85 protein-coding genes, 2 tRNA genes, 1 other RNA gene and 2 pseudogenes (2 of these 90 only partly in view) are annotated in these 115,343 nt (G+C 60.0%); 48 read left to right on the top strand and 42 right to left on the bottom strand.

Going from position 1 to position 115,343, the window contains the following annotated elements; translation table 11 throughout:
- On the top strand, positions 1 to 118 hold the final stretch of the coding sequence (locus ACPRTJ_RS13820) for a zinc-dependent alcohol dehydrogenase family protein (protein ID WP_043863855.1). It extends 893 nt beyond the left edge of the window; the window shows 118 of its 1,011 coding nt (coding positions 894-1,011); the start codon falls outside the window, past its left edge; it ends in the stop codon at positions 116 to 118.
- 61 nt (positions 119 to 179) lie between these two features.
- Here the strand turns inward: ACPRTJ_RS13820 and ACPRTJ_RS13825 are convergent, their stop codons facing one another.
- The 4 genes from ACPRTJ_RS13825 to ACPRTJ_RS13840 all read right to left on the bottom strand — a co-directional run bounded on the left by ACPRTJ_RS13825 (position 180) and on the right by ACPRTJ_RS13840 (position 5,631).
- The gene (locus tag ACPRTJ_RS13825; protein ID WP_426427016.1) at positions 180 to 2,471 is read right to left on the bottom strand and encodes an autotransporter domain-containing protein; all 2,292 of its coding nucleotides are present in this window, start codon (positions 2,469 to 2,471) and stop codon (positions 180 to 182) included.
- Between the two features lie 462 nt (positions 2,472 to 2,933).
- The gene (locus tag ACPRTJ_RS13830) at positions 2,934 to 3,989 is read right to left on the bottom strand and encodes a YkvI family membrane protein (protein ID WP_043863850.1); all 1,056 of its coding nucleotides are present in this window, start codon (positions 3,987 to 3,989) and stop codon (positions 2,934 to 2,936) included.
- A gap of 96 nt (positions 3,990 to 4,085) precedes the next feature.
- Entirely contained in the window at positions 4,086 to 4,466 is a 381-nt protein-coding gene (locus ACPRTJ_RS13835) for a RidA family protein (RefSeq protein WP_058540570.1), read from the bottom strand.
- Between the two features lie 28 nt (positions 4,467 to 4,494).
- On the bottom strand, positions 4,495 to 5,631 hold the full coding sequence (locus ACPRTJ_RS13840; RefSeq protein WP_426427017.1) for an NAD(P)/FAD-dependent oxidoreductase: 1,137 nt from the start codon (positions 5,629 to 5,631) through the stop codon (positions 4,495 to 4,497).
- A gap of 181 nt (positions 5,632 to 5,812) precedes the next feature.
- Here ACPRTJ_RS13840 and ACPRTJ_RS13845 point away from each other — a divergent pair, with 181 nt between their 5' ends.
- Positions 5,813 to 6,427 carry a helix-turn-helix domain-containing protein gene (locus ACPRTJ_RS13845; protein WP_088513846.1) on the top strand — a complete coding sequence of 205 codons (615 nt, stop codon included), beginning with the start codon at positions 5,813 to 5,815 and terminating at the stop codon, positions 6,425 to 6,427.
- Between the two features lie 63 nt (positions 6,428 to 6,490).
- Here ACPRTJ_RS13845 and ACPRTJ_RS13850 read toward each other — a convergent pair whose 3' ends face one another.
- Positions 6,491 to 7,528 (bottom strand): ABC transporter substrate-binding protein, encoded by a 1,038-nt coding sequence (locus ACPRTJ_RS13850; RefSeq protein WP_426427018.1) that lies wholly within the window; start codon positions 7,526 to 7,528, stop codon positions 6,491 to 6,493.
- A 1,247-nt stretch (positions 7,529 to 8,775) separates the two neighbouring features.
- A complete protein-coding gene (locus tag ACPRTJ_RS13855; protein WP_426427019.1) occupies positions 8,776 to 9,624 on the bottom strand; it encodes a hypothetical protein in 849 nt (282 codons plus the stop codon).
- Positions 9,625 to 10,116: 492 nt separating this feature from the next.
- Here ACPRTJ_RS13855 and ACPRTJ_RS13860 point away from each other — a divergent pair, with 492 nt between their 5' ends.
- On the top strand, positions 10,117 to 10,299 hold the full coding sequence (locus ACPRTJ_RS13860) for an AlpA family transcriptional regulator (protein ID WP_426427020.1): 183 nt from the start codon (positions 10,117 to 10,119) through the stop codon (positions 10,297 to 10,299).
- Between the two features lie 477 nt (positions 10,300 to 10,776).
- Positions 10,777 to 11,445, top strand: a complete 669-nt coding sequence (locus ACPRTJ_RS13865; protein ID WP_426427021.1) for an inovirus Gp2 family protein — start codon at positions 10,777 to 10,779, stop codon at positions 11,443 to 11,445.
- Between the two features lie 232 nt (positions 11,446 to 11,677).
- Here the strand turns inward: ACPRTJ_RS13865 and ACPRTJ_RS13870 are convergent, their stop codons facing one another.
- Positions 11,678 to 12,325, bottom strand: a complete 648-nt coding sequence (locus tag ACPRTJ_RS13870; protein WP_033968774.1) for a HEPN domain-containing protein — start codon at positions 12,323 to 12,325, stop codon at positions 11,678 to 11,680.
- Between the two features lie 219 nt (positions 12,326 to 12,544).
- On the opposite strand from ACPRTJ_RS13870, the gene ACPRTJ_RS13875 reads away from it, so the two are divergent.
- From ACPRTJ_RS13875 to ACPRTJ_RS13885, 3 genes are all read left to right on the top strand, one after another.
- On the top strand, positions 12,545 to 14,026 hold the full coding sequence (locus ACPRTJ_RS13875) for a hypothetical protein (protein ID WP_426427022.1): 1,482 nt from the start codon (positions 12,545 to 12,547) through the stop codon (positions 14,024 to 14,026).
- A 62-nt stretch (positions 14,027 to 14,088) separates the two neighbouring features.
- Positions 14,089 to 17,499, top strand: coding sequence for a TM0106 family RecB-like putative nuclease (locus ACPRTJ_RS13880; RefSeq protein ID WP_426427023.1), 3,411 nt, complete (start codon positions 14,089 to 14,091; stop codon positions 17,497 to 17,499).
- A 229-nt stretch (positions 17,500 to 17,728) separates the two neighbouring features.
- Positions 17,729 to 17,941 carry a hypothetical protein gene (locus ACPRTJ_RS13885; RefSeq protein WP_177344868.1) on the top strand — a complete coding sequence of 71 codons (213 nt, stop codon included), beginning with the start codon at positions 17,729 to 17,731 and terminating at the stop codon, positions 17,939 to 17,941.
- A gap of 195 nt (positions 17,942 to 18,136) precedes the next feature.
- On the opposite strand, the gene ACPRTJ_RS13890 is transcribed toward ACPRTJ_RS13885, so the two are convergent.
- On the bottom strand, positions 18,137 to 19,012 hold the full coding sequence (locus ACPRTJ_RS13890) for a WYL domain-containing protein (protein ID WP_093257771.1): 876 nt from the start codon (positions 19,010 to 19,012) through the stop codon (positions 18,137 to 18,139).
- Between the two features lie 119 nt (positions 19,013 to 19,131).
- On the opposite strand from ACPRTJ_RS13890, the gene ACPRTJ_RS13895 reads away from it, so the two are divergent.
- Both ACPRTJ_RS13895 and ACPRTJ_RS13900 read left to right on the top strand, forming a co-directional pair.
- Positions 19,132 to 19,389, top strand: a complete 258-nt coding sequence (locus ACPRTJ_RS13895; RefSeq protein WP_426427024.1) for a hypothetical protein — start codon at positions 19,132 to 19,134, stop codon at positions 19,387 to 19,389.
- A 9-nt stretch (positions 19,390 to 19,398) separates the two neighbouring features.
- The gene (locus ACPRTJ_RS13900; RefSeq protein WP_426427025.1) at positions 19,399 to 20,451 is read left to right on the top strand and encodes an ADP-ribosylglycohydrolase family protein; all 1,053 of its coding nucleotides are present in this window, start codon (positions 19,399 to 19,401) and stop codon (positions 20,449 to 20,451) included.
- Between the two features lie 332 nt (positions 20,452 to 20,783).
- On the opposite strand, the gene ACPRTJ_RS13905 is transcribed toward ACPRTJ_RS13900, so the two are convergent.
- Genes ACPRTJ_RS13905 through ACPRTJ_RS13915 form a run of 3 tightly spaced genes read right to left on the bottom strand, consistent with a single transcriptional unit; the run spans position 20,784 to position 27,089 of the window.
- Positions 20,784 to 23,129 carry a dynamin family protein gene (locus tag ACPRTJ_RS13905; RefSeq protein ID WP_426427026.1) on the bottom strand — a complete coding sequence of 782 codons (2,346 nt, stop codon included), beginning with the start codon at positions 23,127 to 23,129 and terminating at the stop codon, positions 20,784 to 20,786.
- The gene (locus ACPRTJ_RS13910) at positions 23,126 to 25,369 is read right to left on the bottom strand and encodes a dynamin family protein (RefSeq protein WP_426427027.1); all 2,244 of its coding nucleotides are present in this window, start codon (positions 25,367 to 25,369) and stop codon (positions 23,126 to 23,128) included. Before ACPRTJ_RS13910 ends, ACPRTJ_RS13905 begins: the two co-directional genes overlap by 4 nt.
- Before the next feature lie 13 nt (positions 25,370 to 25,382).
- The gene (locus ACPRTJ_RS13915; protein WP_426427028.1) at positions 25,383 to 27,089 is read right to left on the bottom strand and encodes a dynamin family protein; all 1,707 of its coding nucleotides are present in this window, start codon (positions 27,087 to 27,089) and stop codon (positions 25,383 to 25,385) included.
- Positions 27,090 to 27,790: 701 nt separating this feature from the next.
- Here ACPRTJ_RS13915 and ACPRTJ_RS13920 point away from each other — a divergent pair.
- Complete coding sequence (locus tag ACPRTJ_RS13920; RefSeq protein WP_426427029.1) at positions 27,791 to 28,276, top strand: hypothetical protein; 486 nt, start codon at positions 27,791 to 27,793, stop codon at positions 28,274 to 28,276.
- 52 nt (positions 28,277 to 28,328) lie between these two features.
- On the opposite strand, the pseudogene ACPRTJ_RS13925 reads toward ACPRTJ_RS13920, so the two are convergent.
- Positions 28,329 to 28,538: pseudogene (locus ACPRTJ_RS13925) on the bottom strand (WYL domain-containing protein); the annotation flags it as partial.
- 174 nt (positions 28,539 to 28,712) lie between these two features.
- Between ACPRTJ_RS13925 and ACPRTJ_RS13930 the strand changes: the two are divergent.
- From ACPRTJ_RS13930 to brxL, 9 genes and pseudogenes are all read left to right on the top strand, one after another.
- A pseudogene (locus ACPRTJ_RS13930) lies at positions 28,713 to 28,935 on the top strand (hypothetical protein).
- Positions 28,936 to 29,110: 175 nt separating this feature from the next.
- Positions 29,111 to 29,308, top strand: coding sequence for a helix-turn-helix domain-containing protein (locus tag ACPRTJ_RS13935; RefSeq protein WP_102886092.1), 198 nt, complete (start codon positions 29,111 to 29,113; stop codon positions 29,306 to 29,308).
- Positions 29,305 to 29,919 (top strand): DUF1819 family protein, encoded by a 615-nt coding sequence (locus ACPRTJ_RS13940; protein WP_371039662.1) that lies wholly within the window; start codon positions 29,305 to 29,307, stop codon positions 29,917 to 29,919. Before ACPRTJ_RS13935 ends, ACPRTJ_RS13940 begins: the two co-directional genes overlap by 4 nt.
- Positions 29,916 to 30,572 (top strand): DUF1788 domain-containing protein, encoded by a 657-nt coding sequence (locus ACPRTJ_RS13945; protein WP_371039663.1) that lies wholly within the window; start codon positions 29,916 to 29,918, stop codon positions 30,570 to 30,572. The genes ACPRTJ_RS13940 and ACPRTJ_RS13945 overlap by 4 nt, the downstream gene beginning before the upstream one ends.
- Positions 30,573 to 30,583: 11 nt before the next feature.
- Positions 30,584 to 34,126, top strand: coding sequence for a BREX system P-loop protein BrxC (brxC, locus tag ACPRTJ_RS13950; RefSeq protein WP_371039664.1), 3,543 nt, complete (start codon positions 30,584 to 30,586; stop codon positions 34,124 to 34,126).
- 90 nt (positions 34,127 to 34,216) lie between these two features.
- Positions 34,217 to 37,702, top strand: coding sequence for a BREX-1 system adenine-specific DNA-methyltransferase PglX (gene pglX / locus ACPRTJ_RS13955; RefSeq protein WP_371039665.1), 3,486 nt, complete (start codon positions 34,217 to 34,219; stop codon positions 37,700 to 37,702).
- Position 37,703: 1 nt separating this feature from the next.
- Positions 37,704 to 39,578 (top strand): DUF262 domain-containing protein, encoded by a 1,875-nt coding sequence (locus ACPRTJ_RS13960; protein WP_426427030.1) that lies wholly within the window; start codon positions 37,704 to 37,706, stop codon positions 39,576 to 39,578.
- A complete protein-coding gene (pglZ, locus tag ACPRTJ_RS13965) occupies positions 39,575 to 42,082 on the top strand; it encodes a BREX-1 system phosphatase PglZ type A (protein ID WP_426427031.1) in 2,508 nt (835 codons plus the stop codon). Before ACPRTJ_RS13960 ends, pglZ begins: the two co-directional genes overlap by 4 nt.
- Positions 42,083 to 42,094: 12 nt before the next feature.
- Positions 42,095 to 44,176, top strand: coding sequence for a BREX system Lon protease-like protein BrxL (gene brxL / locus ACPRTJ_RS13970; protein ID WP_371039668.1), 2,082 nt, complete (start codon positions 42,095 to 42,097; stop codon positions 44,174 to 44,176).
- Between the two features lie 399 nt (positions 44,177 to 44,575).
- Here brxL and radC read toward each other — a convergent pair whose 3' ends face one another.
- The 11 genes from radC to ACPRTJ_RS14025 all read right to left on the bottom strand — a co-directional run bounded on the left by radC (position 44,576) and on the right by ACPRTJ_RS14025 (position 57,046).
- On the bottom strand, positions 44,576 to 45,073 hold the full coding sequence (gene radC / locus ACPRTJ_RS13975) for a RadC family protein (protein WP_426427032.1): 498 nt from the start codon (positions 45,071 to 45,073) through the stop codon (positions 44,576 to 44,578).
- Between the two features lie 51 nt (positions 45,074 to 45,124).
- Positions 45,125 to 46,045 carry a hydrolase or metal-binding protein gene (locus ACPRTJ_RS13980; RefSeq protein WP_426427033.1) on the bottom strand — a complete coding sequence of 307 codons (921 nt, stop codon included), beginning with the start codon at positions 46,043 to 46,045 and terminating at the stop codon, positions 45,125 to 45,127.
- Positions 46,046 to 46,122: 77 nt separating this feature from the next.
- Positions 46,123 to 47,127 (bottom strand): YqaJ viral recombinase family protein, encoded by a 1,005-nt coding sequence (locus ACPRTJ_RS13985; RefSeq protein WP_426427034.1) that lies wholly within the window; start codon positions 47,125 to 47,127, stop codon positions 46,123 to 46,125.
- 76 nt (positions 47,128 to 47,203) lie between these two features.
- Positions 47,204 to 48,172, bottom strand: a complete 969-nt coding sequence (locus ACPRTJ_RS13990; RefSeq protein ID WP_426427035.1) for a DUF932 domain-containing protein — start codon at positions 48,170 to 48,172, stop codon at positions 47,204 to 47,206.
- Positions 48,173 to 48,243: 71 nt separating this feature from the next.
- Positions 48,244 to 48,573, bottom strand: coding sequence for a hypothetical protein (locus tag ACPRTJ_RS13995; protein ID WP_426427036.1), 330 nt, complete (start codon positions 48,571 to 48,573; stop codon positions 48,244 to 48,246).
- A gap of 343 nt (positions 48,574 to 48,916) precedes the next feature.
- Positions 48,917 to 50,173 carry an integrase domain-containing protein gene (locus tag ACPRTJ_RS14000; RefSeq protein ID WP_426429122.1) on the bottom strand — a complete coding sequence of 419 codons (1,257 nt, stop codon included), beginning with the start codon at positions 50,171 to 50,173 and terminating at the stop codon, positions 48,917 to 48,919.
- A 184-nt stretch (positions 50,174 to 50,357) separates the two neighbouring features.
- Positions 50,358 to 50,749, bottom strand: a transfer-messenger RNA (tmRNA) gene (gene ssrA / locus ACPRTJ_RS14005).
- 101 nt (positions 50,750 to 50,850) lie between these two features.
- A complete protein-coding gene (locus tag ACPRTJ_RS14010) occupies positions 50,851 to 51,132 on the bottom strand; it encodes a hypothetical protein (RefSeq protein WP_043863844.1) in 282 nt (93 codons plus the stop codon).
- A 147-nt stretch (positions 51,133 to 51,279) separates the two neighbouring features.
- Complete coding sequence (locus ACPRTJ_RS14015) at positions 51,280 to 54,090, bottom strand: FAD-binding and (Fe-S)-binding domain-containing protein (RefSeq protein WP_426427037.1); 2,811 nt, start codon at positions 54,088 to 54,090, stop codon at positions 51,280 to 51,282.
- Between the two features lie 74 nt (positions 54,091 to 54,164).
- The gene (gene lldD, locus ACPRTJ_RS14020) at positions 54,165 to 55,310 is read right to left on the bottom strand and encodes an FMN-dependent L-lactate dehydrogenase LldD (RefSeq protein WP_043863842.1); all 1,146 of its coding nucleotides are present in this window, start codon (positions 55,308 to 55,310) and stop codon (positions 54,165 to 54,167) included.
- 68 nt (positions 55,311 to 55,378) lie between these two features.
- Positions 55,379 to 57,046 (bottom strand): lactate permease LctP family transporter, encoded by a 1,668-nt coding sequence (locus ACPRTJ_RS14025; protein ID WP_043863841.1) that lies wholly within the window; start codon positions 57,044 to 57,046, stop codon positions 55,379 to 55,381.
- A gap of 253 nt (positions 57,047 to 57,299) precedes the next feature.
- Here ACPRTJ_RS14025 and ACPRTJ_RS14030 point away from each other — a divergent pair, with 253 nt between their 5' ends.
- Positions 57,300 to 58,067, top strand: coding sequence for a GntR family transcriptional regulator (locus ACPRTJ_RS14030; RefSeq protein ID WP_043863840.1), 768 nt, complete (start codon positions 57,300 to 57,302; stop codon positions 58,065 to 58,067).
- A 99-nt stretch (positions 58,068 to 58,166) separates the two neighbouring features.
- On the opposite strand, the gene smpB is transcribed toward ACPRTJ_RS14030, so the two are convergent.
- On the bottom strand, positions 58,167 to 58,649 hold the full coding sequence (smpB, locus tag ACPRTJ_RS14035) for an SsrA-binding protein SmpB (protein WP_043863839.1): 483 nt from the start codon (positions 58,647 to 58,649) through the stop codon (positions 58,167 to 58,169).
- Between the two features lie 170 nt (positions 58,650 to 58,819).
- Here smpB and ACPRTJ_RS14040 point away from each other — a divergent pair, with 170 nt between their 5' ends.
- Together ACPRTJ_RS14040 and ACPRTJ_RS14045 are read left to right on the top strand one after the other, a co-directional pair.
- Positions 58,820 to 59,254: a type II toxin-antitoxin system RatA family toxin gene (locus tag ACPRTJ_RS14040; protein WP_043863838.1), complete on the top strand. Its 435-nt coding sequence runs from the start codon at positions 58,820 to 58,822 to the stop codon at positions 59,252 to 59,254.
- Positions 59,247 to 59,558, top strand: coding sequence for an RnfH family protein (locus ACPRTJ_RS14045; RefSeq protein ID WP_078481341.1), 312 nt, complete (start codon positions 59,247 to 59,249; stop codon positions 59,556 to 59,558). The genes ACPRTJ_RS14040 and ACPRTJ_RS14045 overlap by 8 nt, the downstream gene beginning before the upstream one ends.
- Positions 59,559 to 59,615: 57 nt before the next feature.
- Here ACPRTJ_RS14045 and ACPRTJ_RS14050 read toward each other — a convergent pair whose 3' ends face one another.
- Positions 59,616 to 60,140, bottom strand: a complete 525-nt coding sequence (locus ACPRTJ_RS14050; RefSeq protein WP_043863836.1) for an outer membrane protein assembly factor BamE — start codon at positions 60,138 to 60,140, stop codon at positions 59,616 to 59,618.
- 97 nt (positions 60,141 to 60,237) lie between these two features.
- On the opposite strand from ACPRTJ_RS14050, the gene fur reads away from it, so the two are divergent.
- On the top strand, positions 60,238 to 60,642 hold the full coding sequence (gene fur, locus ACPRTJ_RS14055; protein ID WP_043863835.1) for a ferric iron uptake transcriptional regulator: 405 nt from the start codon (positions 60,238 to 60,240) through the stop codon (positions 60,640 to 60,642).
- A gap of 108 nt (positions 60,643 to 60,750) precedes the next feature.
- Here fur and recN read toward each other — a convergent pair whose 3' ends face one another.
- Positions 60,751 to 62,424 (bottom strand): DNA repair protein RecN, encoded by a 1,674-nt coding sequence (recN, locus tag ACPRTJ_RS14060; RefSeq protein WP_275728898.1) that lies wholly within the window; start codon positions 62,422 to 62,424, stop codon positions 60,751 to 60,753.
- Between the two features lie 229 nt (positions 62,425 to 62,653).
- On the opposite strand from recN, the gene grpE reads away from it, so the two are divergent.
- The 8 genes from grpE (at position 62,654) to ACPRTJ_RS14100 (ending at position 72,997) form a co-directional block, all read left to right on the top strand.
- Complete coding sequence (gene grpE / locus ACPRTJ_RS14065; protein ID WP_043863833.1) at positions 62,654 to 63,208, top strand: nucleotide exchange factor GrpE; 555 nt, start codon at positions 62,654 to 62,656, stop codon at positions 63,206 to 63,208.
- 102 nt (positions 63,209 to 63,310) lie between these two features.
- Entirely contained in the window at positions 63,311 to 65,227 is a 1,917-nt protein-coding gene (gene dnaK, locus ACPRTJ_RS14070) for a molecular chaperone DnaK (RefSeq protein WP_043863832.1), read from the top strand.
- A gap of 192 nt (positions 65,228 to 65,419) precedes the next feature.
- A complete protein-coding gene (dnaJ, locus tag ACPRTJ_RS14075) occupies positions 65,420 to 66,544 on the top strand; it encodes a molecular chaperone DnaJ (protein WP_043863831.1) in 1,125 nt (374 codons plus the stop codon).
- A 13-nt stretch (positions 66,545 to 66,557) separates the two neighbouring features.
- Positions 66,558 to 67,361: a 4-hydroxy-tetrahydrodipicolinate reductase gene (gene dapB, locus ACPRTJ_RS14080; RefSeq protein ID WP_058540555.1), complete on the top strand. Its 804-nt coding sequence runs from the start codon at positions 66,558 to 66,560 to the stop codon at positions 67,359 to 67,361.
- Positions 67,362 to 67,628: 267 nt separating this feature from the next.
- A complete protein-coding gene (gene carA, locus ACPRTJ_RS14085) occupies positions 67,629 to 68,765 on the top strand; it encodes a glutamine-hydrolyzing carbamoyl-phosphate synthase small subunit (protein ID WP_043863829.1) in 1,137 nt (378 codons plus the stop codon).
- 107 nt (positions 68,766 to 68,872) lie between these two features.
- The gene (gene carB / locus ACPRTJ_RS14090) at positions 68,873 to 72,094 is read left to right on the top strand and encodes a carbamoyl-phosphate synthase large subunit (protein WP_426427038.1); all 3,222 of its coding nucleotides are present in this window, start codon (positions 68,873 to 68,875) and stop codon (positions 72,092 to 72,094) included.
- Entirely contained in the window at positions 72,091 to 72,573 is a 483-nt protein-coding gene (gene greA / locus ACPRTJ_RS14095) for a transcription elongation factor GreA (protein ID WP_185061966.1), read from the top strand. The genes carB and greA overlap by 4 nt, the downstream gene beginning before the upstream one ends.
- A 28-nt stretch (positions 72,574 to 72,601) precedes the next feature.
- On the top strand, positions 72,602 to 72,997 hold the full coding sequence (locus ACPRTJ_RS14100) for an MFS transporter (protein WP_104571925.1): 396 nt from the start codon (positions 72,602 to 72,604) through the stop codon (positions 72,995 to 72,997).
- A gap of 12 nt (positions 72,998 to 73,009) precedes the next feature.
- On the opposite strand, the gene yhbY is transcribed toward ACPRTJ_RS14100, so the two are convergent.
- The gene (gene yhbY, locus ACPRTJ_RS14105) at positions 73,010 to 73,318 is read right to left on the bottom strand and encodes a ribosome assembly RNA-binding protein YhbY (protein WP_038606752.1); all 309 of its coding nucleotides are present in this window, start codon (positions 73,316 to 73,318) and stop codon (positions 73,010 to 73,012) included.
- Between the two features lie 101 nt (positions 73,319 to 73,419).
- On the opposite strand from yhbY, the gene rlmE reads away from it, so the two are divergent.
- The 15 genes from rlmE to pnp all read left to right on the top strand — a co-directional run bounded on the left by rlmE (position 73,420) and on the right by pnp (position 88,761).
- Positions 73,420 to 74,043: a 23S rRNA (uridine(2552)-2'-O)-methyltransferase RlmE gene (gene rlmE, locus ACPRTJ_RS14110; RefSeq protein ID WP_043863826.1), complete on the top strand. Its 624-nt coding sequence runs from the start codon at positions 73,420 to 73,422 to the stop codon at positions 74,041 to 74,043.
- A 212-nt stretch (positions 74,044 to 74,255) separates the two neighbouring features.
- Positions 74,256 to 76,163, top strand: coding sequence for an ATP-dependent zinc metalloprotease FtsH (gene ftsH, locus ACPRTJ_RS14115; RefSeq protein WP_043863825.1), 1,908 nt, complete (start codon positions 74,256 to 74,258; stop codon positions 76,161 to 76,163).
- An 8-nt stretch (positions 76,164 to 76,171) separates the two neighbouring features.
- Complete coding sequence (gene folP / locus ACPRTJ_RS14120; protein ID WP_043863824.1) at positions 76,172 to 77,023, top strand: dihydropteroate synthase; 852 nt, start codon at positions 76,172 to 76,174, stop codon at positions 77,021 to 77,023.
- 20 nt (positions 77,024 to 77,043) lie between these two features.
- The gene (gene glmM, locus ACPRTJ_RS14125; RefSeq protein WP_054916542.1) at positions 77,044 to 78,384 is read left to right on the top strand and encodes a phosphoglucosamine mutase; all 1,341 of its coding nucleotides are present in this window, start codon (positions 77,044 to 77,046) and stop codon (positions 78,382 to 78,384) included.
- A gap of 66 nt (positions 78,385 to 78,450) precedes the next feature.
- A complete protein-coding gene (gene tpiA, locus ACPRTJ_RS14130) occupies positions 78,451 to 79,206 on the top strand; it encodes a triose-phosphate isomerase (RefSeq protein WP_043863822.1) in 756 nt (251 codons plus the stop codon).
- Positions 79,207 to 79,209: 3 nt separating this feature from the next.
- Positions 79,210 to 79,596: a preprotein translocase subunit SecG gene (gene secG / locus ACPRTJ_RS14135; RefSeq protein ID WP_078481335.1), complete on the top strand. Its 387-nt coding sequence runs from the start codon at positions 79,210 to 79,212 to the stop codon at positions 79,594 to 79,596.
- A gap of 19 nt (positions 79,597 to 79,615) precedes the next feature.
- A tRNA-Leu gene (locus ACPRTJ_RS14140) sits at positions 79,616 to 79,701 on the top strand.
- 98 nt (positions 79,702 to 79,799) lie between these two features.
- Positions 79,800 to 79,876, top strand: a tRNA-Met gene (locus ACPRTJ_RS14145).
- Between the two features lie 130 nt (positions 79,877 to 80,006).
- The gene (rimP, locus tag ACPRTJ_RS14150) at positions 80,007 to 80,465 is read left to right on the top strand and encodes a ribosome maturation factor RimP (protein ID WP_043863937.1); all 459 of its coding nucleotides are present in this window, start codon (positions 80,007 to 80,009) and stop codon (positions 80,463 to 80,465) included.
- A 59-nt stretch (positions 80,466 to 80,524) separates the two neighbouring features.
- The gene (gene nusA / locus ACPRTJ_RS14155) at positions 80,525 to 82,006 is read left to right on the top strand and encodes a transcription termination factor NusA (protein ID WP_043863821.1); all 1,482 of its coding nucleotides are present in this window, start codon (positions 80,525 to 80,527) and stop codon (positions 82,004 to 82,006) included.
- A gap of 26 nt (positions 82,007 to 82,032) precedes the next feature.
- Complete coding sequence (gene infB, locus ACPRTJ_RS14160; protein ID WP_043863820.1) at positions 82,033 to 84,537, top strand: translation initiation factor IF-2; 2,505 nt, start codon at positions 82,033 to 82,035, stop codon at positions 84,535 to 84,537.
- A 122-nt stretch (positions 84,538 to 84,659) separates the two neighbouring features.
- A complete protein-coding gene (rbfA, locus tag ACPRTJ_RS14165; protein ID WP_043863819.1) occupies positions 84,660 to 85,061 on the top strand; it encodes a 30S ribosome-binding factor RbfA in 402 nt (133 codons plus the stop codon).
- A gap of 3 nt (positions 85,062 to 85,064) precedes the next feature.
- Positions 85,065 to 85,982, top strand: a complete 918-nt coding sequence (truB, locus tag ACPRTJ_RS14170) for a tRNA pseudouridine(55) synthase TruB (protein WP_043863818.1) — start codon at positions 85,065 to 85,067, stop codon at positions 85,980 to 85,982.
- Between the two features lie 153 nt (positions 85,983 to 86,135).
- Positions 86,136 to 86,405, top strand: a complete 270-nt coding sequence (gene rpsO, locus ACPRTJ_RS14175) for a 30S ribosomal protein S15 (RefSeq protein ID WP_010222985.1) — start codon at positions 86,136 to 86,138, stop codon at positions 86,403 to 86,405.
- A 250-nt stretch (positions 86,406 to 86,655) separates the two neighbouring features.
- A complete protein-coding gene (pnp, locus tag ACPRTJ_RS14180; RefSeq protein WP_043863817.1) occupies positions 86,656 to 88,761 on the top strand; it encodes a polyribonucleotide nucleotidyltransferase in 2,106 nt (701 codons plus the stop codon).
- A gap of 75 nt (positions 88,762 to 88,836) precedes the next feature.
- On the opposite strand, the gene ACPRTJ_RS14185 is transcribed toward pnp, so the two are convergent.
- Positions 88,837 to 93,903 carry a hypothetical protein gene (locus ACPRTJ_RS14185; protein ID WP_426427039.1) on the bottom strand — a complete coding sequence of 1,689 codons (5,067 nt, stop codon included), beginning with the start codon at positions 93,901 to 93,903 and terminating at the stop codon, positions 88,837 to 88,839.
- A gap of 326 nt (positions 93,904 to 94,229) precedes the next feature.
- Here ACPRTJ_RS14185 and ACPRTJ_RS14190 point away from each other — a divergent pair, with 326 nt between their 5' ends.
- Positions 94,230 to 94,583 carry a BON domain-containing protein gene (locus tag ACPRTJ_RS14190; RefSeq protein WP_043863815.1) on the top strand — a complete coding sequence of 118 codons (354 nt, stop codon included), beginning with the start codon at positions 94,230 to 94,232 and terminating at the stop codon, positions 94,581 to 94,583.
- 137 nt (positions 94,584 to 94,720) lie between these two features.
- Here the strand turns inward: ACPRTJ_RS14190 and ACPRTJ_RS14195 are convergent, their stop codons facing one another.
- The 14 genes from ACPRTJ_RS14195 to dksA all read right to left on the bottom strand — a co-directional run bounded on the left by ACPRTJ_RS14195 (position 94,721) and on the right by dksA (position 114,275).
- Entirely contained in the window at positions 94,721 to 97,657 is a 2,937-nt protein-coding gene (locus ACPRTJ_RS14195) for a DUF748 domain-containing protein (RefSeq protein ID WP_210014087.1), read from the bottom strand.
- Positions 97,658 to 97,758: 101 nt separating this feature from the next.
- Positions 97,759 to 98,775 carry a class I SAM-dependent rRNA methyltransferase gene (locus tag ACPRTJ_RS14200; RefSeq protein ID WP_426427040.1) on the bottom strand — a complete coding sequence of 339 codons (1,017 nt, stop codon included), beginning with the start codon at positions 98,773 to 98,775 and terminating at the stop codon, positions 97,759 to 97,761.
- Positions 98,776 to 98,834: 59 nt separating this feature from the next.
- The gene (locus tag ACPRTJ_RS14205) at positions 98,835 to 99,704 is read right to left on the bottom strand and encodes an oxygenase MpaB family protein (RefSeq protein WP_058540550.1); all 870 of its coding nucleotides are present in this window, start codon (positions 99,702 to 99,704) and stop codon (positions 98,835 to 98,837) included.
- A 33-nt stretch (positions 99,705 to 99,737) separates the two neighbouring features.
- Positions 99,738 to 101,672 carry an acetate--CoA ligase gene (gene acs / locus ACPRTJ_RS14210; RefSeq protein WP_426427041.1) on the bottom strand — a complete coding sequence of 645 codons (1,935 nt, stop codon included), beginning with the start codon at positions 101,670 to 101,672 and terminating at the stop codon, positions 99,738 to 99,740.
- Positions 101,673 to 101,804: 132 nt separating this feature from the next.
- Positions 101,805 to 103,469, bottom strand: a complete 1,665-nt coding sequence (gene pgi, locus ACPRTJ_RS14215; RefSeq protein ID WP_426427042.1) for a glucose-6-phosphate isomerase — start codon at positions 103,467 to 103,469, stop codon at positions 101,805 to 101,807.
- A gap of 103 nt (positions 103,470 to 103,572) precedes the next feature.
- Positions 103,573 to 104,430: a pantoate--beta-alanine ligase gene (gene panC, locus ACPRTJ_RS14220; RefSeq protein WP_123753470.1), complete on the bottom strand. Its 858-nt coding sequence runs from the start codon at positions 104,428 to 104,430 to the stop codon at positions 103,573 to 103,575.
- Entirely contained in the window at positions 104,427 to 105,227 is an 801-nt protein-coding gene (gene panB / locus ACPRTJ_RS14225) for a 3-methyl-2-oxobutanoate hydroxymethyltransferase (protein WP_426427043.1), read from the bottom strand. The genes panC and panB overlap by 4 nt, the downstream gene beginning before the upstream one ends.
- 250 nt (positions 105,228 to 105,477) lie before the next feature.
- Positions 105,478 to 105,954: a 2-amino-4-hydroxy-6-hydroxymethyldihydropteridine diphosphokinase gene (gene folK, locus ACPRTJ_RS14230; RefSeq protein ID WP_104571929.1), complete on the bottom strand. Its 477-nt coding sequence runs from the start codon at positions 105,952 to 105,954 to the stop codon at positions 105,478 to 105,480.
- A 6-nt stretch (positions 105,955 to 105,960) separates the two neighbouring features.
- Entirely contained in the window at positions 105,961 to 107,346 is a 1,386-nt protein-coding gene (locus ACPRTJ_RS14235) for a polynucleotide adenylyltransferase PcnB (protein ID WP_043863806.1), read from the bottom strand.
- Positions 107,347 to 108,043: 697 nt separating this feature from the next.
- Positions 108,044 to 109,480 carry a sigma-54-dependent transcriptional regulator gene (locus ACPRTJ_RS14240; protein WP_043863805.1) on the bottom strand — a complete coding sequence of 479 codons (1,437 nt, stop codon included), beginning with the start codon at positions 109,478 to 109,480 and terminating at the stop codon, positions 108,044 to 108,046.
- 22 nt (positions 109,481 to 109,502) lie between these two features.
- Positions 109,503 to 112,457, bottom strand: coding sequence for a sensor histidine kinase (locus ACPRTJ_RS14245; protein WP_162484883.1), 2,955 nt, complete (start codon positions 112,455 to 112,457; stop codon positions 109,503 to 109,505).
- Positions 112,441 to 112,617 (bottom strand): hypothetical protein, encoded by a 177-nt coding sequence (locus ACPRTJ_RS14250; RefSeq protein WP_003250005.1) that lies wholly within the window; start codon positions 112,615 to 112,617, stop codon positions 112,441 to 112,443. Before ACPRTJ_RS14250 ends, ACPRTJ_RS14245 begins: the two co-directional genes overlap by 17 nt.
- Before the next feature lie 257 nt (positions 112,618 to 112,874).
- Positions 112,875 to 113,762, bottom strand: a complete 888-nt coding sequence (gene gluQRS / locus ACPRTJ_RS14255; RefSeq protein WP_253086406.1) for a tRNA glutamyl-Q(34) synthetase GluQRS — start codon at positions 113,760 to 113,762, stop codon at positions 112,875 to 112,877.
- A 66-nt stretch (positions 113,763 to 113,828) separates the two neighbouring features.
- Positions 113,829 to 114,275 carry an RNA polymerase-binding protein DksA gene (gene dksA, locus ACPRTJ_RS14260; protein ID WP_043863802.1) on the bottom strand — a complete coding sequence of 149 codons (447 nt, stop codon included), beginning with the start codon at positions 114,273 to 114,275 and terminating at the stop codon, positions 113,829 to 113,831.
- A 210-nt stretch (positions 114,276 to 114,485) separates the two neighbouring features.
- Between dksA and ACPRTJ_RS14265 the strand changes: the two genes are divergently transcribed.
- Positions 114,486 to 115,343 carry the 5' portion of a pyridoxal phosphate-dependent aminotransferase gene (locus ACPRTJ_RS14265; RefSeq protein ID WP_078481321.1) on the top strand. Its footprint extends 315 nt past the window's final position, so 858 of the gene's 1,173 nt are visible here — the first part of the coding sequence; the start codon lies at positions 114,486 to 114,488; the stop codon falls past the right edge of the window.

A 115,343-nucleotide genomic window follows, 5' to 3' on the forward strand; every position in this document is an offset into this window, starting at 1 on the left:
CGACGCCAACGGCCTTCGCCCGGTGATCGACAAGCACTTTGGCCTGGAGCAGATCGCCGATGCGTTCCGCTATCAGGAAACCAACCAGCATTTCGGCAAGATCGTGCTGGATATCTGAGGCACGCCCCGACACGACAAAGCCCGCTTCTGGCGGGCTTTGTCGTGTCGGGCGGTTGAGGTCAGAAGTCGTAGCGCACGTTGGCGGTGAAGGTGTCGGCATCGAAGCCGCTGCTGGTCAGGTAGTTGTACGACCCGCCCACGCTCCAGGCACCGACGCGGTAGGTTGCGCCCAGGCCCAGCTCGTAGCTGTCGCGGGCCGGGGTGGCGCCGCGGGTGGTGAATGGCGTGCCACCCAGCACGAAGGTGGAGGTGGTGCCGGCCTTGTCGCCGATGAAGTCATGCCAGGCCATCAGCTTGGCTTCCGGCTCCAGGCTACCCACGCCCAGGTCGAAGGCGGCTGCCAGGCGTGCGCCCAGGCCCATCTCGCCGATTTCGTAACGCTGGCTGCCGACGTTGAGCGCCGCCGAGCTGCCTTTTTCACGGTACGAGTCGATCGAGACATTGGCGTAGCGCGCACCGATCTGCGGCTCGAGCACTACCTGGCGGTCGAGCTGGAAGGTGTAGCCGGCCAGCGCGTTGACGCCGAAGATCTCGCTGTCGTAGTCGGCCTTGGCGCGGCTGCCGGCGATGTAGCGTTTGGACTCGTTGTCGTTCCAGCCGTACATCACCGAAGCGTCGACGAAGTAGCTGTCGAGGGTCCAGTTGCCGTACAAGGTCAGGGCATGGCCGCTGACATCGGTCTTGTTGCCCCGGTCGGATTTGACGTCGCTGGTCAGGTAGCTGTATGCCAGGCCCACGGTGGTATCGGGGTCGAGCTTGCCGTCGGCACCCACGGCGATGCCGTTGGTGTTGGCATCGTAACCGTCGATACCGTGGCGACGATCCTGATCGGCATCGCTGGACAGTGCCTGTACCCATACGCCAGTGCCCGACAGGCCTTCACCGGACGACAGGCCGTTGCGGGCATTGCTGGAGCGGCGGGTGACGGCGTTGCCCACCAGGGTCTGGCTGCTGGTGGCGGCATTGATCACGCCGCGGCTGACATCCGGGGTCAGGGTTTCGGCGAGACTGGCCAGTTGCGCATCGCTGCTGGCGTTGGCGAAGGCCTGGAATACCGGATCGCTTTCGCTGAGCTGGCCCATCACGGTGTTCTTGAACGGTTGTATGGCATTGACTGCATTGCGCGAAGCACGGGCGCCGAGCAGGGTCTGCTCGATCGCTTCATCGCTGCGGGTTGCGACCAGCGCCTTCACATCCTGGCCCTCGATGCCGAAGTTTTTCACTTCGAGCAGCGCCGAGGACGAGACCACCGACAGGTTCTGCGCCTCTTCCCAGGTGCCGGAGTTCAGCAGGGTGTAGCGGGTGCCCTGGGCCGGGGTGCGGAAGTCGTCGGAGCGGGCTTGCAGCTCGATCTGGCTACCTGCGGAGAAGTAGGTGTTGCCGGTCACCTTGAGAATCGGTGAATCGGGCAGGGTCGTGTTGTCCAGCAGCAGACGCAGGCGTGCGGTGTCGCTGTCGAGGTCGAGATCGCCGTCCAGCGTGGTGTGCGGCGCCAGCAGGGTCAGGGTGCCACCGTCGATGTCCACGTAGCCGGCACGGATGGTCGAACCGCCGAAAGCCACGTCGCCTTTGACCAGCACGCCACTCAGCCCCAGCAGATCGCCTTTTACCTGGCCGCCGGACCAGTAGAAGTACGACTGCGCGTTGCTGTCTTCGGCCAGAATCGCCGCAGTGCCGCCTTCGAGCAGGCCGGCGGTCTGGGTGATCGCAAACAGGTTGCTGCCGCTCAGGTTGACCAGATGGATGCCGATGCCATCTGCCGAAATGGTGCCGCTGTTGTTGATGTTGCTTTTGTAGGGCGGGGTGATGGACCCGCTGAAGACGGCATTCTCGACTTCGATACCGGCCGAGTCGGCGCCACGCGCGGTGATGGTGCCGCTGTTGATGATGCTCGACTGGGTGGAGGTGATCATCATGCCGTTGGCGTTCTGGCCCGTCACGGCAATGCTGCCGCTGTTGATCACATCACCGGAAATCTTGGCCAGGTACAGGTCCAGGCCCATGGCGCCTTCGCCGGTCACGTTGATGCTGCCCTGGTTGACCAGGTTGCCGCCGATGCTGGAATCGAGGGTGAGGGAAATGGCCGAGGGAATATCGGTGGCACTCGCCGCGCTGAGGTTGATCGCGCCGCTGTTGGTCAGGTTGCCCAGCACAGTGACATCGATCAGCTCGACGCCGGCGTTCTGCGATGTGCCGCTGAAGGTGGCGCTGCTGAAGGTATCGCCGGTATTGCTGTAGGCACCGGAGCTGAGGTCGTGATTCAAGTCGATAGCGGGAGAGGCATTGGCCGTGGCTGTAGCCGCGGCAATGGAAAGCGCCAGCAGTGAGCGGCGCAGCGATGCAGTATTCAAGAGGGTGTCCCTTCCAGGGTCGGAAACCGACGCGGGACAACCAGCGCATGCTGCGTCTGTATCGGCCATCCCTGCCGGCTTGTCAGTGAGTGCTGAATCAAGCGCTGGGTACTGTACAGGATGGTTGTAGGACAATTCTGCAGCGAAAGCCGGTTAGGCTGCTTTTCACGAAAAAAATGTGAATCAGCCGACATCTGTAGGGAAAACAGGCAGATTGGCGGGAATTTAATGGGTCGTGTGGGGTCGACCGGTGTCGTCCTGGCGAAAGCCAGGACGTCTTGCAACCGCAATCAGGCGAAGCTGATGTTGATGCGCTGCTGGCCGTAAACGACTTTGGCGGCAGAGATCAGCTGGTGCGGGCTGCTAGTTCGGTTGCCAAGCATATCGGCCTGGCATTGGATTTCGAGAGGGCAGGTTCGATGCAATTTGTGACGCGCCGATCAGCGCGTCACTGTGCATTGCTCAAGCCTGGGCCAGGCGGCCGACGCGTAGCCAGCCAAGCACGACCGCGCCAATCAGCAGGAAGCCCAGGTAGCCGAACAGCGGGTAGACCTGACCCACCAGGCTGACGAACCCGACCAGGCTGCCAACGAACGCCAGGGCGCCGGCGGCCGCCGAGCCGATGCGGAACGTGCGGGTGCCCGCTGGCAGCAATCGCGCCGAAAAGGAGTACAGGGTGCCAACGGCGGTGTTGAGGATCATCAGGAAAATGACCACGGCCATCACCAGGCCAAGCACCGGTGAAATCTCGGTGGCGATGGACAGCATGGGCATGGGCAGGTCGGCCACGCTGTCCAGGCGCGACAACAGCCCCAGGCTCATCACCAGCATCAGCACCCCCAGCAACGCGCCGCCGAAGATGCCACCCCAGATGGCGTGCTTCTCGGTCTTTGCGGTGCCGCCCATGATCGACAGAAAGGGCACCCCGGCCACGATGTTGTAGGACACGTACAACAGCGCCCCCAGCAGCCAATGGCTGGCGCCGGCGTCCTGCTGGCTGGCCAGTTGATCGAGCTCGCCGAAACTCAGGCCTCGGGTGGCCACACCATACAGGGCCACCGCTACTGCCGTGAGGATCAACAGCGGGGTGGCGGCGCCGATCATGCCAATCACCTTCTGCACATCCAGGCACACGATGGCGACCACGATCACGGTCACCGCCAGGCTGCCGAACAGGGCCGGGATGCCGAACTGCTGCTCCAGCAGGGCACCGCCACCGGCCAGCATGACCACGGTCACCGCAAACATGAAAAAGGTGATCATCAGGTCGACGAAGGCACCCAGGTAGCGTCCGCACAGGGCGTTCACCACGTCTTTATGGGAGCTGGCCCGCAGGCGGCTGCCCATGCCTGCCAATGCCATGCCCAGAAAGATGAACAGTGAGGCGCTGACCACTGCCCCGAGCAATCCCCATACGCCGAAATCGACGAACATCAGCAGCAGTTCCCGACCGGAAGCGAACCCGGCGCCGACAATCACACCGACGAACGCGCCGGCTATTTTCAGGCTCTCTTTCATGACGATTTCCCTCGAATTATTGTTGTTAGGGCTTATGGGCCGGGCCACTTTCCGTGGCCTTGCCGGGGCATCGCAGTGGCAGGCGGCAAGGGTGTGCTAGCGGGCGCCGACCCAGGCCTGGACTTCGATCTCTACGTCGACCCCCAGTGCCAGCTGGCTGCCGCCGACTGTGGAGCGCACCGGAAAGCCATTGTCGAAGTAGCGCTTGTACACCTCGTTGAAACCGGCGAAATGTTGCATGTCGGTCAGCCAGACCGTGGCCTTGACCACCTGATCGAACCCCACACCGCACTCGGTCAGGGTTTCGCCGATACGGCTCATGACCGCCTCGGTTTGCTCGCGGATATCCCCGAGCACCACGTTGCCCTGTGGGTCCATTGGTACCTGCCCCGAGAGAAACAGGAAATCGCCGACACGGATGGCCTTGGAGAACGGGTAGGGCAGATGGCTGGGGTAACGCTGCAGTTGTTCGGACATGGCATTGAACCTCGTAGGTGATGAATGATTAACGCAAGCGGGCAGGTGCCAGGCGCTGTGGCTCGACACCTTGATGAAGCAGTGCTTGGGGCAGCGGCTGATCGAGCAACTGTGCGCAGGCCAGTTGCGACACGCCGGCCGCAGACTGGATGCCATAGCCGCCCTGTGCCGCGAGCCAGAAGAAGCCTTCGCGGTGATTGTCCCAGCCGACCACCAGGTCGCCATCGGCGACGAACGAGCGCAGGCCGGCCCAACTGTGACGCGGGCGGCGGATGGTCAGGGAGGTGGCGGCCTCGATGTGGTAGATGCCGGTGGCGATGTCCAGCTCTTCGGGCATCACGTCATGGGGCGCCACGGGGTCGGCGTTGGCCGGGGAGCCCAGCAACTGGCCGGCATCGGGCTTGAAGTAGAAGCTTTCGTCGATGCCGATCACCGTGGGCCAGCGCGAGAAATCCATGCCCTGGGGGCCGTCGAAGGTAAAGGCTGTGCGTCGGCAGGGCTGCAAGCCGATGGGCTTCACGCCGCACTGCTGCGCAACCTCATCAGCCCAGGCGCCTGCGGCATTCACCAGCGTGCGCGCGCGCAGCTGGCGACCGTCGGCCAGGGTCAGGTGCCAGTGGCCGCCTTCGCGACTGGCGACGCTCAGTTGCGCATCGCATTGCAGCACACCACCGGCACGGCGCATGGCGCGCAAGAAGCCCTGGTGCAGTGCATGCACGTCCAGATCGCAGGCGTCGGTTTCGAGCATCGCGCCAACCATTGCTTCCGGGTTCAGGCACGGCACCAACGCGAGCGCATGCTCGGTATCGATCAACGACACATTGCCAGCCTGTGCTGCACTGGCAGCGAAGGTCTGTTCCAGCAGAGGCTGTTGCCCCTGGCCTGCGACATACAGGCAACCGCGAGGCTCCAGCAGCGCATGCTCGGTGAAATCAGCGGGCGGTTGTTCATAGAAAGTGCGGCTGGCGCGGGTCAAGGCCTGGATCTGCGGTGTTCCGTAACTTTCCATGAACATGGCTGCGGAACGACCGGTGGCGTGATAGCCCGGCTGGCTCTCGCGCTCGAGCACCACGACCCTGGCTTGCCCAGCCAGGCGATAGGCCAGGGAGGCCCCCGCAATACCGCCGCCAATGATGGCGAAATCGAAACATTCGCTGTCGTGCATACCGAGGTGCCTCCTGTTCCGAGTGGGAGAAGCAATGTCTTCGCCGCTGTTCTTGTAATTCTCAGATACGAGAAATGTAAGATATGAGAATTTTCCAGTCAACCTATTACCTTGAGGTATTATTTTTGGCCCTTGCCCGGCTTGGCCAAAGGCATCGTTTTCGTATGGCAGAGAAGTTTGCATGAGCTCCGATCCAGTCTCGCGTTCCCCGGCCCACCCCTTGATAGATCGCGCCCAGGTGGGGGCTCGTCTTCGTGTCATACGCAAGAACCAGAAGCTCACGCTCAAGCAATTGTCCGAGCGTTCAGGCGTGGCGCTGTCGACCCTGTCGAAGATGGAGCTGGCGCAGGTATCGGTGAGTTACGAGAAGCTGGCGGCGGCAGCGCGGGCATTGGGTGTGGATATCGCCCAGCTGTTCAACCCGGCCAAGGTGAGCGTGGGTGCGGTACAGCCCACGGTGGTGAGCACGGCCATCGATACGGCGGCGGGTTACAGCACGGGCAACTACGAGTACCACCCTATGGCGGGGGATTTTCCCGGGCGCAACATGACGCCGATGTATGCCCGCATCTGCGCGCGTGAGATGAGCCAGTTCGAAGACTACATTCGCCACCCCGGGCAGGAGTTTGCCGTGGTGCTTTCGGGCCGTGTGCGCATTCAGTTCGAAACGGGTGAATCCGTCAGCGTTGGTTGCCGGGAGACGGTGTATTTCAACAGCGCGATCGGGCACATCTACCTGGCTGAGGGCGAGGCGGGGAGTGACGCCGAGGTGATGGTGGTAATGACGGAGGTCTGACCTTGTGCTCGGCAGATTCCGAAAGCCATGGGGTGAGTGCCCCATGGCTGGCCGTTCAGGGGGTTAGCGCGACGCCCAGGCGTTGAAGCGTTGCTCCAGTTGTTCGCCATGGTCGGCCCAGAACAGGGGGTCTACCGGCACCTGCTGGGAAAGGTTCGCTGGCGCGGTGGGCAGTTCGGCGATGCGGTCCTTGTCGAGCAGTTGCATGGCCTGCAGGTTGGCGGCGCCGTAGTCGATATGTTCGGCGAAGCTTTTTTGCTGCGCGGGGTCGAGCGTGAAGGCAATGAACTCGCGGGTATTCTCCTGGCGTGAAGCGCCCCGCGGGATAGCCCAGGAATCGAACTCGTAGAGGCCGCCGGACCAGACGATGTCCAGGTCGTACTTTTTCTTCTGCTTGGCCGAGAGGCGGCCGTTGTACACCGAGCTCATCACCACATCCCCCGCGGCGAGATACTGAGGTGGCTGGGCACCGGCTTCCCACCACTGGATATGCGGCTTGATCTCATCCAGCTTGGCGAAGGCGCGGTCCTGGCCTGCCTTGGTGGCCAGCAGCGTGTAGACGTCAGCGTGCGCTACCCCGTCGGCGATCAGGGCGAACTCCAGAGTCGACTTGGCCAGCTTGCGTAGGCCGCGCTTGCCCGGGAATTTCTCCACATCCCAGAAATCTTTCCAGCCGGTGGGGGCTTGCTTCAGCTTGCTGGTGTTGTAGGCCAGCACCGTCGAGTACACCAGAAACCCTATGCCGCAGGGCTGGATGGCCCCGGGAACGAAATGCTTGGTATCGAGGCCGATCTGAGCTGGGTCCAGCGTCTCGAACATGCCCTCTTCACAGCCCCGGGCAAGCTCGGCGGACTCCACCTCCACGGCATCCCAGGACACGCTGCGGGTATCGACCATGGCCTTGACCTTGGCCATTTCGCCGTTGTACTCGCCGGAAATGATCTTGCTGCCCCGGGCTTGTTGCCAGGGCTTGTAGAAGGCCTTTACCTGGGCCTCCTTGTTGGCGCCACCGAAGGAGACGATGGTGAGGTCGGCCGCGAGGCCGTGACTGGCAGTGACTATCCCCGTTGCGAGTGCTGCGAATTTCAGAGCTTTGATCATTATTGTTATCTCCTACTGTTCAAGGGTGATTGCACATCACTCGAGACACCGGGATCAATCGGTCCTCCCAGACGAGAGACATCCGGTTCTCGTTCCATGCGCTGCAGGGCAAACCGCACAGCCAACAGCAAGGCTCGCCACGCAGCGCAGTGTTCTCCTAAGGTGGTTTTGTGGTGCCCTAAGGTTTCATGGGGGTAAGGAGGGTAAAAGCTGACTTTTTCGATTCTTGGATTGGGTTTTACTAAACTATGAATGGATGAGAGGGGTCAGAGAAGAAGTCCGAGAATGTCTTTTCTGAGTTTGGTGGGCCGGGGTAATCTGAACAGATAACATAAGTCGCTGATTTTAAAATACTATTTAGGTTTATTTTTTCTTTTGGAATGCCATTTGGAATGCCGGCGAGATTTGCTTGGTACCTTGGGACGTCCTGATGGTGGCTATTGCTATGCTGTTCCTTTATCACTTCCCTGGAGATCGGACTGGCTGATGCGCGCAATGAGCGGGAAAAGACCAGGCCACTGATTCTCCAAGGTGTCCATTCGTCACGCAACAGAGAGGCCGAACGGTTGGCTACAGGATTGCGGTGATCGAGCTGCTTCTGATGCTGCTTACCTTTGTTCGCAACGTAGACCTCCGCAAGGTGGAGTGGCGCGAATTCGATCTGGATCGGGCAGAATGGCGAGTTCCGGCTGAGCGTATGAGATGCGAGGCCCGCACATCGTCCCCCTGTCCAGGCAACTGGACGAGTTGCAGCGTGAACTGAGCACCCACACAGGGAGCGTTGGCTGCTTTTTCCGAAACCATCGCAAGCCGAACGAAAGCATGACCGCCACAACGCTGAGCCGGAACTTGAGCTCATAGGCTTCAATGGTAAGGACAGCATAGGCTTTTCAGCTAATGGCTTTCGTGCGACAGCCACGACCATGCAGAGCGAAATGGGAAATCGCGCAGACGTGATCAAGCGTCAGTTGATGCATGCCGAGAGAAACAAAGTTCGTATAAGCTACAATCAGGCTGAATATATGCAAGAACGACGTTAGATGGTGCAGGCATGGGCTGATGAAATTGATGCTAAATTTATGGCGAAAGAAGGTTCTTTATCTATTCTGACCTTATCGGTAGAGCTCGTGAATTTGTTGCTCTCGCGAGGCTGTTCAGTGAGTTTCTGACAGCCTTGCTAGAAATTAGAGTGTTTCGGTAGGATGTTTTGGGCGGAGCATGAATGGATCATGCTGCCTCTGCAATGTTTAGCTGTCGACCAGTTGTTTTAGTCTTTCTTGGATGTAAATTCCTTTCTCTTCCTCCATTTTTAGCAGTATATCCAGGACTTGAGTTCGCTTTAGGTCATGTTTGTCGGCTAGCTTGTCAAGGCGCTTGATGGTTTTGTCGGATAGGATAAAGTTGTACTGTTTTTTTCCAGTATTTTTAGCGCGATATTTGTTCTGGCTCCATCGTTTCTTGATGGAGTTCATGAGCAGTATTTTTTCTGACGTGGTTATGAGTATAGAGTCAAGCAGAATGATAAAGTCATCTCTTTCTTGAGGTTGGTTTTGATGAAAGACCAGGAATGAGTATTTGTCTTTGGTTATTTCCCATGCTGTATTCAGTTTTTCCTTCTCGTCTGGGTCGTCGAACCATTTGAATAAGTGGTCAGATTCTGTATGGATTTCCCATTCAGATCTTATTTGGTTGATGATTTCTGATTTTTTAGTTTTGTCTATTTGCCATGTGTCAATTGCTGCAATGGTTAGATCTCTGCCGGTTAGGTTGTCGGGGACGCCTGTGTAGTTGATCCAGTTTTTTTCGATAAGTTTTTTCATCAGAAAAGCGTTCTGTCTTTTTTTGTTTGTTATCCACTGAAGGCTCTGCTCGGGTAAGAAGTCGGTTCTATTTTGGTTTTCGATTGTTTGTTTTAGTCCTGGCTGGTTAATGATGGTTTCTGCCATTAGATTGCGCATGTCTGGACCTCTAAATTCACCTAGAAATATATCTGGGTAGTTGTACTTCATAAGAATCCATAGCCAGGTTGCGAATCGGCTGTCGGCATTAAAGCTGCTAAATGTTTTCTGAAGTTTGTCGTTGCGGCGGACTGGCATGTCTGTGGTTCTACCTGATGGCTGGCGGAGGGCTTACGCAAAATCTCTAGTAGATCCATAGATGAAAAATAGTGGATCTATAGCTGTTTTTTAGCGTAATCCTAGAGCTTTCCTAGAGGGTAAAATAGGCTCAGGTGTCAGTATACATGGGGCTTTCATGAGGTAAAGCCTGCTGTGATAGGTGTTTCTGTCTCCAAAAGCATTGCGAGGCTGTCGGAGCCGCCTCCTGCAAGTGGACTGTGGGCGGTGTTGGCGTGAGGGGGAGTGGTGTCAAGGCGCACCTACAAATGAGGCGAGTGCTCGGTCATTCTTCGGTTATATAACGCCCTTCGCTTAGGTGAAGTTGTGCTTTATTACTTCTGCTGTGTGAGTGCATGGTTGGGATTGTAGGGTGCAAGGTTGAAAGTTCTTCTCTGCTTTCTTGGGTGGACTGATAACCAAGTAAAGGATTACATGGAAGCCAGATCTGATGAGTAAAATTAGGAGCTCATCATGAAGGTAATTCGACTAAAGCAGGTAATGGAAATGACAGGCCTTGGACGCTCGACGGTTTACAAATATGTTTCCGGTAACTGGTTCCCGAAGCCGATACCCTTGGGAGGGCGGAGTGTTGGGTGGCTGGAAAGTGAGGTTAAGGAATGGATCTTGGATCGAATTGAGGAGCGCAATCAGTAGATCTTGATGGGCTTCTCTTTGGCGTCTGGTCTGCTTATTGTTGCTTTGTTGCTTTCAATGGAAGAATAATGTCCGGTTAACCCCGGACATGATGCTTTTTTGTCGGAACTTTTGAGTGTGTTAGATTCCTTGATTCTGAATAAAAATATCTTAACCCCCTTTGGATTTCTAGTGGTTGGGTTTTCGGTGCGGGTAGTATGCTTTGGTCTTTGCAGTGATACCTTCTAATAGCCAATGTCTATCACTCATGTAGAGGTCTGAGATCTACTGACTTATTAGGTTAATATCATAGATGCCCATCGAAGGGCATCTATTATAGTTGCCTGATAAATGCCTGGTAAATGGCAGTGTGGCATGGGTAAGCGTCATTAGTGTTGTTAGGTGTGTGATCGAGGTCTAGTTCAATGGGCTATGTTGAGCATGTAAATAACTACCTAGCTGACTGAAGGTATGATCTTTAGTAAGGTAGGTGTAATCATGCTTCGTTTCTCCGAAAATCGTAATCTTCGTTTGTACTCAGCAGCTACGTTTAAAGGGCTGCCGATAATGGTGGAAAAAGGCCCTTTCATACTTGGATACCTTGAAGCGCTGAATCGCACTATTAACCTTGCCCTTGATCAGTATCCTAGGGTAATCGCATTTAGGGTGGACCTACGTCTTCCTCGTTATGGAGGGATTCCGGATGATGCATTGTCAAATCGTGTGATTAGTCGATTCATCGAATCGTTCAAGGCGAAAGTTGAGCACAATCGTAAGAATGCACGTGAGCAGAACAAGTACGCCCATGGCTGCAGGGTGCGTTACGTTTGGGCAAGAGAGAGGAGCGAGGGAGGGCGACAGCATTACCACCTGCTGATCCTGCTCAACAGAGACGCCTACTACACAGTCGGGCGGTTGCAGCCACAGAGGCCTAATATGATCACCCGTATGCAGGAGGCTTGGGCGAGTGCGTTGAAGTGCGAGGTTGAGCAAGTGAAGGGCTTGGTACATATCCCGTCTAATGCAGAATACCGAGTAGATCGGGAAGTCCGGCCAGGTAACGTGGATCAGTTACCTGAACTGTTTCATCGAGCCAGCTACCTTTGTAAAGCTGCGACGAAGCGTTATGGGGAGGGCGCTCATGGATTTGGATTCAGCCGAGGATAGAGGGTAATTAGCTTGTTCCCGGTCCTGCCCTCAGGTCAGTTTGCCTTCCTGAGGGCTTGGAAGGTTTTGTTACTGAGGACAAATTCGATCCCCGAATTCAAATTCTTGTTGCGTTGACTTCCTAAAGGCAGAGCATTCGCGCATATTCAAACGCGCGTGAACGCCTTCAACTCAGTGTAAGCAGCAAGCGGAATCACTTGGTTTGTCATCGCGGGATTGGAATGTGGTCTGCCTAAGCAACAACCGGATAACAAGCATCACCCCATAGCGTTTCCGGGTTATCCAGCATCAGCAAAATAATCACCGGCACCAGCTTGCCGAGGAGGTTCGAGCAGTCGCGTAGTTGATCCCGGTTCACACTGCTGTTCCAGGTTGCGCCCCCATGCATTACCTGGTTACGCAATGTATAGATTCGATTGAACAGAACACCGAGTACTGCTGGGGTATTGCGGTTGGCTAACGCTTGCTGCGCTGCTCGTCGACCGCTGGCAAAGCGCTCGGTCCACTGTTGCTCGCTGATCTTGCCGTTCTGGTTGTCCCAGAAACTCTGAAATACGTAGGGGTTGTCCAGCAATGCGCGGATACTGCCTGAGAACTCGGACCAGACCAGGTTCTCGATCAGGTTGGCCGTGTCTAGCGCACAGAGTTTGTCCAGGAACGCCTTGAACGTGGACTGCTCGGAAAGTCGGAACTGCTCATCAATGTCCGTGGCATAGGCAGAGTTGAAGGCGATCCACAGAAAGATAAAGCGCCCATCAAGATCATCCGCCTGCTCGGCGCGATTCAGCCAGCTTAATGCGCGATGAACGCGCAAGGTGAGGTTGGGATGGTGGCCTTCACGTTCCTGGCGGTGACGGGCTTTGAGTGCTTGATGGTCCATGAAGTGCCGATCCTTGAAGTCGTGGGCGGTCGGTAAAGAGGTAGCGTGTGCCTGAAAACTTTACAGGTGGCCGGGCCAATCGCCGCTGGCGTTGAAAAGCGTCTATTCAGGGCATTAGAACCTGCTCAATTTGTTTACCTGTATGAACAGACAACGTGGACGTGGCCTGCCATTTTGCTTAGGGTATGGCCATTCGACATTGCCCGCAAGGCGGCCTGCATGAAGCGTGAACAGTTCCTGGCACAACCCGAAGTGGAATCTTTCGTTGCATGGCTGGCAGCCAACTTGCCGGCGCTCACGTTCAAGCTGCGCTTCAAGTCCAGCAAGTTTGTACCTGGCGGTTTGACGGTTGAAGTCCAGGGGATTGAGCGGATACTTGAGCTCTATCGATGGAAGGCAAGCTGGCACGACTCCAACCAGAGTGTGGTTGAGTCTGAAACCTGGGCTGAAACCCAACGCTCTTTGGGGCAACTGCGTGAGTGGCTGACGAGTGCGGTCAACGCAGGTGATGATCAACAAGCGCTTCAGGCGTGTTTGCAGATTCTTCGTTGGGGCGGCGTGCGGGGCGCCATTCCGTTCTTGCACCGGTTGGCGGCCAAAGGCGAGTTGTCGGGCTACCTGAAAAAGATGGCCGGACTCATGACGCTCGACGGTGACAATGACCTGGATGACCTCGACGCTAGCAGTGTCGAGCGTTTCGATTCTGGCCTGACCAAGATTCACGCCTTGCTCGATTTGTCCGGTTCTCCAATCTATGACAGCCGTGTGGGCGCTGCGATTGCCATGTTGTATTCGCTGTTTCGCCAGCAGTGGGCAGAGCGTGGTAAACCCTTGCTGATGTTCCCGTCCGGCGGCGCGCGAGGCAGCCAGATCCGCAACCCGGGAGCGTTCCTGAACAGCGTGGCGGCGCCACAGTTTTCGACGATCGACTATGCCGAGTGGGCGCGTTGGCAAGTGCGCTTGGGCTGGATTATTCGAGCGCTGCTCGAGCGTACCAACTGGTTTGCTGGGCAAGGGACTCTCCCCGCGCGTTGCCATGCCTTCGAGGCCAGCCTGTTCATGCTTGGCTATGATCTTCGCTGCTTTGGCCTGGCGCTGGCGTCTGATTCCACAGCGGGTGAGCCAGAAGTCGAGGCGCAGGACCGCGAGCGTGGTGGCAATAGTTGGGTGCCCACGGGTCATCCTTTCAGCCAGGTTCTCAAGGATTATCTGGCCTTCCGCTACAGCGGTGCACTCGATAACAAAGCCTCGTTTGTTGAATGGCTGGTGGCCCAGCCGCGTGACGAGAAGCCGCTCACGCGTACCACTGCACAGGGCTACTGTTTTCCGTTTTCCATTGAAGAGTTCGACTTGTTCGGCCGACCGCTTGCACAGCTTGAGCGCATCGTCGCCGGTGGTGAGGACGGATTGCGTGCGGCCCTGGCTACCGAGGCCCTCGAGCCGTTCACAGTCGGTGAAGAGCGCGTCAGTGTCTGCCTGGTGGATGTGTTGATCACAGGCAACGCGTATGCGCGAGCGACGACCGACAAGGGTCGTGTCGACTACATCGTGAGTGCCGGCTATGCCGGTACCGAGAACTCTGCAAGGACACTCATGGCCCTGGGGCGCAACGTGGGCAAGCACTTCGGCCTGCTTGATGCGCAGCACTTGCCAACGAGCCTGTTCGAGCAGTTTTACCAGGATTGCTCGCTCGACGCCTGAACACACGCAACATTTGCGCAGCACCATGTGCCCCTTGGCCTTTCACAGGATGGAATACAACCATGCAAACCCGGAACGGCGTTCAGTTGTATTCCGCCTCAGACATCTGCGGTTTTCTGGAGTGCCAGCACCTAACGGCACTGGACCTCCAGCATCTTGTTGCCCCGATGGAAAAAGCGCCGGCAAGCGATCAGAACCGCCTGATCCAGGGCAAGGGGCTCGCTCATGAAGCGGCGTTTCTTGAACGACTCAAACGCGAAAATGCTCACGTAGTCGACATTGCCGAGGGAAATCCGAGTTTCGCGCGGCGGGTGGAACTGACCATTGAGGCCATGAAGGCTGGTGCGGACATCATCTTCCAGGCTTCGCTTCAGGAAGGTGCTTTCATTGGGCATGCCGACTTCCTGCGTAAGGTGCCGCGGGCTTCGGCGTTGGGCGATCACAGCTATGAGGTGATCGACACCAAGCTGGCCAAGTCTGCAAAGGCCAAGTTCCTTGTGCAGGTTGCGCTTTACTCGCGAATGCTGATTTCGATCCAGGGCGTACAGCCGCAGTTCATGTATGTCGTACTGGGTGATGCTGCGCGTACGGAGCAGGCATTTCGGGTCGCTGACTACGCCGATTATCTGGAGCAAGTACTGCAGCGTTTCACGGCGTTCGTGAACAGTGACGGACAACCTGTGACGTACCCGGAGCCATGCGGGCATTGCGGGTTTTGTGTGTGGCGCGATCGCTGTGACGAACAACGGCTGCAAGACGATCACCTCTCGGCAGTCGCCGGCATCAGCCGCTCGCAAATCAAGAAATTGCAGGCTGGTGGAGTGACCACATTGCAGCAGTTGGCGAACAGTACCGATGACTTGCGCATCCCCAAGTTGCAAGTGGAGTCGTTGGGCAAGTTGCGCCATCAGGCGCGTTTGCAGTTCCAGGGGCGCTCCAGTGATGGCCCGTTGTTCGAGTTTCTGCCGGTCGTGGGGAAAAGGCGTGGTTTTAGCCGAATGCCCACGGCGGTTGAGGGCGATCTGTTTTTCGACATGGAGGGCAATCCGCTGGAGGAGGGCGGCCTGGAATATCTCTTCGGTCTGTATATCGACGAAGGTGGCCAACAATCCTTCAAACCCTTCTGGGCACATAGCCGAGAGGAAGAAAAGATCGCGTTCGAGCAGTTCATCGACTGGGTCATCGCCCATCTCAAGCGTTACCCCAGCGCACATGTCTACCACTATGCCAGCTATGAAGAGACGGCCATCAAGCGCCTGATGAGCCAGCACGGTACACGCGAGGCACAAGTGGACTGGTTGCTGCGCAACGGCAAGCTGATCGACCTCTACAAGGTCGTGCGCGAAGCGATCCGGGTGTCTGAGCCCAGCTACTCGATCAAGAACATCGAGCATTTTTACATGGGGCAGCGCGACGGCGACGTTACCAATGCCGGTGCGAGCATCGTGTTTTATGAGCGTTGGAAAGAGACTGGCGAGTCGGCGTTGCTCGAGCAGATCGAGCGGTACAACGAAGACGACGTGCTATCCACCTATCTTCTGCGCAACTGGCTTTTGAGCATTAAACCTTCGGATGCGAGCACTCTCTCCGAGCCTGAAGCAGAAAGCGAGAAAGCTGTAGCGGAACAAAAGGAGATCGAGGTTCGCCTGGAAAGCTATTGCGATCGTTTGCTCGCTGGCTTGTCCGCCGCCGAATGTGCTCTAAGCGAAGCGGATCAAGTCAGGTTGCTCACCTTCCAACTGCTCGACTTCCACCGTCGGGCAGACAAGCCGACATGGTGGCAGTTGTTCAGTCGTCAGGACATGACCACTGAGGAGCTGCTTGAGGATATCGAGAGCCTGGCCGGTTTGCGGCGTACAAAAACGCCGCCCGAACCGATCAAGAAATCATTTCTGTTTGAGTACAGTTTCGAACCTCAAGAAAGCAAGATGCGCACGGGTTCCCAAGGCGTCATCACCGAGTCCCTGGCCAATGTGCAGTTGGTTAACCTGGACAGTAACGCGTGTCTGGCGATGTTCAAAGCCACCGCGAACAAAGCGCCACCGGATGACTTCGACATGATTCCCGGCAGGCCGATTTCATCGACTTCGCTGCGCGAGGCACTGTTTCGCTATGCCGACAGCGTCTTGGCCGGTGAGCAGCGCTTCCAGGCGGTGGCGGACTTTCTCCATCGACGCGTCCCACGGGTGAAAGACGTCCAGCCGGGTGCGCCACTGCTGGATCCACGCCTGACGACGACGGATGCCATCAAGCAGGTGGTACGCAACCTCGAGAACAGCGTGCTGTTTATTCAGGGGCCACCGGGTGCCGGCAAGACCTACACGGGCTCGCACGTCATTGTTGACCTGCTCAAAGCAGGCAAGCGCATCGGTGTGACCTCCAATTCGCACCATGCCATCAACAACCTGTTGGCTGCTGTTGAGTCTCGTGCACAAGCAGAGGGCGTTGCATTCAAAGGGTTGAAAAAGTCATCGGAGGGAGAGGGCACTGAGTTCACTGGTCTCTGCATTCGCTCCATCGAAGACAAAAAGGATTTCCTTGATGCCTGGGGGCCGGGAATTGACCTGACTGCGGGTACCGCCTGGCTATTTGCCGACGAGACCTTCACCGAGGCGTTGGATTACCTCTTCATCGACGAGGCCGGTCAAGTGAGCGTGGCGAACCTGGTCACCATGGGCATTGCGGCACGCAACATCGTTTTGATGGGCGACCAGATGCAATTGTCGCAACCAGTGCAAGGCGTGCACCCTGGCCGTTCCGGTGACTCTATCCTCGATTATCTGCTGGATGGCACGCCCACCATTGCGCCTGACCGAGGGGTGTTTCTGGCGCAAACCTGGCGGATGCATCCGCACGTTTGCTCATTCATTTCTCATGCGGTGTACGAAGGTCAGCTGTCGTCGGCACCAGGAGCCGAGCGGCAGGTGTTGCGACTGGATGGCCAGCGCCCGGAGGTACCGGGCAGCGGACTGATGTTTTGCCCTGTGGAGCACGACGGCAACGGCCAGAGTTCCGATGAAGAAGCCGCGTACGTCAAAGCGCTGTACACGTACTTTCTGCAGCAGCGCTATGTGGATAACACTGGCGAGGAGCACGCGGTGTCTCTCGAAAACATCCTGGTCGTGGCGCCCTACAATTTGCAGGTACAGCTGTTGAAGCAAGTGCTGCCGGCGGGTGCGCGCGTCGGCACTGTAGATAAGTTTCAGGGGCAAGAGGCAGAGATTGTCATCGTCTCGATGGCGACGTCGAATGAAGACTACCTGCCCAGGGACATCGGCTTCCTGTACTCGAAAAACCGTTTGAATGTGGCGGTCAGTCGGGCGAAGTCGCTGGCTTGTATCGTCGCCAGTCCTGATCTGACGGCCATTCGTTGCCAGACGCCGCAAGACATGAATCTGGTCAATGGCTTGTGCATGGCGGTCAGGTACGGAACGGTCCACGAAACCCGTCAATCCCAAGAGGTTGTGCTATGAAGAATCTGTTCGCAATTATCGGTGTCATCGTCGTTGCCAAGAAGGGCTACGAGTTTGTCCGTGAATACATGGAGATGAAACAGGAGCTGGACCGACGTGACTCTGATTCGGCCTGACAAACGCCGATAACGTCGACAACTCCGTCCTTTTTCTGCTTCCAACGGGTGTCTGCTTGGGCCAAGTTGGCGCGGCCGTTCAGCTAAGGTCCCATTTCAATGCGAGGTTCGTGATGTGTAACGATCAAGAGGATGGTCACTCGGGTGACCCGGCACCTGCGCAAGTTGAAACCGAGGGTGAGGTCGAATACAGCGAGGAGTTCGCCGCCATGATCCTGGAGCAGGAGGCGAAGGGCTGCTTTCAGGAAATTGATGTCGATGACATGCTCGCTCTGCTCGACCGCATGATCATCGAGGCCCAAGGTATGGGGCGGAAACTACAGTGACTGGGGACAGCCCTGACTGTTGATACAGATGTCGCCAGCTGGTATGGCTGAAATCCTCGACGGCTGGATCTCTTCGTTGCTGCCCGCGGGTGAGTCGTCCTCCGAATAGGGTTGAGCAGATACACCCGCGGCTGAACGAGCATTAGCTGGCCATCGACTCGGGACGTCATGCCCCTCGTCTCAGGAATTTGAGCGTCAGTCATTCATCAGCCACGGCCTCAGTTCCTTGAGGTTGCTCACCACAATTTGCTGGGCCTCAGGGCTCGTCGCCAGATTGCGCGGGTCGATCCGATAACGCATCAACACATACTTCACCAAGGCCCTGCGGCTGGGCACCACCAATTGTCCTTGCGTCATCCCGAAGTCGGTTTCGATGATTGCCTTCTGTGCCTCGTTCAATCGCCCATCGGGCTCGAAGATAACCGGAATCTCGACATTCCAGTCTTCATCCAGCTCCCGTGTGTTCGGCGATTCGTCGAGCAGGTCCGGCTGCCCGCGCAGGCGGCTGAGCACGAAGTCGCGGTACTGGCCATTCTTTTCGCAGTAGGCCCGCACATGCCAGCGCATGCCGGTGTACACCAGCGTGTGAGGGGCGATGAGGCGAACCTCTACGTTCGGGGTATTGAACGATACGTACTCGGTTTCCAGGCGCAGGCCTTCGCGGCAGGCCTTGAGCAAGGGGCGCAGAATCTCCGGTCGAATGGGGCGATCCGGCACTTCCAACACCTTGGTGTGCGCATAGGCCAGTGCCAGTCCATCAATGTGCGGGGCACGCTCATTGTTCTGATAGAGCAGGTGCAAATAGGCGCTGGCACTGTCGTCGATGAACAGGGGTTTGAACTGCTTGCTCGGCACATACCCTTTGAGCTGCTTGTCATATGTCAAGTTTTTGGGCGCATGCTCGGTGATGTAGGTATTGATGTCCTTGGATGCCTGCTGGCGGCTGATGCCAAAGCTCTGCATCAGGTGCCCCGTGGTCAGCCTGCCTTCCCACCAGACAACGGTCTCGATCAAACGATAGCGAAGTGCCAGGTCCCAGCGTACCTGTTCAACGGAGTGCTTGCGTTTCATACCTTCTCCATGTGCGCGAATACTTTACCTGTATAAGTCTACATTCTAGACCTGTCGTTGATCACTACATATCGTGTGTCTGTCTTCGAAATAAATTGAAGTCACGAAAGGATGTGGACATGACTATGTCTGAAGCGGTTTCGACGGGGGCGTTGGTGTTGATCGGGGTGATCCTGACGGTGCTCCTGATGCAGTACCTGAGGTTGCGAGAAATCTGGCATGTGGCGATTGCCTGCCGCCAGGACGCACGTTGGGCGCGGATCTGGGAGATGGAAAACCGGGAGCTACGTTCGGCACTGCGTGCTGAGGAAGCGCACATCGAGCAGTTGCAAAGCAAGCTGGTGATTTTGCAGAACTTGATCTCTGCAGAGCGATAAGGGAAGTGCATGAACAGACTTGAACGGATCAAAGGCTGCCTGCTGGGTGGTGCTGTCGGAGACGCGCTTGGCGCCCCCGTGGAGTTTCTTGAGTGGCCTGCCATCGAGGCCAAGTTCGGTCCGCAGGGCATCATTGATTTTGCCCCGGCTTACGGCAACACCGGCGCCATCAGCGACGAAACGCAGATGATGCTGTTCACCGCAGAAGGTTTGCTGCGCGCTTTTGTGCTTGGCAGTTTACGGCAGACGTGCCATGTCCCGAGCATTGTTCACCAAGCGTTGCTGCGCTGGCTGATGACCCAGGATTACCCCTCTGCGATACCGATCGTCACAGATGGCTGGCTGATCAAGCAAGTCGAACTCTGGTCTCGTCGCTCCCCAGGCACAACTTGCCTGAATGCACTAAAGGCCAGCGCGCGGTTGGGAGCGGTTGCCGAAAACAACAGCAAGGGCTGCGGCGCCTTGGTACGTGTTGCACCCTGTGCATTCTTTGCCAATGCATTTGACTACGCGGCGCAGTCTGGGCGCCTGACGCACGGGCATCCGACGGGCTACCTGGCGGCAGGGCTATTCGCCGACATTCTTCAGCGTGTTGTCGAAAGACAAGACAGCCTGGAACACGCGGTAACTCAAAGCTTGGCCAAATATGGGCAAGTACCTGGTATGGAAGAAACGCGCAGCCTCATCGAGCGCGTGCTGTTTTTCTACTACGAGGGCTATACACCCACCCCGAAACGCATTGGCGACCTTGGCGGTGGGTGGGTTGCTGAGCAGGCGCTGGCGATTGGACTGTGGTGTGCGCTGACAGCACGATCACTCGAAGAAGGGGTGATCACGGCGGTGAATCACAGTGGCAATAGCAGCAGCACAGGGCTTGTCGCCGGGCACTTGTTGGGTGCCCAGTATGGTGCTGCTGCCATTCCTGCCCGCTGGTTCGAACGCCTGGAACTGCGCCAGGTGATCGTGCAGGTAGCCGAGGATCTTGAGCGTGTTCCACGTGATTACTGCGGGATTGGTGGCGCGTTCGACGAGCAGATCGAATTGGCTTATCCGGGCAGTTGAATGCACCGATGGCAATACATCAGCGAAGAGACCAAGGAGATTTAGAATGCCCATCAAACCCAGGCCCTTCACCTTTGAATGTGAAGGATGCGGTTGGACAAAGACAGTGGCACCGCAAAGTGATGCGCTGATGCCCGGCGAGTGGTTTGACCAGTGCCCGAGGTGCGGGAGCAAGGCACTGAAGATGCGCACCGCAGGGTGGCTTGAAGGGGCGTTGGCGGAGTTGCTGGCGCGGCGACGATTTTGAGCGCACAGGCCAGGGCTCAGCGCCCTGGCCAGCAACGGCCTGCCAGCAGGCATGCCTGGGTTAGTAACACGCTGTGTGCCGGCGTTTACCGGCGTATTCGAGTGCGAAGGAAGTCATCAGACTCGACAGAGGTTCTGATGCGAACGAGTTCGCAAACCTCCAGGGCTTTTCGAGCGGCCAGCTTGAGCGTTCGACGAAGGCCTTCGCATTCATCAACGAGTTTTTCCAGCCCGGAAGAATCGAACATTTGCTCAGAGATGGGGAATGCTCGATCAATTCTGTCAAACAGCGCCGTTCCGCCTATTTCCAGCGCATCGAGCTTGAACGCATTGAACTCGCCCTTGCGGCCTTCCAGTTGCGCAATATCGGCTTGGATGGCCTGCTTGTAGGCATCGAATACGGTATCGAGCTTGCTGGTAACCTTGCCGACTACATCCACTTTACGGTTGATTGAGCGCAGGAACTGCTCGAACGTCAGGCCGCTGGAGGGGTAGTCTTTCTTGCGCGTAGACGAATAGGCGCACATGCCGGCGTACTCGATACCCGCGAAACTCAGGTCGTCGGCTACTTGCTCCATGATCTCGAGAATATCGTCCTGAGACTTCACATCCGCCTTGTTCAACACGATATACAGCGACTCTGCGCGGAACGGCGTGGACTCGATGAACTCGATGTCGGACTGGTCGATGGTCCCGGCCGGGTCAAGGCCGATGACCCAGACCAGCGCCGATGCCTGATTGACCAGGGAGGCTGCAGTGCTACGGTCGGAGGCCGCGGCCCCACCCGTGGTACCCGGGTTGTAGCCGGGCGTATCGATAATGCACAGGTTGCCGAACAGCTCCGGGTCCATGGGAACCTTGACGCTGATGAAGGGCAGGATGCGCCGCAGGTCGAAGCCGAAGGCCTGAACATATTCGTGGCACATCGATGCGTACAGGCTGGGCTCCAGGTCGATGGCCCCACCGTTATACGAATAACCCTTGATCCGGGTTTCTTCGGAGCACACCACGTAGCTGGGGACCACGGTCACCGGGTTGATGCCGGTCGCCAACTTCACGCTCGGGTTACGGATGAAGCTGTTGACGAACGCCGACTTTCCGCTGCTGAAACCACCCGCAATGCTCAGGATGGTTTTGCCGGCAATGCTCGGGAAGTTGTTCAGCATCTGCATCTCGGCGAGGATCGCCTGCATGTCGAGCACTGCTTGGGCTTCACCGGCCAACGACGATTCTCGGCTGGCGAACTCCATGTAGTCGTGGTTGATCAGGTCGGCGAATTTGGCCAGCTCTTCATTACCGGGCGGTTGCTGGGCCAGGACTTTGCTCACCAGGGAAAATTTCTCGGTTAGCGACAGGTGCTGCTTGTTGATGTCGGCGTAGTTTTCTTCCAGGTGCTGCTGGGAGGCCTTCAGTTGTTCGGTCAGGCTTTCCAGTAGGTCGACGTTCTGCTCCGTGGAAAGCAACTGGTTCTTATGTTCCTCCAGGTACGTCTCCAGCTCGGCAATTTGTGCCAGCGCCTGTGCCTTGCGTTCCTCCAGCTCGGCCGCATTGGCTCGTTCTGCCTGCAACTGGGTTGTTAGCGCTTCATTGTCCGACTCCAGCGAGCCGATCTTTACAGCCTGCCCGGTGCACTGTTCGGCCAACTGCTGTTTGGCGTCGTTCAGTGCTTCGATCTGCTGTTGCGCGTCCGAGAGGGTGTGCCCAAGTTCAGCGATACGCTGTTCTTTTTCCGCCAGCGCCTGCTTGCGATCTGCTAGCTGCTGTTGAAGGGTGGCGATCTCCGCAAGCGCCTGGTCCTTGCGTGCTTCCAGCTCTGCCGTATTGGCCTGTTCTGCCTGCAACTGGTCGCTGAGCGTCTCATTGCGCGACTCCAGCGTGCGGATCTGCTCAGTCTGCTCGGCGCACTGCTCGGTCAACCGCTGTTTGACGTTGTTCAGCGCTTCGATCTGCTGTCGAGTATCGGCCAGGGTGTACTGGAGTTCCTGAATGCACCGCTCTTTGTCGACAAGCTCCTGCTTGTGATCGGCAAGGTGCTCTTCGAGCTCTGCGATCTGGGCCATGGCCTGAGCCTGCCGCTCTTCCAGATCCTTGGCGTACACCTTGGCCTGGGTCAGTGCGAGCATAGCCTTCTGGAGCTTGCCCTTCTCCTGCGCTAACGCTTCGGAGGTCGAGGCCAAATTGGCTGTTTCAAGCTGCAATGCATCGACTAGCGAGCCGTTGCGCGATTTTAGCTCGCCGATTTCGTCGTTCTGGCCCGCGCACAGCGCGGACAATTGCTGATTGGTGCTGAACAACGAGTCGAGCTGGCTCTGGGCATCATCCAGGTGGCCCTGAAGTTCAGCTGCCAGCTTCTTGCGTTTGAACTGCCAGAAGCGGGACAGCGACTCCAGCGTTGAGCGTGCCTGTTCATGAATGGCTGGCGGGTTGCTCACAGGGTGACCTCTTCGGCCTTGCGTGCCAGGCGTTCAAGCCGGTCAATGGTTTGAGCCGCGTTGTCGACCTGATCCTTGAGCACATTGATCCGGCGTTGAATCTCATCGACGAAGGAGTTGGAGATGGTGGAAGGCGCGTTGCGTTCAACATCGTTGATGAACGAACTGATCTTGCTTTTGACCTTGCTACCCAACGAGCCGATGAAGTCATCGGCGGCATCCTTGAAACGTTCGGCCTCGTAGCCCTTGAGCGTGCCGTTGCTTTTCAGGGAGTCAGGCAACGGAATGCCCAAATCAAAGTCATCGTCAGGAATCGATTGAATGATCGAAAGAATCGCGAGCTTGATCATTTGCGCATTAGCATCCTGTTCAAGCACCTCACGGATCTTGGGCGTGAGGGTCCGGGCCAGTTCTTCGTTCAACCCGCGATGAGAGCTCTCCACCTTGGCGCCCAGCTCATCCTGGATGTCGTTCATGAACTCGTTGATGGTGGAGATGACCTGGCTACTGATGATCTTGGCGCGAACGACCGTTTTCTCGGTAGTACCGCCGCCCCAAAGCTTGCGGGCAAACCAGCTGCCAACCCCAGGGTTGTCGACGACAATGGTTTCACTGAAATAGCCTTCCGCGTCTTTGACAGTGGACTGCGTCTCGCGAAGCAATTGCGCAGCTGTCTTGCGCATGTCGTCACGCAACTTCTGGCGGTAGTCGGCCATGGTGTATTTGAAGCTGACATCCAGTTCCAGTGAGAGATCCAGTCGCTTCGATTCCAGCGAAGCCAGTTGTTCGTCCAGCTGATCGACGTTGGCGTTCTTGATCTGGATGACCTGGTTGCGTGCCAGGGTGATGATCAGCGCCTTAAATGCCTCAAGGTTCTTTTGTTTGCGAACCATCAGGTTGGCGATTTTTTCCCGTGTGATCTCCGTTTTCTTCTCGCGCACCTGGGCAAGCATGGCGTTGATCGCGTCAATGTTTGCCAAGCTGTCAAGGCTGCTCAACGACAGTGCCTGGTTGTCACGAGTGAAGTAATCCGGGTAATCGGTGGACAGGTTGTCCCAGGTCACCTGCTCGTTCGAGTCCCAAGTTTCGGGCGTTTCGAAGCGGCGGTTGAGGCTGTGGCACAAGCCGGAGCTATGCAGCAGGTTACGGTGTACCGAACCGATCAGGTTGTCGAACACCGAGCCCACTTCCGGGCTGCTCATCTTGAGGTCTGCAAGGGTGCTCTGTGCCCGTGCCGACAGCTGGGCACGGATGGCTTCCACGGCATCGCTCAAGCGCGCGCGTTTTTCGCTGCCGTACAGTTGTGTGTCGATCTGGCTGGCCACCAGTACCAGTTCCTGAATGCCTTCCTTCTGGGTAATACGCCCCATCACCTCAAGGTCTTGTTCATTGAGGAACTGGCCGGCCGGGCTGACGATGAACACCACGTCGCAGGTTTTCAGCAATTCGACTGTGCGCTCTTCGCGCGACTGGACCGGATCGTTCATGCCGGGGGTATCGATGATGCAGATATCGCGTAGTGCCTCCAATGGCATGGCGACATGAACCGTCTTTGTGAACGGCATGTACGTGCCGTCGGCACCGACATAGTTGTGCAGACGAGCCGCCAGCTCTTTCGGGTTACCTGCCTGAATCTCGCTGTGCAAGTGCAGCGTGGCCGCATCGAGCCCTGACTTCTTCATGCGCTGGAACTGGTCGTATGCCGCGAACAAGCCTTCTTCGCGTTGCAGTTCGTTCAAGGCTTTTTTATCGGCCATGATCGTCAGCTGCGCCATATCGAGGGGCGCGCTATTGGCTTGGGCGTTACGACGCTTCACCAGCTCTTCCAGGCATTCGCGCTTGCGCGTGGCCAGGCGTTGCTCGAACTGGTCCGATTTGAAGCGGATCGCGGCGATGTCCGTTTCGCTGTAGAACTCAACCTTGGCCTGGAACACTTCGCCCCAGGTAATGGTGGTCAGTGCAGCGGTCATGGGTGTTGCAGCCTTGGGTAGGATCGGTTCGCCATTAAAAATCAGCGCATTGAGCAGCGATGACTTTCCGGCTTTCACACGACCAACAATACCGATGTTCATCAGCCGGTTCTGGTCCTGCAGCGTCTGGCACGCTTGCGCGAGCTGTTGCGGTTGGTCGATGCCGTTCAGCCGCTTGAACTGCTCGATTTCGCGCTCAAACAGGTCCTGGTTGCTTGCTGCCAGCGTGTGCAGGCTTTCGCTAAAAGCGACGAGTGATTGGTAATCCATTAGGTCGTTCGCCTTACTTGTAGAGGTGTTCGTTTGCAGCGGCTTTTACTGCGGTGGCAAGGTTTTCCAGCACAGCAGTCTTCTCGCTGATCTGTGCTTCAAGCTGCAGGCTTTCTTGTGCAATCGAATCGATCACATGCTTTTGCTTGGTGATCTGCTCTTCGAAACCGTCGCTGATCTTCTTCAGCATGGCGTTGAGCTGCTCGTCGATGATTGCCGGAATTTTCCCGCGCAGTTCCGCCTTGATGTTGGGGAACACTTCGCCGGTCAGCTTCTGGCGAAACTTCTCGCGCTCGTTACCGCCACCGTTAAACATCTTGAGAATTTCGGGCAAGAAGATGATCACCAGCTCTACCAGCGGATTGACCACGGTGGTGGTGACAGCGAGCACGGTAGAGAGGCTGCGGTAGAGCATGACACCGCTGTTCTTGTCTTCCTCGGCACGATTGCTCAGGCGTGTCGACCAGTCGCTGAGCATTTCCGTGGTGCGCTCCAGCGAAAACTTGACTTTGTTGGAAAGCTCCTCGCTCCAGTTGCCGCTGATGTCCAGTACGGACATCTGGCTGCTGGTGGCACTGAGGTTGCTGGCAATCCGGTCGACCATGTTGGTGGAGATGTCCTGCACTTCAGATTTGATCGTGCTGGACAGGCTGCTGCGGATGATGTCGGAGAGTGCATTCGACAGGGCACTCGGGTTCTTGCTGCTGCCCAAGGTGACCAGCTCGTCGAGGGAGTCATTAAGCGCGTTGTCCAGGCCGCGCAGGCTACGGTCGAGCATTTTTCCCGAGTAGCGATCTTTCAGGTCCGACTCGACGTCTTTGCGTTGCTCCAGCAGCTTGGCCAAGGCCTGCTCGAGTGCGCGTGCGGTTTGCTCGCTCTCGGCCTTGTCCTTTTTCAGCATGCTCAGCGCCAGGTTGATCTGCGCCAGTACTTCGAAGTTCTGGTCCTTGAGGATGTCGATGAACAGGCGCGAGAACAGCACGTCAGGCTGCAATGCGGTCAGTGCATTTTTCAGTTCCTCACCACCACGGTTGCCGATAGTGATGCTGCGGTAGTGCTCGCCGAAATACACCCCGAGCTGGTCGTCAATGTAGGCCTGCACGTCTTCAACCTGGTCGGCGGCGCGCAGGTTGCATTTGCTCAGCAGGAAGGTGAAATCGGTGTTGTAGGTTTTTAGCTCGTCGAGTTTGCGCAGCATCGACTGCGTAATGTTGCCGTCCTCGATGCTGGTCAGCACCACGAAGTGCACACCGCGCGGCAGGTAGTAAGCAATGGCCTTATTGTGGTTTTCCAGCGATGAGCCAAAGCCCGGCATGTCGACCAGCACCAGGGGCGCAATGGCTTTCAACGCCTCGCTGTCGAGGTACAGGCGCAAGTGTGAAAACTCGCTGGAACGACGATTGATGGTACTCAGCGCTTCAACAGGCAAACGTTCCTGCACACCGTCGGGTTTGATTGCCAGCAGATAGGGCTCAGATGAATAACGCAGTTCGGTCGCCAGTTCAGTTTCCGGCGCAATTCCAACTGGCAAAATGTCCTGGCCCATCAGCGCGTTCAACAGCGAGCTCTTACCGGCGCTGAAGGCCCCGATTACGGGCACCACAAGCTCGGTCTCCATCACTTTTGGAAGCAATGACTGATCGAATGAAAACGCTTGGTCATTGAGCAGCACCTGCATTTTCTTCAAGTAAGTGGCGAACTCTTTCTGGCTTTCGAGCATGGTGATATTCCTTTAAGTGTTGATGGTCTGCGCGAAAACATGGCATAGGGTGCACAGAGGCTTATGCGCTGGGATATTCAAATAATCGCTGGTCTTTCTCGTCGTGCGAGAAGGGGGCCGGTCCGAGAAGGTTACAACCGCAGTTGCCGCATTCGGGTCGCGTTCAGGGCCGTTCACGAGGTCAGTGCGTCACTGCTTGGCTCGTGGTCTTGTTACAGAAGCATTGAGTGCAATGGAAGGGGAGGGCAAAGGCATGCACACGTCCTTGTCTGTAGGGTGTTGATCGCGCATGCCAAATAACTGATGGCATATCGCATCCCGGATGAGATTGCGTTGGGTGAAACCAATAGATCGGCGCAATCTGTTCTGCCTGTATGATGGCACTTTGATTCGGCATGGTAAACTGTCAACAAAACGCCCATATCCCGGGGTTTTTCTTCAGATGCAACGCGCATTTTCAAGGCCTTGCGCGGAGGTGCATGGTTGAAATATTTACCTGTATGCTTAACCAGTATTCAGGTGCTGCACGTGTAACTGCAAGCGGTGGGGATAGAACGAAAGCCGGTCAAGCTATTTTCTCGCCAATAGGCATTTGGCGAAGGCTTCATTTTTTAGTGGCGGCCTATTGGCATTATGCTGGTCGCGTTTTTTGGTGATGGACCTCGTTTGGTTATCCAGCGAACTGGCAGGAGCAGCAATGAATGGTGTGGGTTATTGGTATCGTCGTCGCGTTGATCGGCTTTGCGATGATGTCTCGTCCTTTCAGGATTGGTTTCGCCCTCTATTTGGCCTTCCTGATTTACTACATCTACCTGTATGGCGGTAAAGGGGATCTGGCAGAGGCGTCCACCGCACTTTCACTCGTGTCCGGGGCGGTAGGCCTTTTGGTCCTCGGGGCAGTGCTGGGTGGCATACGGTCGAGTGCTGGCAGTGAGTCGGAGTACATAGCCAAACGTAAGCGAGTCTGGATTTTTCTGCTGAAGTTTGGTGGCGCATACGTTGTGTTTACCCAGCTGCTGACTGTGGCATTGTTTTTGGGCGGAGGGGGCGGTTCCTGGGAAGACTGGACAGCAGCAGGGTTCATGGTGAAATTACTGCCCTACAAGTGGGTTGGGTATTTGCTGATGTTGGCGGGGTACTATTGCTTGAAAGGCAAATCCAAAACGCCCCGGCCCCTACGCACTTGATACCTTTTTATCTCTTTTCAGAACTATCAAGCATTACCACCACTGCTGGACGTGCGCTGGCACTGTCGTCGATGAACAGCGGCTTGAACTGCTTGCTTGGCATATAACCCTTGAGTTGCTTGTCATATATCAAGTTTTTGGGCGCATGTTCGGTGATGTAGGTATTGATATCCTTGGACGCCTGCTGCCGACTAATGCCAAAGCTCTGTATCAAGTGTCCCGTGGTCAGCCTGCCCTCCCGCCAGGCTGCGGGTTCAATCAGGCGATAGCGAAGAGCTAGGTCTCAGCGAACCTGTTCGATGGATTGCTTGCGCTTCATACCCTCTCCATATGCTCGAATTCTTTACCTGTATAAGTCTACACTCTAGACGTGTCACTTTCAGCTACATATCGTCTTGCTGTCTTCGGAATTATCAGTGTTTTGAGGGTGGCGAACATGGCTGCGTGGGATGGGGTTTCTATAGGCGCATTGCTGTTGATGGGGGCTGCGCGAGCTCTGGAAAATGGCTCTCGACTTCAAAAGGTATGTGCGTTGGGCTCGCATTTGGGAGATGGAAAATCGGGAGCTGCGGTCAGCACTGCGGGCTGAGAAAGCGCACATTGAGCAGTTGCAAAGGAAACTGGTGATTCTGCAGGCGTTGATTCCGGCAGAGGGCTAAGGGGAGGGCCTGGCAGCTTAGGTCGTGTCAGCCTGATGGATGGTGCCGCCACTGATGCATTAGGTGTTCCAGTGGATTTCTTTAGTGCTCCTTAACAGGCTTGATCCAAATAAATCAGTCTTAACCCTAGCAAGTCAGCTAGAATCCTCGACTCTTAGTCGATATGGATCTGGAAATGACAGATCGGTGGTTGAGTGTCGAGGAAATCGGCGAGCACTTGGGCGTGAGTAAGGACACTGTCTATGCATGGATTGCAAAGCGACACATGCCTGCGCACAAGGTGGGGCGGCTCTGGAAATTCCAGAAAGCTGAGGTCGATTCGTGGGTTAAAGCTGGTGGGGCAAATGATGATGCGACCTTGGGGTCAGCATGAGTGCCGAGCGCTACCGCCTGTCATTCACCACGGGTGGTCTATTTCTGCAGGAAGCCCCGTTGGTTGCCGAGCGTTACCTATCATTGCGCGACTGGTCGCAGACCCGTGCAGAGGTACGTAATGGCAACCTCCTGCAGGCGCGTACAGCCAGCTCTGCGAAGCGCATTAGCATCGAGTTGTTCGGGCGACTTGAACTGCTTGATATCGAAGAACTGGAGGCTCTGGTCGACGGTAACCTGCGAGAGCGCAGTTACTTGCTCTGGTCGGCGGTCAGTCGCCGTTATGGCTTCATCCGTGATTTCGCCATTGAGGTACTGCACGAATACTACCTCAGCCGGCGTCACCGGATCATGACTGCTGACTATGAGGCTTTCTACAACGCCAAGGCGCTTTGGCATAAGGAGCTGGATGAAATTGCAGTCTCCACCCAAAAGCGTTTGCGCCACAGTGTATTTCAGATGCTGCGCGAGTCCGGCCTGCTCTCAGAGCAAGGTCAGATCCAGCCGGCGCTGCTGACCCCGTATCTAGCCCGGCTGATAGCCAAGCATGGGCGCGAGCATCTGCTGGTTTTTCCTGCCACGGATAGCGAAATTCAAAGGTGGCTTCAATGAGCCGGAAAATCAGCCAGCAGCCGCTGGCCGCACGTTTCGAACACCTGCTGGGCGTCATCAGCAGCCAGCGCTTTATAGAGATGAAAGGGCTGAACAACGACCTGCCGTTCTACATCTGCGAGTACAAGGCCGCCGAGGCCGTCGAGATACAACGCATGCGCCGGCAACTGGTCAACAGCCTGGCCAGCTTGAGCATCGACTGCTTACAGGGGCGTGGTGTGCGGGTTCTGGAGATCAATCTCTACGATTTGTCCATCGAGCTGCTCAAAGCTCGAGAAGGCAGTAGCGATGACAGCAGCCTCTGGGACGAGATCCTCGCCGTCGAGCCTGACGTGGAGAAGGATGCTCTGCTTGAGTTGCTGCAGAACGTCTTGGGCGTCGAGGAATACCTGATTCCGGCAATTGGCGAGCGCATCGCTGAGGCTGAGCACGACGTTCTGTTTCTCTCAGGTATTGGCGAGGTGTTCCCCTACATCCGCTCGCACAACGTGCTCAACAATCTGCAAAGTACCGCCAAGGACAAGCCAACCGTGATGTTCTTCCCCGGTGAGTACCGTCACTCACTGCAGCAGGGGGCTTCGCTGGAGCTGTTCGGCTTGCTGCACGACGACAAGTACTACCGCGCATTCAACATTTTCGAGATTCAGGTCTGAGGAAGTAGTAGATGGAGCTCAACGGTATTTTCCTGAACCCTGTCAGCCGCCCCATCGAGGGGGTGATTAAGGCTGACGATGAGGCCAGCCTGTATGACGAGCTGAGCGAGTACGTCCTTACCGATGAGGTTGCCAAGCGCCTGGAGCACTTCCTCGACGCCTACACTGACTACCATGGTGCCAACGGGGTGTGGGTATCCGGCTTCTTCGGCTCGGGTAAGTCGCACCTGCTGAAGATGCTGGCTCTGCTGCTGGAAAACCGTCGCATCGATGGCACCTCTGCGCTGGACATCTTCCTGCCCAAGATCCACGAGGACGATGCGCTGCTGCGCAGCAAGCTCAAGCAGGCCGTCGCCATTTCGTCGAAGAGCATTCTGTTCAACATCGACCAGAAAGCCGACATCATCAGCAAGAGCCAGACCGATGCCTTGCTGTCGGTGTTCGTCAAGGTCTTCAACGAGATGTGTGGCTACTTCGGCAAGCAGGGCTACATTGCCCAGTTCGAGCGTGATCTCGACAGCCGCGAGCAGTTCGAGGCCTTCAAGGACGCCTACCAGAGCATCGCCAAGAAGCCTTGGGAGCGCGGTCGCGAGCAGGCCTTGCTGGAGTCCGGCAACATCGCCAAGGCCTATGCGCAGATCACCGGCGAAGATCCGGCACTGGCCAAGGGCATCCTCGACAAGTACCGCACCCAGTACAGCGTCTCCATCGAAGACTTCGGCATCCAGGTCAAGGCCTGGCTGGACAAGCAGCCAGCCAACTTCCGCCTGAACTTTTTCGTCGACGAGGTCGGACAGTACATTGACGACAACACCAAGCTGATGACCAACCTGCAGACCGTCGCCGAAAGCCTGGCGACCAAGTGCCAGGGGCGAGCTTGGATCATCGTCACGGCGCAGGAGGACATGAGCTCGGTGCTTGGTGAAATGGGCACGAAACAGAGCAACGACTTCACCAAAATCCAGGCGCGCTTTGCCAACCGCCTCAAGCTGACCAGCGCCGACGTGGCTGAGGTGATCCAGAAGCGTCTGCTGACGAAGAACTCGGTGGGTACCGATCTGCTGAAAAGCGTCTACGACCAGCAATTCAACAACTTCAAGACGCTCTTCGAGTTCGCCGATGGCGGTCAGCACTACCAGAACTTCCGCGATCTTGAGCACTTCACCTACTGCTACCCGTTTGTGCCGTATCAGTTCCCACTGTTCCAGTCGGCCATCCGGGGCATTTCCCTGCACAATGGGTTCGAGGGCAAGGCCAACTCGGTGGGTGAGCGCTCTATGCTCGGCGTATTCCAAGATGTGGCAAAAGCTATCCGCCCGGAGCCAGTAGGGCAGTTGGCGACCTTCGACCGCATGTTCGAAGGCATTCGGGGGGCGCTGAAAAGCGCGATCCAGAGCGCGATCAACAACGCCGAACGTCACCTGGGTGACCCCTACGCCGTGCGCGTGCTCAAGGCACTGTTCCTGGTCAAGTACGTCAAGGAGTTCAAGGCCACCCTGCGCAACCTCAGTGTGCTGATGCTGGAACGCTTCGGTGAGGACGTACCGGCCCAGCGCAAGAAGCTGGAGGCTGCACTCAACCTGCTGGAGCAGCAAACCTACATCCAGCGCAATGGCGATCTCTACGAGTACCTGACCGACGAAGAGAAGGACATCGAGGAAGAGATCAAGAACACCGAGGTCGAGTCGGCCGACGTGATCAAGGAGCTGGAGGGGCTGCTGTTCGAGGGCGCAATCAAGCAGCGCAAGATCCGCTACGAGAACGGCCAGGATTACCCCTACACGCGCAAGATGGATGACAGGGTGCTCAGCCGCGAGCATGAGCTGGCCATCCACGTCGTCACGCCGCTCAGCGACAACTTCGACAACCTCACGGTGCAGTGCATGCAGAGCATGGGGCGCGATGAGCTGCGTGTCGTGCTGCCCGCCGACGCGCGTTTCATGCAAGACCTGACTATGTACAAGCGCACCGAGAAGTACATCAGGCAGAACAGCAACACCCAGCAGGAGGCGGTCAAACGCATACTCGATGCAAAGAGCTTCCAGAACACCGAGCGTCTGGCCGAGTTGCAGGAGCGTGCCAAGTATCTGCTCGGCCACGCGCAGCTGATTATCAATGCGGCCGATGTGGACGTGTCCAGCAACGATGGCCAGACCCGCATCCTCAAGGGCTTCTACCAGCTCATCGAAACCACCTATCCAAACCTGCGCATGCTGCGCGATGTGGTGTTCAGCGAGAACGACATCGGCAGATACCTGCGCCAGGGGCAGGATGGGCTGCTGGGCAACGACGCCACCAGCTTGAGCGAGCCGGAGCAGGAACTGCTCGCCTTCATCCAGACCAATGCGCGCAGTGGCGTGCGTACCACGGTGAAGAGCTTGCTGGAGCGCTTCGAACGCAAGAGCTACGGCTGGTACTACGCGGCCATCCTTTGCAACCTCGCGCTGCTCTGCGCGCGCGGTAAGGTTGAGGTGCGTCAGGACAGCAACCCGCTGGAAGGTGACCTCCTGGAGCGCAGCCTGCGCAATACCAATGCTCACCCCACGCTGGTGCTGGAGCCGCAGATCGAATTCACCGCCTCCCAGGTGCGGACGCTCAAGGATTTCTTCGCCGACTTCTTTGATCGGCCTGCCAGCAGCAACGAGGCCCGAGCTCTGGCCCGTGAAACCATCGATGCGATCAAGGACCTGGAGCTGGAACTGGCCGAGCTGCACGGCCAGAAGGCGCAGTATCCCTTCCTGGTGGCTCTGGATGCCGTGCTGGCAACTCTCAAGGAAATTGCCGCGAAGAACCCCAGCTGGTTCTTGACTGACCTGTCGCGTGCGGAAGATGCGCTGCTCGAATCCAAGGAGCAGATCATCGACCCGCTGCAGCGCTTCATGCGCAGCCCGCAGCGAGAGATCTACGAACAGGCCCGCCAATTGATGCAGGAGCAGCAGGACAACTTCACCTATGTGAACGTCGCTGAGGTTGAGTCTATCCGCGCTGTGCTGGCCGACAGCAAGCCTTGGCAAGGCAACCGCCTGCAGCAGGCTAGGCCGCAGTTGGAGGCGCTCCAGCTGGTCTTTGCCAATCAGCTGGCTAGCGAGCAGCAGATCAGCGAGCAATTGCTTGATGAACTGGAGCAGCGCCTGTCTGGTGCCGACGGCTATGCAGCGCTGAGTGCGGATCACAAAGCGCAGCTCGCAGCGCCCTTCACTGAGACTCGTCAGGCCCTGAAAGGGCAGAAGCTGATCGCAGTGCTGCGTGATCAGCGCCGACGTTTTGAAGAGGATCGCTACCCGCAGTTGCTGCTGACTCTGGAAAAAATGGCGCGGCCAGCTGAGCCGTTCGAGCCGTCACCACAGCCACAGGTAGAGCTGCAAGGCGGAGACGCACAACCCAAGCAGCCCGTGCACAAAGAGACTGAACCTCGCATAGTGCCCGCTCGTAGCATTAAGGTTCGCTATGGCAAGCCCTGGCTGACCAGCGAGGCCGAACTGGACGACTATCTGCAGAAGCAGCGTGAGGCATGGCTGCAGGAAATCCAGGCCGGTAACCGCGTACAGATCTGATCCTGTAATGAATTCAAGTGGCCTGCCTGCTGCGGGCCACTCCAGGTTGATACTGCCCGGTGGAGTGCCGGGATCAGGAGAGTTGGATAGATGGAAACCACCAAGCTGAAGAAGTTCGCCCAAGCTGCACGCACCGACCTGCGCAGGCAGGTCGAAACCAAGTTGATACAGGTGTTGCACGCCAGCAGTGCTGCACGCCGCGAGATCCCGCAGGCTGTAGCCCAGTTGGAACGGCAGATTCAGGAGTCCAACAAGGAGCAGGTGATCGAGAAGGTTGCCTACACCTGGTTCAACCGCTTCTGCGCCCTGCGTTTCCTTGATGCCAATGGCTTCACTAATCCCCGTGTGCTGACGCCCATGGAAGGCCAGATCACTCCGGAAATTCTCGCCGAGGCGAAGATGGGGCACTTGGACGACGAATTGGTTGCTGGCAAGACGCGAGAAAAGGTTCTGGATCTACTGGCCGGCAACGCACCCAGTTCAGATCCTCAAGGTGAAGCCTATCGCCAACTGCTGGTGTCGGTATGTAATCACTGGTACCGGCACATGCCATTCCTCTTCGAGCAGATCAACGACTACACCGAACTGCTGATGCCCGGGGACTTGCTGTCGCAAGGCTCAATCATTACCAGCTTGCGCGAGGTGATGACTGAGGAGGTCTGCCAGGACGTTGAGGTTATCGGCTGGCTTTACCAGTATTACATTGCGGAGAAGAAAGATGAAGTCTTCGCCGGGCTGAAGAAGAACATCAAGATCACGCCCGAGAACATCCCCGCTGCAACGCAGTTGTTCACCCCGCACTGGATCGTCCGCTATCTGGTAGAGAACTCGCTGGGCCGTCTGTGGCTACTCAATCGTCCGCAGTCGAAGCTGGCTGAGAAGATGGACTACTACATCGCGCCGGAGGAGTCCGAAAAGGACTTCCTGCGCATCTCCAGCCCGGAAGAGATTCGCGTCTGTGATCCGGCCTGTGGCTCGGGGCATATGCTGACCTATGCCTTCGATCTGCTCTATGCAATCTACGAGGAAGAGGGGTATGACCCGACCGAGATCCCGGCGTTGATTCTGACCCATAACCTCTATGGAGTTGAGATCGACGACCGTGCCGGAGCGCTCGCGGCCTTTGCGCTGGTGATGAGGGCTGCAGCTAGGCTGGGCCGGCGACGTTTTCTTCGTATGCAGGCACGGCCCAATATCTGCGTGCTGCAGAACGTGAGCTTCACCCAGGATGAGCGAGACGACGTAGTTGCCATTATAGGCCGCGACTTGTTCACGGACGAGTTGCGCGAGACCCTGATGCAGTTCGAGCAGGTGAAGAACTTTGGATCGCTTATCGTACCGAAGCTGCGTGATCCAGCTGAGACGCTTCGGGCTGTTGAGGCTTGGGATTTTGGGGGCGATTTGCTGCTGAGAGAGGTGCAAGAGCGATTGGTGACTGTGCTGCGCATGGCCGAGGCGCTCTCGCCAAAATATCATGTGGTAGTGGCCAATCCGCCGTATGCGGGTTTCAAAGGACTGAATGCAGATATCCAAAACTATCTTCTTCGAAACTACCCTAGTGCGAAAGTTGACCTCTACTCCGCGTTCATAGAGCGAGGCTCGCGGATCGTTGTTTCCCATGGTTTCAACGGCATGGTTACAATGGAGAGTTGGATGTTTCTGTCTTCATTTGAGGACATGCGTGCAAAATGCTTGGAGTCAAATACTCTGCACTCTATGGTCCACATGCCGTATCTCGGTAAGGGGAGGACGAGCATGGGTATCAGCTTTGGCACTACAGCTTTCATCCTTGAAAAAGCGCGGCGCATCGACCATGTTGGCGATTTCTGCTGCCTAAGATATTTCGAGTCGGATGATCATGGTGTCCCCTTAGAGTTTCCACCAAGAAACGAGCGACTGGCGCGTGCATCAACCAGAGACTTCGAGAAACTTCCGGGTGAACCGATCGCATATTGGGTGAGTGAACAGTTTCGCAAAAATTTCGCTGATCTTCCGCCTGTTTCTGAGATTTTCACTGCCTGCCAAGGCCTATCGACGTCTGATAATCCTACTTTCGTCCGACAGTGGTCAGAAGTTTCAGTAAGCCGTGTTCGCTTGCCAGGCTCTGATCGCGCTTCGAAGTGGTCGCCTTACAATAAAGGTGGAGAGTTCCGTCGTTGGTCGGGAAACCAAGAGCATATCGTCGACTGGGAAGAAAATGGACGTAGGATTAAAGCGCTCAAACCGAAAAGCGTGATAAGGAACGAAAGTCGATACTTTCAGCCAAGCATATCTTGGTCGGACGTGACGTCTTCAAAAAGCTCTTTTCGCAAATATCAGGACGGGTTTATTTTTGCAAATAATGCCCACTCGGTGTTCCCTGCTGAGAGTGAGAAAGCATCATCACTCATAGCGCTTCTTAATTCGAAAGTGATTGATGGCATCATCGACGCGATCAGTCCGGCAATGCACTTCGATGTAGGCTACTTTTCGAAGATTCCGTTTCAGACTCGAGATGCATCGGCTTACGTAAACTGGTTGGTAAACACCGCAAAATCTGACTGGGACTCCTACGAAACCTCTTGGGATTTCACTACGCTCTCGATACTTTCGCCGCAGCACTGGACTGAGACGCTGAATTCCAGCTATGCCCGTCTGCGTACCCATTGGCAGGGCATAACAGACGAGATGCAGCGGCTGGAGGAAGAAAATAACCGTATCTTCATCGACGCCTATGGTCTTCAAAATGAGCTGAACCCTGGGGTACCGGTCGAGGAGATCACCCTAACCTGCAATCCAGCCTATCGTTATGGCGTGAAGGTCACTGAAGATGACCGCGAAAAGCGCCTGCTTTCCGACACCATGGCCGAATTCATCTCCTACGCAGTCGGTTGCATGTTCGGTCGCTACAGCCTGGACAAGCCGGGCCTTGTTTTGGCCAATCAGGGAGATACGCTGGCGGAATACCTTCAGCACGTGCCTGAGCCCCGCTTCATGCCGGATAATGACAACGTGATCCCAGTGCTGGATGGTGAGTGGTTCGCCGACGACGTGACTGAGCGCTTCCGCCAGTTCCTGCGCGTGACCTTTGGCGATGATCACTACGAGGAGAATTTGGCCTTCATCGAAAAGGCCTTGGGCAAGGTCGTGCGCAAGTACTTTCTCAAGGATTTCTACGTCGACCACCTCAAACGCTACAAGAAGCGCCCGATCTACTGGTTGTTCTCCAGCCCCAAGGGCACTTTCAGTGCACTGATCTACCTGCACCGCTACCGCCCTGATACCGTCAGCGTGGTACTCAAGTACCTGCGCGACTTCCGCGATAAGCTTGCCGCGCGGCTAGACTACTTGCAGAAAGTGGCCATTAGCCCCGATGCCAGCCAAAGCGAAAAGACCAAGGCCAGTAAGGAGGCCGATACAATCAAGAAGCAGTTGCTTGAGCTGGACGACTACGAGCGCGAAATCCTCTACCCGCTTGCGCAAAAAGCTGCTTCCGGGAAGCTGAATCTGGACCTCGATGATGGCGTCAAGGTCAACTACCTCAAGCTGGAAGCTGCCCTTAAGAAGATTCCAGGATTGGAAGCCAAGGAAGACTGATATGGCAGGCCGCTTTGAAAAGGCGATCACGATTCGCCAGGCGATACGCAACATCGATGACCGGACGTTTCTGTTACCGGCGATCCAGCGCAACTTCGTCTGGTCGACGCAGCAGATCTGCACGCTATTCGACTCCCTAATGCGTGAGTACCCGATCAACACATTCATGATGTGGGATGTCACGAGTCCGGAGATCAAGAACAAATACCGCTTCTACAGCTTCCTGATCGACTACTGCCAGCGCTTCAAGGAGTCCAACGACTACGTCCCCACCCAGGGAGACTTCAAAGACTTCAAGGCAGTCATCGACGGGCAGCAGCGGCTGACCTCCATCTATATCGGCTTGAAAGGCACTTATGCCTATAAGCAGCCGCGAATCTGGTGGCCCAATACTCGCAACGATCAGGCGCTCCCGCCTCGCCGGCTGTACCTCAATCTTAGCAAGGGCGTCGAAGGGGATGACAACGAGTCGATGTCTCAGTATGACTTTCGCTTCCTGACCGAGAAGCAGGTCGCATCGTACAAGAGTGACAGGGCCTCGTTTTGGTTCGAAGTGGGTAAGGTCTTGAGCCTACCTGATGTGCGCTCTGATGATGAGATCCTGATGGAAGTCGTACTTCCGTACCTGACGGAGCAGGGGCTGGATACCAATAGGTTTGCAGTCAAGACCCTGAATCGCCTGTATTACCTGGTCAGGCGGGAAGAGGTCATCCACTTCTACAACGAAGAGAGCCAGGACATCGATCATGTCCTTGACGTGTTCATTCGTACCAACAGCGGAGGGACACCTCTGGCGTTTTCCGACCTGTTGATGTCGATCGCCATTGCCAACTGGCAGGGCGATGCCCGTAAGGACATCGACGAGCTGGTCGCTGAGGTCAGGCAGAGCTCGGAGATGCAGTTCTCGGTCGGACGTGACTGGATTCTAAAGACCTGTCTGATGCTGACCGGCGCTGATGTGCGATTCAAGGTCAAGAATTTCGACGCTGATCAGGTTGGCGTCATTCAGGCGCAATGGCCGCAGATCCGGGCCTGTATCGTGGAAACCTTCAAGCTGTTGCGTCTTTTCGGACTGAATGACCATTCGCTGAGAGCAAAGAATGCGGTCATTCCTCTGGCCTTCTACCTGTACAAGCAGATATTCCAGGATAAACCGCTATACCAGAGCATCAACAATATCAACCATCTGCGCGAGGAGCGCCTTGCTCTATCGCGTTGGTTGCACATGGTGCTTCTGCGTGGGGTGTTTGGTGGTCAAGCCGATGGCGTGCTCACAAGAATGCAGCGTCTGCTTGCCAAGCACCTTAGCAAGAAAGCATTCCCTCTGGATGAAATCATCCAAGCATTCACTGCGACCAATAAGGATCTGCGCTTCGACGAGGCGTACCTCAGAGGGTTGCTCGAGATCCAGCATGGGGACTCGCGGTGTCGCTCTGTGCTGAGTCTGCTCTTTCCCGAAATCAATGAAAACCTGCAGTTGGACATTGATCATCTACACCCGAAAAGCGCTTTTACCCAGACAGAGCTTTCCAAACAAGGTTTCCTTAAGAATGACCCCGAGCGGCTGGCGTTTTACCGGAACCCGCTCAACTGGAACTCGATTGCCAATCTGCACCTGCTTAATGCCTCGCAGAATCGATCGAAGAAGGATATGCCGCTGTACGAATGGCTTGCTGAAAAAAGGTGTGGCATCAAACCATCTGATCTGCTGCTGGAAGAGGGAGACAGCCTGCGCTTCGAGGACTTCCAGGCGTTCTGCAATGCACGGCGTGAGGTCCTCCTGCAGCGTCTGCGTTGTAATGTGGTGGTCAGCGGGGCGCTGCCGGTATCCGAAGAGGTGCTGGATGACGAGGAAGAATTTGAGGCAGTGGCATGAGCAACCCAAAAATCACCCAGGCGCTAACCAACCTATTCGACAAGCAGCGCATCGTCTTTTGGTACGACAACAGGCTGGAGTTCCGCGCTGACTTTGAGGCGCTGGAGCTTTCGGGGGTCGAAAAGATCGAGCTGGCTAACAACGAGTTCGGCGTGAAGTACCGCATTCTGCGCGAGCAGCTGGAGCAGAAGTTCCTGCTTTATCGCGAGGGTGCTGAGCCGCCGCATCTGGAAAACTGGTTGCTCGATGTGCAGTTGGCCAGTGGCAACTGCTTCCGTACCGATCAGGTCGCCCTGTGGCTGGCCGAGCTGGAACTGGGGCCAGATTGCTATCCGTTGCTGGAGGCCCATGTCGCGTTCTTCCAGGCCGCCAAGCGGCGCGAGGATCTGCGCAAGCTGCAGCAGCAGGGGGACTCGGACAATATGCTGCGTCTCAAGATGCTTGCGGTCTGCGCCGACACTGCGCCGCGCCTGGATGTGATCCTGGAGAAGCTACTGGCCGAGCTGGCCAGTGCCGGCGATGCGCAGATTAAGCTGATCGAGAGCTGTGGCCTGAGCAGTTTCCTCTGGGAGCAGATGAAGCGTGCCTACGGTTATGTCTCGGAAAGGGCAGGCCTGCGCGACTTCGTCATCGAGCTGTTCAAGGCCTGTTTCCTGATGGGCACCGATCCAGAGCACAAGGCACGTCTATCGGCCGAATCGCTTGTATTTCTCAAGCGCTGGAAGGACAGTCGCTCCCATGAGCAGAGCTTCGAGCTGCTCTCCGAGAAGTGCGCCGAAGTGCTGCAGATCGGCGACCGGCTGCATGGACTCGACTACCGCAAGCTGATGGAGCTGGATTACTTTGAGCTGATCGACCGCAAGATCCTCAGCGAGATGGTACATGCGGTGGTAGCGAGGACGGTGACTGCGCAGGAGGTCGCGCAGTGTTTACGCCAGCGCCGGCAGAGCCACTGGTTTGCTCACTTCGAGGATGTCTACCTGTCGGTTGACCATGCTGCGCAGCTTCTGCAGTTGCTGGATACGACAAAGTTGGAGATGACGTCGCTGAGCGATGGCGTGGAGAAGTATGCTCAGAGCTGGTATCGGCTGGATCAGCTGTACCGTAAGTTCATCTACCATGCCCGCGAGTCGGGGCAGGCCTCTTTGCTGGAGGAGCTCAACACCCAGGTCGAGAACCTGTACATCAACAACTTCCTGGTGCGTCTCAATGACCGCTGGCAGCAGCACGTCGATGCCGCCCAGCGCTGGGAAGCTACACCGATCATGCTGCAGCGGAATTTTTTTGGCCGCTACGTGAAGCCATTCGTCGAGCGCAGGACCAAGGTCTGCGTGGTTATCTCAGATGCTTTCCGCTACGAGATTGGCGAGGAGCTACAAAGCCTGATTCGCCGCGAGGATCGCTTCGAAGCCGAGCTAGAGCCGGCACTGTCGATGCTGCCGAGCTACACCCAGCTGGGCATGGCGGCACTGTTGCCCAACCAGACACTGCAGCTGGCTGAAAACGACAGCGGCGACGCAGTGGTGAATGGGCAGAGCGCTCAGGGGACAGCCAATCGTGGCAAGATCCTAGCAGCAGTGGTGCCGAACTCTGCAGTAGTCCTGGCAAAGGATCTGCTGGCGATGAACCAGGCCGACTCTCGATCCCTGCTGCGTGACAACGATGTGGTCTATGTCTATCACAACCTGATCGACAAGACCGGCGATACTCGTGATACCGAGGAGCGGGTATTTGCGGCGGCTGAGGAAACCTTGTCCGAGTTGGTTCGCCTGGTGAAGAAACTGACCAATTCCAATGCCAGCAATTTGCTGATCACTGCAGACCACGGCTTCATCTACCAGAACCGTCTCTTGGAGGAGAGCGACTTCCTCAGCAGCGAGCCGGATGGTGATGAGGTGCTGTATCGCGACCGGCGCTTTGTACTGGGGCGTGGCTTGCGTAGCCAGGCCGGTTTCAAGACCTTCAGCCCTGACCAGCTGGGTCTGGAGGGAACTCTGGAGGTGCAGATACCCAAGTCCATCAACCGTCTGCGTCTGAAGGGCTCCGGCAGCCGCTTCGTGCATGGCGGGGCGACGCTGCAGGAGGTGGTGATTCCGGTCGTCCGCATCAACAAGAAACGCCAGAGCGATGTGGGCCGTGTGGAAGTCGAGTTCATCGGCGCTGGCGGCAAGACCATCACCACCGGACAGTTGGCCGTGGTGCTGTATCAGACCGAGGCAGTCACCGAGAAGAAGCAACCCCGCCGACTACGCGCAGGCTTGTATACGCTGGACGGTGAGTTGATCTCGGATGCGCATGAGCTGACCTTCGACTTCGCGTCGGATAATCCGCGTGAGCGCGAGCTGTCGGTACGCTTCATCCTAAGTCGGCAGGCTGAGGAGGCGAACAACCAGCAGGTGGAGCTGCGGCTTGAAGAGCAAGTGGAAGGCACCTCGCATTTCACCCGGTACAAGGCTGCTCGGTATACGATTCGTCGTTCGTTCACCAGTGAATTCGACTTTTAAGCGGGAGCCTTCATGAGTCAGCTCGATGACAAGATCAATCAGCATTTCGCCGGCCTGGTCGTCCGCAAGGATCTGGTCAAGGCGGTGAAGGGCAACGCCATCGTGCCCTCCTATGTGCTGGAGTATCTGCTGGGCCAGTACTGCGCCACCAACGACGAGGCCACGATCCAGGCCGGCATCGAGACGGTCAAGGAGATCCTGCGCAAGCACTATGTGCATCGCAATGAAGCAGGTCTGGTACGCTCGATTATCAAGGAGAAAGGCCGGCACAAGGTGATCGACCGCGTCAGTGTCTCCCTAAACGACAAGGATGACGTGTACGAGGCGGAATTCGCCAACCTCGGAATCAAGAAGGTGCTGATCGACTCCAGTACGGTGAAGGCCCACCAGAAGCTGCTGGTCGGCGGCGTGTGGTGCATCGCCGATCTGGAGTACGAGTACACCGAAGACAAGTCGGCCTCACCGTGGGTGCTGGCATCGCTCAAGCCGATTCAGATCTCCCGCTTCGACTTCGAGGGCTACTTGGATGCCCGCAAGCAGTTCACCACCGATGAGTGGATCGACCTGCTGATCCAGAGCGTCGGCTTCAACCCTCAGATGTTCGGCAAGCGCAACAAGCTGCTGCAGCTGATCCGTCTGATTCCGTTCTGCGAGCGCAACTACAACCTGATCGAGCTGGGGCCGAAGGGCACCGGCAAGTCGCATGTCTACTCAGAGTTCTCGCCTCACGGCATCCTGATCTCCGGTGGCGAGGTGACGGTGCCTAAGCTGTTCGTCCACAACGGCACGGGCAAGCTCGGTCTGGTGGGCTACTGGGATGTGGTGGCCTTCGACGAGTTCGCCGGCAAGCAGAAGCGCGTGGACAAGGCGCTGGTCGATATCATGAAGAACTACATGGCCAACAAGTCGTTCTCGCGGGGCGTGGAAACCCTCGGAGCGGAAGCCAGCATGGTGTTCGTCGGCAACACCGACCACACCGTGCCATACATGCTCAAGCACAGCGATCTGTTCGACCCGCTGCCTGAGAAGTTCCACGACTCGGCCTTCCTCGACCGCCTGCACAGCTACATTCCCGGCTGGGAAGTGGATGTGATCCGTGGCGAGATGTTCTCCTCGGGTTACGGCTTCGTAGTGGACTATCTGGCCGAGATCCTCCGCTCGCTGCGTAGCCATGACTTTTCGGATCGCTACAAGGGGATGTTCAGCCTTTCAGACGACATTTCCACCCGTGACCGTGACGGTATCAACAAGACTTTCTCCGGGCTGATGAAGATCCTCTACCCACACGGAGAGGCCTCGAAAACCGAGGTGGAGGAGGTGCTGCGCTGTGCTATCGAAGGACGCAAGCGCGTCAAGGATCAGTTGTTACGCATCGATACGACCTACCCAGCGGTACGTTTTGCCTACCAAGGGGCTGATGGCCAGGAAAAGCTGGTGTGTACGTTGGAAGAGGGGGAGTACCCGAATCAGTACCACCGCCGTGTGGCTGCCGAGATGGCCGAGATCGACCTCTTCGGAAGCATCGAAGCCACAGTGGCGACGGAGGATGGCCACGTCGCCACGGCAGCGCCTGTGCGGCCTGCTGCGCCGCGGAGCAAAGAGCCTGAGCTGAGGGAGCAGCACCTGGCTTTCCAGGAAAACCAGCGCGGCGTGACCTTCGACAAGTTGTTCGGCCCCTACTTGGCTGGGGCAACACACATCAAGATTACCGACCCCTACCTGCGGCTATTTCACCAGCTGCGCAACCTGATGGAACTGCTGGAAACTGTCAGCAAACAGCGAGAGGAAGAGGATGAAGTGGAAGTGCATGTCGTGACCGTCGAGGATGAGTTCAACGGCGAGCGGCAGACTGAAAGCCTGCAAAAGATCGCTGATGCCTGCAGCAGCGTAGGTATTCATTTCACTTGGGAATACGATGCCACAGGCACCAAGCATGATCGGGACATCACGACTGATCACGGCTGGAAGCTCGTGCTGAGTCGAGGGCTCGATATCTTCCAGCGCTTTGAGCTCAACGACGCATTCAACTTTGCCAACCGGATGCAGCGGCATCGGCAGTGCAAGGAGTTCAATGTGACGTATGTTCGGGTTTGAGTATGTTGATTGAATACTGCTCGGTCAGTTCAACCGTCTGACCTAAAATCGCCACATCTGTCTACAGGTCGCCCGCCATGTCTCGCAAGAAGCTGCCTATCGTTTCCAGACCTCCGCACGCATTCGCCAGGATGGCTGCTACTACGTCGACAAGACCGGCATCGCCCTATGCTGATTGAGGAAGGCAACTACCACTTCCTCTCCGTCCTCGGCGCTTTAGTAAGAGCCTGTTTATCGACACCCTGGCCGAGCTGTTCGAGGGTATGGCACTTTGCCAATGCGGGCGTCCACCCCGTTCGCTCATTCGATCATGACAAAAAATAAGTAAAGGGACCGCCCCCGAGACCGCCCTGGCATTGGCCAAGGGCAGTCCATCGGATGGCATGAATAACTTTTCGATTACAGATAACCCCGCTCGGCCAAGGAGATACAGCCCTCATAGCCCACGATGACATGATCCAATATCCGGGTACCGATCATATTAAGGGCGTTCTTGAGGGTGGTGGTCAGTGTACGATCAGCCTGGCTGGGCTCTGGGTCACCGGAGGGATGATTGTGGACCAGTATTACGGCCGCTGCATTGTTCTCCAGGACGATCTTGACCACTTCCCGTGGGTAAACGCTGGCTCCATCCAATGTGCCTCGAAACAGCTCTCTGAAGGCAATCACCCGATGCCTGGTATCAAGCAACAGCAACGCAAAGACTTCGTGCTCATGATATTGCAGCAGTGTTTGTAGGTGACTGAAGACCTGCTTTGGATCGGTCAATGCCCGGCCTTTGGAGAGTCGGCTCATTGCCAGTTGTTGGGCCATTTGCAGGATATCAGCCTCGGTGACAGGTGAGTCCATGACATAGGTGCCGGTTGTTTCACCGGCCTTGAGCTTGTGGTATTTCATACGAGTATTCCTGTGTGAATGCGTGCGAGCGGAAGGAAGTCGAGAGGGGCGTTACTGGATTGAGGGCCTGCCGTGGTGCCGGGAGGCTTGGGACTCTAGCTTCTGAGCCAGTGAGGGTTTTCCAGGTGTTGCCGGTTGGGCTTGGGACTCTCCAGGGCTTGGCTGGTCTTCAATGCTGGGGAAGAATTCCTCGACGATGGCGCCGGTGTCCTCCTCGCTGTCTTCAAAGGCGCCATTGCTAAAACCCTGTCGGGCCGCGCGATCCAAGGTGTTCTGGTCAAAGCCCGCAGCTTGCCGGGTTTCCTCTAGTTGCTTGGCGGCGCGCAAGGCGTCTTCTAGGCTTAGGCCGCTGCGCACTGTGATATCCACGTAGAAGATCGGCGTGCCATGGCTCTGGCGGGTGGATTTACCACGCAGACGCAGCTCCAGTGGCAGACAGGCCAGGCGATTGCCCGAGATGGCTTGCAGGTAATGCAGGCGCGCGGCCAGGGTGCGGATGCTATTGAATCCAGTGGTTCGGAAGACAAAGCTGCCCAGTGGGTCATCATCGCCAATCACCACGTTCAGCCGACCGTATGGTTTGCAGGCATTGCCTTGGGCCAGTGGGCAGCCATCGGGTGAAGGGCAGGGCAGCGACTGGATGCCGTCCTTGGTCAAACGCTTGCACGTTTTACCGTTGCCGACGCACAACGGTCTGCCGGTGGTACAGTCGAACAGGCTGTAGTCCGCGCGAAAGTTGAGGTCCGGTTCGTTGAACAACAAACGGATCGGAATGCTGCGTAATTTACCATCCTGGCCATTGCGCAGTTCTTCATTGAATGGATGCAGCAACCAGCCATCACGGCTATGTACCTGCGAAGTGATGGTGAATTGATCGTCTTTCTTGGGTAGGCGCTTGCCGTTTTTCTCGACGACCTTGCCGATGGAAATGCGCCCGAGTACCGGCGGGGTGATGGCTAAACCTTTGAGCATGGTGGTACTCCGTGATCTGAAAATAAAAAAGCCACCGGGACGTGGGCGGTCCAGGTGGCTAGGTTGAGGAGAAAGCTTTAGCCAATCAGGAAGCGACGGCTTCCGGCTTTGGCCTTGGGATAGCGGGCCTGCAGGTATGGTTTGTCTTTGAGCATCTGTTCGACATCCAGACCAATGCTGTCCTTGGATTTCTTCCAGCTGATGTAGCCCCCGGCAAACTCTGCACGGGTGGCTCCCCCCATGGCCTGCTGCAAAACCTGCTTGAGCTGCGCTTCACGTGTCTCCTGCTGGGCAATGTTCTGGCGAATAGACTTGAGTTCCAGGAAAGTGTTGGCCAGCTCTGTGTGCTGGCTGAAGTCCAGAGTCTGTCCGTTATCCTCGGGGTAGAGGCAGCGCAAAGCCGCTTCCGCAGATGCTGTGCCATCGGCCGGTGGCGGGGTGTCACTGACGACGTAATCCCAGAACAGCCGCTCCAGATCAATCAGCCGAGCAATCAGTGCCTCGTCGCGTGTGATGCGATGGATTTCTAGGTGCTGACCACCGAGCAGGACCGCTACATCAGCGGCCTGCTTGCCAGTGACGGCGAGCTGGTGCATGACTTGCAATTGCACGTACTCGGGCACGCCTTCTTTCCAGAGGCGTGCCCCGTTTATGCCGGCAGTTTTGCATTCAAGGATATGTACATCGTCGGCGCCGATCACCTCGCGATCGATGTTGGCGAGCATCCAGGGCAGCGCCGGATCGGGATGCTGTAGCACCGCGTTGATCCGTCGAACCTTATGCTGGCTGCGCTTGCTGTAGTGCCAGGCCACGATAGGCTCCAGGATATTGCCCCAGTACAGCGGGCTTTCCTCATCCTGAGGATCGGCTTTGGGCATGCTGCCGTCGCGGCCAGTCTTCTCCAGCCACAGTTCCAACTGCGACTTGTAGGGATTCAGACCGACTGCAGCGGCGGCGTCCGAACCGCCGATGCCTTGCTTGCGAATCTGCAGCCAATCCTCGCGCGGCAGCTCTTTGGTGCTGACCAAACGCAGGGCAGGGCGTTTCTTGCGGGTGCTGCTATTCAATGACGTTGCTTTCATCGTCTTCACCTGCAGGCATAAAAACGCCCGGATCAGCACAAGGCTGACCGGGCGTGAGGATTGATGTGAGTGAGAGTTAGGCTGCGAGTTGCAGAGCGGCATTCAGGGCGCGTTGCTTGATCTGAGCCCCCTGACCGAACCATGCCGAGTCCAAGCGGTACTCATTACTGCGGGCACGGCGTTCGTGGTCAACGTACTCGGTCACGGCATTGAGCAGGCCCCAGGCGGTGCCGCGTGCTGAGTCCAGTTGGCTGCCGCGACCACGCCCCTCGTACAGTTCCTGGACCTTGCGTAGGGCGCGCTCGTTGGGCAATTGCTCTGGCAGAGCACCGGTCGGGCTGGTCTCGCACATCACGTTCATGAAGTAGCCTAATGCCTCATGCCACTGTACCTTGCGCTCGGACAGTGCGCGCATGCGGTACATAAACTCGTCCCATTGCGAGACGGCGATGCCCAATTGCCTCTTCACTGTCTTCGGGTCAAAGCGAGTGTTGTGCGGTACTTTGATGGCGCGGCTGCTGCCATCCAGGGCGATTGTCAGGGTGTTGTTGCACACCACGCGCACGGTGTTTGGCGTTGCTGTGGTGGCCAGGGTGCCATCACAGGAGGTGGCCAGCAGGAGGTAGCCGTTGACCTGGTCGTTGCCCTTCAGCTCTGCACCTTGCCCGGTACGCGCCAGTGCCCAGAATTTGCGCCCGCCCTTGAGCACGCCGGCCGTTTCTAACTCGTAGCCGGAGGCTTCAGTGAGGTCGCGATAAAACTCCAGCACTTCACGCGGCTGCACAGTGTGGTAGCGCTGGGAGACCACCGACAGCGGTGCTTTGGTGTCGGAGCGGTAGAGGACTTTCTGTTCGGGGAAAGAGTGAATAGTGCCAAGGTGACCGACAGTATCCGACTTGAAGTGCACCGTACTTTCCTGGATTTGCCAGTCCATGCCGGCTTCACGTTGCCACACCTCGATAGGCTGTTTACGGGGTAGTTGATTGCCCAGACCATGCCAAGGAGTAGCGCCGGCGTAGGCCATGGTTTCAATGAGATGAGCCATAGGAATGATTCCTTGCGAATGAATGGGAGTGAGCGTCGATTCATCAACCGCCGACGCGTGTTCACGACGGCTTAGTGGTTGACGCTGAAGCTGTAACCGCACCCCAGGCATTGGTAGTTGTGAAGCACCTTGTCATCGATCTGCTCACCCAGCGTGGCCCCGGCTATCCCGCCTGCCACTCCGCCAAACAGTCCACCGAGAAGAGCTCCAGCAATACCACCAATGGCAATCCCTACCGGCCCGCCGACTACACCAAGCACTGCACCGACTTCAGCACCCGATAGGGCGCCAGCGGCTCCACTGGCCGCACCACCTGCAGCACCAATCAAGCCGCCTGCTTGTTTACCGATATTTTTAGTGATGACGCGTCCAGAGTTACAGCTTGGGCAAGGGGTATACATGTGCAGATCCTCTCAAGTGATAAGCGTGCCGAGGTAGAAGCTGGCACGCCAAATCCCTCTGCAGCAGTCGATACTGCGGGGCGTTCATTGAGGTGATATAGGTTTGAAATATTTTTGGATCCAATGTCGATTAATCTAGCGCTGTAGACGTAACCGGGTATTGGTCCCTCAGGCTTTGAGAGGGCGAGGAAGGTCGATAATGAAATTATGAAGAACTGGGACGCTGGCGGTCCTGATGAACGAAAACTGATCCAAGTGAACCACAGCAAATGGGTCACCATCGGCAACCCTGTGAGGTAGCATCATGTCCGTAGCCCGCTTTGGGCGAGGAGCTGACGTTGGGTCAACGTATCGAGACGACTTTTTTATCTTGATTTTCTCTGATAGCTGACACCGACAGATTGCCTGTACCAGCTTCCTGAATGTGATTGCTCCACCACGCCATAAGAGGGCGTCTGCGTTCTATGTAATCTGCTCGGTTGTACGCGCTACGTACCTCGTCTTTATCGACGTGGGCAAGCGCAACCTCGATCAATTCAGGATCCCAGCCGTGCTCGTTGAGGATGGTGCTCGCCATAGAGCGCATGCCATGGCTTACCAAGCGCCCTTCGAAACCCATGCGCTTTAACGCCATGTTGGCGGTTTGGCTGTTGCAGTGGGTACGAGGGTTTCGGTCTGCAGGGAACACAAATTCCCGATGTCCACTGTAGGGTTTTATCGCTTCTAGGAGTGCAAGAGCCTGCACCGTGAGCGGGACAATGTGCGCGCGGCGCTTTTTCATGCGCTCCGCAGGAATCGTCCAGACCTTCTTCTCGATGTCGATATCTGCCCAGCGGGTGGTTGCTGCCTCGACTGGCCGTGTCATGGTGTGGAGCTGCCACTCGATCAGGCAGCGGGTTGTCCTTTTTATGCTGGCATTGGCGATTGCCACCATGAGTTCTTTCAGCTCATCGGGGGGTAGTGCCGCCATGTTTTTCTTTTTCGGTTTCTTGAAGACGGAGCGGATACCGCTGAGTGGGTTCGCGTGAATCAGTCCCGAGTTGACCCCGTAGGTCATGATCTCGTTGAGCCGCTGCGTCAGCCGCTTCACGGTTTCAAGGCTGCCCTTGGTTTCGAGTGGCCGGAGCAGGTTGATGACTTGAGGTGCGCTGATGGCTGAGATCGGTGTGGAGCCCAAGTCCGGGAATACGTGCAACGTTAGCGAGCGCCAGATGTCCTCAGCATAGGCTGGTGTCACAGCATCTTTCTTAAGCTCATACCAGGACGTCGCCACATTCTGGAATGTGTGCTCAGTCGCAGCTTGTTTAGCTTGCAGCACAGCATCCCGTTTCTCTTTAGGGTCGATGCCGTGGGCAAGTGCTTCCCTCGCTTCAACTGAACGCTTGCGTGCTTGCGCTAACGAGACTTCAGGGAAGGTTCCTAGTCCCATGTTGATGCGCTTCTTCGTCACAGGGTGTCGATAGTTGAAGTTCCACAGTTTTGAGCCATTGCTTCTCACTCGCATTTGAAGGCCGCCGCCATCGAATAGGACGTAGTCCTTTTCAGCCGGCTTGGCAGATTTAATTTTGAGTTCAGAGAGGCGGGTAGCTTGTGCGCACATTGGCATTCCAGAATTGATTTTGGCATTCCAAAAATTAGCACCTGCGGGCTTGGAATGCCATTTGGAATGCCAAAAGGTGTAGCTGCTCATGGACGTCCGTGGACGCCGATGGCGTTGAAAGCCCCTTATTTACTGGCTTTCAGGCACAAAAAAAGACGTCCGTGGACGTCTTTAGATGTAAATTTGGTGGAGCCGGGGGGATTTGAACCCCCGTCCGCCAGTACTCCGCTGTCGGTACTACATGCTTAGCCGTGTCTATTGAGTTAATCCGCAGCCGCCCGACGGGCAGGGTGCTTTGGACGAGTTGGGTAAGTTTTAGTCGCTTTGCCCCCAACGTGCTACACGACGATCCTGTTCTGTATGACAATCACTTCGGGTTTACAGGCATCCCCTAGTGATTGCTGGAGCCGAAGCTACCAGGAGAGCGGGCTCGGCTGCTTACGCAGCGAGAGCGTAACCCTCGTAGTTTTCGTCATTGGCAACTATAGAAAGTTGCAACAGTGGATTTACGAGTTCTGTTACCAACTCGGCATGCACCTAGAGTTTCATCACCGGCGTCGAATCCTAATCGGCCCCATTTTTTACTGCTCTAGCGCTAGCACCGTTTCGGGTGCATGTGACGGAGTATACGCCATCGGTCGGGCGACGTCGACTACCGGTCCGGTCGCCCACCGAGGTTACTGACCGTTGCCGCCCTTGTCGGTCTTCTCGAGGCGCGACAGCACCTTGGCGCTGATGGTGATGCAATCCTTGTCGTTGCCCGCCGCCTGCGCGGCCTTGGCGTCAGCCACGTGCTGCTTCAGCGCATCGTCCAGCCCTTCGGAGGTCGCGCCCATGGTTGCCATCTGGTCGTCGATCTTCTGCAGGTTGCTGGTACACAGGTCTTTATCCGCCGCGAACACAGGCGAGGCTAGCAGTGCGGCGCTGAGGAACAGTCCGGTAATCGCAGTACGCTTCATGTGAATCTCCTTGGCTGGGAAGGCCTCAGGATAAGGGGCCTATTTGCATGGACTGCGGCCAATGCCAGGGGTTCAGACGGATGTTGTGGCAGATGGCCTGTTCGCCGGCAAGGCCAGCTCCTGCCGGTGTGCAGGAGCCGCCTTGGCTCACAGCGCCCTGGCTCTGGTCACCCGGTCCACCAGGTACACCAGGCCGTGATAGTCGATGCCGCCATGCTCGCTCAGGCCGATTTCACAGGTGCGGCTGGTGGAGATGCCTTCGCTGCAGTACTGCACGGCGTCCTTTAGGCTGCGCAGTGAATGTGCGTTCAGTTCGGGGGTGGTGAAGCCCTTGTCGCCGGCGAACCCGCAGCAGTGGATGCCCTCGGGTATCACCACCTCTTTGCTGCAACGCCGCGCCAGGTCGATCAGCGCCTGGCTCTCGCCCAGGTGCTGGGTGCTGCAGGTCACGTGCACGGCAATGGGTGCGTCCTGCGGGGTGAACTCCAGCTTGTCCACCAGGTGGGTGCGGATGAAGCGCACCGGGTCATACAGGTCCAGGCGCGAGTCCTTGAGGTCCTGCACCAGACGCAAGGTGCACGGGCTGGTGTCGCAGTAGATCGGGTCGAGCCCGCCGCGGCTGGCATGCAGCAGCGCGCCGATCAGTTCCTGGCGCTTGTGCTCGGCCTGTTCGGCATAGCCCTTGGAGGCGAACGGCTGGCCGCAGCACAGGCTGTCCTGGTTCTCGGGGAACACCACCTGGTAGCCGGCCTTCTCCAGCAGGCCGCAGGTCTTGTCCAGCAGCGAGGTCTGTTCGCGATCGCCAGCGGCCGGGCCCATGACGCGCGATACGCAGGCCGCCAGGTACACCACGCGGGGCCGCGCATCGTTGCTCGCCGGGCTGAACTGGATGGGCTGCAGGGGCTGCGGCATGGCCGGCGTCCAGAGCGGCAGGCGGCCGTTGCTGGCTTTGCTCAGCGATTGGCTGATGCGGGCCAGACGTGGCGCGCCCAACAGGCGGCGGGCACCGTTGGCTGCGCGCAGGGTGAGGCGGGCGCCGCTTAGCGCGGTGTGGAAATGCTCCGCCAGCCAGTCGGCTGTCTTCACGTGGCTGGCAGCCTGGGCGCGCAGTTTCTTCACCAGTTCGCCGGTGTTGATGCCTACCGGGCAGCGCTGGGCGCACAAGCCGGTGGCGGCGCAGGTGTCGATGCCCTGGTACTGGTAATCGCGTTCAAGCGCGGTGGTATCGACCCCGGCGCGCTTCTTGGCCTGGATGTCGCGCCACATCACGATGCGCTGGCGCGGGCTCAGGGTCAGCCCCTTGGACGGGCATACCGGTTCGCAGAAGCCGCACTCGATGCACTTGTCGACGATCTCGTCGGCGGCGGGCAACGGCTTGAGGTTTTTAAGGTGGATCTGCGGGTCGTCGCTGAGCACCACATCCGGGTTGAGGATACCGTTGGGGTCGAGCAGGCGCTTGAGCGTCCACATCAGCTGGTAGGCATCGTGGCCCCATTCCAGTTCGACGAACGGCGCCATGTTGCGCCCGGTGCCATGTTCGGCCTTGAGCGAACCGCCGAATTCGACGGCCACCAGGTGCGCCACGTCGTCCATGAACGCCTGGTAGCGGGCGACCTCTTCGGTACTGTTGAAACCCTGGGTGAACACGAAGTGCAGGTTGCCCTCCAGCGCATGGCCGAACAGGATGGCTTCGTCATAGTGGTGCCGCTCGAACAGCTCGATCAGGCGGTTGACGCCGATGGCCAGTTGCTCGACCGGGAAGGTCACGTCTTCGATGATGACCGTGGTGCCGGTCTTGCGCACGGCGCCGACGGCCGGGAAGGTGTCTTTGCGGATGGCCCAGAGCTTGGCGTTTTCCTTGGCGTCTTCGGTGAAGTCGACCTGTTTCTCGACCGGAAATTGCGCCAGCGAGGCCATGATCAGGCCCAGCTGCTCGTGCAGCAGTGTCTGGGTGGCAGCGCGGGACTCGATCAGCAGGGCGCACGCACCCTCGGACAGCTGCTGCACGAAGGCCGGCATGCCGGGCTTGTCCTGCACCGAGCGCAGGCTGCGCCGGTCGAGCAGTTCCACGGCCGATACCGGCTGACTTTTCAGCACGGTGACGGCTGTGCAACAGGTTTCCACGTCCGGGAACACGATCAGCGCCGACGCCTTGTGCGGGTGATCGATCACGGTGTCGTAGGTAACCGCGCTGATGAAGCCCAGGGTGCCCTCGGAGCCCACCAGCAGGTGGTTGAGGATGTCCAGTGGCTGGTCGTAGTCGACCAGGGCGTTGAGCGACAGGCCGGTGGTGTTTTTGAGCCGGTACTTGTGGCGGATTTTCGCGGCCAGTTCGGTGTTGGCGCGGGTCTCGCGGCCCAGGCGCGCGAGCGATTCGAGCAGGTCGGCATGGCTGCTCTGGAAGGCCGCGACGCTGGCCGGGTCTTCGCTGTCCAGGCGGGTACCGTCGGCCAGCACCAGGCGCAGGCCGGCCAGGGTGTGGTAGGTGTTCTGGGCGGTGCCGCAGCACATGCCACTGGCGTTGTTGGCAACGATGCCGCCGATCTTGCAGGCGTTGATGGACGCCGGGTCGGGGCCGATCTTGCGTCCGAACGGCGCCAGCCAGGCGTTGGCCTGGGCGCCGATCACGCCGGGTTGCAGGCGGATCTGCCGGCCTTGCTCGCGAATCTCGCGACCGTTCCAGTTGTCGCCCAGCACGATCAGCACCGAGTCGCTGATGGCCTGGCCCGACAGGCTGGTGCCGGCGGCGCGGAAGGTCACCGGCACGCGGTCGCGCTGGGCCAGCTGGAGCAGGCCCACCACTTCGTCTTCGCTTTCCACGCGCACCACCAGCTTGGGGATCAGCCGGTAGAAGCTGGCGTCGGTACCGAAGGCCAGGGTAGACGTGGGGTCGTCGAAGCGGCGCTCACGGGGGATCAGGCGTTCAACCGAGTCGAGAAACGCGGTGGGCAGGCTCATGCAAACTCCTCGCGGGGCCACGGCGTCTATCGCGCCGCGTGCCCCGGACAATCAGGCGGTGATGGGGCAGGCGGTCAGGCGCCGAATTCGCGTACCAGCGAATCGCGAGTGATCTCGCTGATGGACTTGGCGCCGGTCAGCACCATGGCCACGCGCATTTCCTTTTCGAACAGGTCGAGCAGGTTCTTCACGCCGGCTTCGCCTGCGGTGGCGAGGGCATAGAGGAAGGCACGGCCGATCAGTACGGTGTCTGCGCCAAGGGCGATCATGCGCACCACGTCCAGGCCGCTGCGGATACCGGAATCGGCGAGGATCTTCAGGTCGCCCTTGACCGCATCGGCGATGGCCGGCAGGGCACGGGCGCTGGACAGCACGCCGTCAAGCTGGCGACCGCCGTGGTTGGACACCACGATGCCGTCGGCACCGAACTTCACGGCGTCACGCGCGTCGTCCGGGTCGAGAATACCCTTGATCACCATCGGGCCATCCCAGAACTCGCGGATCCATTCCAGGTCCTTCCAGGAAATCGACGGGTCGAAGTTGGCGCCCAGCCAGCCGATGTAGTCGGCCAGGCCGGTGGGGCTACCGCGGTATTTGGAGATGTTGCCAAGGTCGTGGGGCTTGCCCAGCAGGCCTACATCCAGCGCCCACTGGGGGTGGGTCATGGCCTGCCACATGCGCCGCAGCGGTGCGTTAGGGCCGCTCATGCCGGAGTGGGCGTCACGGTAGCGTGCGCCGGGTACGGGCATGTCCACGGTGAACACCAGGGTGGTCACGCCGGCGGCCTTGGCACGCTCCAGGGCATTGCGCATGAAGCCGCGGTCCTTGAGCACATAGAGCTGGAACCACATGGGCCGGTCGATGGCCGGGGCCACTTCCTCGATCGGGCACACGGACACGGTCGACAGGGTGAAGGGGATGCCCTTGGCCGCCGCGGCACGTGCCGCCTGCACTTCGCCACGCCGGGCGTACATGCCGGTCAGGCCGACCGGTGCCAGGGCCACGGGCATGCTCAGGGTTTCATCGAACAGGCGGGTCTCGAGGCTGAGCTCGGACATGTTCTTCAGGACGCGCTGGCGCAGGGCGATGCTGGCCAGGTCTTCGACGTTGTGGCGCAGGGTGTACTCGGCGTAGGCGCCGCCGTCGGCGTAGTGGAACAGGAAGGGCGGCAGCTTGCGTTGGGCTGCGGCGCGGTAGTCGGTAGAGGCTGAAATGATCATGGTGTCTCGCAGCGTCGGTTGAAAGGGGCAGCTGCCGGGCGCCCTTGGGGCGCCTGGCCTCTTTCACTTTAGTGAACCAGCATGCCGGTCAGCCAGTACGCCTGGATCAAGGTGATCAGGCCGACGATGGTGGCGAAGAACAAGCTGTGCTTGAGGGTGAAGCGGAACAGGTCCGACTCCTTGCCAACCAGCCCGGTGGCCGCACATGCCACGGCGATGGACTGTGGCGAGATCATCTTGCCGGTAACGCCGCCGCTGGTGTTGGCGGCCACCAGCAAGGTGTCGTTGACCCCGATCTGGTGCGCGGTGGTGGCCTGCAGCGAACTGAACAGCGCGTTGGACGAAGTGTCCGAACCGGTCAGGAACACGCCCAGCCAGCCAAGGAACGGCGAGAAGAACGGGAACGCTGCGCCGGTGCCGGCCAGTACCAGGGCCATGGTCGACGACATGCCCGAGTAGTTGGTGACGAAGGCAAAGGCCAGCACCATGCCGATCGACAGGATCGGCCAGCGCAGTTCGAAGAAGGTTTCCTTCAGCGTGGTCAGGCCGGTCTTGAAGTTGATCTTCAGCACCAGCATCGACAGCAGCGCGGAGAAGAAGATCGCGGTACCGGTGGCCGAGATCGGGTCGAGCTTGAACACCGCCGGCATGGCGGTCGGGGCGGCGACGATCGGCGCGGTCTTGATCACCAGCTGGTCAAGGTGCGGGATAGCGAAGTTGAACACCCAGCTGTACATCGAACCACCGGCGGCAAAGGCTGCCTTGAATGGCTTGAGGGTCCAGATGGTGACCAGCACGGTGAGGATCAGGAACGGCGACCAGGCCTTGAAGATCTCGCCAAAGCTGTAAGGCGAAGGCTGGCTGCCGCCACCGTTGACCACGGCTGCACCGACGCTGCCGGTGGCGGTGGTCATCGAGCGCTTGGGCTGCCAGACCTTGAGGAACAGGGTCAGGGAGATCAGGCTGGCCAGTGCCGAGGTGATGTCCGGCAGTTCCGGGCCGATGAAGTTGGAGGTGAAGTACTGGGTGACGGCGAAGCTCAGGCCGGCCACCAGGGCTGCAGGCCAGGTCTCCTTGACGCCGCGCAGGCCGTCCATCATGAACACCAGCCAGAACGGCACGAACAGCGACAGCAACGGCAATTGACGACCGGTCATGGCGCCGATCTTGAAGGCGTCGATACCGGTGACCTGGCCGGCCACGATGATCGGGATACCCAGGGCGCCGAAGGCCACCGGGGCGGTGTTGGCGATCAGGCACAGGCCGGCGGCGTACAGCGGGTTGAAACCCAGGCCCACCAGCAGTGCAGCGGTAATGGCCACGGGTGCGCCGAAGCCTGCCGCGCCTTCCAGGAAGGCGCCGAAGCAGAAGCCGATCAGCAGAACCTGCAGACGCTGGTCGTCGGTGATCGACAGCACCGAGCTGCGGATCACTTCGAACTGGCCGCTCTTGACCGTCAGTTTGTACAGGAACACCGCCGCGACGATGATCCAGGCGATGGGCCACAGGCCATAGGCAAAACCGTACCCGGCAGCAGCCAGGGCCATGTCGGCGGGCATCTGGAAGGCGAAGATGGCGACCAGGATCGACAGCGCCAGCGTGATGCTGCCTGCCACATGACCCTTGAGGCGGAACACGGCCAGCGCCAGGAAGAAGAACACGATAGGGATGACTGCCGCCAGGGCGGACAGGCCGAGACTACCAAGCGGACTATAGAGTTGTTGCCAGGTTTGCATATGGGGTGGCCCCTAATTGTTGTTGGTCATGCAGTGGCATTGGCTAATTGGTCATACCAATTTACAATGTCGAGCCGCTAGGTTAAGAGCCCTGTGGTGGGTGTGTCAATTTGCCCCGCTAAAACTTTCGTCGGACGGTTGAAAAAAGGTCGGCTGAGCGGCTTCGAAATTCGCCAACTGGTGGGTGTGGCGTGGGCACCGATAGGCCAAAATAAGCGGCCCCGAACGAACTCGGGATTGTGGAGAGCATGTGATGGTTTTCAACCAGGTCCGCCAACGCCGTTTGTCCGACGATATCGTCGAGCGGCTTGAGGGGATGATTCTTGAAGGCACCTTGACCGCCGGTGAGCGGTTGCCGGCCGAGCGGCAACTGGCCGAGCAGTTCGGGGTGTCACGCCCGTCGTTGCGCGAGGCGATCCAGAAGCTGGTAGCCAAGGGCATGCTGGTGAGTCGACAGGGCGGCGGCAATTATGTTGCCCAGTCGATGGGTTCGACGTTCAGCGACCCCTTGTTGCAATTGCTGGAGAACAATCCGGAGGTCGAACGCGACCTGCTGGAGTTTCGTCATACGCTGGAGGCGTCGTGTGCCTATTACGCCGCATTGCGTGCCACCGCGGTGGATCGCGAGCGGTTGAAGGTGGCGTTCGATGCGCTGCAGGACTGTTATGCGCGTGCCGATGAGGTGAGCCGCGCCGAGGAAGGGGCGGCGGATGCGTCGTTCCACCTGGCGATTGCCGAGGCCAGCCATAACGCGGTGCTGCTGCATACCATTCGCGGGTTGTTCGACCTGCTCAAGCGCAACGTGGTGACCAACATCGGCGGTATGTACAAGCAACGCAGCGAGACCCGCGACATGCTGATTGCGCAGCACCGGGACCTGTACCTGGCGATTGTCGAAGGGCGTGCGCAGGATGCACGGGAGGTGTCGAGCCAGCACATTCTGTATGTGCAGGAGGTGCTCGAAGAGGTGCGTCAGGAAGTGCAGCGGGTCGCGCGGGCAGAGCGGCGCAACGGGCGCTAGACAAGCGTTGCGGCTTTCGCCGGCAAGGCCGGCTCCTACAGGGTTTCGCTTGGCCTGTAGGAGCCGGCCTTGCCGGCAAAGTGGCTAGAGCAGGCGTGCCTACTCGTCGCGGCCCTTGCTGCGCACGGCGCGCTGCAACTCGCGATCGGAATCACGCTCGCGCTGGGTATCGCGCTTGTCGTATTCCTTCTTGCCCTTGCCCAGGGCAATCTCGCACTTGATCAAGTGCTTGCTCCAGTACATCGACAAGGCCACGCAGGTATAGCCCTTCTGCTGTACGCCCACGAACAGGCGCTCCAGCTCGCGGCGATTGAGCAGCAGTTTACGGGTACGGGTCGGGTCGGCGATCACGTGGGTGCTGGCTGCGGTCAGGGGGGTGATATGGCAACCCATCAGCCATGCTTCACCGTCCTTGAGCAGCACGTAGCTGTCCACAAGATGCGCCTTGCCGGCACGCAGACTTTTTACTTCCCAACCGGACAGGACCAATCCGGCCTCGAACTTGTGCTCGATGAAGTAATCGTGACGCGCTTTTTTATTCTGCGCGATGGTCCCTGTCGGATGCTTCTTTTGTTTAGCCATAGGGGCGGCATTATAGGCAGTCGTCGCGCTGTCGGCTACGGGGTAGCGGTACGCTTGAGCCGTTGGAGTGAATCCCGGACAATACGCGCTGTTTTTCCTCTTGATGCGCTATGTGGCGCCCCTCGGCATTCGCATCGTGTTTACCGCTCAGCTTTGGAAGTGACGCCTGGATGACTACCCATATTCAACGTTCGGCACTGTTGCCGTACCCCGCTCAGGCGCTGTATGACCTGGTGAATGACGTCGCCCGCTATTCGGAGTTTCTGCCGTGGTGCTCCTCCAGCACGGTGCTGGAGCAGAGCGAGACCCTGATGCGAGCGCGAGTCGAGGCGGCCAAGGGCGGCATGAGCCAGAGTTTTGTAACGCGAAATGAGTTGGTGCCAGGGCAGTCCATCGAGATGAACCTTGAGGAGGGGCCGTTCAATCAGCTGCACGGGCTGTGGACGTTCAAGGCACTCGGCGACAAGGCCTGCAAGATCAGCCTGGACCTGTCGTTCGATTACGCCGGGCCGCTGGTGCGCGCCACCCTGGGGCCGATCTTCAACCAGGCGGCCAACACCCTGGTGGATGCGTTCTGCCAGCGGGCCAAGCAACTCAATGGCTGAGCCGATGCTGCCCATCGAAGTGGTCTACGCCACCGCCGAGCAGCAGCTGTTGCTGGCGCTGGAGGTGCCAGCGGGTACGTCGGTGAGCGAGGCGGTTCGCTTGTCGGGCATCGCCGGGCAGTTGCCGGGCGTGTCGATCGGGGATTGCCCGATGGGTATCTTTGGCAAGGTGGTTGCGTCGCAGCATCCGGTCGAGGCGGGTGATCGGATCGAGCTCTATCGGCCGCTGCTGATCGACCCCAAGGAGGTGCGCAAACAGCGCGCGGCCAAGGTAGCCAGGGTGTTCAAGAAGGCCAAGCGGTGAAACGCCGCGCATGAAAAAGCCCGGAATGATCCGGGCTTTTTATTGCCTGCGCCTTGCTTACTGCGGCGAGGTGTCCAGCGGTTCCGGCACTGGAACCGGGATGACTTCGATGGTATCGACGTCGCGCTGGATCGTGTCTTCCAGCGAGCCAGGCTTGGCGGGGGCTTCCTGCTTGGCAGGTGTCTCGCCTTCGGCAGGGCTGACAGTGGTGCCCGCTGCGCCGCCAAGGATTTCCTGATCGCGGCTCACACCCGGCATGAAGTCACCCGACAGGCTGGCGAGCTGGTCGTTCTCGTTGAAGAACACGCTCATCCGTTCCTGCTGGCGCTCGCCCCCACCTGGTTGCAGACTGTACAGGTAGTCCCAACGGTTGGTGTGGAAGGTGTCCTGGATCAGAGGGTTGCCCATGATAAACCGTACTTGCCGGCGGGTCATTCCCGGCCGCAATTGGTCTATCATGTCCTGCGTGACGACATTGCCCTGCTGGATGTCGATTTTGTAAACCCCGGGGAACGAGCAACCGGCGAGTGCGAGCAGTCCCACAAAGGTGAGGCTGGTTAGCAAGAGCTTGGTGTTTTGCATCGGTGGGCGACTTCCACTATCTTGGCTGGACAACGTAAACCCCGATCATACCCGTATTCAGAGAAGCTGCGAAGCAGCATCGGCGAGAAAGCTGACCATGGTTGAAAATAGCGAATTACGCAAAGCCGGTCTCAAGGTGACCCTGCCTCGAGTCAAGATTCTACAGATGCTCGACTCCACCGAGCAGCGCCACATGAGTGCTGAAGACGTCTACAAGGCGTTGATGGAGGCAGGCGAGGACGTCGGTCTGGCCACGGTTTACCGTGTTCTGACCCAGTTCGAGGCGGCAGGTCTTGTCGTTCGTCACAACTTCGACGGCGGTCATGCAGTGTTTGAACTGGCCGACGGCGGCCACCACGACCATATGGTCAACGTGGAGTCTGGCGAAGTCATCGAGTTCTTCGATGCCGAAATTGAAAAGCGCCAGAAGGAAATCGTGCTGGAGCACGGCTACGAGTTGGTAGATCACAATCTCGTGCTGTACGTGCGCAAGAAAAAGTAAGCACTTTGCTTTGAATTGCACGGCATTGAAGGCGACCCTGGGGTCGCCTTCGTGCTTTGTGGGGGCTGTAATGTTGTACGCCGGCAAGGCCGGCTCCTGCGGGGGCACTCAGGCTTTGCTGGTGACGACCATCTTTCTGGCATGCGCCAGCGATTCCTTGGTCAGGTCGATGCCGCCCAGCATGCGCGCCACTTCTTCGACCCGCTCACGTTTGCCCAGGCTCGCCACCGCCGTATGGGTCGCATCGCTGTTGCGCACCTTGTGCACGAACAGGTGATGGTGGCCCTGCGCGGCTACCTGCGGCAGGTGGGTGACCGTCAATACCTGCCCACGCTCGCCCAGGCGACGCAACAGCTGCCCCACGATTTCCGCAGTCGGGCCGCCGATACCCACGTCGACTTCGTCGAACACCAGGGTCGGAATGCGCGAGGTCTGAGCGGTAATGACCTGGATTGCCAGGCTGATCCGTGACAATTCACCCCCGGAAGCCACCTTGGCCAGTGCCTTGAGCGGCTGGCCGGGGTTGGCGCTGACCAGCAGTTCGACCTGCTCCAGGCCCTGGGGCAACAAGTCTTCGCCACTGTTGGGGCGAAGTTCGATGCTGAAGCGTCCGCCAGGCATGCCCAGGCGCTGAATCTCAAGCTCCACCGCGCCAGCCAGCTGGGTCGCGGCCTGCTGGCGCAGGCGGCTCAGCTCCGAGGCCTTTTCCTGGTAGTGGCGGGCATAGGCGGCAAGTTCGTCACCCAGTCGGGCAATGGACTCGTCGTTGGCGTTGAGGCCTTCGAGCTCCTCCATCAGTCGTTGCTGCAGGTCGGCCAGCTCGCTGGGGTGCACGCGGTGTTTGCGCGCCAGGGTGTACAGGGCGTCGAGACGTTCTTCCAGCTGCTGCAGCCGCGCGGGGTCGGCGTCGAAATGGTCGAGAAAGCGGTTGAGCTCGCCCACTGCTTCTTCCACCTGAATCTGCGCACTGGCGATCATGTTGGCCGCCTCGGCCAGCGCCTTGGGGGCATTCTGTACGGCGGTCAGGCGATTGAGGCTGACGGTCAGCGCACTGAGCACATTGCCCGAGTCGCTCTCGCTGCAATGGTCGATGACCTGGCGGCAGATACCGAACAGGGCCTCTGCATTGGTCAGGTTCTTGTGTTCCTGTTCCAGCAGCTCAAGTTCGTTTTCGCCCAGGTTGAGGTTTTCCAGCTCTTCGAGTTGATAGCTGAGCAACTGGTGCTGCGCGCGCTGTTCGTCCCCGGAGTTGCTCAGCCGCTCGAGCTCCTGGCGGGTCTGCCGCCAGCGCTGCGCCGCCAGCTGCACCTGGCGTGCAAGGTCGGTGGCGCCGGCGTATTCGTCGAGCAGGCGACGATGGGTGTCGGTCTTCAGCAGCGACTGGTGTTCGTGCTGGCTGTGGATGTCGATCAGCAGCTCGCCCAGGGCCTTGAGGTCGCCCAGCGGGCAAGGCGTGCCGTTTATATAGCCGCGGCTGCGGCCTTCGGCGGTGATCACCCGGCGTAGTATGCACGGGCCGTCGGTGTCCAGGTCGCGCTCGGCCAGCCAGGCGCGGGCCTCGGGAATTTCGCCCAGGTCGAAGGTGGCCAGGATGTCGGCCTTGTCTGCCCCGGGGCGCACCACGCCGCTGTCGGCGCGATCACCCAGGGTGAGGCCGAGGGCATCGAGCATGATCGATTTGCCGGCCCCGGTTTCACCGGTGATGACGCTCATCCCGCGGGCGAGTTCGAGGTCCAGGTGTTCGACGATGGCGTAGTTGTGTACGGAAAGATGCACCAGCATTGGGGCGGCTCCCAGGCGTAAGGTCTGGTTATTTATACAGTGTTTTGAAATCGCCTGACAATGCTTGTGCTTAGTTTGATTCGGTTGCTCGGTAAGGGTTTTGATCGCAAGGGGTTATGAGGGTAATGCTGCTGACTGTTCATCAGCCCTTGAAGCTGCATTTTCAGACCCCATATAGCCGGCAGATGTGCGAGTAAGTTCGCTGACGAAATTGCAAAGGAGAGATTTTATGGCTGACGAACAGACGCTGGATGAACAGAATCTGAACGCCGAGGCGGCCGGCGATGAGCTGAGCACGCGCGTGCAGGTGCTCGAAGAGCAACTGGCGGCGGCCCAGGATCAATCCCTGCGCACCGCCGCAGACCTTCAGAACGTGCGCCGTCGCGCCGAGCAGGATGTCGAGAAGGCGCATAAGTTCGCCCTTGAGAAATTCGCTGGTGACCTGTTGCCGGTGATCGACAGCCTTGAGCGCGGCCTGGAGCTGTCCAGCGCCGAAGACGAGAGCATCCGCCCGATGCGTGAAGGCATCGAGCTGACCCTGAAGATGTTCCACGACACCCTCAAGCGCTACAACCTCGAGGCGATCGACCCGCACGGCGAACCGTTCAACGCCGAACTGCACCAGGCCATGGCCATGCAGGAGAGTGCGGACGTCGAGCCCAACAGCGTGCTCAAGGTGTTCCAGAAGGGCTACCAGCTCAATGGGCGTCTGCTGCGCCCGGCCATGGTCGTGGTCAGCAAGGCTCCGGCTCCGGTTTCGCCCTCGATTGACGAGAAGGCTTGAAATTAGCCTGGCGGCCCCCATTTAAGTGTCAAGCGTTTAAGTGCTACCGCAGTTGGCAACCACCGCTGCGGCAACCAAATCCAAAGTTTCGGGAGAGTTAACATGGGCAAAATTATCGGTATCGACCTGGGGACCACCAACTCCTGTGTCTCCATTCTGGAAAACGGCAACGTCAAGGTCATCGAGAACGCCGAAGGCGCTCGTACCACCCCTTCGATCATTGCCTACGCCAATGACGGCGAGATCCTGGTCGGCCAGTCGGCCAAGCGTCAGGCGGTGACCAACCCGCACAACACCCTGTACGCGGTAAAGCGTCTGATCGGCCGTCGTTTTGACGAAGAAGTCGTTCAGAAAGACATCCAGATGGTCCCTTACAAGATCGTCAAGGCTGACAACAACGACGCCTGGGTGGAAGTGAACGGCCAGAAGATGGCTCCGCCTCAGATCTCGGCTGAAATTCTGAAAAAGATGAAGAAAACCGCCGAAGACTATCTCGGCGAGGCAGTGACCGAAGCGGTCATCACCGTACCTGCCTACTTCAACGACAGCCAGCGTCAGGCTACCAAGGACGCCGGTCGCATTGCCGGTCTGGACGTCAAGCGCATCATCAACGAACCGACCGCAGCCGCACTGGCCTACGGTATGGACAAGGCCAAGGGTGATCACACCGTGATCGTCTACGACCTGGGTGGCGGTACCTTCGACGTGTCGGTGATCGAGATCGCTGAAGTCGACGGCGAGCACCAGTTCGAAGTACTGGCTACCAACGGCGACACCTTCCTGGGTGGTGAAGACTTCGACATTCGTCTGATCGACTACCTCGTCGACGAATTCAAGAAAGAAAGCGGCATGAACCTCAAGGGTGACCCGCTGGCCATGCAGCGCCTGAAAGAAGCTGCCGAAAAAGCCAAGATCGAGCTGTCCTCGAGCCAGCAGACCGACGTGAACCTGCCGTACATCACTGCAGACGCCACCGGTCCTAAGCACCTGAACGTGAAGATTTCCCGCGCCAAGCTGGAATCGCTGGTCGAAGACCTGGTTCAGCGCACCATCGAGCCATGCCGCATCGCGCTGAAAGACGCCGGTATCGACGTGAGCAAGATCAACGACGTGATCCTGGTCGGCGGTCAGACCCGCATGCCACTGGTGCAGAAGCTGGTGACCGACTTCTTCGGCAAGGAAGCACGCAAGGACGTGAACCCTGACGAAGCTGTCGCCATGGGTGCTGCCATTCAGGGCGCCGTACTGGCTGGTGACGTGAAAGACGTGCTGCTGCTGGACGTCAGCCCGCTGACCCTGGGTATCGAAACCATGGGTGGCGTGATGACTGCGCTGATCGAGAAGAACACCACCATCCCGACCAAGAAGTCGCAGGTGTTCTCGACGGCCGACGACAACCAGGGCGCCGTGACCATTCACGTGCTGCAGGGCGAGCGCAAGCAAGCCGCGCAGAACAAGTCGCTGGGTAAATTCGACCTGGCCGAGATTCCGCCAGCGCCACGTGGCGTACCGCAAATCGAAGTGACCTTCGATATCGACGCCAACGGCATCCTGCACGTAGGTGCCAAGGACAAGGCGACCGGCAAGCAGCAGTCGATCGTGATCAAGGCCAACTCGGGTCTTTCCGAGGAAGAGATTCAGCAGATGGTGCGTGACGCTGAAGTCAACGCCGAGGAAGACCGCAAGTTCGAAGAACTGGCCGCTGCCCGCAACCAGGGTGACGCGCTGGTTCACTCGACCCGCAAGATGGTCGCCGACGCCGGTGACAAGGTAACCGCGGACGAGAAGGCTGCTATCGAAGCTGCCGTTGTCGCCCTGGAAGCCGCTGTCAAAGGCGACGACAAGGCTGCCATCGAAGCCAAGGTCGAAGAGCTGTCGAAGGTCTCCGCGCCAGTGGCTCAGAAGATGTACGCCGAGCAGGCCGAACAGCCTCAGGGCGGTGCTCAGCCAGAAGCTGAAGAGCCCAAGCACGACGACGTGGTCGACGCTGAGTTCGAAGAAGTAAAAGACAACAAGTAATAGCTACAGGTTGTCGCCCGGTTGACTGCTGTTCGGCAGTGACTGGTAGGATGTCGCCGCGCGGGGGCTTGCTCCCGCGTTGGCGTGTCTGGAATACCCGAATTTTTACAGCATTCGAGCGTGCTTGAATGCTGGCGGCACAGCGCGGTATGCGCCGAGGTATGCCGAACGTCCTCAAGAGTGCAAAGAATTATGGCAAAGCGTGACTATTACGAGGTTCTGGGAGTCGAGCGCGGCTCGAGCGAGGCCGACCTGAAGAAGGCCTATCGTCGCCTGGCGATGAAGCACCACCCGGACCGTAATCCTGATGACAAGGCCTCGGAAGAGCTGTTCAAGGAAGCCAACGAGGCTTACGAAGTGCTCTCCGATGCCAGCAAGCGTGCTGCGTATGATCAGTATGGCCATGCCGGTGTCGACCCGAGCATGGGTGGCGGCGGTGCCGGTTTCGGTGGCGCCAACTTCTCCGACATCTTCGGTGATGTGTTCAGCGACTTTTTCGGCGGTGGCCGGGGCGGTGGTCGCGGTGGCGCTCAGCGTGGCAGCGACCTGCGCTACACCCTCGAGCTGAACCTGGAGGAGGCCGTGCGCGGCACCACGGTCAACATCCGTGTGCCGACGCTGGTCAACTGCGCACCGTGCGATGGCTCGGGTGCCAAGAAGGGCTCGTCGCCTTCGACCTGCCCGACCTGCGGCGGTATTGGCCAGGTGCGCATGCAGCAGGGCTTCTTCTCGGTGCAGCAGACCTGCCCGCGCTGTCACGGCCAGGGCAAGATCATCACTGATCCGTGCGATTCGTGCCATGGCGAAGGCCGTGTCGAAGAGTACAAGACCCTCTCGGTCAAGGTGCCGGCCGGCGTCGATACCGGTGACCGCATTCGCCTGTCGGGCGAAGGCGAGGCAGGTTCCCAGGGTGGCCCGACCGGCGACCTGTACGTGGTGATCAATGTGCGCGAGCACCCGATCTTCCAGCGCGACGGCAAGCACCTGTACTGTGAAGTGCCGATCAGCTACACCGATGCGGCGCTGGGTGGCGAGCTGGAAGTGCCGACCCTCGATGGCCGGGTCAAGCTGAAGATCCCCGAGGGGACCCAGACCGGCAAGCAGTTCCGTCTGCGCGGCAAGGGCGTTGCGCCGGTGCGTGGCGGTGGCGCGGGCGACCTGATGTGCCGGGTGGCGGTAGAAACGCCGGTCAACCTGAGTCGTCGTCAGCGTGAGTTGCTCGAAGAGTTGCGTGTTTCGCTGGATGGCGACAGCTGCCATTCTCCCAAGGCCAATGGCTGGTTCGAAGGCGTGAAGCGCTTCTTCGGCGATCTGTAAGAAGGAACAGGGCATGCGACGTATAGCGGTAATGGGCGCGGCAGGGCGGATGGGCAAGACCCTGATCGAGGCAGTGCAGCAGACGCCGGGGGCGGGCCTGACCGCCGCCGTGCATCGTCCGGACAGTACGCTGGTCGGGGCCGACGCCGGCGAGCTGGCGGCGCTGGGGCGTATTGGTGTGCCGCTGTCGGGTGATCTGGATCGGGTGGTCGACGAGTTCGATGTGCTGATCGACTTCACCCATCCTTCGGTGACCTTGAAGAACCTGGCGTTCTGCCGCAAGGCGGGCAAGGCGATGGTCATCGGCACCACCGGTTTCAGTGTTGAAGAGAAGCAACTGCTGGCCGAGGCGGGCAAGGACATCCCTATCGTGTTTGCCGCCAACTTCAGCGTTGGCGTCAACCTCAGCCTGAAGCTGCTGGACATGGCGGCGCGTGTGCTGGGCGACGATGTGGACATCGAGATCATCGAGGCCCATCACCGTCACAAGGTGGATGCGCCGTCGGGTACCGCGCTGCGCATGGGCGAGGTGGTGGCCAATGCACTTGGCCGTGACCTGCAGGAAGTGGCCGTGTATGGCCGGGAAGGCCAGACTGGCGCGCGGGACCGCAAGACCATCGGCTTTGCCACCGTGCGTGCCGGTGACGTGGTAGGTGACCATACCGTGCTGTTCGCCGCTGACGGCGAGCGCCTGGAGATCACCCACAAGGCCTCCAGCCGCATGACCTTCGCCAAGGGTGCGGTACGTGCCGCGCTGTGGCTGGATGGGCGTGCGCCGGGCCTGTACGACATGCAGGACGTGCTCGACCTGCGTTGATCGCTGCACCAGGGGCTGCCATGCGGCCCCTTCGCCGGCCTCCCTGGCCGAGCGTTTGAAACAAGCGACTTTCTGTCGCATTCCCATGCCTTTCAGGCACATCAGTGGTAGACCGAAAAAGCCTTTTTCTGTAAGCTACAGCTTTAGTGTGTCCACTAAAAGCGCGCAGATAATTCGACGAAGAAAGCGGGGTGACGTGTCTATACGTCATTCCGCTTTTTTGCAACCTGCGATCGCCCCTTCAGGCTTTATTTTTGGGAGGTCTTCTTGACTAAGCCAGCCATACTCGCCCTTGCCGATGGCAGCATTTTTCGCGGTGAGGCCATTGGAGCCGACGGTCAGACCGTTGGTGAGGTGGTGTTCAACACCGCAATGACCGGCTATCAGGAAATCCTGACTGACCCTTCTTACTCGCAGCAGATCGTTACCCTGACCTACCCGCACATCGGCAACACCGGCACCACGCCGGAAGACGCCGAGTCCGATCGGGTCTGGTCGGCCGGCCTGGTCATCCGTGACCTGCCGCTGATCGCCAGCAACTGGCGCAACACGATGTCGCTGTCCGATTACCTCAAGGCCAACAATGTGGTGGCCATTGCCGGTATCGACACCCGTCGCCTGACCCGCATCCTGCGTGAGAAGGGCGCGCAGAACGGCTGCATCCTGGCTGGCGACAACATTTCTGAAGAGGCGGCCATCGCAGCCGCGCGCGGCTTCCCAGGCCTGAAGGGCATGGACCTGGCCAAGGTCGTCAGCACCAAGAGCCGCTACGAGTGGCGCTCCAGCGTGTGGAACCTGAAGACCGACAGCCACCCGACCATCGACGCCGCCGAGCTGCCGTACCACGTCGTGGCCTACGACTATGGTGTCAAGCTGAACATCCTGCGCATGCTGGTAGAGCGCGGCTGCCGCGTCACCGTGGTACCGGCGCAAACCCCGGCCAGCGAAGTGCTCGCGCTCAACCCCGATGGCGTGTTCCTGTCCAACGGCCCGGGCGACCCCGAGCCTTGCGACTACGCGATCCAGGCGATCCGCGAAATCCTCGAAACCGAAGTGCCGGTGTTCGGTATCTGCCTGGGCCACCAGCTGCTGGCCCTGGCCTCCGGTGCCAAGACCGTCAAGATGGGTCATGGTCACCACGGTGCCAACCACCCGGTCCAGGACCTGGACACCGGCGTGGTGATGATCACCAGCCAGAACCACGGTTTCGCGGTAGATGAAGCGACCCTGCCAGGCAACGTGCGCGCCATCCACAAGTCGCTGTTCGACGGTACCCTGCAGGGCATCGAGCGCACCGACAAGAGCGCCTTCAGCTTCCAGGGTCACCCTGAGGCGAGCCCGGGCCCGACCGATGTCGCGCCACTGTTTGATCGTTTCATCGATGCCATGGCCAAGCGCCGCTGAGCACCCCCGGAGGCAGCCCTGAACCGGCACAGGCCGCGTTCAGGCGCTCCTCGAGTGGATTGTTCGACACAGCTTGCCCACTGACCCGCGGATTTGAGTGACAACCCATGCCAAAACGTACAGACATCAAAAGCATCCTGATTCTCGGCGCCGGCCCGATCGTGATCGGCCAGGCCTGCGAATTCGACTACTCCGGCGTCCAGGCCTGCAAGGCCCTGCGCGAGGAGGGTTTTCGCGTCATCCTGGTGAACTCCAACCCGGCCACCATCATGACCGACCCGGCCATGGCCGACGCCACCTACATCGAGCCGATCAAGTGGCAGTCGGTGGCCAAGATCATCGAGAAGGAGCGCCCTGACGCGCTGCTGCCGACCATGGGCGGCCAGACCGCGCTGAACTGCGCACTGGACCTGGAGCGCGAAGGCGTCCTGGAAAAATTCGGCGTGGAAATGATCGGTGCCAACGCCGACACCATCGACAAGGCCGAAGACCGCTCGCGTTTCGACAAGGCCATGAAGGCCATCGGCCTGGAATGCCCGCGCTCGGGTATCGCCCACAGCATGGAAGAGGCCAATGCGGTGCTCGAGAAGCTAGGCTTCCCGTGCATCATCCGCCCGTCCTTCACCATGGGCGGCACCGGTGGCGGCATCGCCTACAACCGTGAAGAATTCGAAGAAATCTGCGCCCGTGGTCTGGACCTGTCGCCAACCAAGGAACTGCTGATCGACGAATCGCTGATCGGCTGGAAAGAGTACGAGATGGAAGTGGTCCGCGACAAAAAGGACAACTGCATCATCGTCTGCTCCATCGAGAACTTCGACCCGATGGGCGTGCACACCGGTGACTCGATCACCGTCGCACCGGCACAGACCCTGACCGACAAGGAATACCAGATCATGCGCAACGCCTCGCTGGCGGTGCTGCGTGAAATCGGTGTCGAAACCGGCGGCTCCAACGTGCAGTTCGGTATCTGCCCGGACACTGGCCGCATGGTCGTGATCGAGATGAACCCGCGGGTTTCGCGTTCCTCGGCCCTGGCCTCGAAAGCCACCGGCTTCCCGATCGCCAAGATCGCCGCCAAGCTGGCTGTTGGCTACACCCTCGACGAACTGCAGAACGACATCACCGGTGGTCGCACGCCGGCCTCGTTCGAACCTTCGATCGACTACGTCGTCACCAAGCTGCCACGCTTTGCCTTCGAAAAATTCCCGAAAGCCGATGCCCGCCTGACCACCCAGATGAAATCCGTGGGTGAAGTCATGGCCATCGGCCGCACCTTCCAGGAGTCGCTGCAGAAGGCCCTGCGCGGCCTGGAAGTCGGCGTATGCGGCCTGGACCCGAAAGTCGACCTGGCCAGCCCGGAAGCTGCCAGCATCCTCAAGCGCGAGCTGACCGTGCCGGGCGCCGAGCGTATCTGGTATGTGGCCGACGCCATGCGTTCGGGCATGAGCGTGGATGAAATCTTCGCCCTGACCATGATCGACCGCTGGTTCCTGGTGCAGATGGAAGACCTGATCAAGGAAGAAGAGAAGGTCAAGACCCTGGGCCTGGCCGATATCGACAAGGCACTGATGCTGCGCCTCAAGCGCAAGGGCTTCTCTGACCAGCGCCTGGCCAAGCTGCTGGGCATCACCGACAAGAACCTGCGTCGTCACCGCCACAAGCTCGAGATCTTCCCGGTCTACAAGCGCGTCGATACCTGCGCTGCCGAGTTCGCCACCGACACCGCCTATCTGTACTCCACCTACGAGGAAGAGTGCGAGGCCAACCCGTCGACCCGCGACAAGATCATGATCCTGGGTGGCGGCCCCAACCGTATCGGCCAGGGCATCGAGTTCGACTACTGCTGCGTCCATGCGGCACTGGCACTGCGTGAAGACGGCTACGAGACCATCATGGTCAACTGCAACCCGGAGACCGTCTCCACCGATTACGATACCTCCGACCGCCTGTACTTCGAGCCGCTGACCCTGGAAGACGTGCTGGAAGTGGTGCGTGTCGAGAAGCCGAAAGGCGTCATCGTGCACTACGGCGGCCAGACTCCGCTGAAACTGGCCCGTGCCCTGGAAGAAGCCGGCGTACCGATCATCGGTACCAGCCCGGACTCCATCGACCGTGCCGAAGACCGTGAGCGCTTCCAGCAGATGGTTCAGCGCCTGAACCTGCTGCAGCCGCCAAACGCCACCGTGCGCAGCGAAGACGAAGCGATTCGTGCCGCCGGCGTCATCGGTTACCCGCTGGTGGTGCGCCCGTCCTACGTACTGGGCGGCCGTGCGATGGAGATTGTCTACGAACTGGACGAACTCAAGCGCTACCTGCGTGAAGCGGTGCAGGTGTCCAATGACAGCCCTGTGCTGCTGGACCACTTCCTCAACTGCGCCATCGAGATGGACGTGGATGCGGTCTGCGACGGCACCGACGTGGTGATCGGCGCGATCATGCAGCACATCGAGCAGGCCGGTGTTCACTCCGGTGACTCGGCATGCTCGCTGCCGCCGTACTCGCTGCCTGCCCACGTGCAGGACGAAGTGCGCGACCAGGTCAAGAAGATGGCACTGGAGCTGGGCGTTGTCGGCCTGATGAACGTGCAGCTGGCGCTGCAGGGCGACAAGATCTACGTGATCGAGGTCAACCCGCGTGCTTCGCGTACCGTGCCGTTCGTGTCCAAGTGCATCGGCACCTCGCTGGCGATGATTGCGGCTCGCGTCATGGCCGGCAAGACCCTGAAAGAGATCGGTTTCACCCAGGAAATCATTCCGAACTTCTACAGCGTGAAGGAAGCGGTGTTCCCGTTCGCGAAGTTCCCGGGCGTCGATCCGATCCTCGGCCCTGAAATGAAGTCCACCGGTGAAGTCATGGGTGTCGGCGACACCTTCGGCGAAGCCTTCGCCAAGGCCCAGATGGGCGCCAGCGAAGTGCTGCCGACCGGCGGCACCGCGTTCATCAGCGTGCGTGACGACGACAAGCCGCAGGTGGCTGGCGTTGCCCGCGACCTGATCAACCTGGGCTTCGAAGTGGTTGCCACGGCCGGTACCGCCAAGATCATCGAGGCGGCAGGCCTGAAAGTGCGTCGCGTGAACAAGGTGACCGAAGGTCGTCCGCACGTGGTCGACATGATCAAGAACGACGAAGTGTCGCTGATCATCAACACCACCGAAGGTCGCCAGTCGATTGCCGACTCCTACTCGATTCGTCGCAATGCGTTGCAGCACAAGATCTACTGCACCACGACCATTGCGGCCGGTGAAGCCATCTGCGAAGCGCTGAAGTTCGGTCCGGAAAAAACCGTACGTCGCTTGCAGGATCTGCATGCAGGACTCAAAGCATGAGTATTACCAAATACCCGATGACCGTTCAGGGCGCTCGCGCCCTGGAGGAAGAGCATCTCTTTTTGAGCAAGACCGAACGCCCGCGCCTGAGCCAGGCGATTGGCGAAGCCCGTGAGCTGGGCGATCTCAAGGAAAACGCCGAGTACCACGCTGCCCGTGAAGAACAGGGCATGGTCGAGGCGCGTATCCGCGATATCGAAGGCCGCCTGCAGAACGCGGTAGTGATCGACGTTACCACCATTGCCCACACGGGCAAGGTGATCTTCGGCACCACCGTGGACCTTGAAAACACCGAAACCGGCGATCAGGTGACCTACCAGATCGTTGGTGAGGACGAGGCGGACGTCAAGAACGGCAAGCTCTCGGTCGGTGCTCCGATCGCCCGCGCCATCATCGGCAAGGAAGAGGGTGACACTGTGGTGATCAAGACGCCGAGCGGCACAGTCGAGTACGAGATTGTCGAAGTCCGTCACATTTGATCGCCCGCGCGGCTTTGCCGCGTCGGCAGTGATCTGGCAGCTGGCCCAGGTGCTCTGGGTCGGCGGCGTGTGGATGCTGCATTTTGCGGTACTGCCGGTGCTGGGCCAGATTGGCCTGGCGCCGCTGTTGATCGAAGATTTTGGCGTGCTGGCCGCGTCGCTGCTGGTCGCCTTTGCGGCGGCGGGCTGCGGCGTGCAGGTGCTGGTGCTGATTCAGGCCGAAGGGATGGCCAGCCTGTGGCGAGACATGCGTGGGCAACTGCTGCTGATGGCAGTGGCGGCGTGCGTGATGTATTTCGTCTTGCGGGTTGGCGGGGCGGGGCAGTTGCGTTGGCAGCTGTTCTGCTACCTGGTGCTGGGCCTCAGCGGTTTGCTGCTGGTGCTGCAGCCGCCGCCGGGCAGGGCGCGCAAGGCGCGCCACTGAACGGCGCGAACATCACTTGTAGCGGTGGATGTTCGACAGTTGCTTGTTGGGCTGCGGGTTGCGGCGATAGATCAGTGCCTTCTTGCCGATGGTCTGCACCAGTTCGGCGCGACCGGCCTTGCACAGTGCGGCAATGGCGGCGGCACGTTCTTCGCGGTCTTCCGAGCGGATCTCTACCTTGATCAGTTCGTGATCGGCCAGGGCGCGCTCGAGTTCGGCGATAACCCCTTCAGTCAGGCCGTTGCCTGCCACAATCAGAACTGGTTTCAGATCGTGGCCAATGGATTTGTACTGTTTCTTCTGCTCGTTATTGAGCGGCATAATCTGACCCTTTGTCTAGATTCTGTAAAAATGGCGGCCATTTTACCCGAGGGCCCGTGGATCCGCCCAGTTAATCACGACCCTTATCATCGAGGTGCCCAGTGGCGCGTTCCAAGACAAGCCTTGGCTGGCTGAAAGAACACTTCAACGATCCTTACGTCAAAAAGGCGCAAAAGGACGGATATCGCTCGCGCGCGAGCTACAAATTGCTCGAAATCCAGGAAAAGTACCGTTTGATCCGCCCGGGCATGAGCGTGATCGATCTGGGCGCGGCGCCCGGTGGCTGGTCGCAGGTGACCAGTCGTCTGATTGGCGGTCAGGGGCGTCTGATTGCCTCGGACATCCTCGAAATGGACAGTATTCCCGACGTTACCTTCATCCAGGGCGACTTTACCCAGGATGAAGTGCTGGCGCAGATTCTCGAGGCGGTCGGTAATTCGCACGTAGACCTTGTGATTTCCGATATGGCCCCCAATATGAGTGGTACGCCCGCTGTGGATATGCCCAAGGCCATGTTCCTGTGCGAGCTGGCCCTTGATCTGGCGACCCGGGTACTCAAGCCGGGTGGCGATTTTCTGATCAAGATCTTTCAGGGCGAGGGGTTTGACGTCTACCTCAAGGACGCCCGCAAGAAATTCGACAAGGTGCAGATGCTCAAGCCCGATTCTTCACGCGATCGCTCCCGCGAGCAGTACATGCTGGGGCGTGGCTACAAGGGCGAGTAGGGCTTCAGGCCGGCAGCTTCCAGGGTATCCGATAGCTATTTCCAATCGGATGTCCTGCCTGACCTGGATGAACATCGTGTAGTCTAGGTTTCACAAAGGGTTACAGACGGCGCCTGCAGACATGTAGGTAATGTAGTAAGTTAAGCCGGTGATTATCATGCGAGGCACGGCTGCGCCTAAGGCCTGCCTCAGAGGGTAGCTAATTGAACGACATGGCAAAGAATCTGATCCTGTGGTTGATCATCGCCGCGGTCCTGGTGACCGTGATGAACAACTTCTCCAGCCCGAACGAGCCGCAGACCCTCAACTATTCCGACTTCATTCAGCAGGTCAAGGATGGCAAGGTCGAGCGTGTGACGGTCGACGGTGCAGTCATCATTGGTAAGCGTACCGACGGCGACAGCTTCAAGACCGTGCGTCCCGCGATCGCCGACAACGGCCTGATCGGCGACCTGGTCGACAACCACGTCGTGGTCGAAGGCAAGCAGCCTGAACAACAAAGCATCTGGACCCAGTTGCTGGTCGCCAGCTTCCCGATCCTGGTCATCATCGCCGTGTTCATGTTCTTCATGCGCCAGATGCAGGGCGGTGCCGGTGGCAAGGGTGGGCCGATGAGTTTCGGCAAGAGCAAGGCGCGCCTGCTCTCCGAAGACCAGGTCAAGACCACCCTGGCCGACGTCGCAGGTTGCGATGAAGCCAAGGAAGAGGTTGGCGAGCTGGTCGAGTTCCTGCGTGATCCAGGCAAGTTCCAGCGCCTGGGCGGTCGTATTCCGCGCGGCGTGCTGATGGTCGGCCCGCCCGGTACCGGTAAGACCCTGCTGGCCAAGGCCATTGCGGGTGAGGCCAAGGTGCCGTTCTTCACCATTTCCGGTTCCGACTTCGTTGAAATGTTCGTGGGTGTCGGTGCCAGCCGTGTACGTGACATGTTCGAGCAGGCCAAGAAGCACGCACCGTGCATCATCTTCATCGACGAAATCGACGCCGTCGGTCGCCACCGTGGCGCCGGCATGGGCGGTGGTCATGACGAGCGCGAGCAGACCCTCAACCAGTTGCTGGTGGAGATGGACGGCTTCGAAATGAACGACGGCATCATCGTGATCGCCGCTACCAACCGTCCGGACGTGCTTGATCCTGCGTTGCTGCGTCCAGGCCGTTTCGACCGCCAAGTGGTCGTTGGCCTGCCCGACATCCGTGGTCGCGAGCAGATTCTCAAGGTGCACATGCGCAAGACGCCGATCGGCGACAACGTGAACCCTGCCGTAATCGCTCGTGGTACGCCCGGCTTCTCCGGTGCCGACCTGGCCAACCTGGTCAACGAGGCGTCGCTGTTCGCTGCGCGCGGCGGCAAGCGTGTGGTCGAGATGAAGGAGTTCGAGCTGGCCAAGGACAAGATCATGATGGGCGCCGAGCGCAAGTCGATGGTCATGTCCGAGAAAGAGAAGCAGAACACCGCTTACCACGAGGCGGGTCATGCCATCGTCGGTCGCGTGGTGCCCGAGCACGACCCGGTGTACAAGGTCTCGATCATTCCGCGCGGTCGCGCTCTGGGCGTCACGATGTTCCTGCCGGAAGAGGACCGCTACAGCCTGTCCAAGCGTGCGCTGATCAGTCAGATCTGCTCGTTGTACGGTGGTCGTATCGCCGAGGAAATGACCCTTGGCTTCGATGGCGTTACCACGGGTGCCTCCAACGACATCATGCGAGCCAGCCAGATCGCTCGCAACATGGTCACCAAGTGGGGCTTGTCGGAAAAACTCGGCCCGCTGATGTACGCCGAAGAAGAAGGCGAAGTGTTCCTGGGCCGCAGTGCCGGTTCCCAGCACGCCAGCGTTTCGGGCGAGACGGCCAAGTTGATCGACTCCGAGGTGCGCAGCATCATCGACCAGTGCTATGCCACTGCCAAGCAGATCCTCACCGAAAACCGTGACAAGCTCGATGCCATGGCCGATGCGCTGATGAAGTACGAGACCATCGATGCCGACCAGATCGACGACATCATGGCCGGTCGCGAGCCGCGTGAGCCCCGTGACTGGGAAGGTGGTTCGGGCACTTCGGGCACCTCTGCCACGCAAGGTGATCGCCCCGAGTCCCCGATCGGTGGTCCGGCGGCGCAGCTCTAAGGGTTGACATGACTTCACAGCAGTACCCAACCCGGTTGCCTTGCGGCAACCGGGTTCTCGACCTTTCCCGTACCCATGTGATGGGTATCCTCAACATAACCCCTGATTCCTTCTCGGACGGCGGTCGCTTCACCCAGCGTGATGCGGCCTTGCGCCATGCCGAAGCGATGGTGGCGGCCGGTGCTACGCTTGTCGATGTCGGTGGGGAGTCCACCCGGCCAGGTGCACGCGTGGTCACTGCTCTCGAAGAGCTCGAGCGGGTTGCACCCATTGTCGAAGCGATCAGTCGCGAGCTGGATGTCATCATCTCGGTAGATACCTCGACGCCGGCTGTGATCCGCGAGACTGCCCGCCTGGGCGCGGGGCTGATCAACGATGTGCGCTCGCTGACCCGCGATGGCGCCCTGGATGCCGCTGCAGCCACCGGTTTGCCGGTCTGCCTTATGCACATGCGCGGCGAGCCCGGCGACATGCAGAACAACCCGCACTACGACGATGTGACCGTCGAGGTGGCGATGTTTCTCGAGCAGCGCATGGCAGCCTGTGCTTCGGTGGGTATCGGCGCCGAAAAGATTGTGCTCGATCCGGGCTTTGGTTTTGCCAAGACGCTTGCGCACAACCTCAGCCTGTTCAAGCATATGCAGGACCTTTATCGCCTGGGCCGTCCCCTCCTGGTGGGCGTTTCGCGCAAGAGCATGATCGGCCTGGCGCTGGAGCGTCCGGTCGGTGAGCGGCTTTATGGCAGCCTGGCGCTTGCTGCGCTGGCGATGACCCGGGGTGCGAGCATCCTGCGGGTTCACGATGTTGCCGAGACCGTCGACGTGGTACGGATGATTGCAGCGGTTGAAGCCGCCGAATAAGAGTGACGGAGCATTTCACTATGAGCAGAAAATATTTTGGTACCGACGGCATTCGTGGCCGTGTCGGCGAATACCCGATCACGCCGGATTTCATGCTCAAGCTCGGTTGGGCCGCAGGCATGGCCTTTCGCAAGCTCGGCGCCTGCCGGGTGCTCGTAGGCAAGGACACGCGTATCTCCGGCTACATGTTCGAGTCGGCCCTTGAGGCCGGTCTGTCTGCGGCGGGCGCAGATGTGCTGCTGCTCGGCCCGATGCCGACGCCGGCCATCGCCTACCTGACCCGCACCTTTCATGCCGAAGCCGGGATCGTCATCAGTGCGTCGCACAATCCGCATGACGACAACGGCATCAAGTTCTTCTCCGGTCAGGGCACCAAGCTGCCCGACGATGTGGAGCAGATGATCGAGGAGTTGCTCGACAAGCCCATGACCGTGGTCGAGTCGAGCAAGCTGGGCAAGGTGTCGCGCATCAACGACGCGGCCGGCCGCTACATCGAGTTCTGCAAGAGCAGCGTGCCGACCAGTACCGATTTCGCCGGCCTCAAGCTGGTGGTCGACTGCGCCCACGGCGCCACGTACAAGGTGGCCCCCAGCGTGTTTCGCGAGCTCGGCGCCGATGTCACGGTGCTGGCAGCGCAGCCGGATGGCCTCAACATCAACGAGAACTGCGGTTCGACCCATATCGAGTCGCTTCAGGCGGCGGTGCTGGTAGGGCATGCCGACCTGGGGATCGCGTTCGACGGTGACGGTGACCGGGTGCTGATGGTCGACCATACCGGCGCGATCGTCGATGGTGACGAATTACTGTTCATCATTGCCCGTGACCTCCAGGAGCGTGGCAAGCTCAATGGTGGCGTTGTGGGTACGCTGATGAGCAACCTGGGCCTCGAACTGGCCTTGCAGGAGCTCTCGATACCGTTTGTGCGTGCCAAGGTGGGTGACCGCTATGTGATGGCCGAACTGCTGGAGCGCGACTGGAACATCGGCGGCGAGAACTCCGGGCACGTGGTGTGCTTCAGTCATACCACCACAGGAGATGCGATCATCGCTGCCCTGCAGGTGCTGATGGCGCTCAAGCGTCGCGGTGAAACCCTGGCTCAGGCCCGTCAGGCGCTGCGCAAATGCCCGCAGGTGCTGATCAATGTTCGCTTTGGCGAGAGCAAGGTGGACCCTGTCGAGCACCCGGCGGTCAAACAGGCCTGCGAGCGGGTCACCGAGGCCATGGCGGGTCGTGGTCGCGTGCTGCTGCGCAAGTCCGGCACAGAGCCACTGGTGCGTGTGATGGTCGAAGGTGACGACGAAAGTCAGGTGCGCGGCTACGCCGAGGAACTGGCAAAGCTGGTAACTGAAGTTTGCGCCTGATTAGCGCTTGCCAGTGGTGATCGGGTTGGGTAACATCTGCGCCCACTTTGACCGACGAGGTACAGCATGCGTCGCCCTATGGTAGCTGGTAACTGGAAGATGCACGGTACCCGCGCCAGCGTCGCTGAGCTGATCAAGGGCTTGAGCAATCTAGCCCTGCCGAGCGGTGTTGAAGTCGCGGTATTCCCGCCCTGCCTGTACATCAATCAAGCGATTGAAGGGTTGCAGGGCAAGTCGATAGCCGTGGGTGCTCAGGATTCTGCGGTAGAGCCCCAGCAAGGCGCGCTGACCGGTGAGGTTGCTCCGAGTCAGCTGGTCGATGCGGGATGTGAGCTGGTGCTGATCGGGCACTCGGAGCGTCGCCAGATACTGGGCGAAAGCGACGAAGTGCTGAATCGCAAGTTCGCTGCGGCTCAGGCTTGCGGGTTGAAGCCTGTGCTCTGTGTAGGGGAAACCCTGGAGGAGCGCGAAGCTGGCAAGACGCTTGAGGTTGTAGGGCGTCAGTTGAGCAGCATCATCGACGCATTCGGTGTTGAGGCCTTCGCCAGTGCAATCATTGCCTATGAGCCTGTATGGGCCATCGGCACCGGCCTCACGGCCAGCCCGCAACAGGCTCAGGATGTGCACAAGGCCATTCGAGAGCAACTGGCGGCAAAGAATTCAGAGGTTGCGATGAATGTGCGGCTTCTATACGGCGGCAGCGTGAAGGCGGCCAATGCGGCTGAGCTGTTCGGCATGCCGGATATCGATGGGGGGCTCATTGGTGGAGCTTCCCTGAACGCAGACGAATTCGGTGCAATTTGTCGCGCCGCAGGAAACTGAAAAATGCTGGAAACAGTCGTAGTAGTTTTTCATCTGTTGGGCGCACTGGGTTTGGTAGTGCTGGTGTTGCTGCAACAGGGTAAAGGTGCGGAAGCAGGTGCATCTTTCGGCGCAGGGGCTTCAAATACTGTGTTCGGAAGCCAAGGTTCTGCTACCTTTCTTAGTAAGTTTACTGCTATACTTGCCGCCAGTTTCTTCATAACCGCCCTAGGGTTAGGTTACTTTGCTAAAGAGAAAGCTCATCAGCTGACTCAGGTAGGGCTTCCAGATCCAGCGGTACTTGAAGTGAAGCAGCAAAAACCGGCAACAGATGATGTACCGGTGCTCCAGGAGCAACAGGCACCCGCCAGCAACACCGGCGATGTACCTCCAGCTCAAGAGCAGAAGTAACGGGTTTCAAAGTAGTATTGCCGAGGTGGTGGAATTGGTAGACACGCAACCTTGAGGTGGTTGTGCCCATAGGGTGTAGGGGTTCGAGTCCCCTTCTCGGTACCAATTGAAACAAGACAGCCCGCTACAGCGGGCTTTCTTGTAGGTGGAGGTTAGATTGACCCCTCGCGGGGTTCGGTCGTATACTTTCGCCCCAGCTTTGACGCGGGGTGGAGCAGTCTGGTAGCTCGTCGGGCTCATAACCCGAAGGTCGTTGGTTCAAATCCAGCCCCCGCAACCAGTTTCAGCAGAGCCCCTTTTCAGGGGCTTTTTGTTAGCTGATCAGTTCTCAGCGCCGGTATTCACCCGGCGTATCAGGGATGGGCGCTTCGCCCATTTTTTATTTGCATAGCATGCACAAGGGGGTTCAGGTGTCGAGCAAGCTAGAAGAGTTGCAGGCCTTGTTGGCCCCGGTGGTCGTGGCCCTAGGCTATGAATGCTGGGGTATCGAGTTTTCGGCTCAAGGCCGCCACTCAATGTTGCGCGTTTATATCGACAAAGAAGGCGGTGTGCTGGTGGATGACTGCGCCATCGTCAGCCGTCAGATCAGCGGCATTCTGGATGTCGAAGATCCCATTTCCGTTGAATACACCCTTGAAGTTTCCTCTCCTGGCATGGAACGCCCGCTGTTCACACTTGAACAGTTTGCAAAGTATGTCGGTGAGCAGGTGAAGATTAAACTGCGCTCGCCTTTCGAAGGTCGACGTAATTTTCAGGGCCTTCTGCGCGGTGTGGAAGAGCAGGATGTCGTGGTGCAGGTAGATGACCACGAATTCCTTCTGCCGATCGACATGATCGACAAGGCCAACATTATTCCCAGTTTTGACTGAGACATGCCGGGTCCGATAGTTCGTGCGGACCCAATGGCTTGCGAAAGGCGAGGCGTACGATGAGCAAAGAAGTACTGCTGGTTGTTGAGTCGGTATCCAATGAAAAGGGTGTACCGGCAGACGTGATTTTCGAAGCATTGGAAGTGGCCCTGGCCACTGCTACCAAGAAGCGCTTCGAAGATGAAGTCGACCTGCGTGTGGAGATCAACCGCCACACCGGTAACTACGAGACCTTCCGTCGCTGGACGGTGGTCGAGGAAGAGGATCTTGACGATCCTGCGATCGAAACCTGGCCAAGCAAGATTCAGGAAACCCATCCTGAAGCCAAGGTTGGCGATGTCATCGAAGAGAAGATCGAGTCCATCGAGTTCGGCCGCATCGCTGCACAGACCGCCAAGCAGGTCATCGTGCAGAAGGTCCGCGAAGCCGAGCGCGCACAGGTGGTCGATGCCTATCGCGAGCGTCTGGGCGAAATCATCTCGGGTACTGTCAAGAAGGTTACCCGTGACAACGTGATCGTCGACCTGGGCAACAACGCCGAAGCGCTGCTGGCCCGTGAAGACATCATCTCCCGCGAGACTTTCCGTGTCGGTGTGCGTGTACGTGCGCTGCTCAAGGAAATCCGCACCGAAAACCGCGGCCCGCAGCTGATCCTGTCGCGTACCGCGCCCCAGATGCTGATCGAACTGTTCCGCATCGAAGTGCCGGAAATCGCCGAGGGCCTTATCGAGGTCATGGCGGCTTCCCGTGACCCGGGTTCTCGCGCCAAGATCGCTGTCCGCTCCAAGGACAAGCGCATCGACCCGCAAGGCGCCTGCATCGGTATGCGCGGTTCGCGCGTACAGGCAGTGTCTGGCGAGTTGGGCGGCGAGCGAGTGGATATCGTCCTGTGGGACGACAACCCGGCCCAGTTTGTCATCAACGCCATGTCGCCGGCAGAAGTCGCGGCGATCATCGTTGATGAAGATGCCCACGCGATGGACATCGCTGTAGCCGCGGACAACCTGGCGCAAGCCATTGGCCGTGGTGGTCAGAACGTACGTCTGGCCAGCCAGTTGACCGGCTGGACCCTGAACGTGATGACCGAGTCGGACATCCAGGCCAAGCAACAAGCTGAAACCGGCGACATTCTGCGTAACTTCATCGAAGAGCTGGAAGTCGACGAAGAGCTGGCGCAGGTTCTCGTTGACGAAGGTTTCACCAGCCTGGAAGAAATTGCCTACGTACCGCTGGAAGAAATGCTCAACATCGATGGCTTCGACGAGGAGATCGTCAACGAACTCCGCGCGCGTGCCAAGGACCGCCTGTTGACCAAAGCCATCGCTACTGAGGAAAAACTGGCAGACGCCCATCCGGCCGAAGACCTGCTCTCGCTTGAGGGTATGGACAAGGATCTGGCGGCGGAACTGGCGGTGCGCGGCGTGGTTACCCGCGAAGACCTGGCCGAGCAGTCGATTGATGACCTGCTCGACATCGACGGCATCGACGAAGAACGTGCCGGCAAGTTGATCATGGCCGCCCGAGCCCACTGGTTCGAGTAAGTAGGCTGGCCTGAGGAGAGAAGTGCATGACGCAAGTCACGGTGAAAGAATTGGCCCAAGAGGTCGCTGCACCGGTAGAGCGCCTGCTGCAGCAGATGCGTGAGGCAGGTCTGCCGCACACCGACGCCGGTCAGGTAGTGACCGACAGTGAGAAGCAGGCTCTGCTGACCCACTTGAAAAGCAGCCACAAGGCGAAGGTGGAAGAGCCGCGCAAGATTACCTTGCAGCGCAAGACCACCAGCACCCTGCGTGTTGCTGGTAGCAAGAGCATCAGCGTAGAAGTACGCAAGAAGAAAGTTTTCGTACAGCGCAGCCCCGAAGAAATCCAGGCTGAGCAGAATCGCGAGCTGGAAGAACGTCGTGCCGCTGAAAACGCAGCACGCGACAAGTCTGAAGCTGAAGCGCGTAAACGTGCCGAAGAATCCGCCAGCCGTCAGCCGGCCAGCGCCCCTGCGCCAGCCGCTGCAGCACCGGCCGTGACAGCTGCGCCTGCAGCTGCCGAACCGGTTGCAGCTCCGGCCCCGGGTGTCGAGCGCAAGAAAGCCGAAGACGCCCGTCGCAACGACAAGTCGCGTGACGACGACCGCCGTGGTGGCGAGCGCCGCAACGAGGCCCCGCGCGTATCGGTCAAGGTCAAGGAAAAGGAAAAGGCGCCAGCTCCACGTGCCGCCCCACGTACCACCGAAGAGGAAAGCGACAGCTTCCGCCGTGGTGGCCGTGGCAAGGGCAAGATGAAGAAGCGCAATGCCCACGGCTTCCAGAGCCCGACCGGTCCGGTTATCCGCGACGTGGCCATTGGCGAGACCATCACCGTTTCCGAGCTGGCACAGCAGATGTCGGTCAAGGCCGCTGAAGTCGTCAAGTTCATGTTCAAGATGGGTACTCCGGTCACCATCAACCAGGTGCTCGATCAGGAAACTGCTCAGCTGATCGCCGAAGAGCTGGGCCACAAGGTCACGCTGGTCAGCGACAACGCGCTGGAAGATTCCCTGGCCGAGTCCCTGAAGTTCGAAGGCGAGTCGTTCTCCCGTGCGCCGGTCGTGACCGTAATGGGCCACGTTGACCACGGTAAGACTTCCCTGCTCGACTACATCCGTCGTGCCAAGGTAGCTGCCGGCGAAGCCGGTGGTATCACCCAGCACATCGGTGCGTACCACGTGGAAACCGACCGTGGCATGGTCACCTTCCTCGACACCCCGGGTCACGCCGCGTTTACCGCAATGCGTGCCCGTGGTGCCAAGGCGACCGACATCGTGATCCTGGTGGTCGCGGCGGACGACGGCGTGATGCCGCAAACCCGTGAAGCGGTACAGCACGCCAAGGCGGCAGGTGTTCCACTGGTCGTTGCAGTGAACAAGATCGACAAGCCAGGTGCAGACCTGGACCGCATCCGCAACGAACTGGCCGTCGAAGGCGTTACCTCCGAGGACTGGGGTGGCGACACGCCATTCGTCAAGGTTTCGGCCAAGATGGGTACCGGCGTCGACGAACTGCTCGAAGCTGTTCTGCTGCAAGCCGAGATCCTCGAGCTCAAGGCCACCCCATCGGCCCCTGGCCGTGGTGTCGTGGTCGAGTCGCGCCTGGACAAGGGCCGTGGCCCGGTGGCTACCGTGCTGGTTCAGGACGGTACCCTGCGTCAGGGCGACATGGTGCTGTGCGGTTCGAACTACGGCCGTGTACGGGCCATGCTCGACGAGAACGGCAAGCCTGTTAAGGAAGCCGGCCCGTCGATCCCGGTCGAGATTCTCGGCCTGGATGGCACCCCGGATGCCGGTGACGAACTGAGCGTGGTTGCCGACGAGAAGAAAGCCCGTGAAGTGGCTCTGTTCCGTCAAGGCAAGTTCCGCGAAGTCAAACTGGCACGTGCCCACGCTGGCAAGCTCGAGAACATCTTCGAGAACATGGGCCAGGAAGAGAAGAAGACCCTCAACATCGTACTCAAGTCCGATGTGCGTGGTTCTCTGGAGGCCCTGCAGGGCTCCCTCAGCGGTCTTGGCAACGACGAAGTACAGGTTCGCGTGATCGGCGGCGGTGTCGGTGGTATCACCGAGAGCGACGCCAACCTGGCCCTGGCTTCCAATGCAGTACTGTTCGGCTTCAACGTGCGTGCCGATGCTGGCGCGCGCAAGATCGTCGAGCAGGAAGGTCTGGATATGCGTTACTACAACGTGATCTACGACATCATTGAAGACGTCAAGAAAGCCCTGACCGGCATGCTCGGCAGCGATGTTCGCGAGAACATCCTGGGTATCGCCGAAGTGCGTGACGTGTTCCGTTCGCCGAAGTTCGGCGCCATCGCCGGCTGCATGGTCACCGAGGGTGTGGTTTACCGCAACCGTCCGATTCGCGTACTGCGCGACGACGTGGTGATCTTCGAAGGCGAACTGGAGTCGCTGCGTCGCTTCAAGGACGATGCGTCCGAAGTGCGTGCCGGCATGGAGTGCGGTATTGGCGTCAAGAGCTACAACGACGTCAAGGTCGGCGACAAGATCGAAGTCTTCGAGAAAGTCCAAGTGGCTCGCACGCTCTAAGCCGCGAGCTTGGGAGCCGCAGACCGCCCGCCGCAAGGCGCAGGTCGGCGGCTCTGAACGCAACGCCCGGTCAGGCCCAAGCCTGGCCGGGCGTTTGCCGCTTTAGTTACAGGTAGCAAAACATGGCAAAAGAATACAGCCGTACCCAACGTATCGGCGATCAGATGCAGCGCGAACTGGCGCAACTGATCCGTCGCGAAGTCAAAGATCCGCGCGTCGGCCTGGTGACCATCACCGCCGTCGACGTCAGCCGCGATGTCGGCCACGCCAAGGTGTTCATCACCGTGATGGGCGAGGACAGCGCAGAAGACATCAAGCAAAGCCTCAAGGTGCTCAACAGCGCCGCCGGTTTCCTGCGCATGCAACTGGGCAAGGAAATGAAGCTGCGCAGCGTGCCGCAACTGCACTTCCACTACGACGAGAGCGTGACCCGCGGTGCCCATCTGTCGGCACTGATCGAGCGCGCGGTCGCCGAGGACAGCCAGCACAAGTCCGACGATACCCCCCTGGACACCAAGGAGTAAGCGGTGGCTCAGGTCAAGCGTATCCGTCGTAACGTCAGCGGCATCATCCTGCTCGACAAGCCGTTGGGGTTCACCTCCAATGCTGCCCTGCAGAAGGTGCGCTGGCTGCTCAACGCCGAGAAGGCCGGACATACCGGCAGCCTCGACCCGCTGGCCAGTGGCGTGCTGCCGCTGTGCTTCGGCGAGGCGACCAAGTTCTCGCAATACCTGCTCGAGTCCGACAAGGGCTACGAGACGGTGATGCAACTGGGGCAGACCACCAACACGGGCGACGCCGAAGGCGAAATTCTGCAAACCCGCGAAGTGACCGTTGGTCGCAGCGACGTTGAAGCCGTACTGCCACAGTTTCGTGGTCCAATCAGCCAGATACCGCCGATGTACTCGGCGCTCAAGCGCGATGGCCAGCCGCTGTACAAGCTGGCACGTGCAGGCGAAGTAGTGGAGCGTGAAGCGCGTTCTGTTACTATTAACCGCTTGGAGCTGCTCGAGTGCGAAGGCACCCGGGTACGCCTCTCGGTAGGCTGCAGCAAGGGCACCTACATCCGTACGCTGGTAGAGGACATCGGTGAGCAGCTGGGCTGCGGCGCCTATGTTGCAGAACTGCGCCGTACGCATGCAGGCCCCTTCGAACTGGCCCAGACCGTCACCCTCGAAGAGCTCGAGCAGGTGCACGCCGAAGGTGGCAACGAAGCGGTCGACCGCTTCCTGATGCCATCGGACAGCGGGTTGCAGGACTGGCCGTTGCTGCACTTCTCCGAGCACAGCGCGTTCTACTGGCTGCATGGTCAGCCGGTGCGTGCACCGGATGCGCCGAAGTTCGGCATGGTCCGCGTGCAGGATCACAACGGTCGTTTCATCGGTATCGGTGAAGTGAGCGAAGACGGGCGCATTGCGCCACGTCGACTGATTCGGTCGGAATGATCGAAACCTTCAGTGTCGGGTTCAGGCCCGGCACTGGCGGGCAAGAGGATGGCTGTCAATAGGCACGGTCACGCCTCACTTTTAAATACAGGGATCTGTCCCTGGCCTATTGGAAACCGTGTGTACGGTTTCCCTTGATATTGGAGAAGCCAGATGGCACTCAGCGTTGAAGAAAAAGCAAAGATCGTTGGCGAATACCAGCAAGCAGCCGGTGACACCGGTAGCCCGGAAGTGCAGGTTGCCCTGCTGACCGCCAACATCAACAAGCTGCAAGGCCACTTCAAGGCCAACGGTAAAGACCACCACTCCCGTCGTGGTCTGATCCGCATGGTAAACCAGCGTCGCAAGCTGCTGGACTACCTGAAAGGTAAAGACACCACTCGTTACAGCGCCCTGATCGGTCGTCTGGGCCTGCGTCGCTAATAGCGGCCTGGTCAGTGGTGTGCACGGCGTGCTGCTGTCATCCGCCGAGGGCTTCGGCCCCCGCGCGGGTGAGCACGCCGCGCGTATCTATGAGGTTGGCTGTCTGCCTCGCCCGCGCGGTTTACCGCAAGGGCAGGGCAGGCTCCCAACCTCTAGTTTTATCTGGACTGCCAACAGGGCCGATTCCCTGTGCTGCCCAAGAATTCGCAAGAACCAGTTCCCCCAGAGCCACTGAAGAAGGTAGGAAACCGTGAACCCGGTAATCAAGAAATTCCAGTTCGGTCAATCGACCGTTACCCTCGAGACGGGCCGTATTGCTCGTCAAGCGTCCGGCGCCGTATTGGTCACCGTCGACAACGATGTCACCGTGCTGGTGACCGTGGTCGGTGCCAAACAGGCCGATCCAGGCAAAGGCTTCTTCCCCCTGTCCGTTCACTATCAGGAAAAGACCTACGCCGCCGGCAAGATCCCTGGTGGTTTCTTCAAGCGTGAAGGCCGTCCTTCCGAGAAAGAGACCCTGACCTCGCGTCTGATCGACCGTCCGATCCGTCCGCTGTTCCCTGAAGGCTTCATGAACGAAGTGCAGGTTGTCTGCACCGTCGTTTCCACCAGCAAGAAAACCGATCCGGACATCGCTGCCATGATCGGTACCTCGGCTGCGCTGGCCATCTCCGGCATTCCGTTCGAAGGCCCTATCGGCGCCGCCCGTGTCGCTTTCCACGAAAGCACCGGCTACCTGCTGAACCCGACCTACGAGCAACTGGCTGCCTCGAGCCTGGACATGGTCGTTGCCGGTACCTCCGACGCCGTGCTGATGGTCGAATCGGAAGCCAAGGAGCTGACCGAAGACCAGATGCTGGGCGCCGTGCTGTTCGCCCACGATGAATTCCAGGCCGTGATCCAGGCCGTCAAGGAGCTGGCTGCCGAAGCCGCCAAGCCTACCTGGGACTGGACTGCCAAGGCCGAGAACACCCCGCTGCTGAGCGCCATTCGTGGCGAATTCGGTGCCGCGGTGTCCGATGCCTACACCATCACCGTCAAGGCCGACCGTTATGCTCGCCTGGGCGAGCTGCGCGAGCAGGTCATCGCCAAGTTCTCCGGCGAAGAAGGCCAGCCGACTGCCGCTGAAGTCAAAGAGATCTTCGGTGAAATCGAATACCGCACCGTTCGCGAAAACATCGTCAACGGCAAGCCACGTATCGATGGTCGCGACACCAAGACCGTGCGCCCGCTGAACATCGAAGTCGGCGTGCTGCCGAAAACCCACGGTTCGGCCCTGTTCACCCGTGGCGAAACCCAGGCCCTGGTCGTTGCGACCCTGGGTACTGCACGTGACGCACAGCTGCTGGACACCCTGGAAGGCGAGCGCAAAGACCCCTTCATGCTGCACTACAACTTCCCGCCGTTCTCGGTGGGCGAGTGTGGCCGCATGGGCGGTGCTGGTCGTCGCGAAATCGGTCACGGCCGTCTGGCCCGTCGTTCGGTCCAGGCCATGCTGCCGGCCGCCGACGTGTTCCCGTACACCATCCGCGTGGTGTCGGAGATCACCGAATCCAACGGTTCGAGCTCGATGGCTTCGGTCTGTGGCGCTTCCCTGGCCCTGATGGACGCTGGTGTACCGATGAAGGCGCCGGTAGCCGGTATCGCCATGGGTCTGGTCAAAGAGGGCGAGAAGTTCGCCATCCTGACCGACATCCTGGGTGATGAAGACCACCTGGGCGACATGGACTTCAAGGTAGCCGGTACCGCCAAGGGTGTGACCGCGCTGCAGATGGACATCAAGATCAACGGCATCACCGAAGAGATCATGGAAATCGCCCTGGGCCAGGCCCTGGAAGCGCGCCTGAACATCCTCGGCCAGATGAACCAGATCATTGGCCAGTCGCGTACCGAGCTGTCGGAAAACGCACCGACCATGATCGCGATGAAGATCGACACCGACAAGATTCGCGACGTCATCGGCAAGGGCGGCGCAACCATCCGTGCCATCTGCGAAGAAACCAAGGCGTCGATCGATATCGAAGACGACGGTTCGATCAAGATCTTCGGCGAAACCAAGGATGCTGCAGAAGCTGCGCGCCAGCGCGTTCTGAGCATCACTGCCGAAGCCGAGATCGGCAAGATCTACGTCGGCAAGGTCGAGCGCATCGTCGACTTCGGTGCATTCGTCAACATCCTGCCGGGCAAGGACGGTCTGGTTCACATCTCCATGCTGAGCGATGCTCGCGTCGAGAAAGTGACCGACATCCTGAAAGAAGGCCAGGAAGTCGAAGTACTGGTACTGGACGTGGACAACCGCGGCCGTATCAAGCTGTCGATCAAGGACGTTGCCGCCGCCAAGGCGTCGGGCGTCTGATGATGCAGCAGGGCAGGTAACTGCCCGGTAGTGCCAATGCCCCGTATCGCAGGATACGGGGCATTTTTTTTGCTTTCAGCCGGCAGCGCCGGCAAAGCGCCTGCGCCCCAGGTTGGTGATGATCAGGCTCAGCGAGTCGGCGTTGGCCAGGATCAGGTCGGTGCGTACCTGCGGATCGCTGTAGAACGCAGTGCGTGCAGCTGCCAGGGTGTTTGTCTTGCTTAGCCGAAAGATCGCGGGCAGGGCTCGTCCATCCTTTTTCCTGATATCTCTCCAGGTCTGGCTCGAGGTGTCGAAGGTTCTGAACAGCGCCTGGGCGGGGGTGTTGATCGAGAGCCCGTTCTGTTTGTAGCCAAGGATCGTCTGATAGGCGATACGCCCGCCCCGCGTGTGCTGGCTGATCTGGTCCGGGAAGGGGGCCGCGGCTTCCACGTAGGCGATATCCACGGTTCGAAGTACCTGGTGTGACAGCTCGTGTATCAGCGTCGTTGCTTGCTGGTGGGCGAGCAGCTCGATGGCCGGTGGCGTTGCGTAAATCGAAACGTCCCATGGCAGGGTGAACACGCGCTCGGTGAGAAAGATCCGCTTGCCGGGGTCGTTGTGGTAGGTGAAACCGTAGGTATCGCGCTGATCGGGCATGTTCATGCCCACTACGAGGCGTTTGGAGGTGACCGTGTCCATCGAGGCTGACAACAGCTCGTCCAGTATCCGCTGGGTATAGTCACGCAGCAGGCGTACTGTCTGGTCTGAGGGAGGGTGGTCGAACACGTTTTGCAAGATGCTCAGTGTCTCGGGCGGCAGGGGCGCCTGGGGCGAAGACAGGTTGAGGTTCTTCAGGCAGGTGTCCAGATAGTGGCGGCTCAAGGCATGGGCACGCAGTAGCATCTGGTACTTGGTCGGCTGGAGCGCGGCAATGTTCTTCATTCCCGAAGCCAGCGTGGTGTAGCGCAGGGATATGTCTTCGTTGGCCAGGGCCGTTTCGAAACTGCTGTAGGCCGCGCCGCCGCCACGCAAGCCTTCCTGCAGATCAACCTGCCACTGATTTCCCGTTCTTTGCAGCGTGGGCCCGAGTCGGCCCTGCTTGATGATCTGCCACTGCTGTGCTGGCTTGGCCACTTCATAGACGTGGCCCGCGATCACGCAATAGAAACGCTCGGTACCCGGGGCGAAATAAAGCCCCAGGGTGGTGTTGCGGACCATGTCCTTGAGTTGCACGTTCTGCGCCTGCAGGTCACTCAGCCGGTTGGGTACCAGGGGGTTGAGCAGTACCTCGTTCCAGGCAGGGTCCAGTTCCAGTGCAGGCGTGACGGGTGAAGGCTCGTCAGGGGTCTTCCTGCTCACGCTCGAGCCACCTGGGCGCATCATGACCAGGCCACTCAGGGCGGTGACGAACTCCGCAAGCGATTCGCCCCAGTTGTGCTGCAAAGCGGCGTTACCGGATGCCTGCAACCACTGGACACTCTGTAGCGAGCTGAGCATGGCTGCCAGCTTTCCAGGCAGGAAAAACGAACTCTGCTCGATGGCAAGGCCCATTACATAGCGCAGCACATTCCAGTATTCCTCGGCGGTAGTTACCGTGCGTGCCTTGGTCAGTGCCCGCAGGAATGCCACGTTCTCGGTGAACAGGTAGTCAAGGGCATTGCCTTCGATCTCGCTGCGCACAAGTTGAACCGCACCGGGGGTGGGCGAGAAATCGAACAGGTCCGATGAGGACCAGAACAGGTGGGGGTGAAGAAAGCCGTTGTGGTCGTATCGCGACTGCACCGTGTCGGGAAGCCGGTTCAGAATATCTCGTTGCAGCTCTGGGTCCGAGAGGATGGCACTGCGCAGTGCGCCCTGGTCCTTGAACTCGAGCAACATCTTGTGTGGCCGGTAGGCGCAGTACAACACCAGGGGCCCGTCCTGTTCGCCCTGCGGTCCGATCACATACATGCCCCTCACGGTATCGGGGGCGAACCCTTGCTCGGCCCGTAGCTGCAATTGGCACAGGGTGATCTTCCTGCCCTCGACCAGGTCGCGGGCGAGGGCATCCGGCTTGGCCAGCACATGGGAAAAGTAGTAAAGCGCCTTGGCCGATAGTTTGTTGTCCAGAAAATGCTGATACCCCTCTTCCATCAGGTAGGCGGTGGATACCAGCGTGTAGCGATGACGGCGTTCGAGGTAGTCGGGATCCTGCGGGGTGAACTTCTTCTCGAGCAGGGCACGGTATGCACTGGCCACGTCGAGCCGGTCGATCATGTTGCGGATGGTGGCCGCTTCCAGCGCTTCAGGTGCCATGCCTGGTCGCGTGACGCTGACCTTCATGCTTGTCGCTGTGCCGGTCAACCGGCTGTGGGTCAGGGCGTACTCGCTCAGTGTCTTGGTGGTGGTGGCCAGGTCCGAGGAAATCGGCGAGGGCGTCTGGCCGGGCATTACCGGGTTGGGGGTGAAGTGCGTGAAGGTGACGGTAATCAGGTCGGGATCGTCCGGTGCGCTCGGGTAATCCTGGGCGAGCCCTGCCTTGAGCTGCTGATTGGCGAAGTCGTTGAGCGTTGGGATCGAGAACAGGTAGTTGAACTTGGGGTTGCTGACACGGGCGCAGGCCTGCACCAGTTGCGCGTAGTTTTTCATTTGCTGCGGTGTCGCGTTGCATAGCCATGCCGGTAGAAGGGTGCGCAAATACTGACCCTCGAGGCTGTCGCGTACCCGCTGCAAGGCCCCTTCGAACGGGTGCCTGGCGGCCTGGTTATCGATGAAGCGTTGCAGCAATGATGTGCCGAGCCTGCTGCGCAGGGCATAACCCAGGTAGTAACGCCGGGTTGCAGCACGAAAGCGTGCCGCACTGTGTTCAACAAACGCGAACAGCTCGCTTTGTTCGATGAGGCGTACGCTGGGCTGACTGGCACCTGGAAGCTGCGCCAGGGTGTGCCAGTTGCGCAGGTCTTCGGCGTTCACCAGGCTCAGCCACTGATGAAGCTTCTCCGGGTCGTCGAATGCGCCGGTCATTTCCGAGCGCAAGGCTGCTTCGCTGCTGAATTGACTCAGTGGCTCCAGCGGTGACCAGAGCAACAGGCTGTCATTGTCGGCCGTTGCCCGCTGCAGCACGAATGCATCGGCCAGTGGCAGCAGCCCGGCCTTGCCGGGTACCGACAAGCTCAGGCTGTGCAGGCGAATGTCACTGTGCCCCGGCCGGTCCAATGCTTGCTGCAGCAGGTCGAGCAGCGCGTCATCGATCACGCCGTTCTCGCGGGCTTGCTCCAGTTCGATGCGCAGCAGCGCTTCGTACAAGCTGCGCATGCTCGTGAGCGGGGACACCACACTGTCCTTCAGGCGTAACCGACCCGTGTCGAACGCCTCGAGTTGTTCAAGGTAGGTCGAGGCAAAGCCCGCTTTAAGGGTGTCGATCTGTTGCCGGATCACGGGTGCCGACGGCCACGACAGTGGCAAGCCTTGCCGGTCCTGCACCTGCACCTGATCCTGCGGCGCGTGCTGGTTGCCTGTTTCGCCCAGCTGTTCGAGAAACCTGTCGACTACCGTGCCAGTCTTTTCTGCCCATTTGAGCTGGATGTCCAAGGGGTGCAACTGGCCGTCGCTGATGGCGTCGAGGCTGGGGGCAAGCATGTCCAGAACACAGGACTGCACCTTCGGCTGGGCGGTGGCCAGGGATTGAAACAGCTGATGCAGTGCCCTGGCACGGGTGAGGCGCTCTACCAGCGTAACGCTCTGGCTGGGTGGCACGGGCAGCCTCATGGCGACTGCTGGCTGTGCATCGGGCAGCCATCGACCGTTGACCCCGAGGTGGGTCAGGCGCCTGTCCACCAGCGCGCGCATGTCCAGTGCATCTTCGACCCCGGCCATGGCCGTGCTGCTCTGGGCACCGGGGAAGCGTAGTGCGTGGGCAAGACGCCGGTTGACCAGTGCGATCAGCGCATCAGCAAGTGCGAGGAACATCGGTTGGCCGACCTCGACCAGCCTGACCACAGGCGTCGCGCTGGTTTGCAACTGCTCCCAGTCATCGCGGCTGATCGAGGCGGGGCAAGCAGGTTGTGTGAGCAGGGCCTGGCAATGCCGTTCAAGGGCGGCCTGATCGGCGAAGTGTTGAAACCCGGTTCGTGTGCTGAACAGGAACACCCCCTTGCTGGTATCGGTCGGTTGTTGCAGGGCCAGGCTGTCGGCCAGCAGCACCGTCCTACCCATGTCCTGAGCCGCTGGCACCAACGCCAGGCTACACACCCGCAAGGCGCCCAGGTCGGGGATCAGCGCTTCACGCAGCCATTGCAGCTGAGGGGTGTCGATGCGTTGTTCATTGGCCGCTCGCACCAGCGTACGACAGTAGTTGTCGGCAAGACCAAGTGCCAGGGCTTCGCGGTTATCGCTGCCCACGTCGTTGTCGACACTGCTCCAATAGCTTCGCAGGGCCTGTGCAAAGGCCCCCGGAACGGCCTTGGCAGTGCTGGCAAGGGCCTGCTCGCAGGCGAGCGGGTCGGGCGTATCGTGCGTTGCGGTGCCATCGCGTACGAAGCGGCGCTTCAGGTCGATACCCAGCGGCTGGCCGCTGAACGCGTCCAGTGCAACATCGGACAGGGCCTGCGTGCGCACCACGCTGGCGTTACTGGCAATGACCTGGACCCGTTGTTGCGCGATGTCGTCGACGCCCTCCAGCAGCGTCGAGAAGGCTGTGCTCAAGCAACTGTCGAGAACACCGGTCAGGGTGGGCAGTTTGGCCAGCCCGCCGGATTGCCCCCGCAGCAGATCGATTTGCTGTTGCATCAGGTGGTGTGACCACCGGGTGAACACGGCATCGCTCAGGTTCACGAACTGCAGCGGTTCGCTCGGCACGCCCAGGTGAGTCAGCTGGGCCTGCAGGGCACTTTCAAGCTGTTGCAGCGTGTTGAAGCCCTGTACGCCATGCAATGGGCTGTACAGGTAGGTCGCCTCAAGCAGCGGGTCGCGCTGATGAATGACCAGGCAATTGGCAGACAGTGGCTGCAGGTTGCCTGTCACCTCCACCCGCATGCTCGCCGGCAGGGACGTTTGATCGGCCAGGCGACGCAGCCACCGCGCTTCGATGATGCTCAGGCTCAGGTCGCGCTGTGCGGTCTCCAGCGCGGTGATGAAGCCTGCGCGCAAGGTGCCGGGCTCAAAGTAGGGCATCACGATCATGGCGTTTCCTGCAGCGGGGGACCCGGTTCATCCGGCTCACGACGCCTGCCACGTTAGAGGGTGCCCTGTTGCAGGCAGTGGTACATATTGCAACGCCCGTTGGATTCCCGGGCATGGGTGCGGCGGTATTTTGTGAACATGCAACTTGCACGCGCATCCATTGCAAAGCATGCAATGTGCACGATGAGCTATTTTTTGGTGATTTTTAAGCTATTGATTTTTAAAGGTTTTATTTTTTATTCGGGTTGGCACAGCTTCTGCAATATCCCTGTTACCTGCTGCCAGGAATGACGGCGCAGACCTTTCGAAAAACAGGAGTGTCTCGTATGAAGAAGTTCGCTATTGCTGCTGCTACTGCCACCGCGCTGACCCTGACCATGGCTAACGCCGCCTTTGCAGCCCAACCTGCATCGCAAGCACCGATGATGCTGGCTGCTGGTGAAATGACCAAGGCCAAAGAAGAAACTTCCGATACCTGGATCACCACCAAGGTCAAAGCCGACCTGGTCACCGAGAAAGGCATCCCGGGTACCGACATCAAGGTCGAAACCAACAAAGGTGTGGTTTCCCTGTCCTCGACCACCGCGATCACCGAAGCGCAGAAAACCACTGCGGTGAACATCGCCAAGAAAATCAAGGGCGTGAAAGCCGTTTCGGCTGATGGCCTGAAAGCTGAGTAAGCGTTTCGCTCGCTGATCCTGACGGTTCATGCGAAAGGCCACACGGAGGTGGCCAACCCTAAAGCCCCGGCGCAGTCAGCCGGGGCTTTTCTTTGTGCGCTGGAACACTGGCCTGGTGCCGGTGCTCCCCGCCAGCCCTACTCGGCGTCCAGGTGCAGGGGCGAGATCACCCGGCCATCCGCTTCGGCCTGGCCCAGCGTGGCGTCGATGAAGTACACCCGGTCGTCTTGCAACTGACCCTTGTCGACCAGGTAGTCCTTGATGCTGCTGGCGCGTGCCTGACCGAGCTGACGCAGCAGCACGGTGCTCTCGGCCCATGACTTGATCACCGCTTCCTGCAGCTTGGCAGTACGCTGTGCACGGTCCAGCTGCTCCCACTCGGCCGGTGGCTGCTGCTTGAGACGGGTACGGTAGATGCCCTCGAGCATGGCCGGCTTGTCGCCATCGGGCACCTGCAGTTGCGAGGCCTGTGCCGGCACCTTGTCGCCGCGACGCTGAAGGATCTTGTAGTAGGTGCTCTGGTACTCACGATCCAGACGCTGTGCGGCAATCAGTGGCCCGTCGCTGCTCTGGGCGCTGGTGCCTTCGATTTCCAGGCGCAGGGCAGGGCGTTCCTTGAGTGCTGCCGCCAGCTTGTCCAGCGAGCCCTGGGCATCGCTGCTCAGCTCGCTTGAGCCGGGGGCGAAGGACACGGTGCCCAGGTCTTCGGACCCGCCACCACTGACCAGCCCGCCGATGAACTTGAACGGCGCCTGGGCGGCGCGCAGCACCAGGTTGCGCAGGGTCTGCCACACAATCGGCATTACGCTGAACTGCGGGTTGTTGAGGTCGCCCGACACCGGCAGCTCGATGGAGATCTTGCCCTCGGTGTCCTTGAGCAGCGCGATCGCCAGGCGAATCGGCAGGTTGACGGCGTCGGGGCTGTCGACCTTCTCACCCAGTTGCAACTGCTCGACCACCACCTTGTTCTCGGCCTTGAGCTGGCCCTTGGTGATCAGGTAATGCAGGTCCAGGTTCAGGCGGCCCTTGCGAATCCGGTAGCCGGCGAACTTGCCCGAATACGGCGTCAGGGTCGTCAGCTCGACACGCTTGAAGCTGGTGGCGATGTCCAGGCTGGCCATCGGGTCGAACGGGTTGAGCGCGCCCTTGATGGTGACGGGCGCATAACGGTCCACCTTGCCCTTGATATCGACCTTGGCCGGGTGTGGCTGGCGGTTGTCGATGGTGCCGATCTGGCCGTTCAGCTGCTGGATGGCGGTGGCGAAGTTGGGTGTCAGGCTGAAGTCGGCGAAGTTGGCCGAGCCATCGTTGATGTCGATGCCACCGATACGGATACCCAGGGGCTTTTCATTGCTGGCCGTGCGCTTGCCCTGGGGCTTGGCGGCGCCGTTGGCCGGCTGCGGAATCAGCAGGTCATCCACGCTGGTGGTGCGGTCTTCGTTGATCATGAAGCGGGCATAGGGCTGCTGCAGGGTCACCTTGGCAATGCTCAGCGCATCGCCGTGGCGATAGTCCAGGCCGTCCACGTTCAGTTGCTGCCATTTGACGAAGTCACGGCCCTTGATGGTGTCCAGGGTATGCAACTGATTGACCTGCGCCTTGCCGGTGACGCTGAACGCCAGCGGGGCGGTGTTCTTCAGGTCCACGTTCAGGTCGCTGCCGAGCATGCCGCTGCGCAGCTCCAGGCGAATGAACGGGCTGATGTAGGCCTGGGCTACCCGCAGGTCGATGTCCTGTGTGCTGACCTTGAGCCGGGCGCTGACCGGTGCCAGGTTGACCTCACCCGATGCCTGCAGCTTGCCCTGGCGGCCGACGCCGCTGTCGAGCTTGAGGGTGAAGGGGCTCTTGTTGAGGCTGTCGAAGTTCTGCAGGTCGAGGTTGAGCGGGCCGACATCCAGCGCCACCGCTTCTTTCTGCGAGCGATCGGCCAGATGAACCTGGTAGTTGCGCAGTTGCACGTCGCGCAGCAGCACCTGCCACGGCTTGCCGGGAGCGGCCTTGGCGCTGGCTTCCTGCGGCGCGGGCCCGGCAGTGGCCGGCTCGGCCTTTTCCTTGGGGGTGGCCTTGGCAGGCTGGCTGGCGAAGAGTTTTTGCCAGTCGAGCTGGCCGTCGGCTTCCAGGGCCGCCCAGGTTTCCAGCTTTTCACTGCGGATCTTGCCGACCGTGACCAGCTGTTTGGCCAGGTCGACCGTGGTTTCACTCACGTCCAGTCGGGCCAGGCGGGCCAACGGGCGACCGTCCGGGGCCTTGATCGCGAAGGGGGCGATGCTGAGCGAGGCGTTGTCCAGCAGCAGCTCGGTTTCCTTCGACAGGTTGAGCTTGTAATGGGTGTCCAGGTTGAGCACGCCGTCTTCCAGCACCAGCGGCAGCGCGTCGCGCACGTACGGCCACCACACCTTCATCTTGCCGTCGGTGACCTTGAGGGTGCCTTCGGAGGCGATCGGTACCAGGCTGATGGTGCCCGCCCAGTCGATGCGCCCGCCCTCTGGCCCGGCGGCCACCAGGGTCATGTCGGCATTGTCGTCGGGCAGGGTGCTGAGGTTCTTCAGCTCCAGGTTCATCGAGTCGTAGAGGAATTCGATCGGCTCGCTCGGGCGCAGGTCCTGGAAGTGCAGGTAGCCCTCGCTCAGCTTGATGCTGCCGATGCGCAGCGGGAACGGTTCGCTTGCCGGCGTCTCGGCCTTGGGCTCGCTGGGCGGCAGCTTGAACAGTTGGGTCAGGTTCAGGCTGCCGTCCTTGGCGAACAGCAGCTCGGTGCGCGGCTTGTCCAGCTCGACGGCTGCCAGGTGCAGGGCACCGGACCACAGGCTGTCGAGCTGCAGGTTGGCGTAGAGGCGTTCGAAGCCGACCTGCTCCTTGCCGGTCTCGCCGATCTGCAAGCCCCATAGCGTCAGCTCGAGGCTGAACGGATTGAGCTCGATACGCTGGATGTGCGCCGGCACGGTGGCGTAACTGGCCAACTGCTGATTGGCGATGCGCAAGGCTACGCCAGGCAGGATCAGGAAACCGAGGAGGCTGTACAGGGCCAGGCCGGCCAACAAGGCGCCGAGGGCGCGTTTCAATCCTTTGGGCATGTGCGGCGTCGTCTGTCTAGAGCGGGAGTGCTTGGAGTATGGCACGTTAATTCGGTTCCGAAGGTAGTCCGAAATACCGGACTACCTGCGGTTTTTTCCACTTACAGCTGCAGGATCAAGCACTTCAGGGGCGCCTGTCCGTCCAGTGACGGGAAGTCGTCTGCCGGCTTGAGCACCTGCCATTCCCGCACCGGGCGGCCGATCTTCTGTGCGCAACGCAGCACCTGCTCGCGCCAGTCGTCGAGGCCGACCTTGGCCAGGTTGTTGCAGCAGATCAGCACGCCGCCTTCGGCCGTGCTCAGCAGGGCGGGCTTGAGCAGGCTCTGGTAATCACGCAGCAGGTCGACGGTGCCGAACGCGCTCTTGGCCCAGGCAGGCGGGTCGAGCAGTACCAGGTCGAACTCGCGCGGCTCCAGGCGCGGGTAGGCCGGCAGCTTGTGCCCGCGACGCTGGCTGACCGGCAGGCCTGCCAGCTGGCGAATGGCCGGAAAGTAGTCGGACTGGATGAACTCCATGGGCGCCAGTTGCGGGTTGAGTGCGCCGTTCTCGCGGCCAACGGCCAGGTTGCCTTCGGCGAAATCCAGGTTGCACACCGCGCTGGCACCTCCGGCGGCAGCGCTCAGGCCTACCCCGCAGGTATAGGCGAACAGGTTGAGCACGCGTTTGCCGGCACTGTGTTGCTTGACCCAGCCACGGGCATTGCGCAGGTCCAGAAACAACAGCGGGTCCTGGCCGGCATGGCGACCGCGCACGCGGTAGTTCAGGCCCCACTCGTGACCGACCAGGTCGGCCAGCGCGGCCTCGCTGGGCTGGTAGACCGGGTCGCGCCGGTCGATGCGGCTGTTGCCCTGGGAGCGGTCGTTGTACACCAGCAGCAGTGGCAGGCCCAGTTCGCGCTCGATGTGCCCATGCAGGTCCAGCAGGGCATCGCGCTCGAGGGTGTGGTGAAAGCTCTGTACCAGCAACTGCGGGCCATAGCGGTCGACGGTCAGTCCGCCCGCGCCTTCCTGGCTGCCGTGGAACAGCCGGTAACAGTCGGTGCCCTGGGCGTGCAGCTCACTTAGAAGCTGCTGGCGGGCGTCGAGGGCGGCGCGCAGCGCCTGATTCAAGGAGGACATGCACGTAGCCTTGGTTTGCGGGCGTGCAGTTTAACAGCAGGTGGGTGCCTTGCACCTGTTCAGGCGCAGCCCACTCGCCGCCTGGCCCGGTGCAGCGAACTGTCGCGCATGGCCCAGCGCAGCACCGGCGCCGTGCTGTCGATGCCCAGGCCTACCAGCCGCCGCTTGAGCGGGTGCGGCGTGCGCTCGAGCAGTTCGCCGGCCCAATCGGGCAGCAGGTTGATCCCAGCCTGCATCATCAGGTTGGCCACCGGTTTGGCCAGGCGGCTCGGCGCCGGGGCCTCCAGCAACACACGCACCACTTCGCGGCTGCGCTCGTCGCATACCAGTTGCGGACGCATGGCTTGCAGGTAGTGCGCCACCGCCTGGCGCGAACGCGGCACGTTGCGAGCCCCCAGGCGTTCGGCCACCAGGGCGATCTCGGCGTAGTAGGCGTCCTGGTCGGCCAGCGAGAGGTGCGGGTTGCGGTAGCGCAGGTGCGCGGCCATGAAGCTGCTGACTTCGGCCACGTGCACCCAGGTCAGCAGGTCCGGGTCACTGGCGGCATACGGGCGGCCATCGGCCGCGGTCCCCACCACCTGCAGGTGAATGGTGCGTACCTTGTCGATAAGCCATTCGGCGTCGCGGGTGGAGCCGAAGGTGGTGCCGGAGATGAACTGGCTGGTGCGGCGCAGGCGGCCGATGATGTCCTGGCGAAAGCTGGAGTGGTCCCACACCCCGGCCAGGGCCAGCGGGTGCAGCACCTGCAGCAGCAAGGCGCTGATACCGCCGATGAGCATGCTGGGGAAATCCCCGTGCACCTGCCAGCTGATGCTGCGCGGGCCGAACAGCCCGGGGTCGCCCTTGGGCTGTTCGAGGTCGAGTTGGCCCAGGGCCAGGCCCGTGAGGCTCAGCAACTGTGTTTCGATACGGCGGCGTAGCGCTTCCATGGGTACCTTGAGGCACCGTCGCCGCGGTGCCGTTCATTGATTCAGGCGTTTGTCGATCAGGCCTTGGACCACGCTTGGGTCGGCCAGGGTCGAGGTGTCGCCCAGGTTGTCCAGCTCGTTGCAGGCGATCTTGCGCAGGATGCGGCGCATGATCTTGCCCGAGCGGGTCTTGGGCAGTGCTGGCGCCCACTGGATCAGCTCGGGTTTGGCAAAGCTGCCGATCTCCTTGCTGACCAGCGCCAGCAGTGCCTGCTTGAGGTGGTCGTCCGGGGTCACGCCGTTCATGGGTGTGACGAAGGCATAGATGCCCTGGCCCTTCAGGTCGTGAGGGTACCCGACCACGGCGGCTTCGGCGATGCTGTCGTGCAGCACCAGGGCACTTTCCACCTCGGCAGTGCCGATGCGGTGCCCGGACACGTTGATCACGTCGTCGATGCGCCCGGTTATCCACAGGTCGCCATCGACATCGCGGCGCGCGCCGTCGCCGGTGAAGTAGTAGCCCGGCAGGGGTTTGAAGTAGGTGTCGATCATGCGCTGATGATCGCCGTATACGCTGCGGATCTGCCCCGGCCAACTGGCCTTGATCGCCAGCAGCCCGCTGCCGGGGCCCTCGATCAGCGCGCCCTTGTCGTCCAGCAGCACCGGCTGCACGCCGAACAGCGGACGGGTGGCGCAACCGGGCTTGATGTGGCGGGCGCTGACCAGCGGGCTGAGCATGATGCCGCCGGTCTCGGTCTGCCACCAGGTGTCGACGATCGGGCAGCGCTTCTCACCGACCTTCTCGAAGTACCATTCCCAGGCTTCCGGGTTGATCGGCTCGCCCACGCTGCCCAGCAGGCGCAGGCTCTTGCGCGAGGTACCGTCGAGCGGCGCCGAACCTTCGCGCATCAGTGCCCGCAGAGCGGTGGGGGCGGTATAGAAGATGTTCACCTGGTGCTTGTCGACCACCTGCCAGAAGCGCGAGGCATTGGGGTAGTTGGGCACGCCTTCGAACATCAGGGTGGTGGCGCCGTTGGCGAGCGGGCCGTAGACGATGTAGCTGTGGCCGGTTACCCAGCCGACATCGGCGGTGCACCAGAACACCTCGCCGTCGCGGTAGTCGAACACCACCTTGAAGGTCAGGGCGGCCTGCAGCAGGTAGCCGGCGGTGGTGTGCAGCACGCCCTTGGGCTTGCCGGTGCTGCCGGAGGTGTAGAGGATGAACAGCGGGTCTTCCGCATCCATCGGCTCGGGCGGGCAGTCGTCGCCCACCTGGCTGATTGCCTCGTGGTACCAGAGGTCGCGGGCTTCGTTCCAGTCCACCGGGCCGCCGGTGCGGCGTACCACCACCACGCTGCTGACGTCCGGGCAGCTTTGCAGGGCCTTGTCGACGTTGTTTTTCAGGCCAATGCTCCTGGCGCCGCGCACGCCTTCGTCGGCGGTAATCACCGTGCGGCAGTCGGCGTCGAGGATGCGGTCGCGCAGGGCGTCGGGGGAAAAGCCGCCGAACACCACCGAGTGAATCGCGCCGATGCGGGTACAGGCCAGCATGGCGAAGGCAGCTTCGGGAATCATCGGCATGTAGATGCACACCCGATCGCCCTTTTTCACCCCGCGCTGCCTGAGCACGTTGGCCAGGCGGCACACCTGCTGATGAACCTGGCGGTAGGTGAGGGTGGTGGACTGCTGCGGGTCGTCGCCTTCCCAGATGATCGCCGGCTGGTCGCCGCGCTGAGCCAGGTGGCGGTCCAGGCAGTTGTAGCTGACGTTGAGCTTGGCATCCTTGAACCAGGTTGCCTGGCCCGTGCGCAGATCGCTCTGCTGAACAGCCGACCAGGGGCTGATCCAGTCCAGGCGCCTGGCTTGTTCGGCCCAGAAGGTGTCGGGATCGTCTACGGACTGGCGATACAGGCGCTGGTAGTCGGCCTGGGAGAGTTGTGCCGCCTTGCTGACGGCATCGGCTTCGGGGTAGTCGCTGATATCGAACATTGGGGGGCCCTTTCCTGTTGGATAGGTGTCGCTCCCATCGCGGGCCAAGCCCGCTCCCACGAGGTGTGCATCGTACCTGTGGGAGCGGACTTGGCCCGCGATGGGGATAACAACATCCCGACAGTGTAGCCCTTAGCCCCGGTGACGCCCGCGGAAGTAGTTGATCAGGCCCTGGGTCGAGGCATCTTCGGCCGGCTCTTCGATACCGCCGGTCAGGCGCTGGTACACGCCCTTGCCCAGTTCCTTGCCCAGCTCCACACCCCACTGGTCGAAGGCATTGATGCCCCACACCACGCTCTGCACGAACACCTTGTGCTCGTACATCGCCACCAGCGCGCCCAGGCGCCGCGGGCTGATGCGCTCGACCACCAGGGTGTTGCTCGGACGGTTGCCCGGGATCACCTTGTGCGGCGCCAGGCGCTGCACCTCGGCTTCGGCCATGCCCTTGTCGCGCAGCTCGGCCTCGGCCTCGGCGCGGGTCTTGCCGAGCATCAACGCCTGGCTCTGGGACAGGCAGTTGGCGTACAGCCACTGGTGGTGGTCGGCCACCGGGTTGAAGCTCACCACCGGCACGATGAAGTCGGCCGGGATCAGCTGGGTGCCCTGGTGCAGCAACTGGTGATAGGCATGCTGGCCGTTGCAGCCCACGCCGCCCCAGATCACCGGCCCGGTGTCGTGGTCGACCGGGGTGCCGTCCTGGCGCACGCTCTTGCCGTTGGACTCCATGTCCAGTTGCTGCAGGTGCTTGGTGATGTTGCGCAGGTAATGGTCGTACGGCAGGATCGCGTGGCTCTGGGCGCCCCAGAAGTTGCCATACCACACGCCCAGCAAGGCCAGCAGCACCGGCATGTTCTGCTCGAACGGTGCGGTCTGGAAGTGCTGGTCCATGGTATAGGCACCCGACAGCAGCTCCTTGAAGTTGGCGGTGCCGATGGCCAGGGCGATCGGCAGGCCGATGGCCGACCACAGCGAATAGCGTCCGCCTACCCAGTCCCACATCGGGAAGATGTTCTCTTCACGGATACCGAAGGCCACCGCAGCGGCCTTGTTGCTCGATACGGCGATGAAGTGCTTGTACAGCTCGGCTTCCGAACCACCCTGGGCCAGGTACCAGACCCGAGCCGCCTGGGCGTTCTTCAGGGTTTCCAGGGTATTGAAGGATTTGGACGACACGATGAACAGCGTGGTCTCGGCACGCAGCTTGGCCGACAGCTCGTGGAATTCGCTGCCGTCGATATTGGCCAGGTAGTGGCAGCGCACGCCGCGCTGGGCGTAGGGCAGCAGGGCCTCGGAGACCAGCTCCGGGCCGAGGAACGAGCCGCCGATGCCGATGTTGACCACGTCGGTGATCGGCTTTTCGCTATAGCCGCGCCACAGGCCGTCGTGGATGCGTCCCACCAGCTCGGTGACCTGATTCAGCACCTTGTGCACGTCGGGCATGATGTTCACGCCATTGACGCTCAGTTTGTCGCCCACCGGGCGCCGCAGCGCGGTATGCAGGGCCGGGCGGCCTTCGGAGGCGTTGACGATTTCGCCGGCGAACAGCGACTTGATCGCGTCCTGCAGGCCCACTTCGTTGGCCAGCCCCACCAGCAGGTCGCGGGTCTGGTGGTCGATGAGGTTTTTCGAATAGTCCAGAAACAGCCCGCAGCTGCTCAGGCTGAGCTGCTCGAAGCGCTGCGGGTTGGCGTTGAACGCATCGCGCATGCTGAAGCCCTGCATGGCGCTGCGGTGTTGCTGGAGCGCCTGCCAGGCGGGCAGCGTAGTGACATCGTGGGGGGTGCGGTAGTACGCCATCGCTGCAGGTTTCCTTGGTACGTGAACTGCCTTTGACACTGGAAAGACGGGCCCGTTTCCAGTGTGGCAGGTTAATTGCCCGGCAGCCCGGCCGGGTGCGTTGTCACTGTTCGTCGAGGTTCAGGTGCAGGTTGTCGATCAGGCGCGTGGCGCCCAGTACCGCTGCCACCAGAATCACCAGGTCGCGGTCGTGCGCCGCTGCCGGGCGCAGGTTCAGCGCCTGACGGATTTCCAGGTAGTCGGGCTTGAAGCCGGCCTCCACCAGTTGTTGCCGACCTTCGGCGATCAGCACCTCGAAGTCACGGCGGCCCTGGCCGATTGCCTGGGCGATCCGGCTCAGGGTGCGGTAGATCGTGGGCGCAGTGGCACGTTGTGCGTCGGTCAGGTAACCGTTGCGCGACGACAGGGCCAGGCCGTCCTCGGCGCGCACGGTCGGTTCGCCGATGATCTGGATGGGCAGGTTGAGGTCGCGCACCAGCGCGCGGATCACCGCCAGTTGCTGGAAGTCCTTCTGGCCGAACACGGCCAGGTCGGGCTGGACCATGTTGAACAGCTTGCTGACCACCGTGGCAACACCCTCGAAGTGCCCAGGGCGGCTGGCGCCACACAGCCCTTCGGACAGGTGCGGCACGCTGACCAGGGTCTGGGACGCCATGCCGTCGGGGTACATTTCTTCGACGTTGGGGGTGAACAGCAGGTGGCAGCCGGCCTGCAGGAGTTTTTCCTGGTCGGCGGCGAGGGTGCGCGGGTACTTGTCGAGGTCTTCGTTGGCGCCGAACTGCAGCGGGTTGACGAAGATGCTCGCCACCACGAAATCGGCCCGCTGCGCGGCCTTGGTCACCAGCGCGGCATGCCCGCTGTGCAGGTTGCCCATGGTGGGCACGAAGCCGATGCGCTTGCCCTCGCTGCGTGCGCGGGCGACCGCAGCGCGCAGTTCAAGGATGGTCTTGACGGTATTCATGCGCTGAACCCATGTTCGGTGCCGGGGAAGGTCACGCCCTTGACGGCTTGCACGTAGGCACCGAAAGCACCGGTAATGTCGGGCTGGCCGAGCATGAAGTTCTTCACGAACTTGGGCACGCGGCCGCTGAGCGACAGGCCGAGCATGTCGTGCATCACCAGTACCTGGCCATCGGTGGCGCTGCCGGCACCGATACCGATGACCGGGATGGTCACGGCCTGGGTGATTTCCGCCGCCAGCTCGCTGGGCACGCATTCGAGCAGCAGCATGGCTGCGCCGGCCTGCTCCAGGGCGATGGCGTCGGCGCGCATCTGCCGTGCCTGGTTCTCCTGGCGGCCCTGGACCTTGTAGCCGCCCAGGATGTTCACGGTCTGTGGCGTGAGGCCCATGTGCGCACACACCGGCACGCCGCGTTCGGCCAGCAGGCGAATGGTCTCGGCCAGCCAGGCGGCGCCCTCGACCTTGACCATGTGCGCGCCGGCCTGCATCAGTGCGCCGGCATTGGCGAAGGCCTGCTCGGTGGTGGCGCAGGCCATGAAGGGCAGGTCGGCCAGAATCAGCGCACCCTGGTTGCCGCGCTTGACGCAGGCGGTGTGGTAGGCCATTTCGGCGTTGGTCACCGGCAAGGTGCTGTCATGGCCCTGCAGGACCATGCCCAGGGAGTCACCCACCAGCAATATTTCCACGCCGGCCTGACTCGCCACCTTGGCAAAGGTCGCGTCATAGCAGGTCAGCATGGTTATTTTCTCGCCCTTGGCCTTGAGGCCTTGCAGGGTGGTCAGGGTTACTTCTGGCATGAAAGGAATCCTCGTTCAGGCGCTGTGAAAAACGACTGCGTACAACGCGTGTATTCATCTACTGGAACAGCACATCATCGATTGTGGTGTTTGGAGTACAACCCTGTTCCAGGCCTATATACGCCTTATGCGGCGCCAGGGCGCTGCGGGACGCCTATAGTCGTGAGCACGAAGACTGAAGTCAATTACCCTGTTACCGCATTGTTACGAAGGCGCTGTTACGGGCGTTACCGCGTGGGGGAGCGCCCGGTTACAGGCGCTCGAGGCCAACGAACGGGCATTCTGCCAGCAATCGCGCGAGGGGGCGCTGGTCGGGCAGGCAGAAGTCGCCGGGCACCAGCTCTGCCAGGGGGTACAGCACGAACGGGCGTGCGTGCATGTGATAGTGGGGAACCTTCAGGCGCGGCTCGTCGAGCACCTGATCGGCATACAGCAGGATATCCAGGTCCAGGGTGCGTGGGCCCCAGCGTTCCTTGCGTTCGCGGCCCTGGTCGGCCTCGATGGCCTGCAGGGCATCGAGCAGCGCCAGCGGCGCCAGCGAAGTATCGAGCGCCGCAACCGCGTTGGTGTAGCGCGGCTGGCCAGGCGACAGCGAGTCGCTGGCGTAGAACGACGACACACCGGCCAGTTGCGAACCCGGCAACCGGCCCAGCGCCTCGAGGGCGCTGCGCAGTTGCTGTTGCGGGTCGGCCAGGTTGCTGCCCAGGCCGATGTAGGCACGCACCATGCGGCGTTACTCGCCTGCGCCGTCGGCGCGCTTGCGCTTGCTCGGGCTGCGCTTGCGTTTGCGCGGGCCCGCGCCTGCGCCGTCGTCGCGGCTGCCCAGGTCACGGATCATGTCGCGGCGCTCGCTGTCGTTGCAGTCCTGGTAGTCGGTCCACCATTGGCCCAGGCCGTCGGTTTCCTCGCCCGCGCTCTCGCGCAGCAGCAGGAAGTCGTAGCCGGCGCGAAAACGCGGGTTGTCCAGCAGCAGGTCGGCACGTTTGCCGCTGCGCCGTGGCAGGCGCTCCTGCATGTCCCAGATCTCGCGGATCGGCATCGTGAAGCGCTTGGGGATCGCAATGCGCTGGCACTGTTCGGCGATCAGCTCGTGGGCGGCTTCCTGCAGGGCCGGGATCGGCGGCATGCCGCGGCTCTGCAGGCGCAGGGCACGCCCTGGCAGCGCCGGCCAGAGCATGGCGGCGAACAGGAAGGCCGGGGTGACCGGCTTGCCTTGCTTGATGCGCAGGTCGGTGTTGATCAGCGCCTGGCTGATCAGGGTGTGGGTGTAGGTCGGCTGGTCTTCCAGCGCCTGGGCACTGGCCGGAAACAGCGGGTCGAACAGTTGCAGGTCGACCAGCATCTCGAAGGTGTCGGCCGCATAGCCGGACAGGAACAGCTTCAGGGTTTCTTCGAACAGGCGTGCGGCAGGGATTTCACGCAGCATCGGGGCCAGCTCGCGGATCGGCTGCACGGTGTGCTTTTCGATACCGAAGTTGAGCTTGGCCGCGAAGCGCACGGCCCGCAGCATACGTACCGGGTCTTCCTGGTAGCGCTGCACAGGGTCGCCGATCAGGCGGATCAGACGGTTGCGGATATCGTGCACGCCGTTGGCGTAATCGAGAATGCGCTCGCTGACCGGATCGTAGTACAGGGCATTGATGGTGAAGTCGCGGCGCTGCGCGTCTTCTTCCAGGGTGCCGTATACATTGTCACGCAGGATGCGCCCGCTCTCGTTGCGTGAAGAGGTGTGGCTGTTCTCTTCCTCGACCTCGGGATGGTTGGCGCGGAAGGTGGCGACTTCGATGATTTCGCGACCGAAATGGATATGCACCAGCTTGAACCGCCGGCCGATGATCCGGGCGTTGCGAAACTCTGCACGGACCTGTTCGGGGGTGGCACTGGTGGCGACGTCGAAGTCCTTGGGGGTAATGCCCAGGAGTTGATCGCGAACGCAACCGCCGACCAGGTAGGCCTGGTAGCCTGCGTTCTGCAGGCGCTCGACGATGTTCACCGCGTGGCGGCTGAACTGGCCACGTTGCAGTGAATGCTGGCCGCTATTGATCACTTCGGGCGTGGTGCGAATGTGGTGCTGGCCACGCACGGTAGGACGGAATGACTGGAACAACTTCTTCAGCATGGGATGCACTGTTTGAAGGAATGTTCGGCCAAAAACGAAGAATGGCCGCATGATGGGCGGGGATTCTAGCATTTACTCGAAGGATGGTGTAGGCGGGTGCATCGGGCGGGCTGAAAGCCGGAAACTACAAGGGGAGCCGAAGCTCCCCAAGAAGTAGTTGCATGCTCTTATTGTTCTTTTGCCGGGCTTCTTGTTTTTGTTGAGTGCCCTACCCACAAAACCGCAAGGCTTGTGGGTGTTCTCCCTAACCGGGAGTCAAGAGCAAACGGATTGCTTTGGTCGCTGAGGTTGCAGTGATCATGCGATCCAACCAGTTCAGGCCCTGCTTGAGTGCAGTTTTTGTTGTTCTCTGCCTGGTTGTGGGGCAAGCCCCAAATACAACTCCTCTCCAAAAGAATCAGTTAGCTGCGCCTCCGCCGTCTTGTTCTTATTGTGCGTGAGCCGATTCGTCTTATTTTTATTGTCTTTTGCAGTGCTTGTTATTGTTCTTGTACCGAACATATAGCAGGTGCCGTGCCAACTTTTGCAAACCCCAGTAAAACAAGGGGTTAGGCGGTTTTGGGGGCGTCTGACGGGCATAAAAAAACCGGGGATTCGTTACCGTATGCCCCGGTTTCTGTTACGTGATCAGCGTGAGGTAACATTTTTTTCACACGCCCTGGTGTTACCTGCCGGTAACACCGGTGCGCGTGCTGGTTCAGCTTTCGCTGGTGGCCCCGCTCTTGCGCCGCGGGATACCCAGGCGCTGACGACGTTCCCACAGGCATTTGCGGCTGACACCGAGCTTGCGGGCCAGCTCGGTCTCGGTCATGTGGTCCTGGTGTTCGAGTACAAAGTGCTGGAAGTAGTCTTCCAGTGACAGGTCTTCGGTCGGTTCGTGGCTGGTGTTGCTGGCGGCGCCGCCGGCAGACGGCAGGCCGGCGAACACGTCATCGTCTTCCAGGTCGGCCAGCTCGATGTCGATGCCCAGCAGGTCGGCAGAGATTTCCGGGCTTTCGCACAGGATCACCGCGCGCTCCACGGCGTTTTCCAGCTCTCGCACGTTGCCCGGCCAGGAGTAATGACGAATGGCCTGTTCGGCGTCATGGGCGAACTTCAGGTCGTTGCGCCCGATGCGTGCGCTCTGGCGGGCGAGGAACGCATTGGCGATCTCGTTGACGTCGGCGCCACGCTCGCGCAGGGCGGGCAGCTTGAGGGCGATCACGTGCAGGCGATAGTAAAGGTCTTCGCGGAACTGGCCGACCTTGGCCAGGTTCTTCAGGTCGCGGTGGGTGGCGGCAATCAGGCGCACATCGACCTTTTGCGATTGCACCGAGCCCACTCGTCGGATCTCGCCTTCCTGCAGTACGCGCAGCAAGCGGGCCTGGGCTTCGAGCGGCAGTTCGCCGATCTCGTCGAGAAACAGCGTACCCCCGTCGGCCGCTTCGACCAGGCCGGCACGGCCGGCGCTGGCGCCGGTGAACGCGCCCTTTTCGTGACCGAACAGCTCGGACTCGATCAGGCTTTCGGGAATCGCCGCGCAGTTGACCGAAATCATCGGCGCCTTGGCCCGGCGTGACAGGTTGTGCAGCGCGCGCGCCACCAGCTCCTTGCCGGTACCCGATTCACCCTGGATCAGTACATTGGAGTCGGTGGGCGCGACCTTGCGGATCTTGCCGTACAGGTCCTGCATCGGCGGGCACGAGCCGATGATGCCGATTTCGCCATTGGCATTGCCCGGCTTGTCCGCCGGGGCCGCCTTGGCGCCGGCGCTGCTGCGCTCGGCAGGGGCGGCGGGGGCGTTCTGGCGGTCGCGCAGGATGCGGGCGACGGCCTGGAGCATCTCGTCGTGATCGAAGGGCTTGGCGATGTAGTCCACTGCGCCCATCTTCATCGAGTCGACGGCCGAGCGCAGGCTGGCGTAGCTGGTCATGATCAGCACCGGCTTGCCTTCGCCCAGCTTGATCAGCTCGGTACCCGGTGCGCCGGGCAGGCGCAGGTCGCTGACAATCAGGTCGAAGCTCGGAATGCTGAAGCGTTCCTGGGCCTCCTGTACCGAGCCGGCTTCGCTGACCTGGTACTGGTTGCGTTCGAGCAGGCGACGCAAGGCCGAGCGGATGATGGTTTCGTCTTCGACGATCAGAATATGCGGCATTGATTCAATTCTCTCGACGGTCTCAGTTCACAGCGGACGTCGCTACGACATGACGCGGCAGGGTCACACGGATCCGGGTGCCACGCTGGCTTTGAGTATCGGCCGGGCTGTCGATGGTGATTTGTCCATAATGCTCTTCCACGATGGAATAGACCAGAGCGAGCCCCAGCCCGGTGCCTTCGCCCGGATCCTTGGTGGTGAAGAAGGGTTCGAACAGCCGGTCCATGATGCTCTTCGGAATGCCGCTGCCTTCGTCCTCGACGATCAGGTCGACGGTGTGCTCGCTGGCTTCGCTCTTGACCCGTACCGCCGTGCCGGCCGGCGATGCATCGCGGGCGTTGGACAGCAGGTTGATGAGTACCTGCGCCAGGCGCTGCGGATCGCCGTCGACCCAGTGCTCGGGGTCGCACAGGTTGAAGAACTGTACTTCGAAATTGCGCCGGTTCAAGGCCAGCAGACCGATGGCATCCTGCGCCACTTCGGCCAGGCACACCGGTTCGTCACTGTGCTGGTGGCTGCCGGCGTGGGCGAAGCTCATCAGCGACTGGACGATGCGCGAGATGCGCTTGGTCTGCTCCAGGATCTGGCTGCTCAGCTCGGTGATCTCGCCGTCGTCCTCGCGCTCTTCACGCAGGTTCTGCGCCAGGCAGGCGATGCCGGTGACCGGGTTGCCGATTTCGTGGGCGACCCCGGCGGCCAGGCGGCCGATGCTGGCCAGGCGCTCGGAGTGCACCAGCTTGTCTTCGAGCATCTGGGTTTCGGTGAGGTCTTCCACCAACAGCACCAGGCCGCTGTTGCCAGGTGCCAGGGGCTCGTCGATGGCCGCCTTGTGCAGGTTGAGCCAGCGGGTCTGCCCGTCCAGGCCCAGGCGCTGCTTGTGCAGGTGCTCGTCGGGCACGTTGATGAACCCCAGCAACAGGCCGCGCCAGGGTTCGCCGATGGTGGTCAGGCGCGAGCCGACCACACGCTTGGCGGGGATGCCGGTCAGCTCTTCCATGGCCCTGTTCCACATCAGGATCTCCTGATCCTTGGCCAGCGAGCAGACGCCCATGGGCAACTCCTGCAGGGTCTGGCGGTGGTAGCGGCGCAGGGCATCGAGCTCGGCGGCCAGGCCGGTGAGGCGCGAGTGATAGTCTTCCAGGCGGCTCTCGATGAAATGGATGTCTTCGGTCACGTAGTTCTCGCTGCCCGACTTGTACGGCAGGAAGGTCTCGACCATGTCCTGTGCCACGCTGGGGCCCATCAGGCCCGACAGGTTGGCCTCGATGCGGTCGCGCAGACGTCGCAGGGCGTACGGGCGGCGTTCGTCGAAGGGCAGGTACAGGTCGCGCAGGGCTTGCTCGACTTCTTTCTGCGCGGCCTTGGCGCCCAGCGGCTTGGCCAGCTGGGTGGCGAATTCCTGCGGCGAGGCGGCGTGCAGTTCGCGCCGTTGCGGACGGCGCACGTTATCCACGGCGCAGGCCTCGGCGGCGGCGACTTCCTCGGCGCTGGCGTTGCTGAACAGCGAGATCAGGGTGAACAGCAGCACGTTGGCCGCCAGCGAGGCGATCGCCGCCATGTGCCAGCTGGTGTCGTCGAGCACATAGATCATGTTCAGCAGCGGAATGTAGAAGCCCTGCAGGTTGCCCACCAGCGGCAGCAGCATGGTCACCATCCACACCAGGATCCCCGCCAGCAGGCCGGCGATGAAGCCGCGCCGGTTGGCGGTGGGCCAGTACAGCACCGACAGCACGCCTGGCAGGAACTGCAGGGTGGCAACGAAGGCGACGATGCCCAGGTTGGCCAGGTCCTGCTGGGCGCCGAGCAGCAGATAGAAGCCGAAACCGGCGGCGATGATCGCCACGATCAGCGCGCGGCGCGTCCATTTCAGCCAGCGATAGATGTTGCCTTCGGCCGGCGGCTGGTACAGCGGCAGCACCAGGTGGTTCAGCGCCATGCCCGACAGCGCCAGCGTGGTGACGATGATCAGCCCGCTGGCGGCGGATAGCCCGCCGATGTAGGCCAGTAGCGCCAGGGCCTGATTGTTGGCGGCGATGCCCAGGCCCAGGGTGAAGTATTCCGGGCTGGTGCTGGCGCCGAGCTTGAGCCCGGCCCACAGGATCAGCGGTACCGCCAGGCTCATCAACAGCAGGAACAGCGGCAGGCCCCAGCTGGCGCTGACCAGCGAGCGCGGGTTGAGGTTCTCGGTAAAGGCCATGTGGTACATGTGCGGCATCACGATGGCCGAGGCGAAGAACACCAGCAGCAGGGTGCGCCACGGGCCTTCCTGCAAGGGTGTGTGCAGCGCGGCGAGGGCGGTCTGGTTCTGCAGCAGCCACACCTCCAGCTCGTGCGGGCCGCCGAACACCCCGTACAGCGCATACAGGCCGATACCGCCCAACGCCAGCAGCTTGACCACCGACTCGAAGGCGATGGCGAACACCAGCCCTTCGTGTTTCTCGCGGGTGGCGATATGGCGTGAGCCAAAGAAGATGGTGAACAGCGTGATCATGGCGCAGAAGGCCAGGGCCACGCGACTCTTGACCGGCTCGCCGGTGAGGATGCTGATGGAGTCGGCCACGGCCTGGATCTGCAGGGCCAGCAGCGGCAGCACGCCGATCAGCATGAATATCGTGGTGAGGGCGCCGGCCCAGGTACTGCGAAAGCGGAACGCGATGAGGTCGGCCAGCGACGAGAGCTGGTAGGTGCGGGTGATCTTCAGGATCGGATAGAGCAGCACCGGGGCGAGCAGGAATGCACCGGACACTCCCAGGTAGCAGGCCAGGAAACCGTAGCCGTACTGGTAGGCCAGGCCGACTGTACCGTAGAAGGCCCATGCGCTGGCGTACACGCCCAGCGACAGGGTGTAGGTCAGTGGGTGGCGAATGATCGAGCGCGGGATCATGCCGCGCTCGCTGATCCAGGCCACGCCGAACAGCACCAGCAGGTAGGCGGCGCTGATCAGAATCATCTGGGTCAGGCTAAAGCTCATCGGCATCACGTTGGCTCTGCAGGATAAAGGTCACGACGATCAGGATCAGCCACAGCAGGTAGGGGCGATACCAGGCGCCGGTGGGTTCGATCCACCAGTCCATGATGGCCGGGGAGAACAGGTAGATCCCCACTACCAGAAGCAGGACCAAGCGATAGATGTACATGCGGGCCTCGTTGGCTGTGGACGCTGCGTGCCTGGGCTTATTATTGGCGCAAATCGGCGTCGATGGTAACGGAAGGGCCGGTGCCTGCAAACGACCTTCGCCAGAATGCCCAACGAATTGAATTTGTTGGGCTTTGTGCAAGCTGTTCCGGCCTCTTCGCTGCCCAGGTTCTGTACTGGCCTTGAGGGCAACGGTGCACCGGTGGGCGCTGGCCTGCCAGCGAAGGGCACAGCGCCTGTGTCAGCAGTGAGAAACGATCAGTGAAGGTCGGCTTCGGGCACGCTCAGGCGCCGGGGCAGGGCGTCGGTATTCCAGTGCTGGGCGGCGTGCGCGAGTACCTCGCTCGGCGTACCCAGCGCCATGTCCGCCTCGACCGGTTGGCCGAGCGCACGCAAGGCCCGCAACAGCAAGGGTGTGGCCTGGTCCGCCGGCAACGGTGCCGAGCGATACGACTTGCCCAGTTTGTGCCCGTCGGGCTGGGTGATCAGCGGCACATGCAGGTAGCGCGGCTGCGACAGGCCCAGCAGCTCCTGCAGGTACAGCTGGCGCGGGGTGTTGTCGAGCAGGTCGGCGCCGCGCACGATATCGGTCACGCCTTGCCAGGCATCGTCCAGCACCACTGCCAGCTGGTAAGCGTACAGGCCATCGCGGCGCCGGATCACGAAGTCGCCCACCTCGCGTCCCAGGTGCTGCTCGAAGCGGCCCTGCAGACGGTCGGTGAAGTGATAGCTCAGCTCGGGCACGCGCAGGCGAATGGCCGCGTCCTCCTGGGCGTGGCCCAGGTTGCGGCACAGGCCCGGATAGATACCGTTGTACCCTTCCAGCTGCTTGCGCGAACAGGTACAGGCGTACGCCAGGCCCTGCTGGAACAGGCGCTGCACCACGGCGGCATAGGCGTCGTGACGCTGGCTCTGGTACACCACTGCGCCGTCCCAGTGCAGGCCGTAGTTTTCCAGGGTATGCAGGATGGCGGCCTGGGCGCCGGGGGCTTCGCGCGGCGGGTCGATGTCTTCCATGCGCAGCAGCCATTGCCCGCCCACCGCGCGTGCGTCCAGCCACGAGGCGAGGGCGGCGACCAGCGAGCCGAAATGCAGAAAACCACTGGGGGTGGGGGCGAAGCGCCCGATGTAGCGCGGGGTGTTCATCACAGGCGGGTAGATCCGACAGCCATAAATGAAACGGGGCGCCTTGAGCGCCCCGTTCTGTTCAGGTCAGGCCTTGCCGACCTGTTTTTCCTTGATTTCCGCAAGGTTCTTGCAGTCGAAGCACTTGTCGGCGGTAGGGCGGGCCTCCAGGCGGCGCACACCGATTTCAACACCGCAGTCTTCGCACCAGCCGTAGTCCTTGTCCTGGATCAGTTGCAGCGTCTTGTCGATCTTCTTGATCAACTTGCGCTCGCGGTCACGATTGCGGAGTTCCAGCGCAAATTCTTCTTCCTGGCTGGCACGGTCTGCCGGGTCGGCAAAGTTGGCTGCCTCTTCCTTCATGTGGTCTACAGTCCGATCCACTTCCTTCATCAGGTCCTGCTTCCACTTGTTCAGGATGGAGACAAAGTGGGCCCGCATGTCATCGCTCATGTACTCCTCACCCTTACCAGCTTCATAGGGGGTGAAGTCGCCAACGGCTTGAACGGTTTGTTTCTTTTCTTGGGTGGACATGAATAGACCGCCTCTCACTCTTCTAATCCATTGCGCAGGCTTCTCCATCTCCGGCGCCCGCCGGCCCTGCGACTGCGAGCCGCCGAACTTACCAGATCGAATCGGGGCGCGCTACTCCCGGTTGTCTCCCCGGTTGACCACGGCTTTACCCACACGTTCGTTCCCATGCATGGGTAGAATCATCATTTTAGACCCATTTGAGAGAAGGCCATGGCCCAGCCCTACAGTGCGCGCAGTCGCGCCATCGAACCCTTTCATGTCATGGCGCTGCTGGCGCGGGCCAACGAACTGCAGGCAGCCGGGCATGACGTGATCCACCTGGAGATCGGCGAGCCGGACTTCACCACTGCCGCGCCCATCGTCGAAGCCGGCCAGGCTGCCCTGGCCGCTGGCCACACGCGCTACACCGCGGCACGCGGCCTGCCTGCGCTGCGCGAGGCGATTGCCGGGTTCTATGCCCAGCGTTACGGGGTGAACATCGACCCGCAACGCATCCTGATCACCCCGGGCGGCTCGGGCGCATTGCTGCTGGCGGCCAGCCTGCTGGTCGACCCAGGCAAGCACTGGCTGCTGGCCGACCCGGGCTACCCGTGCAACCGGCACTTTCTGCGCCTGGTCGAGGGCGGTGCGCAACTGGTGCCGGTCGGCCCCGAGGCCAACTACCAGCTCAATGCCGACCTGGTCGAGCGTTACTGGGACAACGAGACCGTCGGTGCACTGGTGGCCTCGCCCGCCAACCCCACCGGCACGGTGCTCGACCGCGAGCAACTGGCCAGCCTGTCGCAGGCCACCCGTGCGCATAATGGCCACCTGGTGGTCGACGAGATCTACCACGGCCTGACCTACGGCATCGACGCCCCTAGCGTGCTGGAGGTCGATGACGAAGCCTTCGTGCTGAATAGTTTCTCAAAATATTTCGGCATGACCGGCTGGCGCCTCGGCTGGCTGGTAGCGCCGCCTGCAGCGGTCGCCGACCTGGAGAAGCTGGCGCAAAACCTCTACATCAGTGCGCCTAGCATGGCCCAGCATGCTGCGCTGGCCTGTTTCGAACCCCGCACGCTGGCGATT

Source organism: Pseudomonas palmensis (assembly GCF_049942755.1).
In the GTDB taxonomy this organism is placed as follows: domain Bacteria; phylum Pseudomonadota; class Gammaproteobacteria; order Pseudomonadales; family Pseudomonadaceae; genus Aquipseudomonas; species Aquipseudomonas palmensis.

Coding starts and splice junctions, on each gene's coding strand:
- ACPRTJ_RS13915 (WP_426427028.1), bottom strand. CDS start 27,089: ATGCTCGAAAGCCAGAAAGAGTTCGCCACTTACTTGAAGAAAATGCAG.
- ACPRTJ_RS14195 (WP_210014087.1), bottom strand. CDS start 97,657: ATGCCCAAAGGATTGAAACGCGCCCTCGGCGCCTTGTTGGCCGGCCTG.
- gluQRS (WP_253086406.1), bottom strand. CDS start 113,762: ATGAACACCCCGCGCTACATCGGGCGCTTCGCCCCCACCCCCAGTGGT.
- ACPRTJ_RS13910 (WP_426427027.1), bottom strand. CDS start 25,369: ATGGATTACCAATCACTCGTCGCTTTTAGCGAAAGCCTGCACACGCTG.
- ACPRTJ_RS13835 (WP_058540570.1), bottom strand. CDS start 4,466: ATGTCCGAACAACTGCAGCGTTACCCCAGCCATCTGCCCTACCCGTTC.
- ACPRTJ_RS13895 (WP_426427024.1), top strand. CDS start 19,132: ATGACTATGTCTGAAGCGGTTTCGACGGGGGCGTTGGTGTTGATCGGG.
- ACPRTJ_RS13875 (WP_426427022.1), top strand. CDS start 12,545: ATGAAGCGTGAACAGTTCCTGGCACAACCCGAAGTGGAATCTTTCGTT.
- rpsO (WP_010222985.1), top strand. CDS start 86,136: ATGGCACTCAGCGTTGAAGAAAAAGCAAAGATCGTTGGCGAATACCAG.
- panB (WP_426427043.1), bottom strand. CDS start 105,227: ATGCCAGAAGTAACCCTGACCACCCTGCAAGGCCTCAAGGCCAAGGGC.
- pglX (WP_371039665.1), top strand. CDS start 34,217: ATGGAAACCACCAAGCTGAAGAAGTTCGCCCAAGCTGCACGCACCGAC.
- panC (WP_123753470.1), bottom strand. CDS start 104,430: ATGAATACCGTCAAGACCATCCTTGAACTGCGCGCTGCGGTCGCCCGC.
- pglZ (WP_426427031.1), top strand. CDS start 39,575: ATGAGCAACCCAAAAATCACCCAGGCGCTAACCAACCTATTCGACAAG.
- ACPRTJ_RS13890 (WP_093257771.1), bottom strand. CDS start 19,012: ATGAAACGCAAGCACTCCGTTGAACAGGTACGCTGGGACCTGGCACTT.
- ACPRTJ_RS13900 (WP_426427025.1), top strand. CDS start 19,399: ATGAACAGACTTGAACGGATCAAAGGCTGCCTGCTGGGTGGTGCTGTC.
- ACPRTJ_RS14185 (WP_426427039.1), bottom strand. CDS start 93,903: ATGATCGTGATGCCCTACTTTGAGCCCGGCACCTTGCGCGCAGGCTTC.
- brxC (WP_371039664.1), top strand. CDS start 30,584: ATGGAGCTCAACGGTATTTTCCTGAACCCTGTCAGCCGCCCCATCGAG.
- tpiA (WP_043863822.1), top strand. CDS start 78,451: ATGCGTCGCCCTATGGTAGCTGGTAACTGGAAGATGCACGGTACCCGC.
- carB (WP_426427038.1), top strand. CDS start 68,873: ATGCCAAAACGTACAGACATCAAAAGCATCCTGATTCTCGGCGCCGGC.
- ACPRTJ_RS14045 (WP_078481341.1), top strand. CDS start 59,247: ATGGCTGAGCCGATGCTGCCCATCGAAGTGGTCTACGCCACCGCCGAG.
- ACPRTJ_RS13860 (WP_426427020.1), top strand. CDS start 10,117: ATGAAGGTAATTCGACTAAAGCAGGTAATGGAAATGACAGGCCTTGGA.
- ACPRTJ_RS14010 (WP_043863844.1), bottom strand. CDS start 51,132: ATGAAGCGTACTGCGATTACCGGACTGTTCCTCAGCGCCGCACTGCTA.
- ACPRTJ_RS13880 (WP_426427023.1), top strand. CDS start 14,089: ATGCAAACCCGGAACGGCGTTCAGTTGTATTCCGCCTCAGACATCTGC.
- dksA (WP_043863802.1), bottom strand. CDS start 114,275: ATGTCCACCCAAGAAAAGAAACAAACCGTTCAAGCCGTTGGCGACTTC.
- recN (WP_275728898.1), bottom strand. CDS start 62,424: ATGCTGGTGCATCTTTCCGTACACAACTACGCCATCGTCGAACACCTG.
- ACPRTJ_RS13990 (WP_426427035.1), bottom strand. CDS start 48,172: ATGGCTCATCTCATTGAAACCATGGCCTACGCCGGCGCTACTCCTTGG.
- ACPRTJ_RS13830 (WP_043863850.1), bottom strand. CDS start 3,989: ATGAAAGAGAGCCTGAAAATAGCCGGCGCGTTCGTCGGTGTGATTGTC.
- ACPRTJ_RS14235 (WP_043863806.1), bottom strand. CDS start 107,346: ATGCTGAAGAAGTTGTTCCAGTCATTCCGTCCTACCGTGCGTGGCCAG.
- ACPRTJ_RS13840 (WP_426427017.1), bottom strand. CDS start 5,631: ATGCACGACAGCGAATGTTTCGATTTCGCCATCATTGGCGGCGGTATT.
- lldD (WP_043863842.1), bottom strand. CDS start 55,310: ATGATCATTTCAGCCTCTACCGACTACCGCGCCGCAGCCCAACGCAAG.
- ACPRTJ_RS13935 (WP_102886092.1), top strand. CDS start 29,111: ATGACAGATCGGTGGTTGAGTGTCGAGGAAATCGGCGAGCACTTGGGC.
- grpE (WP_043863833.1), top strand. CDS start 62,654: ATGGCTGACGAACAGACGCTGGATGAACAGAATCTGAACGCCGAGGCG.
- folK (WP_104571929.1), bottom strand. CDS start 105,954: ATGGTGCGTGCCTACATCGGCCTGGGCAGCAACCTGGCCGACCCGCAA.
- brxL (WP_371039668.1), top strand. CDS start 42,095: ATGAGTCAGCTCGATGACAAGATCAATCAGCATTTCGCCGGCCTGGTC.
- ACPRTJ_RS13865 (WP_426427021.1), top strand. CDS start 10,777: ATGCTTCGTTTCTCCGAAAATCGTAATCTTCGTTTGTACTCAGCAGCT.
- dnaK (WP_043863832.1), top strand. CDS start 63,311: ATGGGCAAAATTATCGGTATCGACCTGGGGACCACCAACTCCTGTGTC.
- ACPRTJ_RS14025 (WP_043863841.1), bottom strand. CDS start 57,046: ATGCAAACCTGGCAACAACTCTATAGTCCGCTTGGTAGTCTCGGCCTG.
- pgi (WP_426427042.1), bottom strand. CDS start 103,469: ATGGCGTACTACCGCACCCCCCACGATGTCACTACGCTGCCCGCCTGG.
- ACPRTJ_RS13960 (WP_426427030.1), top strand. CDS start 37,704: ATGGCAGGCCGCTTTGAAAAGGCGATCACGATTCGCCAGGCGATACGC.
- ACPRTJ_RS14030 (WP_043863840.1), top strand. CDS start 57,300: ATGGTTTTCAACCAGGTCCGCCAACGCCGTTTGTCCGACGATATCGTC.
- ACPRTJ_RS14015 (WP_426427037.1), bottom strand. CDS start 54,090: ATGAGCCTGCCCACCGCGTTTCTCGACTCGGTTGAACGCCTGATCCCC.
- ACPRTJ_RS14050 (WP_043863836.1), bottom strand. CDS start 60,140: ATGCAAAACACCAAGCTCTTGCTAACCAGCCTCACCTTTGTGGGACTG.
- ACPRTJ_RS13980 (WP_426427033.1), bottom strand. CDS start 46,045: ATGCTCAAAGGTTTAGCCATCACCCCGCCGGTACTCGGGCGCATTTCC.
- fur (WP_043863835.1), top strand. CDS start 60,238: ATGGTTGAAAATAGCGAATTACGCAAAGCCGGTCTCAAGGTGACCCTG.
- ACPRTJ_RS14000 (WP_426429122.1), bottom strand. CDS start 50,173: ATGTGCGCACAAGCTACCCGCCTCTCTGAACTCAAAATTAAATCTGCC.
- ACPRTJ_RS13945 (WP_371039663.1), top strand. CDS start 29,916: ATGAGCCGGAAAATCAGCCAGCAGCCGCTGGCCGCACGTTTCGAACAC.
- infB (WP_043863820.1), top strand. CDS start 82,033: ATGACGCAAGTCACGGTGAAAGAATTGGCCCAAGAGGTCGCTGCACCG.
- greA (WP_185061966.1), top strand. CDS start 72,091: ATGAGTATTACCAAATACCCGATGACCGTTCAGGGCGCTCGCGCCCTG.
- ACPRTJ_RS14205 (WP_058540550.1), bottom strand. CDS start 99,704: ATGGAAGCGCTACGCCGCCGTATCGAAACACAGTTGCTGAGCCTCACG.
- ftsH (WP_043863825.1), top strand. CDS start 74,256: ATGGCAAAGAATCTGATCCTGTGGTTGATCATCGCCGCGGTCCTGGTG.
- ACPRTJ_RS14250 (WP_003250005.1), bottom strand. CDS start 112,617: ATGTACATCTATCGCTTGGTCCTGCTTCTGGTAGTGGGGATCTACCTG.
- ACPRTJ_RS13920 (WP_426427029.1), top strand. CDS start 27,791: ATGGTGTGGGTTATTGGTATCGTCGTCGCGTTGATCGGCTTTGCGATG.
- dapB (WP_058540555.1), top strand. CDS start 66,558: ATGCGACGTATAGCGGTAATGGGCGCGGCAGGGCGGATGGGCAAGACC.
- ACPRTJ_RS14200 (WP_426427040.1), bottom strand. CDS start 98,775: ATGTCCTCCTTGAATCAGGCGCTGCGCGCCGCCCTCGACGCCCGCCAG.
- rbfA (WP_043863819.1), top strand. CDS start 84,660: ATGGCAAAAGAATACAGCCGTACCCAACGTATCGGCGATCAGATGCAG.
- ACPRTJ_RS13985 (WP_426427034.1), bottom strand. CDS start 47,127: ATGAAAGCAACGTCATTGAATAGCAGCACCCGCAAGAAACGCCCTGCC.
- yhbY (WP_038606752.1), bottom strand. CDS start 73,318: ATGCCGCTCAATAACGAGCAGAAGAAACAGTACAAATCCATTGGCCAC.
- glmM (WP_054916542.1), top strand. CDS start 77,044: ATGAGCAGAAAATATTTTGGTACCGACGGCATTCGTGGCCGTGTCGGC.
- dnaJ (WP_043863831.1), top strand. CDS start 65,420: ATGGCAAAGCGTGACTATTACGAGGTTCTGGGAGTCGAGCGCGGCTCG.
- ACPRTJ_RS13855 (WP_426427019.1), bottom strand. CDS start 9,624: ATGCCAGTCCGCCGCAACGACAAACTTCAGAAAACATTTAGCAGCTTT.
- ACPRTJ_RS13870 (WP_033968774.1), bottom strand. CDS start 12,325: ATGGACCATCAAGCACTCAAAGCCCGTCACCGCCAGGAACGTGAAGGC.
- ACPRTJ_RS13995 (WP_426427036.1), bottom strand. CDS start 48,573: ATGTATACCCCTTGCCCAAGCTGTAACTCTGGACGCGTCATCACTAAA.
- radC (WP_426427032.1), bottom strand. CDS start 45,073: ATGAAATACCACAAGCTCAAGGCCGGTGAAACAACCGGCACCTATGTC.
- ACPRTJ_RS14040 (WP_043863838.1), top strand. CDS start 58,820: ATGACTACCCATATTCAACGTTCGGCACTGTTGCCGTACCCCGCTCAG.
- ACPRTJ_RS13885 (WP_177344868.1), top strand. CDS start 17,729: ATGTGTAACGATCAAGAGGATGGTCACTCGGGTGACCCGGCACCTGCG.
- ACPRTJ_RS14190 (WP_043863815.1), top strand. CDS start 94,230: ATGAAGAAGTTCGCTATTGCTGCTGCTACTGCCACCGCGCTGACCCTG.
- smpB (WP_043863839.1), bottom strand. CDS start 58,649: ATGGCTAAACAAAAGAAGCATCCGACAGGGACCATCGCGCAGAATAAA.
- ACPRTJ_RS13850 (WP_426427018.1), bottom strand. CDS start 7,528: ATGATCAAAGCTCTGAAATTCGCAGCACTCGCAACGGGGATAGTCACT.
- nusA (WP_043863821.1), top strand. CDS start 80,525: ATGAGCAAAGAAGTACTGCTGGTTGTTGAGTCGGTATCCAATGAAAAG.
- ACPRTJ_RS14245 (WP_162484883.1), bottom strand. CDS start 112,457: ATGCCGATGAGCTTTAGCCTGACCCAGATGATTCTGATCAGCGCCGCC.
- folP (WP_043863824.1), top strand. CDS start 76,172: ATGACTTCACAGCAGTACCCAACCCGGTTGCCTTGCGGCAACCGGGTT.
- secG (WP_078481335.1), top strand. CDS start 79,210: ATGCTGGAAACAGTCGTAGTAGTTTTTCATCTGTTGGGCGCACTGGGT.
- ACPRTJ_RS14240 (WP_043863805.1), bottom strand. CDS start 109,480: ATGCCGCATATTCTGATCGTCGAAGACGAAACCATCATCCGCTCGGCC.
- acs (WP_426427041.1), bottom strand. CDS start 101,672: ATGTTCGATATCAGCGACTACCCCGAAGCCGATGCCGTCAGCAAGGCG.
- ACPRTJ_RS13845 (WP_088513846.1), top strand. CDS start 5,813: ATGAGCTCCGATCCAGTCTCGCGTTCCCCGGCCCACCCCTTGATAGAT.
- ACPRTJ_RS13940 (WP_371039662.1), top strand. CDS start 29,305: ATGAGTGCCGAGCGCTACCGCCTGTCATTCACCACGGGTGGTCTATTT.